The following is a 92,286-nucleotide window of genomic DNA, read 5'->3' on the forward strand; positions in this document are numbered from 1 at the left end:
TTTTCACCAATTAAATAATTATTCTGTTATTTTTTGTCTACCTTTAATGGTGTTTGATTTCTTATCTCGTACGTAACCTGAGGTTTAGTGCATCGTTGCCAAACTATTTTTAGGCAAAAAACACTGCATTGAATAGTTATGCCATTAATCTTGATAATTTTGACTATTCACCGTATTTCTGATAATTTAAGCGCTAATTTTTGGTATGACCAATTTACCTTTTGCGAATTTGACACACTATTTGCTTGATTAGGAACGGAAAACAGAAGGTTACTTCAAAAGCCTATGTCATTTAAGATAAAAGCCGCTAAGCTGTCGGATGTGATTTTAGAACAACTTGAGAATATGATTCTTGAGGGTTCGTTGGCGCCCGGCGAAAAACTACCGCCGGAGCGCGAGCTGGCGAAACAATTTGAAGTGTCACGTCCTTCATTACGTGAAGCGATTCAAAAATTGGAAGCCAGAGGGCTGGTAACACGTCGCCAAGGTGGCGGTACTTATGTTAAAAACCAGCTTGAAGGTGGTATGACAGATCCACTGTTTGATTTGATTTCCAAACACCCTGAATCACAATTTGACCTACTTGAATTCCGTCACGCCTTAGAAGGCATTGCAGCCTATTATGCAGCACTTCGTGGTACCGATACGGATTTCGAATATATTTCTAAATGTTTTGATGCCATTGCAACTGCAAATGATATTGAAACCCAAGCCCAAATGATCAATGCCTTTCATTTTGCCGTAGCAGAAGCATCGCATAACGTAGTGTTGCTGCACTTAATTCGCGGTATGAAATCATTACTTGAGCAAAATATTCAGCAAAATTTAATGGTGTTAGTGCAAAAATCAGATGTTAAAACGCAACTGGCTGAACACAGAAAATTCCTGTTTGATGCAGTAATTACAGGACAACCAGATAAAGCACGTGACGCAAGTAATGCGCACTTAGCCTTTATTGAAGAAGCTTTATTGCAAGCGGGTAAAGAGCACTCTCGTATTGAGCGTAGTTTACGCCGTTCGCAAAAAAATTAAACGATTTGAAACATAACTCGATTTATCTGTTAGGGATAAATTTGAATTTAAACATAAGGAACACTCCATATGTCTGAAGTCAATAAAATTGACGTTGACGCGTTAGAAACCCAAGAGTGGTTGCAAGCGCTTGAGTCAGTAGTAAAAGAAGAAGGCGTTGAACGCGCACAGTTTTTACTTGAACAAGTACTAGAGCAAGCACGTCTTGACGGCGTAGATATGCCAACTGGTATCACAACTAACTATGTGAATACTATCCCAGCAGATCAAGAGCCTGCGTATCCAGGTGACACAACAATTGAACGTCGTATTCGTTCAATCGTGCGTTGGAATGCAATCATGATCGTTTTACGTGCATCTAAAAAAGATTTAGAGCTAGGCGGCCACATGGCGTCTTACCAGTCTTCGGCTGCATTCTACGAAATGTGTTTTAACCACTTCTTCCGTGCACCAAACGAGAAAGACGGTGGTGATTTAGTTTATTACCAAGGTCACATTTCACCGGGTATCTACGCACGTGCTTTCTTAGAAGGCCGTTTAACTGAAGAACAACTAGATAACTTCCGTCAAGAAGTAGACGGCAACGTATCTCTTCATACCCGCACCCTAAATTAATGCCTGAATTCTGGCAGTTCCCAACCGTGTCTATGGGTCTAGGTCCAATTGCATCTATTTACCAAGCGCGTTTCCTTAAATACCTAGAAGGTCGTGGTCTGAAAGAGACGAACGAGCAGCGCGTATATGCGTTCTTAGGTGACGGTGAGATGGATGAGCCAGAATCACGTGGTGCAATTTCTTTCGCTGCCCGTGAGAAGCTAGATAACCTATGTTACCTAATCAACTGTAACTTACAGCGCCTAGATGGCCCAGTAATGGGTAACGGTAAGATCATTCAAGAACTTGAAGGTCTATTTAAAGGTGCTGGCTGGAACGTAATTAAAGTAGTTTGGGGTTCTGGTTGGGATCTACTACTTGCAAAAGATACGTCTGGTAAGCTTTTACAGCTTATGAACGAAACAATCGACGGTGATTACCAGACTTATAAGTCAAAAGATGGTGCTTACGTGCGTGAACACTTCTTTGGTCGTTACCCAGAAACTGCAGCACTTGTTGCAGATATGACTGATGACGAGATCTTCGCGCTTAAGCGTGGTGGTCACGATACGTCTAAGCTTTTCGCAGCTTACAAAGCAGCGCAAGAGACAAAAGGCCGTCCAACTGTAATCCTAGCTAAAACTGTTAAAGGTTACGGCATGGGTGAAGCTGCTGAAGGTAAAAACATTGCGCACCAAGTTAAGAAAATGGACATGACGCACGTTGAACACCTTCGTTCACGTCTTGGTCTTGAAGACTTGGTATCTGATGAGCAAATCAAAGACTTACCATACTTGAAGCTCGAAGAAGGCTCTGCAGAGTACGAATACTTGCATGCGCGCCGTAAAGCACTACACGGTTACACGCCACAGCGTTTGCCTAACTTCACGCAAGCACTAGAAATTCCAACGCTAGAGCAGTTTAAGCCACTTCTAGAAGAGCAAAAGCGTGATATCTCTACGACTATGGGTTATGTACGTGCGCTAAATATTTTATTAAAAGATAAAGGCGTAGGTAAAAACATCGTACCTATCATTGCGGATGAAGCACGTACCTTTGGTATGGAAGGTTTATTCCGTCAAATCGGTATTTATAACCCGCATGGCCAGAACTACACGCCTCAAGACCGTGATATCGTTTCTTACTACAAAGAAGCAACATCAGGTCAGGTACTTCAAGAAGGTATTAACGAGTTAGGTGCAATGTCTTCATGGGTTGCTGCTGCAACGTCATACTCGACAAATGACCTACCTATGATCCCATTCTACATCTACTACTCTATGTTCGGCTTCCAACGTGTTGGCGACATGGCGTGGATGGCGGGTGACCAACAAGCACGTGGTTTCTTACTAGGTGCAACGGCTGGTCGTACAACGCTTAATGGTGAAGGTCTGCAGCACGAAGACGGTCACTCGCACATTCAAGCGGGTACTATTCCTAACTGTATTTCTTACGACCCAACGTTCGTATTTGAAGTAGCGGTAATCCTGCAAGACGGTATCCGTCGCATGTACGGTCCTGATCAAGAAAACGTGTTCTACTACCTAACGCTAATGAACGAGAACTACGCACAACCGGCAATGCCAGAAGGTGCGGAAGAAGGTATTCGTAAGGGTATCTACAAGCTTGAAGAAAACGCAGGCGACAAAGCACACGTTCAGCTAATGGGTTCAGGTACTATCTTAAACGAAGTACGTAAAGCAGGTCAGATCTTAAGCGAAGAGTACGGTATTGGTTCTGACGTATTCTCAGTAACGTCATTCAATGAGCTTGCGCGTGACGGTCAAGACGTTGAGCGTTTCAATATGCTTAACCCAACAAGCGATGCAAAAGTGCCTTACATCACATCTGTATTAGGTGAGTCTCCGGCAATTGCGGCAACTGACTACATGAAGAACTATGCAGAGCAAGTACGTGCTTACATGCCAAGCGCATCTTACAAAGTACTTGGTACTGATGGTTATGGTCGTTCAGACAGCCGTGAAAACTTACGTCGTCACTTCGAAGTAAATGCAGGTTACGTAGTTGTAGCTGCGCTTACAGAGCTTGTTAAGCAAGGTAAAGTTGACGCATCAGTTGTGGCAGACGCTATCAAGAAATTTGATATCGACACAACGAAAACTAACCCACTATACGCATAAGAGGCAGATAGAATGGCAATCGAAATTCATGTTCCAGACATTGGTGCAGATGAGGTTGAAGTAACTGAGATCCTAGTTAACGTAGGTGATACAGTTGAAGTTGATCAATCTCTTATTTCAGTTGAAGGTGATAAAGCTTCAATGGAAGTGCCAGCTGCACAAGCGGGTACAGTGAAAGAAATTAAAGTAGCTGAAGGCGACACTGTTGCAACTGGTTCTTTAATTATGATTTTTGATGCTGCGGGTGATGCACTTGCAGCAGCCGAGCCTGAAGCACCAGCAGCCCCAGCGGCTGCACCTGCTCCAGCAGCGGCATCTGAATTAGTTGAGGTTCACGTACCAGACATCGGTGGTGACGAGGTTGAAGTAACTGAGATCATGGTTGCTGTAGGCGACGTGGTTGAAGCTGACCAATCAATCTTAAACGTAGAAGGCGACAAGGCTTCTATGGAAGTACCTGCACCATTTGGCGGTACAGTTAAAGAAATCAAAGTTGAAGTTGGCGGCAAAGTATCAACGGGCTCGCTAGTATTCGTATTTGAAACTGGTGCATCTGCGCCGGCAGCTGTTGAAGCGGCTCCTGCGGCAGCGCCTGCTCCAGCAGCTGCGGCTGAACTTAAAGAAGTTTTTGTGCCAGACATCGGCGGTGACGAAGTTGAAGTAACTGAAGTCATGGTTGCGGTAGGCGATGTAGTTGAAGCTGACCAATCAATCTTAAACGTAGAAGGTGATAAGGCTTCTATGGAAGTACCAGCACCATTTGCAGGTACTGTTAAAGAAGTGAAGGTTGAAGTTGGCGGTAAAGTGTCGACTGGTTCTCTTGTTTTTGTTTTCGAAACGCAAGGCTCTACACCTGCTCCTGCAGCGGCGCCAGCACCGACACAAGCGGCTCCGGCAGCATCTGCGGCAAAACCAGCGCCAGTAGCGGCACCTACAGCTTCAGCACAAAAAGATGAGTTTGTAGCGAACGACCAATACGCTCATGCATCACCTGTAGTTCGTCGCCTAGCGCGTGAGTTTGGTGTAAACCTAGCGCGCGTTAAAGGCACGGGTCGCAAGAACCGTGTACTTAAAGAAGACGTACAAAACTACGTGAAAGAGTTAGTGAAGCAAGTTGAATCAGGTCAGCTATCTAAAGGTGGCAACACTGGCGGTGGTGAGCTAAACCTAATTCCTTGGCCAAAAGTAGACTTCAGCAAGTTTGGTGAAGTTGAAGAGAAGAAACTGTCTCGTATTCAAAAGCTTTCTGGTGCAAACCTACACCGTAACTGGGTACAGATCCCGCATGTTACACAGTTTGACGAAGCAGACATCACGACGCTAGAAGCATTCCGTAAAGAGCAGAATGTACTGGCTGAGAAGAAGAAAATGGGCGTGAAGATCACTCCATTAGTATTCGTAATGAAAGCCGCTGCTAAAGCACTAGAAGAGTTCCCAACGTTTAATTCATCACTGTCTGAAGATGGCGAAAGCTTAATCCTTAAGAAGTATGTAAATATTGGTATTGCAGTAGATACGCCAAATGGTCTAGTTGTTCCTGTTGTACGTGACGTGAACAAAAAAGGCATCATTGAGCTATCTCGCGAGTTGATGGAAATCTCTGGCAAAGCACGTGAAGGCAAATTAACTGCATCAGATATGCAGGGCGGTTGTTTCACTATTTCTAGCCTAGGTGGCATCGGTGGTACTGCGTTTACACCTATCGTAAACGCGCCAGAAGTTGCTATCTTAGGTGTGTCTAAGTCAGACATGAAGCCGAAGTGGAATGGTAAAGAGTTTGAGCCGCGCCTAATGGTGCCGCTAAGCTGTTCATACGACCACCGTGTAATTGACGGTGCGTTAGCAGCACGCTTTACTGCAACACTTGCAGCTTACCTGAGCGACATTCGCCAGTTAGTAATGTAAGAAAAGAGCTTAACGCATAACTTCGGTTATGCGTTTTGTTTATAGCAAATAGTATTAATTGAACGAAATCTCTTGAAAATTGCACGACATATGTAAACGGCAATGCTAGAATTTCGCGCAATATTAATTTATCTGCCCAAAGTCTTGTTAATAGAGATAAATAGGCAGGAGTTTGGGTGATACAATTCTCGTATTATCCCGTTCGAATAACAGTTAAGGTAATAACATGAGCAACGAAATCAAAACTCAAGTTGTTGTACTAGGCGGTGGTCCTGGTGGTTACTCTGCAGCATTCCGTGCTGCTGATTTAGGTTTAGATGTAACATTAATCGAATCACGCAATACTTTAGGTGGTGTGTGCTTAAACGTAGGTTGTATTCCTTCAAAAGCACTTTTACACGTAGCTAAAGTAATTGATGACGCAGCTGAAATGGCGTCTCACGGTGTTACTTTCGGTGCTCCTCAAATCGACCTAGACAAAATCCGTTCATGGAAAGAGTCTGTAATCGGTCAACTTACTGGCGGCCTAGACGGCATGGCGAAAATGCGTAAAGTTAACGTAGTTAACGGTTACGGCAAATTCACAGGTTCTAACACCATTGCTGTTGAAGGCGAAAACGGTACAACTACTGTTACTTTCGATAATGCAATTATCGCTGCGGGTTCTCAACCTGTAAACCTACCTTTCATCCCTGAAGATGATCGTGTAATTGACTCAACAGGCGCGCTTGAACTTAAAGACGTTCCTGAAAAGCTACTTGTATTAGGTGGTGGTATCATCGGTTTAGAGATGGGTACTGTTTACCGTGCACTAGGTTCACAAATCGACGTAGTTGAATTTGCTGATCAACTAGTACCAGCAGCTGATAAAGACGTTATCAAGATTTACCAAAAGTACGTTAAGAACAAGTTCAACGTAATGCTTTCTACGAAAGTGGTTGCTGTTGAAGCGAAAGAAGACGGTCTATACGTTTCATTTGAAGGTAAAAACGCACCAGCTGAAGCTGTTCGTTACGACAAAGTACTTGTTGCTGTTGGCCGTACTCCGAATGGTAAACTACTTGACGCTGAAAAAGCAGGCGTTGCAGTTGATGAGCGTGGCTTTATCAACACTGACAAGCAAATGAAGACAAACGTAAACCACATCTTCGCGATTGGTGATATCGTTGGTCAACCAATGCTTGCACACAAAGCGGTTCACGAAGCACACGTTGCTGCTGAAGTTATCTCTGGTAAGAAGCATTACTTCGATCCTAAATGTATTCCTTCAATCGCATACACAGATCCAGAAATCGCATGGGTAGGTGTAACTGAGAAAGAAGCAAAAGAGCAAGGCCTTAAAATTGAAACTGCGGTATTCCCGTGGGCAGCATCTGGCCGTGCAATCGCTTCAGCACGTACTGAAGGTTCAACAAAGCTTATCTTCGATAAAGACTCAGGTCGCGTTATCGGTGGTGCTATGGTTGGTATCAACGCAGGTGAAATGCTTGGCGAAATCGGCCTAGCAGTTGAAATGGGCGCAGATGGTGAAGACCTAGCGTTAACAATTCACGCTCACCCAACACTGAACGAATCAATCGGTCTAGCTGCTGAAATTTTTGAAGGTTCAATTACTGACCTTCCAAATAAAAAAGCAGTTAAAAAGAAGTAATCTAGTGCTTCTTTAGAAAAACCCAGCCACTGTGCTGGGTTTTTATTATCTGGATTATGTACATCGGCTTAGTATTAGCTCAAAGCACCAAAAAAAGTTAGAATACGCCGCTTGTTTGGGAGAGGTCGATTGAAAAATTCAGTATTAGCACTTAGGCAACAACAGATCGCTGCAGCAAAGCGTGAATATAAAGCGCGCGGTTCAAAATTATCGCGCTGTGAGCATTGTTTGTTATCTGAAAACTTATGTATTTGCGATGGTATCGAAGAGGCAGATTGTGATGCTGCAGTTTGTTTGCTGATGTATCACAATGAAAGCTTTAAGCCGTCAAATACAGGACGTTTAATTGCTGATATTGTGCCTGACAATTATGCCTTTCGTTGGGACAGAACAGAGCCAGATAAAGCGCTTTTAGATTTATTACAAAGTGATAAATACCAACCCTTTATCGTGTTTCCTGAAGATAATATGCCAGTAGAACGGGTTGTTAAACAGGTCAGTCGTATTGCAGGTAAAAAACCGTTATTTGTCTTTTTAGATGGTACGTGGCGTGAAGCGAAGAAAATGATTCGCAAAAGCCCTTATTTAGACGGTTTTCCGATTTTATCTATTAGCCCTGAAAAGCTCTCCGAGTATCATTTACGTGTTGCCGCATTTGAACATCAATTGGGTACCGCTGAGGTTGCAATTATGGTGTTAGAGCTTGCAGGAGAGCTTGATGCGTCTCAAAAGTTAGAGCGTCATTTTATTGATTTTAGAAATGCTTACCTAAAGGGTAAACGCAGTAAATTAGTGCCGTAATAACGGGATTAAAACTTGAAGTATGGCGTTGCTGTTTTTAGAAATGAGCAATTTCCAATAGCTAAAGGGTGAACGCAGTAAATTGGTGCCATAATAACGGGATTAAAACTTGAAGTATGGCATTGTTGATTTTAGAAATGAGCAATTTCTAGAAGGGTAAGTGCTGTGAACTAGTGGCTTAAAGCGCATATTCAAAACGTGATATGTGAATTTTAGGCAAATAAAAAGCGCAGCTTGAAGCTGCGCCTTAACGGAATCTTATTAGCGTCCTGCTATGCACATATCGTTGTTTGATTAGTGCAATCCTTGATATCCCTATTTTGACATGACTCGTCAATGAGCTAAATCCGTGCTCAATCCATCTATCCTATTTACAATCCTGTAAGAAAATCCGTTTAAGCTCCACATCCTGTAAACCATCAATTCCCTTGGCATCCTAGCCCAAAATCCATCTAGTAAATCCTACCAGCTCCTGCCGCTTACTAATCCTAAGTAAGGTCAATTCAGTCCATTTCCTTTTGACAGTGTTAATTCTAGAGCAGTGGTTGTTGAATAAAACTATATAAAATGGCTTGGTAAATTTGTTTTATTGCTGAAATATAGAGTTTGACGTGGTTATATATTTATAAAACAAAGTGTTAACTATTTTAGGTGCGTGTGTGCACCTAGTTTTTTGAGATAAGTAGGAGTGTTCTGTGAGATATATCCTACAGTTAAATTCGCTAATGTCTTTTGCTCTTCTAACTGAAAATTGTTTTCATTTAATTAAATTGAGTGCATTTAACGCTGTACATTCAATATCAGATAGATACAATTCAAGTGATAATACTTCTTATTAATGGTTCTAGAATATGAAAAAAGCAATCGCATTACTCGCACTGCTAGCAGCTGGTGAAGTTGCAGCAAAAGATGTTGTTAATATTTACTCTTATCGTCAGGGCTTTTTAATTGAACCTATTCTGCAAGAGTTCACAAAAGAGACAGGTATTGAAACAAAAGTTGTTTTTGCCAAAAAAGGCTTAATTGAAAAACTTAAAAAAGAAGGTAAATACACGAAAGCCGATATGGTGCTTACGTCTAACTTTAGTGCGCTGTTACAGCTTGAAGATGAAGGCTTAGTGCAACCGATTAAAAGTAACGTTATTGAAAAAAATGTACCAAAGCAATTTCGTGATGACGAAGGAAATTGGGTTGCACTGACTAAACGTGTACGTAATGTTTATTCGTCAAAAGAGCGTGTTGGTAAGTTAGACACCTTAACCTATGAAGATCTCGCTAAACCTGAATACAAAGGCAAAATTTGTATGCGCTCAGGCAAGCACCCTTATAACTTGGGCTTAGTTGCTTCTATGATTGCGCATCATGGCGAAGCAGAAGCGCGAGCGTGGCTAAAGGGCTTAAAAGCAAACCTAGCACGTAAGCCACAAGGTAACGACCGTGCACAAGTAAAAGCAGTAAAAGAAGGCTTGTGTGATGTAGCGCTCGGTAATAGTTATTACTTTGGTAAAATGCTGAACGATCCAAAGCAAGTGCCTTGGGCTGAGTCTGTGTACATTAACTTCCCAAATCAGCAAGATCGTGGCTCACATATCAATGTATCTGGTGCGGTTTTAACCAAGCATGGTAAAAATACGACTAACGCATTAAAATTAATCGAATTTATGACTGACAACAAAGCTCAGAATATGTATGCTTCAGTGAATATGGAATATCCGGTAAAGACGGATGTTGAAGTGTCTGAGTTAGTGGCGTCTTGGGGCAAATTTAAGGAAGATGCACTGCCATTAACAAAGGTAAGTGAATACCGTCCATTGGCATTGAAGCTAATCGACGAGGTAAAATTTGATCTTTAATGCGCCTTAATTTTTCACTGTCTAAATGGCAGTTTATTGCTTTCGCGACAGGCTTTTGCCTGTCGCTTCCGTTATTGTTCCTGATTTTTGAATCCTTCCAGCCTGATAAGGAAGTCTTTGAACACTTAAAACAAACAGTATTGTGGGATTACACCTTTAATACCATAGTGTTGATTTTTGGCGTCTGCTTGCTCAGTTGTGTGATTGCGTTGCCACTAGCATGGCTTTGTGCATACAGTGACTTTCCCGGTAAAAAACATTTTGAGTGGGCATTGATGTTACCACTTGCAATGCCAACTTATATTATCGCCTACATATACACCGACTTATTTGATTATGCGGGCCCCATTCAGTCATGGTTGCGCGCGGTTTTTGGCTGGCAATCACCGAGTGATTATTGGTTTTTTGATATTCGCACGCTAGGCGGTGCAATCGTAATGATTGCATTAGTGCTATATCCATATTTATTTTTGATTTTTAAAACCGCACTTAAAGAGCAATCTTATAAATTAGTTCAGGCCAGCCAAGTAATGGGTTACTCGCCTGTTAAAAGCTTTTTTAAAGTATCGATTCCGTTAGGGCGTGGCGCAATTGCTGCGGCATTAGCACTTATCAGCATGGAATCAATGGCAGATTTTGCAACTGTAAATTATTTTGCAGTAAGTACCCTGACAACCGCAGTATACGATACCTGGCTTGGTTACTATTCACTCACGGCGGCAGCGAAAATCTCCGGCATTATGTTGCTGTTTTTGTTTGTCGTGATAGGCGTAGAAAAATTTAGTCGACGCAACCAAGCGGTATTTGAGCGTGGTGCAAGCGAGAATAACGGACCGCTTTATTACCTATCGGGAAAATCAGCGTGGTTAGCAACAGCCTATTGTGCATTAATACTTTTTGCAGGGTTTGTGCTGCCAATTCTTATTTTGATGAGCTACGCAGTGAGCTATTTTAGTGAAGCGTTCAATAGCGATGCGTTTTTATATGCTTGGCAGAGCTTGAAAATAGCGCTAATCGTTAGTTTCGTTTGCGTTGCTTTAAGTGTGCTGGTGAATTTCTATCAACGTTCAAGCGTAGCGCGCTGGGCAGGTGTGCCAGGCAAAGTTGCCAGTACTGGTTATGCATTACCTGGTACCGTATTAGCAATAGCAGTGCTACTGCCGCTTACCGCACTTGATCAACAGCTCAATATTTTTGCCGAATCAACACAGTGGTTTGCCGAACCAGGATTGTTGTTTAGTGGTTCTATTTTTGCCTTAATGTTTGCTTACGTAGTGCGCTTTTATGCGATTTCACAAGGTGCCATTGAATCTAGCTATGCGCGTATTTCACCATCGCTCGATATGGCAAGTCATTCAATGGGAGTAAGTGCAGGCAATACCTTGCGCCGAGTCCATATGCCACTGCTTAAGCGCGGTATGCTTACTGCTGGTTTAATTGTATTTATTGAATGTATGAAAGAGTTACCTGCGGCACTGCTATTACGCCCTTTTGACTTTGAAACGCTGGCAACCTATGTTTTCCAATACGTCAGTGATGAGCAACTTGAGCTTGCCTCAGTGTCGGCGTTATTTATCGTACTTGTCGGTTTAATCCCTTTATATTTAGTTAATAACACTATGGAAGCTAAAGCATCTCATGAGTAATTTGTCGATTAACAATTTAGAATATAGCTACAATGGCAAACCGATCTTAAAAGATTTGTCATTGCAGGTAAAAGACAATGAAATTGTGTGTTTACTCGGTGCAAGTGGCTGTGGCAAAACCACCACGTTAAAAGCAATTGCTGGCTTGTTGAAACCTAGCAAAGGCGATATTTCGATTGCGCAAGTTGCGGTTAACGGTGATTCGCTTTATGTGCCGCCACAAGAGCGCAATATCGGTATGATGTTTCAAGACTATGCGTTGTTTCCTCATTTAACCGTTGAGCAAAACATTGCGTTTGGCTTACACAAAGAATCCTCGAGTGTACGCAACGAGCGTGTTAAAGAAATGCTGTCACTGATTAAGCTAGAGGCATTTGCCGAGCGATATCCTCACCAATTATCAGGTGGTCAGCAACAGCGCGTGGCCATTGCTCGCGCACTGGCATATAAACCGAGTTTATTATTGCTTGATGAACCATTTTCCAATATCGATCACCAAGTACGTTTTCAATTAATTGATGATATTCGCCGTATTATTAAAGATCAGAAAGTATCCGCTATTTTTGTAACCCACTCCAAAGAGGAAGCTTTTGCCTTTGCTGATAAATTGGCGATTATGGAAGAGGGCAAAATTGCACAATTAGGCACGGCAGAAGCACTTTATCGCAAACCTGCGACAAAAGGCGTTGCGGCATTTTTAAGTGCTGGTATTTTTATCGATGCAGAAGCGACATCGAGCACTGAATTTAAAACTGAGTTTGGTACCATTACTTCACTTGAGCCTGTTACCAATGACCAAGATGAAGTGTCAGGAAAAGGCTGTATATACTTAAAGCCTCAATACTTAACTTTAAGCGAAAACGAACAGGGAGTAGGCGAGTTTATCGCGAGCCGTTTTGTTGGTAACCGTTATTTATGTCGTGTAAAACTAGGGCAACAAGAACTTGAAATTCCATGCACACAACATCAGCGCTATGCTTATGGTCAGCGATTAGCTATTGATGTTCGTCCGCATTTGGTTAATTATTTCGCTTATACTAATAACAATTAAGTAGGAAATCCGCTATGCCACAAGCGCAATCAGGAGTTTGTGCTGAAGCCAATTTACATGGTGTGCATTTATTTTTAAATGTATTAGATGGCCAAGAACTCAGCTTGTCGAAAAAATTGGCAAGTATTATTGATATGCAAGAGCGGTTTGATCACGAATTTTCAGAAGCGCTTGTGTCTTGTGTTGTGGCGATAGGTTCGCAATTCTGGCCACATATTTACCCCAGTAAAATGCCAAAAACCTTGGCAGGCTTTCCGCAATTTGAACATATTGAGCATGCTACGCCGTCACGTCCAATAGATTTAATGATTCAAATTAGGGCAGATCGCCTTGATGTTGTTCATTTGTTTGTGATGGAAGTGATTGAATTACTGAGTGGTGATATTGAGCTGATTGACCAAGTTAAGTGTTTTCATTATTTAGATGGTCGTGACCTAAATGGCTTTATTTATGGTGTTGCCAATCCCCATGGTCGCAAAAAGCAGCTTGTTGCTTTAGTGGGAGAGGAAGACGTTGCATTTTCTGCGGGCAGCTATATTCATGTGCAGCGTTATCGTTATGATTTAAAGGCGTGGCAAGAAATCTCAAAAGCTGAACAAGAAATTGTAATGGGTCGAATGGCTAATTCTAACCAAGCGGTTAGCTGCGCTCCGGAAAACAGTCATAGTGCGCGTACAGAGCTTTACGATGACCATGGCAATGCATTATTTTTAAATCAAGGCATGCCATTTGCTGATATTAACCAGCAGGGCTTTTTATTTATTAGCTGTGCAAATAACGGCTATGCCTTTCAAACGCTTCTCAAACACCGTTTAGGCTACATTGATGATAATGGCCCTGATATGTGGCTGGAGTTTGCGAAAAGTGATTTTGGTGCGGCATTTTTTGCACCATCAGTGAATATGTTAAGGGAATTAGCAAGGTAGCAGAGAGTTCATCAATGAGGATGGACTCTCAAAAATAGAGTTACACGTTTTCAAATAAGTTTTTTACGCGTTCAAGCGTGACATCAATTTCTGAAATCTTTGCTGGCGCAATAAAAATCGTATCATCACCGGCAATAGTGCCTAACACACCGTCTGCTTTGCCAAGTGAATCAAGCAAACGTGCAATTAGTTGTGCTGCACCTGGGCTGGTACGAATGATGATCATCATTTCGTTATGCATAATATCAATTACCAGTTGGCGCAGCGGACTTTTCGCTGTCGGTACACCCATTTCTGCAGGTAAACAATACACCATCTCTTGTTTTGCATTACGTGTACGTACAGCACCAAATTTACTTAACATGCGAGACACTTTGCTCTGACTAATATTGTCAAAACCCATGTCTTTTAAGGCATCAACAATCTCGCCTTGTGAACCAAAGTTTTCTTCTTTTAAGAGGGCTTTGAACGCTTTAACCAGCGCTTCTTGTTTATCTTGTATTTGCATGTGAACGGGCTGTTTAACCAATTGATGGACGTTACCTTAAATTTTACACAAGTTAGGCTTAATTGCATTAATAAAATCGTCATCTTAATTCAATTAGAGTTGAATTAATCTCAATGAAAACGCGATTTTTTTAATTGATAGCGTTGTCAACTAATCTAGTCGGATAAAGTTTACAACTATGGTCGAGATTTATATAAAAAATACCTGTTTTATTTGTTTTTATGCGCACTTTTCATTATCTTTATGGCACTTTTTTAAATACCTACCTCTAATCACGGAGAATTCACATGAAAGTTGCAGTTTTAGGCGCAGCTGGTGGTATCGGCCAGGCCCTTTCTTTATTACTTAAAACACAATTACCAGCTGGTTCTGAGCTATCGTTATACGATGTAGCGCCAGTTGTTCCAGGTGTTGCTGTTGACCTATCACATATCCCAACTGCAGTTAAAGTTGAAGGTTTTGGTAAAGACGATTTAGATGCAGCACTTGCTGGCGCAGATATCGTAATTATTCCAGCAGGTATGCCGCGTAAGCCGGGTATGGACCGTGCAGACTTATTCAATGTTAATGCAAGCATTGTTAAAACACTTGCTGAAGGCATTGTTAAAAACTGTCCTAAGGCGCTTGTAGGTGTTATCACTAACCCTGTAAACGGCACTGTACCAATCGTTGCTGAAGTATTCAAAAAGGCAGGTACTTACGAAGCTAACCGTGTATTCGGTGTTACAACGCTAGACGTTATCCGTTCAGAAGCGTTCATCGCTGAACTTAAAGGCGTAGACGTTGCTTCTGTTAAAGTACCAGTAATCGGTGGTCACTCAGGTACAACTATTCTTCCACTTCTTTCACAAGTTGAAGGTGTTGAGTTCACAGCAGAAGAAGTTGAAGCACTTACTCCACGTATTCAAAATGCAGGTACTGAAGTTGTTAACGCAAAAGCGGGTGGCGGTTCAGCGACACTTTCAATGGGCGCAGCAGCTGCACGTTTCACTCAGTCTTTAGTTAAAGGCTTACAAGGTGAAGAAGGTGTTATCGATTACGCATACGTTGCTGTAGAAGGCGGTGACGCAGCTTACTTCGCACACCCAGTACGTTTAGGTAAAAACGGTGTGGAAGAAATCCTTTCTTACGGTGAGCTTAGCGCATTCGAAGAGAAAGCGAAAAACGATATGCTTGAAACGCTTAACAAAGATATCAACGAAGGTATCGACTTTATCAACGGTTAATTCCCCGATAAGTTGTTACAGTAAAAAAGGCCGCAACTGCGGCCTTTTTTGTTGATAGCTAAAAATAAAAAAAGGCGCTGATCGCGCCTTTTCATGGTAAGAAAGATTAACCTTGTTTGCTTGCAACCCAATCGTTTACAAAGCCTTCAAGAGTATTAAGTGGCACAGGACCGCTCTTAAGTACCACATCGTGGAATTCACGGATATCGAACTTTTCGCCAAGTTGCTTCTTCGCGTTTTCACGCAGTTCAACAATCTTAATCATACCAATTTTGTAAGCCGTAGCTTGTGAAGGCATTACAATGTGACGCTCTACCATTTTCACACCGTCTGACGTTGCATTTGGCGTGTTATTTACATAGTAGTCAATACCTTGTTGACGGGTCCACTTCATTGCGTGAATACCTGTATCCACAACTAAACGACATGCACGCCATAATTCCATTGCAAGACGACCAAAATCTGAATAAGGGTCTTCGTATAAGCCCATTTCTTTAGGCACCATTTCAGAGTATAAACCCCAGCCTTCAACGTATGCGGTGTAACCGCCAAATTTACGGAATTTAGGAACGCCTTCAAGCTCTTGCGCGATAGCAATTTGCATGTGGTGGCCTGGAATACCTTCATGGTAAGCAAGCGCTTCCATTTGGTAAGTTGGCATCGCTTCCATATCGTACAGGTTGGCATAGTAAATACCAGGGCGTGAGCCATCTGGCGCTGGTTGCTGGTAGAACGCTTTACCTGCTGCTTTTTCACGGAATGCTTCAACACGTTTTACAATCATGTCGGCTTTTGGCTTAACGATAAATAACTCATCAAGGCGCGCCTTCATGTTATCGATCATTGCCGTCGCATCAGCAAGGTACTTTGCTTTACCTTCTTCCGTGTTTGGCAAGTAGAACTGCTTGTCGGTTTTCATGAATTCCATGAATGCTTTTAAGTCGCCTTTAAAACCAACTTTATCTTTGATTTCACGCATTTCATCATGAATACGTGCAACTTCAGCTAAACCAATCGCGTGAATTTCTTTTGCCGTAAGATCGGTTGTTGTCGTGCGTGCTAATGCATTGTTGTAGTAAGCTTCACCTTGCGGGAACTTCCAAGCACCATCGCGGTTATCAGCGCGAGATTCTAGGCCAATTAAGTAGCTGATAAGCGATTCATACGCAGGGCCAACCGCTGTTTTAAGCGCATTTGTTGCATCAGTGATAAGAGCGTCTTTTTCAGCTTGTGCGATTTCTAACTTTGCCACTTTGCGTTTAAAGTCAGCAAGCAGGGTTGAATCTTCACCAGTTGTGAAAGGAGCACCTTTTAAGATGTTTTTGCTTGAATCAATTACATGTGGGAACACGAATTTAGGCGCGATAATGCCTTTTTCAGCACGAGTTTCTAAATCTTTTTCAAGTTGTTCAAATACGGTTGGTACACCATTTAAACGAGAAATATACGCTTTTGCATCACTTAAATCGGCAATTTGATGTTGGTTAATCAAAAATGCAGGGATCATTGAGTGTGTGCCATACATTTGATTTACTGGATACGTGTGGTAGCGCCATTTAAAGTCATCAATGCTTTGTACTAAACGCTGTTCCATTAAGTCATAGCTAACTTTTGTCGTGCTATCTAGCTTGCTGCGGTCAAAAGCGCGCAGCGTTTCAAGATCTTTTTTCGCAAGCGCTAAATCTTCTAACGCACGTGCTTCAGAACCGTCGTCCCATTTGTCATAGTCTTTTTTGATGCCCATGTAGGTTTGGTAAACAGGGCTGCGCATTACGCCGCGCATAAAAACTTCTTCAAAGAACGCGTTTGCACGTTCGCTTTCTGATTGTTGTTTAACGACTTCAGCAGTTGTATCTTGTGTTGTTGCTGGTGTTTGACAACCAACTAAAAAAACAGAGCTGATTGCTGCTGCAATTAATGAGCGCTTAAGCATTTTGTTTTACCTTTATAGTTATGACTTTATAACGAAGTATTTACTCAACGTTACTGTTTTACAGGGGGCGCTACAAACGACGTTACACAAATAATTGTAACAAGTCATTTAAAAAGCGGTGTCCTTTTGCGGTAACTTGCCAGATATTGTCGTTTTTTTGCATTAATCCTGCAGTAACCGCGTGATTTAAATTAGTTTCAACGTATTCAAGTGGCAGCCCAGTAAATTCAACAAACTCGTTGATGTTGAATGATTCATGTAGGCGTAAGCGGTTCATGAAATATTCAAAAGGCAGTTCATCATTTGCTACATGCCAGCTATCAAATAGGTATGGTCTGGTTAAGTCCATGTAGCCTTTAGGGTGTTTTACCTTAACAGTGCGTACCAGTTTTTGTGTTGTTAAATCGGTGATTTTGCCATGGGCGCCGCAGCCAATACCCAAGTAGTCACCAAAGCGCCAGTAATTTAAATTATGCTGGCATTGATAACCCGGTTTGGCGTAGCCTGATATTTCATATTGCTCGTAACCTGCATCTGTTAACAGCTGGTGGCCTTGTTCTTGAATCTGCCACAAGGTTTCGTCTTCAGGCAGGACAGGCGGCTTTGACGCAAATTGGGTATTAGGCTCAATGGTGAGTTGATACCACGAAATATGGGGCGGATTGAGCGCGATAACTTGTTTAAGATCACTCAGTGCATCATCAATGGATTGATCTGGCAATCCATGCATTAAGTCCATGTTAAAGCTGTTTAAACCTATGGTCTTTGCCAATTTTGCTGCATTAATTGCTTCATCGGCATTATGAATACGGCCAAGGCTTTTTAGTTTGTCTTGTTGCAGCGATTGAACACCAATGGAAATACGATTGACGCCAGCGGCGCGGTAGCCAATAAAGCGCTCAGTTTCAACCGTGCCCGGGTTAGCTTCAAGGGTAATTTCTATATCCTTTGCGAACGGTATAAGGCGCTCAACACCTTGCAATAAGGTAGCTATAGCTTTTTCACTAAACAGGCTCGGTGTACCGCCACCGATAAATATACTAGTGAGTTTACGGCCTTGAACATAGGCAAGGTCGGTTTTTAAATCATCTAGCAAGTGCTGTACGTAAGCTGATTCAGGAATATCTGACTTTACGCCATGACTATTAAAGTCACAGTAAGGGCACTTTTGCACACACCAAGGTATGTGTATATAAAGACTTAATGGTGGCAGTTTCATTAATTAGCCTTGAGCAAGTCGAGCAGTTGATTAAGCGCCTTTCCGCGGTGGCTTAGGCTATTTTTAGTAGCCTTATCTAGCATTGCAGCGCTGCAATTTTTCTCGTGACTAAAGAATACTGGGTCGTAACCAAAGCCTTGTTCACCTTGACGCTCAGGTAAAATTTCACCTTGCCATACGCCTTGGCAAATTAATGGAGTAGGGTCGTCCGCGTGGCGCATTAATACTAATACACACCAGAAACGGGCTGTACGATTTGGATTATCGCCCAGCTCACTTAATAGCTTATCAATGTTATCTGAGTCATTCGCATTAACCCCTGCAAATCGTGCTGAGTAAATGCCCGGAGCACCGCCCAGGGCTTCAACTTCAAGACCGGAATCGTCCGCGATTGCCGGTAAGCCGGTAATCTTTGCCGCATGCCTTGCTTTGATTATGGCATTTTCAATAAATGTGGTGCCGGTTTCAGCAACTTCTGGCACATCAAACTCTGATTGTGCGACTACTTCAATATTCAAACTAGCGAGTTTATCTGCAAGCTCAGCAACTTTACCTTGGTTACCCGTTGCCAAAACGATTTTTTCAAATGACATAAAACGAAATTCTTAAAGGAATGATGTTAGTTATTATATCAAGAGCGCACGGGTATTGCTTTGTGGATTTTATGAAATGTTATATTGTTACTTTTCAATAGGTTAGGGTCTGAGTGATTATTCTAAATGCCATAAATATGAAATCTTAGTTTAACAATAGATAAGTAGGCTATCGCAAATTTTAAATCATACGGGTACAAAATAATGAAAAAAACATGTGTCGCCCTAGCAGTTGCTAGCTTACTTATGACGGGTTGTGGTTCTGACGATAAAGAAATCGTAGAAGTAATTAAAGAAGTTGAAGTGATTAAAGAGGTGGAAGTACCTCCAGTAGCGGTTACTGAAGTTAAAAACGTGATTTTAATGATTGGTGACGGTATGGGCCCTCAGCAAGTTGGCTTACTTGAAGAGTATGCACGCCGCGCACCTAATTCAACGTACAGTGCTAAAAATGGTGTGACTGCGTTATCTAACATTGCCAATCAAGGTGTAATGGGCTTATCTCTTAATGCACCGCATGGTGACAATGGTAAGTTGGTTGTTGACTCAGCGTGTTCTGCAACACAATTAGCAACAGGCTTGGCGGCAGGTTCTGAAATGATTGGCCTTGATGACCAAGGTAATATCGTTGAAACCATTTTAGAAAAAGCGAAAAAAGCAGGTAAAGCAACAGGCTTAGTATCAGATACTCGCATTACCCATGCAACACCAGCGGCATTTGCCGCGCACCAACCACATCGTTCACTTGAACCTGCGATTGCTGAAGAGCTAATCGAAAGTGGTAATGTTGATGTATTACTTTCAGGTGGTGCTCGCGTATTCTTACCGTCTGATATTAAAACAGATGCAGCCGATCGTGACGTTATGAGTGCACTTGGCGCACCTGAGTCGGTGTATAAAAAATCAAAGCGTAGCGACAACCGTAACTTAGTCGTTGAAGCGAAAGAGCAGTTTGGTTATGAACTAGCGTTTGATAAAGCGCAGCTAGCTGCAACAGAAACAACTAAACTACTTGGTTTGTTCGCAAACTCGGGTATGGCTGACGGTATTGCCTACTCAGCATGTAAAGAAGCAAATAACTGTTCTCAGCCATCGCTTAAAGAAATGACTAAAAAGGCACTTGATGTGCTTTCTAAAGATGAAGATGGCTTCTTCCTAATGATTGAAGGTGGTCAAATTGACTGGGCAGGACACGCGAACGATGCGGGTTGGATGCTACATGAACTATTAAAGTTTGATGAAGCGGTAGAAGCGGTTTACGAATGGGTAAAAGATCGTAACGATACGCTAGTTGTTGTAACAGCTGACCATGAAACTGGTAGCTTTGGTTTTAGTTACTCACGTTACAATATGCCTGAAGCAACAACACTTCCAGGCGATGGCATGCAAGGTCGCGACTACAAGCCTAACTTCAACTTTGGTGATTTAAGCCACTTAGAAATGTTGTATAAGCAGTCGGGTACTTTCTATAACATGCTTGATATGGCAAACGCAGATTGGAACTTTGACGCTGCAACAGCAAACGATTGGATGACTGCAATCAATAACTACAGCGCGTATAAAGTGACACTAGAGGAAGCTGAGAAAGTAGGTGAGCGTGAAAACAACCCTTACTATGACCCAGAACACTCGTATCAAAGTGCTGATGTAACGCCAAAGTTTGACGACTTTAACGAGTTTTATGTATACGCAGACGAAGACCACACTGCAAAAATTGGTCGTGCACTTGCTCGTCACCAAAATGTTGTTTGGGGTACAGGTACACATACAGCAGCACCTGTTCCAGTTTATGCGTTTGGTCCAGAAGGTGTAACTAAGCAGTTCTCAACCATGCAACACCATGTTGATATTGGTCAGAAAATGATGGCAGCGCTTGGCTTGTAAGCACTTTTATCGAGTAACACTAGCCAATATTAAAAAAGCGCCGTAAGGCGCTTTTTTAATGTGTAGACTAATTTGTTTAAGAAAAAATATTAATCAACATAAAATTTTTGTTGAAAGCTGAGTACTTCGCTTTTATTTTGCCCTTTAATATCAAGCTTAAAGCGATACAGCTCTTCATTGCTGTAGCCTAGTTCTGCAATATAGTAAATTGCATCACCATCAATGATTTCTTTAAATGCGAGCGTTTCATTGTGGCCAAGTAAGTTTTTGGCAGTGCCTGAAATAGCTACTTTTTGTGCTTTTTTCGTTGCTTTATCCAATACCGAAATATTGATAACCGCATTGTAATTACTTCGCTCAATACCATAGTGTTGCGCTATTTTTGGTTGCAATACAGTTGATGGAAAAGCAATGTAATGCACTTGCCAATTACCAAGCTCTTTATATTGCCCACCTTGCTCGGTATTCGCTAAAACGCTTGTAGCCAAAAATGCACAAAATGCTAAACAAAGTGAAATTAGGGTTTTCATAATCCGCCCCTTAAATTAAGTATTAATATTAGTATAGATGACAAAAAAGCCGCATTCTGCGGCTTTTTTATTCTACCTGAATTTATTCGTTTTTATCTAAATAAATCAAGGAATAAGATTTGCAGAAACTGTAAGCCAATAATCAGCACTAAGATTGATAAATCTAACCCGCCAATTGGTGGGATGATTTTTCTAATCGGGCGTAACATTGGCTCAGTGAGTTGATGGAAAATCGCTTCGATTGGGTTATGTCCTTGGCTTACCCAGCTTAAAATTGCTCGGATAATTAGTACCCAAAAGGCCAAGTTTAAACCTTCTTTGATCACAGTAATTAAACTGCCAACCAATACGGTAACAGGTTCAATTCCACCAAAGAAAAGCAGTGAAATGGTCACTATTTTGAGCGCGGCGACAATCAGCGCAAGCACTAATGAGGCAAGATCAAAACCGCCAAGTCCAGGAATTACCTTGCGAATTGGGTTAAGTAAAGGGCTGGTGGCTTTTACTACAAACTGGCTGAGCGGATTATAGAAATCAGCACGCGCGGATTGTAGCCAAAAGCGCAGTAATACAACCATCAAGTACAAGTCAAAAACGACTTCAACTAAAAATCGAAACGCGTCATTCATTAAAATTCTTGCTCCATTTGTTGTGCGCGTGCGATACACGCATCCATCGCATCGGCGACGGTTTGCGTTAAGTTTTGCTGCTCTAAATGCGCAATTGCCGCGGCAGTTGTACCGCCTTTTGAAGTAACATTAGCACGTAACTGACTGATTGATAAGTCAGGCGATTTTGCCACCATATCGCTGGCACCTACAGCCACTTGCTGTACCAGTTCTCTTGCTTGTTCAGCGTTAAAACCAAGCTCTTTTGCTTTTTGTTCAATCGCTTCTAAGAACAAAAATACATACGCAGGAGATGAACCCGTTACCGCAATAATATCGTTAATTTGGTCTTCTTCTGAAAGCCAAGTAACAATACCTGTTGCACTAAATACCTCGGTAGCAAATTGTTTTTCTTGCTCACTGGTATTATTGCTGAACAAGCCGCTTACGCCTTTGCTTTGTAAGCTAGGGGTATTTGGCATGCAGCGGATCATCTTAACCGGGTGGTCCAGCATTTCTTGTAAACGCGCCACTTTAATGCCTGCCGCAACGGAAATAAACACTTTGTCTTGGTAGGCGATACCTGAATCTTTAATGGTTTGGCATAGGTCTGCCATCATTTGCGGTTTAACCGAGAGTACAACGTAATCGGCCTGATCGATTGCTTTTATGTTGTCGTTAGTTACTTGAATACCAAAGTCATTGCCAACTTTGGCAAGTTTTTCTGCATTGCGGTTGGTTGCGATAATATTGTTTGGGGCAAAGCCGCCATTGATTAATCCGCCAATAATGGCGTAACTCATATTACCGGTACCAATAAATGCAATGGTGTTTTGTGACATAGGAACTCTCTTTTTGGTTAATCGTTAGTTTCTTGGGCCAAAGATATCGGTGCCAATACGCACCATAGTGCTGCCTTGACTTATTGCTGCTTCAACATCGTTACTCATGCCCATTGAAAGCGTATCTATACTATCATATTGGGATTTCAATTGATTAAAACAAGTTTGCAGTTTGGCAAAGCTGTGTTGTTGCTCGTTTAGTGAATCGCTTTTTTTAGGGATGGCCATAACACCACGCAATACCAAGTTGTCAGATGTTGCAATGTACTGAGCTAAGGCATCCACTTCTGACAGCGAACAGCCAGATTTGCTCTGCTCATCATCAATATTAACTTGTATAAGCACATTTAATTTAGCGCGTTCAGAGGGGCGTTGATCATTTAGGCGTCTGGCTATTTTAATGCGGTCGACACTTTGCACCCAGTCAAAATGAGCTGCTACTTGTGCGCTTTTATTCGATTGAATAGGGCCGATAAAGTGCCATTCAATGTCGCTTAAATCGGATAATTCAGCGATTTTATCGACCGCTTCTTGCACGTAAGATTCGCCAAATTGACGTTGGCCAGCTTGGTAGGCCTCTCGTATTAAAGTGCTAGGCTTTGTCTTGCTGACCGCCAATAAAGCCACTTTTTGCCCTAAAATGTGAGAATTTTTTATCGCTTTTGCGATTCTGTCATAGGCTATTTTAAGTCGTTCTGCTATTGTAATCATATAATTATTCAAATAAGTAACTTAGTGGAGCAATCCAATGGACATTACTGAATTACTGGCATTCAGTGTGCAACATAATGCATCAGATTTACACTTATCATCAGGTGTTTCACCTATGATCCGCGTTGATGGCGACGTTCGAAGAATCAATATCCCCGCACTTGGACCAAAAGACGTAAACGGCTTAGTGTATGATATTATGAATGATAAGCAGCGAAAAGAATACGAAGAAAACTTAGAATGTGACTTTTCTTTCGAAGTGCCAAACCTAGCGCGTTTCCGTGTTAATGCCTTTAATTCTAACCGTGGTCCGGCCGCGGTATTTCGTACCATCCCAAGCACCGTTTTAACCCTTGATGACTTAGGTTGTCCTGAAATATTCAAAGATATTTCCAATAACCCGCGTGGCTTAGTGTTGGTAACGGGACCGACAGGTTCCGGTAAATCAACAACGCTTGCAGCGATGATTGATTATATTAATTCGCATAAGCATCACCATGTTCTGACTATTGAAGATCCTATCGAATTCGTACACGACAATAAGCAAAGCTTAATTAACCAACGTGAAGTACACCGTGATACACACAGCTTTAATAACGCGCTTCGCTCGGCGCTTCGTGAAGATCCAGATGTTATTCTGGTCGGTGAATTACGTGATTTAGAGACCATTCGCCTTGCAATGACCGCGGCAGAAACCGGTCACTTAGTATTTGGCACCTTGCACACCACCTCAGCACCAAAAACCATTGACCGTATTATCGACGTATTCCCAGGTGAAGAAAAAGACATGGTACGTTCAATGCTATCTGAATCATTACGTGCTGTAATTTCACAAACACTCGTGAAAAAAGTAGGTGGCGGACGAATCGCAGCACACGAAATCATGATAGGTACACCAGCAATTCGTAACCTTATTCGTGAAGATAAAATTGCGCAAATGTATTCATCGCTACAAACCGGTGCATCACACGGCATGCAGACGATGGATCAGTGTTTAGGTAACTTGCTAAATCGCGGCTTAATTACACAGCAAGATGCATATGCAAAAGCCCACGATAAGAGCAACTTTGGCGCAGCAGGCGCACGATCTTACTAGGGGTAAATTATGCACGGCTTAGATCATTTTTTAAAACAAATGGTAGAGAGTGAAGCATCGGATTTATTCGTGTCTACATTCTTGCCTGTAAGTGTAAAAGTTAATGGCGAACTTCGACCGATTGGTCATTCAGATTTAACTGAAGAAGAAGCGTTAGAGCTCGTTGAATCGGCAATGACCGACAAGCAGAAAACCGAATTTCATGAAACCAAAGAATGCAACTTTGCGATCGCACGTGATTCGGGTCGTTTCCGTGTTTCGGCTTTTTGGCAGCGCGACAAAGCGGGCATGGTTGTTCGTCGTATCGTAACCACCATTCCGGAAGTACACGACCTTGGCTTACCACCGGTTTTAACCGACGTGATAATGTCAAAACGTGGCTTAGTCCTGTTTGTGGGTGGTACGGGTACCGGTAAATCAACTTCACTTGCGGCACTGTTAGGGTATCGTAACCGCAACCAGCGTGGTCATATCTTAACTATTGAGGACCCGATTGAATTTGTTCACGAACACCAAAAGAGTATTGTAACGCAACGTGAAGTGGGACTGGATACTGAAAGTTTCGAATCGGCACTGAAGAGCTCTCTACGTCAGGCCCCTGATGTGATTTTGATTGGTGAGATCCGCTCGCAAGAAACCATGGAATATGCGCTTTCATTTGCTGAAACAGGTCACTTGTGTGTGGCTACACTGCACGCAAACAACGCGAACCAAGCAATCGACCGTATTATGCACTTGGTGCCAAAAGAAAAGCACGATAAGTTAAAGTACGATTTAGCACTTAACTTACGTGCTATCGTTGCACAGCAACTTGTGCCGACCAGTGATGGTCATGGTCGTGCAGCAGCAATTGAAATATTGCTTAACTCGCCAATGGTGGCAGAATTAATTAAACGCGGTGAAGTAGGGGCAATTAAAGAAACCATGTCTAAATCGCGCGAAATGGGTATGCAAACCTTTGACCAAGCGCTCTTTGACCTTTACCAGCAGCATCGCATTAATTATGCCGATGCACTACACCATGCTGACTCACCGAACGATCTGCGCTTAATGATTAAATTACGCAATAATGAGCAACAAGGTGCAGGCTTTTTACAAGGTGTTACGGTTGATGGCCTTGATGGAGATAAAAACCAGTAGTAAGTGATACGCTTATGTTGAAGTTAAGTCGTTTTAAAATTTGTTTTTGTGTATTAGCGAGTATGTTATTTGGTTTTGCGGCGAACGCTGCGAATTCAAGTAACACCGTTGATATGTATATTCGCGATGATGTGTATGTTGATTTTCAGGCTTTTCTTGCTGGACGTGATGTACATCAGATTACCTCGTTTAGCGGTTATCGCATGCGTCGCGACGTAGTAGATATGGTGCTTGCATTGCAAGCATTAAAACTCGGTGGTTTTGATAAAACATTCAACTACCAAGTGGGTAAAGTAACGCTGCGCAACACCAATATTTTAGAGCGTGGTAAGCAATTACTTAGCTTCGACACTTACTGGTACGCAGATGCAGAAAAAATAGCAGAGCACGCTTATATTTCTGCAGCTGTGTTTAACAAAGGTGAGTACCTAGCAGGCGTATTCGCTCATCCTGAAAACCGAAAAGTCTTCGCAATTGACAGCCTAGATGATTTTTCTCAATTCACATCGATTTCCACTCCCCGTTGGCACGCCGATTGGCAAACTCTCAAAAGCCTAAAGTTAAAAAAGCTGTACAAAGATGATGAATGGTTACAGCAAATTCGTGCAGTTGATAAAAAGTGGGCGGACTTTGCTTTGTTGCCGTTTATGCCTGCTGTTAACAACCACTACAAGTTGCATTCGTTAGAGTTACTAGCTGTGCCGGGCATTGCACTTACATTTGATGATAGTCGTCATTATGTGGTGAGCAAAACCCACCCTGACGGTAAGGCGGCGTTTGACGCGTTACAAAAAGGGTTAGCAATACTCGCAGCGCAAAAACGCATTAAATCGGCATATATTGAAGCGGGTTTTATTCCTGAAAAAGGCAGTGTGAAAGTGCTAAATAGTGAATTGATAAATAAAGACTAAGCGAGGCGCTTAGTCTCCATACAAGCTTTCAAAATAGCTTTCTAAGATAATTTGTGCCGACATGCTATCTACTTTATCTTTCGCTAAATTTCGGTAGCCACCGTGATCAAACAAGCGTGCTTTTGCATCCGTTGTGGTAAGGCGCTCATCTTGCACTTCAACTTGATAACCGAACATGCCATGCAATCGTTTTGCAAATTTTTTGGCTTTAAACGTCACTTCTTGGTTGGTGCCATCCATATTGAGTGGTAAGCCGACTATTAGTAAATCAGGTTGCCATTCATCGAGAATTTTTTTTACGTTGTCCCAGTTTGGAATACCGTCTTTTGCAGCGACAGCGCTCAGTGCGGTTGCCGTACCTGATATTTCCTGACCTACGGCAATGCCAATGCTTTTGGTACCAAAATCAAAACCAATTAGTGTACGTTGCCCGATAGGGTTTTTACTCATTTACGCATTTCCTGAATAGAGAGAAAGTTTATCGATATCAATACCTAAACTCTCTATTGCTTTTTGCCAACGCAAGTGCGCTGGCGTATTAAAAATAATCTCAGGGTCGGCAGGTACGGTAAGCCAAGTGTTTTCAATCAGCTCTTTTTCAAGTTGACCGGGATCCCAGCCTGCATAGCCTAAGGTAATCAGAAATTGATCTGGTGCTTCATGGCTTGTCAGCTCGTGAAGCACATCTTTTGAGGTGGTGATCATAATATCAGAGCTGATATTCGAGCTTGAACTATAACCAGGCTTAGTACTGTGCAATACAAACCCGCGGTCAGTGTGAACTGGACCACCTGACATTACCGCAACACTGCTGTTACTAGCCATTTTGTTATTCTCGATATCGATTTGGTCGAGTAATTCGCCTACTGTAAGGTTAGTAGGTTGATTAATAACAAGCCCCATTGCGCCTGATTCATTGTGCTCACAAATGTAAGTTACGCTGTGTTTAAAGCGCGGGTCGGGCATGTTTGGCATTGCAACTAAAAAGGTATTTTGTAATGACTGGGTTTGATTACTCATTGATTGCACCTTTTGTATTATCTTCAGCTTTAAGTATGCGCCACTTTTTGCTCAATTGCGTCGAATAACTTACCGGTAATAGAAATATCAAATGCCGCTTCAATTTCTTTTACGCACGTTGGCGCTGTGACATTAATTTCGGTGAGCTTGTCGCCAATAATATCAAGACCGACAAAAATTAAGCCTTTTGCAATTAATGTTGGCGCCACTGCTTCGGCAATTTTGCGTTCTACATCGGTAATAGGGCGCGCTTCGCCTCGACCGCCGGCGGCTAAATTACCGCGGGTTTCGCCACCTTGTGGAATACGCGCTAAGCAATAGGGAATAACTTCACCGTTAACCACTAATACGCGCTTATCGCCATCTTTGATCGCTGGAATGTAATTTTGTGCCATTGCATATTGGCTGCCATGTGCTGTTAGTGTTTCGCAAATAACGCCAATATTTGGGTCATCTTGTTTAACGCGGAAAATTGACGCGCCGCCCATTCCATCAAGGGGTTTTAGAATAATGTCTTTGTGTTCTTCTAAAAACGCGCGGATATGTGACTGCTCACGGGTGACGAGAGTGTCTGGTGTATGTTCACTAAACCACGCGGTAAATAGTTTTTCGTTAGCGTCACGTAAACTTTGCGGTTTGTTAATTACGAGTGTACCCGCTTGCTCGGCACGCTCTAACAGATAAGTTGCGTAAATATATTCAGTATCGAATGGTGGATCTTTACGCATTAAAATCACGTCTAAATCAGCTAGAGCAATGGTTTGCTTGTCTTCAAGTTCATACCATTTTTCTGTGTTATCGAACACGGTAGCAACTGATGACGTTGCGAAACTTTGCCCACCACGTAAAAACAAGTCATTCATTTCCATGTAATGAATTTCATAGCCGCGTTTTTGCGCTTCGAGCATCATGGCGAAGCCGGTGTCTTTTTTGATATTAAATCCAGCAATAGGATCAGAAATGATGCCAAGCTTAATCGTCATGTTAGTTTCCTTTATTTTCAACTCTCTATGTTATGGGGATGCTTGCAGCTTAAATCAAGCTAAATCACCGTAGACAAGCTGCAGCGCAGAGAGAACAGTAAGTGCTGCAGTCTCAGTACGCAGTACACGTGGTCCCAACTTAATATCAACAAAGTCTGCGGCTTTTGTTGCAGCAATTTCTGCATCGGTAAATCCGCCTTCTGGGCCAACCACAAAGCGCATCGCTGTTGCATTAAAACTCGCAAGTTTATCGATGGTTTTAATGCTGTGCTCAGCTCGCGGGTGCAGGGTTAGCTTAGTTTCGTTGCTTGGCTGGGTTAGCCATTGCTCTAATTTTATTGGCGGGTGAACAACGGGTACAAAGTTACGACCTGATTGCTCTGCTGCCGCAATTGCGATTTTTTGCCATTGCTGGTGTTTCTTTTCAAGGCGTTCACCTTGTAATTTAACACCGCAGCGCTCGCTAAATAATGGGGTGATTTCAGTAATGCCAAGCTCCACTGATTTTTGAATGGTGAATTCCATTTTTTCACCGCGCGAAATACCTTGCCCTAAGTGGATTTTTAGCGGTGACTCACTGGTGACATCGTGAAATTCATCAACGCTAACGTATACATTTTTTTTATTGGCTTGTGAAATGGTGCATAAGTATTCGCCACCTTCACCGTTAAATAAGCTAACCTGTTGACCTGGTTGCATTCTTAGAACGCGGCCTATGTGTCCTGCGGCATCATCGCCGAGTTGTAATTCTGTACCGACTTCAATTGTGCCAGCTTGGTAGATATGGGGAATGCGCATAATGACTCTCAGCGATTAATATGCTTATATGGTATGAAAAGCGCAATAACAAAGGCAAGTAATAAAGGCAGTTATGACAACAATTCTTGAGGTTAAGCAGCTTAGTAAGCATTTCTCAGACTTTTGTGCAGTCGATAAAATTGATTTCAAAGTGACTAAAGGTTCGTGTTTTGGTTTGTTAGGACCAAATGGTGCGGGAAAAACCACTACCATTGAAATGCTTGAAGGGATTTTAACGCCAACTTCCGGTGAAATTTTATTTAATGGTCAGGGCATTACACGAGAAGATTTTCAAAAGCTAGGTATTCAATTTCAGCATACCGCGTTGCAAGATTATTTAACGGTACGAGAAACGCTAAATTTGTTCTCGTCGTTTTATAAAAAGACGGTGCCAATCGATGACCTTATTACGCAATGTCAGTTAACTGACTTTATTAATGTTGACCACCGAAAATTGTCGGGCGGGCAAAAGCAGCGTTTGCTATTGGCGCTGGCATTAATTAATGACCCAGAGCTAATTTTTTTGGATGAGCCAACCACCGGACTCGACCCCCATAGCAGGCGCTTATTTTGGGATTTAGTAAATGATATTAAAGCGGCGGGCAAAACCATTTTATTGACGACTCACTACATGGACGAAGCCGAGTACTTATGCGACCAAATTGCAATTATGGATAAGGGGCAGATTATCGCGATGAATAGCCCTGAAAACCTATTGAGGGAACATTTTAAAGGTTCATTAATATCGTTACCAAAACAGAATGTAGCGTCACAAATTTCGTTTGCGAATGCCCATTACAGCCAAGACAGTGTGCTTATTCATAGTGATAATACAGAGGCCACATTAGCTCAGTTGTTAACGGAGCAAATTTCATTGCAGGGACTGCAAGTTAAGTCGGCTAATTTAGATGATTTATTCCTAAAGTTAACAGGTCACGCATTACACACTAACGAGGAAAAAACAGATGTTTAAACGATTTTTTGCTGTTTTGGTGGCGCGTAATTTAGAGTTCTTCCGCGACCGTTCGGCGCTCGGTTGGAATTTAGCATTTCCTATTTTGTTAGTGGTTGGTTTCGCCTTTATCTTTAAAAATGATAACCCGACACTGTTTAAAATTGGCTACGTAGGTGATTTACAGCAACACAGTATTAGCCAGTATAAGCATTTAGAGTTTATTGAGTATCAAGATAAAAGTGTGGCAATCGAAAAACTGCGCCAACATAAACTGGATTTACTGGTGAGCTTTGATGCAAAAAAGTATTGGGTAAATTCAAGTTCTGCCAACGGTTATATCGCAGAAAAACTGCTACTTGCTGAAACAACACAAGCCACTGCGTCGTTTGTAAAAGAGGCAATAGAAGGCCAAGAAATCCGCTACCTTGATTGGGTTGTGCCCGGCATTTTAGCGATGAACATGATGTTTTCTTGTTTGTATGGCGTGGGTTATGTGATTGTACGTTATCGTAAAAACGCGGTGCTAAAGCGCTTAAGTGCCACGCCATTAAAGCCGGTAGAATTCCTGGCAGCGCAAATCGTTTCGCGTTTATTGATTGTTGTGGCATTAACGTCCGCCATATTCGTAGCCTGTCATCTTATTTTTGATTTTTATTTAATCGGCAGTATGTTGTGGTTATTAGTGCTGTGCGTACTCGGTGCGTTTTCACTAATTTCGCTATCGCTACTGATCGCCTGTCGCTCGGAGTCTGAAGAATTTACCGGTGGCATTCTTAATTTAGTGTCATGGCCGATGATGATGTTGTCGGGAGTGTGGTTTTCACTTGAAGGCAGCCCGGCATTTGTACAGGCAATTTCTCAGGTATTTCCGCTTACGCAAATGTTGATTGGTGCGCGTGCCGTGATGTTAGAGGGGGCAGGTTTTGTTGAAATTGCACCACAGCTGTTTATTCTCATCGGGCAAAGTGTGGTGTTTCTATTGCTTGGCGCTCTATTCTTTAGCTGGAAAGGGCAAACGCGATAAACCACGCTTGCTCAAATTCCAATTAAAGCAGATGTTACAGCGAGAACAAACGCAGTAGTAAAATTCCTATCGCAATATGAACAGCAAGCTCAATACTGGCGATGCCGATGTTGTCTTGTTGTTCCACTTCAATGTTGTTTTGTACTTTTGGTAGCGCTAGTTTTAATACCAATAGTGCGGTAATTTGGTGCAGTGCAACAAACACAACTACGTTTAATAAAATCATAATGATATTGTCGATAAAGTTACCAGCAATAAACTGAATACTGGCAAGTGCGGCAAAAATTGCTAGCGATAACGCAATCATGCGTGATGCAAAGCGCAAGCCTATTGACGTATTGTCGTAGGCAAAATAAGTTTGCATTGAAGCGCCTTGGTTAGTCGCGGCAAAGCGTTTCTCTTGCCAGCGAGTATGCAGCAAAATAATAAATTGAATGGCAATAAACGCGATAATATCAATCAGTAAAGTATTAAAGTTTGTCGCTTTAGACCATTTGTAAAGACCAAGCACAATGATTGAATTTGCCAGCAATACGCCGGTATCGATGAGTGCTGCGCATACATTGCGCTTTTCTATTGCCCTTGCTTCATTAAAATCTCTTAGAATGAGGCGGTTATGGATCCACTTACCAAACCAAATAAACACTAATGCGAGCGAGAGTGCGATTGCCATGTGCGGTAAACTTTCTTGCCATTGCGACAAGTCAAATTCCCTTGCAATAAAACTAACAACTAAAATAATGCTGAAAATAGAAGACGCATAACTAATGCCCATAGCAAAGTTATCTTTTTTCGCTAATTCATCCATTAAATCATGTTCGCTGCTGTCGGCTTGTAATTGCTTTTTAACCACCATTAAGACAACCAAAACCAATAGTCCGGTGATGGCGAATGCGACTAAAAGATCGTTAGATAGACTGATATAAGACATAAAAATAGCTTTCTTTTTTGCTAAGATACTGGATAGCTTTAGAATTTAGTTTAAGAGTGTAAGTAAGTTATGGGGTTAGCACAAGGTTTACAACAACTGGGGCAGCAGCGATTTATCGAGATTTTTGCTGATAAGCAAGCTGAACCAAATGTAGTGGCACTATTAGCGTTGAGCGACTTTGCTTTTCGTATATTGGCGCAGCATCCACACTTTATCGACTATTTACACAATGACCAATGGCTTGCATCACGCGATACCAGCGCTGTTTTTGATACGCAATCACTTGCTCAGATTGCAGAAAGTGATGCATTTCAAACGCTCAGAGAGTATCGCAACTTGCATTGGTTAAAGCTCGCATACCTTGATCTTGTGCTTAAAAATGATATTCGCGACAGCATTAGTTACACCTCTCAATTAAGTGAACAGTTAATTGATTCAGCGTATCGCTGGGCTTATGCGCAGGTTGCTAGCGTTTGGGGAAAGCCTACTGATGAAAAAGGGGATGCCATGCCGATGCTGATTTTAGGCATGGGCAAGCTGGGCGGTTATGAGCTTAATTACTCGTCAGATATCGACCTGATTTTTACCTATCCATACCAAGTTGAAACCCAAGGTGGACGTAAATCGTGTGAAGCACAAGTTTTCTTCACTAAAGTAGCGCAAAAAACCATTGCCGCATTGAATCAGGTCACGCCTGAAGGACAAGTTTTCCGCGTTGATATGCGTCTTCGACCATTTGGTGACAGTGGCCCTTTAGTTATGAGCTTTAATGCAATGGAAGAGTATTACCAAGAGCAAGGTCGTGATTGGGAACGCTATGCCATGTTAAAGGCGCGGTTACTTGGTACTGAATCAAGCTACTGGCAAGAGTTTTATGATTTACTAAGGCCTTTTGTTTATCGTAAATACATAGATTTTTCGGTGATTGAATCGCTTCGAAAAATGAAAGCACTTATCGCACAAGATGTGCGTCGTAAAGGGCTTACTGAAAACATTAAACTTGGTGCTGGTGGTATTCGTGAAGCTGAGTTTGTGGTGCAAGCACTGCAAATGATCCGAGGAGGGCGCGAGCCAAGTTTACAGGTGCAATCATTTTGTAAAGCGTTGGAAGCATTAGCAACGCTTAACGAAGTACCACAAGACGTTGCCAATACATTAACTGACGGGTATTTGTTTTTGCGCCGTATTGAGCAATATTTACAGCAGTTTGATGACAAACAAACACAAACATTGCCACAAGATGACGTTGGTCAAATGCGGTTAAGTGCGTTGTTAGAAACGTCGAATTATGGTGATGCAACGGCATTGATTAACCAACAAATGCGACTTATTCACGATGAGTTTAATGCCATGATAGGCGCGGAAGATGACGATGAACAAGATGTCGATTCGCGTTATGAACTGCTGTGGGAAAAGCCAAGTATTGAGGTGATTAGTTCGCATCAGTTGTTTGGGCAAAATACCGAGTTTTTTAATATCGTTTATGATTTTAAAGTGTCGGGGACCAAGCGCAAACTGGGCGGGCGCGGGCGCGATGTGCTTGATAAATTGATGCCGCTATTACTACAGCAAGCAGATAAATGCGGTTGTGAACCGAGTATTCTTAAGCGCGTACTCGCAGTGGTAGAGAAAGTGATTTCACGTACAGCCTATTTGGAGTTATTGCTAGAAAATCCAGGGGCACTCAATCAGCTATTTAAACTCTGTGCGCATAGCAAATGGATAGGCGACCATTTAGCTTGTTATCCTATTTTGCTGGATGAATTAATTGACCCAGCCCAGCTTTATAAAACCTTGCCATTAAGTGGCTATGAGCAGGAAATCCGTCAGTACTTTTTACGTATCGATGAAAATGACTTAGAGCTCAAATGGAAGCATTGCGTCAGTTTAAACAAACACATCAATTACGTATTGCCGCGGCAGATGCCACCGGTGTGCTCGATGTTATGAAAGTAAGCGATCACCTTACGGCATTATCAGAAGCGATAGTAGCTCAGTGTGTTAATCTGGCTTGGCAGCAAATGGTAACGCGTTTTGGCTATCCACCTGAGGCTAGCGATGATGAAAAAGGCTTTGCAGTTATCGCGTATGGCAAAGCGGGTGGGGTAGAGCTAGGCTACGACTCTGATCTTGATTTGGTATTTGTGCATAACTGTGATGGTGTTGGGCAAACTAATGGCGATAAACAAATCGATGCGCGCCAGTTTTATTTGAAGTTAGCACAGCGTTTATTGCATTTATTTAATACTCGTACCGCTTCTGGCATTCTTTATGAGCTTGATACACGCTTACGCCCGGAAGGGGCATCTGGCTTATTGGCTATTAATATTGAAACCTTCCGTGAATATCAGTTAAAACAAGCGTGGACATGGGAGCATCAGGCGTTAGTGAGAGCGCGCATGACCTATGGTCAAACGTCGTTACTCGCGCGTTTTAATGAAATTAGAAATGAAGTGCTGTCGCGTCAGCGTGATGAACAAAAATTACGTGAGGACGTCGTAAACATGCGACAAAAAATGCGCGACCATTTAATTAAAGGCAGTGGTGCTGAGTTTGATATTAAACAAGGCGTAGGGGGCATGGCGGATATTGAGTTTTTGGCGCAATATTTTGTCTTAAAAAATGCCTATGCTCAGCCAAAAATAACTCAGTATTCCGATAATATACGTATATTTGCCAGTGCAGCAGAGTATGGCTTTATTGAGCCTAATGAAATGCAGCAGCTAACATCAGCATATTGCGATTATCGTGAACTATATCACCAAGTAAGTTTACGCCAAGAAGCGAAGCTAGTGAGCCTTGAAAGCGTGCAAAACGATGTGAACGCCGTTACGACAATTTGGCAAAAGTATTTAGCTTAGAGTGTCGCTTTTACGCAGTTATCACGCACATAGCGGGTTGGATTTTCAGTGATAACTGCGGTGCTGTGTTTATAACAGAAAAAGCCGTATACCGTGTTTTCGAAGTCACTGTCGATGGCTTTAGAAACTTGGTACAGGGTTGTTATAAAGGTTTCGTCTACGCGAAAGTTATCTTTAATGACGTAATCTTTGTCGAGATACCACAAAAACTCAATGCCTTCTTGCTTGGCAAAATCCGACATCACTTCTTTTAATGTATCGCCTTTCGCGAAGCGGCGCGCTTTAATTTCACCACGCCAATGCGCTGGAATTTTGTTTGAGGTACGACGCTGTCTTAGTTGCTCTGCCAAAGTGGTGTCGGGTTCGCCTAACTGAATGACGTATTTCTCGCGTTCAGTCATCGAGCTTAAGGTACTGCGAAAGCTATTATAGAAGTTAGATAAGCCTTCTGCTGCTGCATTTGATTTGTTAGCTTCTAATACAGGCCCTTTGCCAAGTAGAAGATACAGTGCGGCCGCAATTAAGATAAAACCTAACGATAAATGTTTAATCCAAAACCACACAACGACACTCACAATGATTAAATATAAAGCAAGTCAATAATAGCTGTAACCTAATACTAATTTGCATAATACTTAATTCGTATTTTTAGGTAATAAGCTAACAGTGATAACACTTTATCTGTTTTTTGACAGCGTTAAATGAAAAGCCGCTTTACAATTTGAAGTGTAAAGCGGCTATGTATTATTTTTTATAGTGCGACGTAGCGTTTGGATCTTTTTGTGTTTTAAAGCGACGATGAAGCCACAAATATTGCTCAGGCGCTTTGGCAATAGCCTCTTCCATAGCCTGGTTGACACGTGTCACATCATCAACATCGTTCCCGGTTGGGAAGTTTTCAAACACTGGGCTTACGTCAAGATAGTACTTATTATTCTTACGGTAGGTAGATAGTGCGACGGTTTCACTTTTCTTGCTGCTGGCAAAAATAAGCGTGCCAGTTGTAGTACACGTTTCTTTAACCGCGAAAAACGGTACAAATTCAGAGCGTTTGCGGCCATAGTCTTGATCAGGCAAGTAATAGCATAACTTTTGTTGGCTTAATGCTTTTAATAAGCTCTTTACATCGCGCTTTGTAACCAGTGCTTCACTAAAGCGTAGGCGACCATTGACAATAATGTATTCCATTAATGGGTTATTGTGAGGGCGATAAAACCCAACACCGTTGTTTTGTATTCCCATCATGCGGCCCGCAACTTCTAAGTGCATCATATGAGGAACCAGCAACAATACGCCTTTGCCATTATTAATCGCTTTTTCAATATGGTGATAACCAGTAATGCCACCAAAGTGCTTTTTTGCACGCCACTGAGGCCACCACCACGCCATACCCGATTCAAAAATCGCAATGCCGGTATTTTCTAAGTTCTCTTTTACTAATTTTGCCTGCGCTGCTTTGTCTAGTTCGGGAAAGGCTAACGCAATATTGACTTCGGCGATTTTACGGCGTTTTTTTACAAACCGATAAACTAGGCGACCTAATAACTTACCTAGCCAAATTTGCAGTCGATACGGTAACCAAGACAGAAGATACAAAATCAGCACACTTAACCAAGTAAGCCAGTATTTTGGAGCAAGAAAAGAATATGAAAATGGCGCTTTAGTGATCACAATATTCGAAGGAAAAAGTAAAAATTAGCGCGAGTATAACAAAAAGAGAGGAAAACGTGGGAATTGATTTATTCCCACGTGGAATTACATCACCGAGATTAGTTTAAACCGCGGTTAATTGCTTCGATATCACTGCGCGACAGTGTACCTTCAGCAAGTTTTAAGCCTAGTGTAGAAACTACGTAACGGTAACGTACCGCAGATAAATTACGGCTTGCGTCATATAAGTTACGTGTACTTAGCAATACATCAACGATGGTACGTGTACCTACTTCAAAACCCGCTTCAGTTGCTTGTAATGCACTTTCTGCTGAAACAACCGCTTGCTCAAGGGCGCGGTAAGTTGCGATATCTGACACTACTTGGTTGTAAGAAGTACGTACTTGCTTATTTACATTGCGGTATGCGCTTTCGAACTCTTGGCTTGCAGCAACAAAGTACTCAGATGCTTGGTTTACAGCAGCTTGCGTACCGCCACCTTGATAAATCGGCACAGTGAAGTCTAAACCAACACTTGTTTGGTCAGCGCGTGGACCTGTTTCGCCTAATTTATCACCATAAGATGCTGATAACGTAAGCTTAGGATAATGACCTGCTTTTGCTTGTTCAATTTGCTCTTTCGCAATATCTACAGAAACGCGTGATACCTGCAGTGAAATATTGTTTTCTTTTGCAGATTCAACAAACTCAGTGCTCTTACGCGCTGGTTTTACCGTTGAGAATTTGTCTGTATTAAGTGCGTTAAGCTTTTCGTGATATTTACCTGTGATTTCACCTAGTTCTTCACGTGCTGTTTCAACATCGTTAAGTGCCACAATTTCACGGGCTACTGCGTTATCGTACTGTGCTTGCGCTTCGTGTACGTCAGTAATTGCTGTTAAGCCTACTGCGTGACGCTGTTTCGTTTGCTCTAACTGACGCTCAATCGCACGCTTTTCTGCGCGCACAAACTCTAAATCATCTTGGCGTGCGAGTACGTTAAAGTAAGCATTTGATACGCGTACAATCAGGTTTTGCTGTGCTAATCGGTAGCTAGCATCAGCTTGTAGCGCTTGCTTTTCTGCAATGTTTAGTGACTTCCATGAGCCTAAGTTGAATAGGTCTTGGTTAAGTGAAATACCGCGACTGAACGTGTCAGAATCGCCTGCATCGCCATCAACTTTGCTATAACCCATTGATGCGCCAATTTGTGGTAATAAACGCGACATTGCAATGTCTGTGTTGTAGTTTTGCGCATCACGTGTTGCTTTTGCTTTTAGTACAACAGGATCGTTTGCAAGTGCAATTTCGTATACTTGCATAAGGTCTTCTGCATTAGCGTGTGTAACTGAAAAGCCACAGCTTAATGCAACAAGCGCAGATAGTAATTTCTTTTTCATAGTGGTTGTCATCCCCAGACAATTTTTGAAAGCATCTTAGCGTGTTTTTTTATTGATTAGAAAAACAATACAGTAAAACAAAGTATTCAAGTGTAACAGAATATGAAAAATTCGTTTTATTCACTTTATCAGCTAAAATACCGAAAATTCGATAGATTATCGAATAGATTTTAAACTAATTAATCACCTTTTATATGGCCAAAATTACAAAATTCAAGCAATCAGACGTAGAAATCGTCGCGAAAAAGCGCACTTTTAACGGTTTTTTTAAAATTGATGAATATCACTTTCGTCACGCATTATTTGCTGGCGGGCAATCCGATGTGATTGTGCGAGAAATATTTGAACGCGGCGATGCAGTGGCAGTCTTACCTTATGATCCAAAATTGGATGCGGTGCTGCTTATCGAACAAATACGCATTGGTGCATTTAACGATGATAAATCGCCATGGTTGCTTGAAGTGATTGCGGGTATGGCTGATGGCAGTAAAGATTACGAAGCCGTGGTAAAAAAAGAAGCGAAAGAAGAGTCTGGCATAGCACTTAATAATATTGAGTTTATGCTGTCGTATCTTTCAAGCCCCGGCGGAACATCAGAGCGTTTATACTTATATTATGGTGAAGCGGATTTATCGCAAGCTGGTGGCATTTATGGCGTACCTGAAGAAGGTGAAGATATTAGGGTACATGTAATCCCAGTAGAACAGGCGTTTCAACTACTTGATGAAGGTGAAATGGATAACGCAGCAACCGTAATTTGCTTGCAGTGGCTTAAATTAAATATTGATGCAATAAGAGAGAAGTACCGTACGTGTTAGCACAGGCTTATCGACAAAATTTACCTAAGTACATTCGTTTATGTGAGCAAAACTATGCACGCATAAACCGCCTGATGCCAAAAGAAAATGATAGAGGGGCGGTGAATAAGGTATTGGTTGGTGGTTTTGAATTTACGCTTACCGTATTAGAAGCATCTCCTTACACTAATTTAGTCTCGCTTAAACAAACAGACCACCAAGTGATAGGGTTTACGCGACCTGATTTAAACGTGCGCGTCTATCACGATGCCAAAGTTGCAGAAGTAGTATGTAAATATTATCCCAAACGGGTTAAACCGGCATATGGTTACCCAAACCCTGATATGCATCAAAAAGATGAAAAATATCAATTGAATGCATTTTTAAAAGATTGGTTAGAATACTGTATTAACCAAGGGCGTAGTACTTTCCACTGGGATACCGATCATGACATGGTTTAGCCAACGCGAACACTTTGATAAAGCGCAATTAACACTGGTTCATATCACCGATAGTCATGTTTTTGCGGAACCAAATGGTGAATATTTTTGTGTAAATACCGCAAATAATTTAGCAAAAACATTGGCGTGTATTAAATCAATTGAATGCGATGCGATTATTTTTGGCGGAGATTTAACACAAGACCACAGTGAAGCGTCATATCACTTGTTCGCTCAATTGGTACAACAAGCAGGCCTTAGTGATAAGTTGTTTTGGCTACCGGGCAATCACGACGAAATAGATATTTATCGCGAGATTTTTAGTCAGTATGGCATTCGCGACAGCAAAGTGTTGGAAAATGATCACTGGCAAGTGCTATTGGCTAATTCTAAAGGGCCAACGCCTGCTGGGTGTGTAAGTGAGACGCACCTCAACGAGATAAAACATGAGTTAACGGGCAATACCAAGCATACTATGCTGTTTACTCATCATCACCCAATCCCCATTCAGGGTTATCTTGATAAACATATGTTGGAAAATGGTGAAGCACTGCTTTCACAATTAACCCAATTTAAACAGGTGAAAGGGTTAATCCATGGTCATGTTCACAACGAATACAGCTGGTTGTTTAACGAGTTTGCAGTATTTGCTACGCCCGCCACCTCGATACAATTTGAAAAAAATACCAGCGATTGGCAACAAGTCGACTTAGGTCCTGCCTTTCGTATGATACGATTACAGCAAAATGGCAGTTTAAACACTCAGGTAGTATGGCTAAACAACGCGTAATATACATTCATGGTTTTAATAGCTCACCAGAATCATTTAAAGCACAACAATTTGGTCAGTATTTAGCGAAACATCATGATGTTGAGTATTTAGTACCAAAATTAAACCATGAACCGCGTGAAATTTTGCTGACGCTCGAAGCGTTAATGACACCTAATACAAAATTGATTGGCAGTTCATTGGGCGGATACTTTGCGACTATTTTATCCGAACGCTATCAACTGCCAGCGGTGGTTGTTAATCCGGCCGTTGCACCATTTGATCTAATGCATGATTACCTAGGTACGCAGTACAACCCGTATCAAGATTACTACTACGATGTGACTGAACGTCATGTTGACCAGTTAAAGCAGTTTTACATTGCCAACTTGTCACAGCCTGAGTTGATTTTACTTTTACAACAGATGGGTGATGAAGTATTAGATTTTTCACAGGCGGTCGATTATTATAAAAACTGCCGTCAGCACGTTGAATTTGCTGGCGATCACAGCTTTATAGGGTTCGAACGTTATTTTCCTGTTATTGTAGATTTCCTGAAAATATCGTAAAACAATAGTGATAAGGGAATAACCTATAAAAACGCGCTAAAACCTAGTAAAAAAATACCCAGAAAAGGGCAGCTAGGTATCAAAGATAATTAATATAAAAAGAACCGCATTTCATGACGACACAAGATTATAATGCAGAAGCCATTGAGGTTTTAAATGGACTCGAACCGGTAAAGCGCCGTCCCGGCATGTATACCGATACCACACGTCCAAACCACCTTGGCCAAGAAGTTATCGATAACAGTGTGGATGAAGCCTTAGCTGGGCATGCATCGAAAATTGATGTGATCCTGCACGAAGACAACTCGCTGGAAGTAGTCGATGATGGCCGTGGTATGCCAATCGATATTCACCCCGAAGAAGGTATTCCGGGCGTTGAGCTTATTCTTACCAAACTACACGCCGGTGGTAAGTTTTCAAACAAAAACTATCAATTCTCAGGTGGTTTACACGGGGTAGGTATTTCCGTCGTAAATGCCTTATCAACGCGTGTATTAGTTACCGTACGACGCGATGCAAAAGTATATGAAATTGCGTTTGAGAACGGCGATAAGGTACAAGATTTAACCGAGGTCGGTACCGTGGGCAAGCGCAATACCGGTACGTCAGTACACTTTTGGCCTGATCCAAGCTACTTCGACTCGGCAAATTTCTCGCTATCAAAGCTCAAGCATTTATTAAAAGCCAAAGCGGTTCTGTGTCCTGGCTTAAAAATTCGTTTTATCAATAAGCAAACTAAAGAAACCATTGAATGGTTTTTTGAAGATGGCTTAAAAGATTACCTTGCTGATGCGTTAAAAGAATACGAAGTTTTACCGAAACAACCATTTACCGGTGAATTTGCCGGTTCCACCGAAGGTGTAGATTGGGCGGTATTGTGGTTACCTGAAGGCGGCGAAGGGGTTTATGAAAGTTATGTAAACCTTATTCCAACAGCGCAAGGTGGTACCCATGTAAATGGTCTGCGCCAAGGTTTGCTAGAAGCAATGCGCGAATTTTGTGAATTCCGCAATTTATTACCGCGTGGGGTAAAACTAACACCTGACGATATTTGGGACCGCTGTAGCTATGTGCTTTCGGTCAAAATGCAGGACCCACAATTTGCAGGTCAAACTAAAGAAAAGTTATCGTCACGTGCAACCTCAGCATTTGTTTCGGGTGTGGTAAAAGATTCGTTTAGTTTATGGCTTAATGAACACACAGATATTGCCGAGTTGCTTGCCGAAATTTGTATTAGCAACGCGCAAAAGCGTATGCGTGCGGCGAAAAAAGTGGTTCGTAAAAAAATCACCTCAGGCCCAGCGTTACCGGGTAAATTAACCGACTGTAGCACGCAAGAAAGCGAGCGCAGTGAACTCTTTTTAGTAGAGGGTGACTCGGCGGGTGGTTCAGCTAAACAAGCACGTGATCGTGAGTTCCAAGCGGTAATGCCACTGCGCGGTAAAATTCTTAATACGTGGGAAGTTGAATCAGGGCAAATTCTTGCGTCGCAAGAAGTACATGATATCTCTGTAGCGATTGGTATGGATCCAGATTCAAAAGATTTAACTAATCTACGCTATCACAAAATTTGTATTTTAGCGGATGCGGATTCCGATGGATTACACATCGCAACCTTGTTGTGTGCACTGTTTGTAAAACACTTTCCAGTGTTGGTAGAGCAAGGGCACGTATATGTAGCAATGCCACCGCTTTACCGAATCGATGTGGGTAAAGAAGTATTTTATGCTCTTGATGAAGATGAAAAGACCGGCATTTTAGACCGTATTGAAGCAGAGAAAAAGCGTGGCAAAGTGAATGTGCAACGCTTTAAAGGCTTGGGTGAAATGAACCCAATGCAGCTGCGCGAGACGACAATGGATCCAAATACTCGCCGCTTAGTGCAACTGAGCTTAGAGGGCGACGAAGAAACGTTGGAAGTAATGGATATGTTACTTGCCAAGAAGCGCTCAAGCGATCGTCGTGAGTGGTTAGAAACCAGTGGCGACCAAGCGGATTCATGGAACTCATAACTAGCATTAAAAAATTTAGGTAAACGAGCATGTCAGATCTCGATACCCTCGCGATGCAAGGGATAGAAAAACAAACAATGGCGCAGTTTACGCAAAGCGCCTATTTAAATTACTCAATGTACGTAATTAAAGACCGTGCCTTGCCACACATTGGCGACGGTTTGAAACCCGTACAACGTCGTATTGTTTACGCGATGAGTGAACTAGGCCTATCGGCAGCGGCAAAATACAAAAAATCAGCCCGTACCGTGGGTGATGTACTCGGTAAATATCACCCTCACGGTGATAGCGCGTGTTATGAAGCCATGGTACTGATGGCGCAGCCGTTTTCTTACCGTTATCCGCTGGTGGATGGTCAAGGTAACTGGGGGGCGGCAGATGATCCTAAGTCTTTCGCGGCAATGCGTTACACCGAAGCACGTTTATCTAAGTTCTCTGAGGTTTTATTAAAAGAACTAGGCCAAGGCACAGTCGATTGGATCCCAAACTTCGACGGCACCATGAAGGAGCCGGAAGTACTGCCAGCACGTTTACCGCATATTTTATTGAATGGTATTACTGGTATTGCTGTAGGTATGGCAACCGATATTCCGCCGCACAACGTACGTGAAGTGGCAGATGCGTGTTGTACATTACTGGATAAACCAAAAACCGAACTTGAAGAGCTGCTTGATTTAGTACAAGCACCGGATTACCCAACGGATGCGGAAATCATTACGCCTAAGGCTGAAATTCGCAAAATCTACTCAAGTGGTAAAGGCTCAATCAAAATGCGCGCTGTGTATACTGAAGAGCAAGGCGATATTGTCATTACGGCGTTACCTCATCAGTGCTCTGGTGCGAAAGTGTTAGAGCAAATTGCTACGCAAATGCGCGCTAAAAAATTACCTATGGTTGCTGATTTACGTGATGAATCTGATCATGAAAATCCAACGCGTATTGTAATTGTGCCGCGTTCAAATCGCGTAAAAGCTGAGCCACTTATGGCACACTTATTTGCGACCACAGACCTTGAGAAAAACTACCGTGTTAACTTAAACATGCTGGGCCTAAACGGCCGTCCTCAAGTAAAAGACTTAAAAACAATTCTGTCTGAGTGGTTAGTGTTTAGGCGCGAAACGGTTCGTCGCCGTTTACAATACCGCTTAGACAAAGTATTGGCACGTTTACATATTTTAGAAGGCTTATTGATTGCCTTTTTAAATATCGACGAAGTAATTGAAATTATCCGCAGCGAAGATGAGCCAAAGCCAGTTTTAATGGCGCGTTTTGGTATCACTGAAACGCAAGCGGAAGCTATTTTAGAACTTAAACTTCGCCATCTTGCTAAATTAGAAGAAATGAAAATTCGCGGTGAGCAAGACGAGCTTGCCAAAGAGCGCGATAAGCTTGAGCAGATTCTTGGTTCAGAGCGTCGTATGTCGACGCTACTGAAAAAAGAAATTCAAGAAGCCGCTGAGCTTTATGGTGACGACCGTCGTTCGCCTGTAGTTGAGCGCGGTGAAGCTAAAGCCTTAAGTGAAAAAGACTTAATGCCATCAGAAAGCGTTACTGTTGTGCTTTCTGAAAAAGGCTGGGCACGTTTTGCTAAAGGCCATGATATTGACGCGGAAGGCCTGAGTTATAAATCAGGTGACAGCTTTAAGTCTCTTGCTAAAGGGCGCAGCAATCAGCCGAGTGTATTCTTAGATAGCTCTGGCCGAGCATTTGCAACCGATACCCATAGTTTACCTTCTGCGCGTAGCCAAGGTGAACCAATGACAGGGCGCTTTAATGTGGCACCTGGAGCGAACCTTGAACACGTGGTTATGGGTGAAGAAAAAGCCAACTTCCTGATGGCATCAGATGCAGGTTATGGCTTTATTACCGAGTTTAACGACTTGGTGAGTAAAAATAAGAACGGTAAAGCACTGGTAACGATTCCAGAAGCTGCATTATTAATGACACCACAGCCAATTCACGACATTACGACAGATCGCTGTTTAGCAATCTCCAACGAGGGTCGCATGCTGATCTTCCCAATTCGTGATTTGCCAAAACTAGGTAAAGGTAAAGGAAATAAGATCATTTCCATTCCGAGTGCCCGTGTCAAATCGCGAGAAGAGTTTGTTAAAGTGCTGGGCATCGTGCCAGATGGCGCATCTGTTACGTTACATGCAGGTAAGCGTAAACTAACGTTAAAACCAAGTGATTTAGAACATTACTACGGCGAGCGTGGCAGACGAGGTAATAAGTTACCGCGTGGTTTACAGCGTGTAGACTTAATGGAAGTCGAGTTTACTGCCGCACAAGAATTGATCGACGATGCTATTGATGCGGAAAATAGCGAAGATTAGTGCTTCTTTGCGTCGAAAAGCGTTAAAATAACGAAAACCAGTCTCAATATCGGGCTGGTTTTTTTATAAACCGTGTTTTTTAGCTTACACATGTTAGCTAAAATTCGTATAATGGCGCGCTTAGTTATTGGAGACGTTATTTTGATATTTGCTGTTCGCTTAGTACTACTTGCGATTTTTATCTTTTTTAGTGCGATCTTTGGCTTGCTATTATGTTTAGTGATGCCGTTTAACCGCAACCATGTTCATCGTTTTGCTTCTTGGTATGGCAGCATGCAGGTGTTACTGGGCGCAAAAGTTGAAGTGAAGGGATTAGACAAACTGGATAAAAATAAATCCTACGTCTATGTATCTAACCATCAAAATAACTATGATTTGTTTACGGTTACCAATGCGGTACCAGAAAATACCGTAAGTATTGGTAAAAAAAGCATTCGCTTTATTCCATTTTTTGGCCAGCTGTACTGGTTGTCAGGCAATATTTTAATTGACCGCAATAATAAATCGAAAGCAAAAGGCACAATTGATAAGGCCGCATCAAAAATTAAAAACGATAAGATTTCTGTGTGGTTATTCCCTGAAGGTACGCGCAGTTATGGCCGCGGTTTATTACCATTTAAAACAGGCGCGTTTCACACGGCTATGCAAGCCGGTGTGGAGGTTGTGCCGGTTTGTATGAGTACAACAACAGGGCGTATTAAATTAAATCGTTGGGCTAACCCAACCATTTATGTTGAATTACTTGATCCGATTTCGTTGGAAAAGGATGTATCGGCAAGAGAGCACGCAAAGCGAATTCATGCTATGATGCAGAGTAAAATTGAACAGCTAGATGCTAAAGTAGAGAGCGATTGTGGAAAACTGGCGCGAAATAAGTGAAGACATTGTTGAGTCGTTATTAGAAGACGGCTCAAACCCAGACAAACTGTACGAAGTAGAACACCACTTTGTATGTGAAGATTTTGATAAGTTAGAAGAAGCGGCACTTGCTGCATTCAAACTTGGTTTTGACGTGGAAGATCCAGCTGAACTTGAATTAGAAGATGGCAGCAAAATTTGGGGCTTTGACGTTGTAGTTGAATGTGAACTTGACGCAGAACTTATTCTTGAAGATGTAGATAAACTTATCGACCTTGCTGCAAAAGCTGGTGTGGAATACGATGGCTGGGGCACTTACTTTCAAGAGTAAGCTTCTGTGTTGTATTGACAAATCGAGTACAAAAAAATAGCGCCAAATGGCGCTATTTTTTATTGCGGCTTATCTTGTGAGAGTTTGAACGGGGAGAACAATAAGACAGGCACTAAAATCAATGTGTGAATTGATAACCAAGCAAGGGTTCCTTCATATACGCCTAACGCTGTAACTGCTGTAAAAAGGGCAAGTGCAGACGATACGACCGCCAGCAACCAATAAAGACCAATCGGGCTATTGCTATCAAAGCGAATACTTTCAGCGCATTGGTTACTTTTGAAATAGCACGACATTGCAATAATTACCGTAATAAATGAAAAAGCAATCAAAATAACTTCCATGGTTTTTCCCTGCTAGGTTTACATGTTGGTTAGATTATACTGCGCAGAATTGCAAGTCAATAAAAATGATAATGATTATCAATTAATTTAATCGTAAATGTATAAGTACCAATAATCATAAAGTCTTTTGTCTTTTAAGGCGTACCGCTTAATGAGTGTAATTGCAACGCTGTCAAACTCTCAACACGCCACGTTTTTAATGAAAATAATGATTCAATATTTGCAGGGTTAACGCGTGTATAAGGGGGCGCTTTTTAACAGGTAACAATGGTGGTAGAGGTTGTACAGACTGTCAAAGGTGTTAAATCTATACAGTCGCAATCAATCCAAAAGTTGTCTTGGCTACATTTGATGACAAAAAGGTTAACAAAGGAGGAAGTGGCAATGCTAAAAATGACTTGCGCGAATGAGCTTCAAGCTCACAATAAATAGAAAACGCGCTTTAGCGCGTGTTGGTCACCTCAAAACGAGGTTGCGATTTTAAACACATTACCTGCAGCTAACTTTTGCTGCGATATTGAAACCGTCTAATCGTTTAATACCGATAAATGCTCAAGCTCACGATAAAGCTCTTCTTCATCTCCCATGTTGAGTTCGATAAGGCGTTTTAAATGCGTCACACTGTCAATTTCAATTTGCTCACAGCGTAGCCCCAATTGGTCACTTTCAACATGTGCCAGCGACACCAACATCTCAATCGCAATATCACTGTTAGAAAGTTGAAATACTAGTTTGGCGTGATGCGAAAGATCACACGCAGTAGGCCAGTTATCAGGCTTATTTAAAAGTGCACCTTTAAGCGATAAATCAAGGATTTCAGCGTTATACTCTACGCCCATAAAAGTTAATTTTGCAGGCGTGTGGTAAATAATACGAGTGAAATGTCGTCTTTCTTGCATTAGGAGCGCTCCTTATCGTCATCTTTAAAGCATAGCCGATTAACAAAAAATATTAAATATTTTCATGCTGATATGTTTAAATAGCGGGCGCCACTTATGGAATTTATTTTTAAAGGGAAAAACAATGCCAGAACACGCTGAAAAACAAAAGATTGATCACGGTGAATTGAAAAAAACCGGATTTTGGTTAAATCAGGCGTTTATGATTGTATCGACAATTGTTGGTGTATATTTAGCTGCACAAAGCGGTCTTGAACAAGCGCTAAAATTCGATACGTTAAGCAAAATGGAAGATAACTATTATCTGCGCATGTCGTTATACGATGAATTAGATGACGCGGTTAAAGAAATTGAAACGTACGCAAAAGTCCTCGCCAAAAGCCCGCCAAAAGTAGTGATTACAGAGCAGCGCCCAATGCTCGACAAATACGTTTGGCAAACCATGAAGTACAATCCCACTACTTTGGAAACGCCGAGTGAAATTCTTTCTGAAGTGCGCCGCTTTTATGGTAAAGCCGACCGCACCATCGATCAGGTAGGTCGCTGGGCCATTGGTTCACGCCATGCATCAAAATTATTGTTAGAACAAACGGAATATTTTAAAAATGGCCCGCTGTTAAAACTTAAAGACAGTGCTGACGAGCTAAAACGCTTGTTAGCGAAAGAAGATATTCAAATTGGCGTATTAAAAGGAGAGTAATGAGCTATGACCAAACGTTGTCCAAAGTGCGTTAATGTAGCACTTGAAGTTACCCATTATTGCGGTGAAGAAATTGATGTTTGCCGTCAGTGCGGCGGTTTGTGGTTTGAGAAAAACCAAGTTAATCGCATGATTGAAGAGATTAATGACGGTCCGATTGGCGAATGTTATAGCCATCACTTTGGTGAGCCTCAAGGTAGCACAGAATTAAACTGCCCTGATTGCGGCAGCCATTTAGAAGCGGTGCACTTATTAAAAGATTATCAAACTGAACTGGATATTTGTCGTAAGTGTGATGGTAGCTGGATTGATAAAGATGAACTTACGTCAGTTGAAAACAGTCCTGAGTTACGTGGTGCACTTGATGAACTAAATAAAAAAGTATCTTGGAAAACCTACTTATTCCAATTTTTAACGCAAATGCCAGTGGAATATAACTTAAAAACCAAGTCGAAACCTTGGGTGAACTGGTCTTTAATTGCGATTAACATTCTGATTTTCTGTGCGTATTTCTTTAATATCGAGAGCTTTGGTTTTGTATTAGAAAACTTTGCACTAAGACCTGCAGATGTTAACAACGGCCAAGAGATTTGGACTTTATTAACGTGCGTCTTTTTACATGGCTCTGTAATGCATTTAGTGGGTAACATGTATTTCTTATACATTATTGGCGATAACTTAGAAGATGCGCTCGGCCATAAAAAATACCTTATGTATTATTTAATATGCGGCATAGGTGCATCGCTGTTTAGCTTAGTTATGTCACAAGACCCGAATATTCCATCAGTTGGCGCCAGTGGTGCAATTGCAGGATTATTTGGCATGTACTTAATGTGGTTTAGACACGCTAGCTTAACCTTTATGTTTGTTATTTATCAAAAGAAACTGAGCGCGGTTTGGTTCTTTGCAATTTGGATAGCAATTAATATTTTCGGTTTAATCGTATTACAAGATGGTGTTGATTATGGCGCGCACATCGGTGGTTTTGTTGTTGGTTTAGTGATTGGTTACTTCTTAAAAGAGAAAGTGCTTGCTGAAAACCCATTAATCAAACTGCTCAATCAGCCAGAAGCTGTGCTAAAACGTTAATAACGTTTATGCATTAAAAAGCCCGCAATGTGCGGGCTTTTTTGTATTGTGTGAAAATCAATTAACCGATTTTCTTGTACTTAATACGCTTAGGTTGCGCCGCTTCTGCACCAAGCGTTTTCTTAAGCCATGCTTCGTATTCTGTGTAGTTACCTTCGAAGAAGTTAACTTGACCTTCATCACGGTAATCAAGAATATGCGTAGCAATACGGTCAAGGAACCAACGATCGTGCGAGATACACATTACACAGCCTGGGAATTCTAAAATCGCATTCTCAAGGGCACGTAGTGTTTCAACGTCGAGGTCATTGGTAGGCTCATCGAGTAAGATCATGTTGCCGCCAGCTTTTAACAGCTTAGCTAGGTGAAGACGGTTACGCTCACCACCTGATAAATCTTTCACGTATTTTTGCTGGTCGTTACCTTTGAAGTTAAAGCGCGATACATAAGCACGGCTAGCAATTTCAAAGTTACCAATTTTCAATACATCTTGGCCTTCAGATAATTCTTGGAATACGGTGTTTGAACCATCTAAATCGTCACGGAACTGGTCAACTGTTGCAAGTTCAACAGTTTCACCTAGTTCAAATGAACCTGCATCTGGTGTTTCTTGACCGCCTAACATACGGAATAAGGTTGATTTACCAGCACCGTTAGCACCGATAATACCGACGATTGCACCTTTTGGTACTGAGAAGCTTAAATCATCAATTAGTACACGGTCGCCGTAGCCTTTTTTGATGTTGTTTACTTCTAGTACTTTATCACCTAGGCGAGGACCTGGTGGAATAAATAGCTCGTTGGTTTCGTTACGCTTTTGGTAATCAGAATGTTGTAGTTCTGAGAATTGTGCCATACGTGCTTTCGATTTAGCCTGACGGCCTTTCGGGTTTGAACGCACCCACTCAAGTTCTTGCGCAATTGATTTCTGACGTGCTTTTTCCGCTTTTTCTTCTTGCTTCAAACGCGCATCTTTTTGCTCAAGCCATGATGAGTAGTTACCTTCCCAAGGAATACCTTCACCACGGTCAAGCTCTAAAATCCAACCTGCAACGTTATCTAGGAAATAACGGTCGTGGGTAATCGCCACAACAGTACCTTCGTAATCGTGTAAGAAACGCTCTAACCAAGCTACTGATTCAGCATCTAAGTGGTTAGTTGGTTCGTCGAGTAATAGCATGTCTGGCTTTTCAAGTAATAAACGACAAATCGCTACACGGCGACGCTCACCACCTGAAAGTACTTTAATTGGCGTGTCCCACTCTGGTAAACGAAGTGCATCGGCAGCACGCTCTAGTGCATTATCTAGGTTGTGACCATCGTGCGCCTGAATAATTGCTTCAAGTTCACCTTGCTCTTTTGCCAATGCGTCAAAGTCCGCGCCGTCCATTGCGTATTCAGCGTAAACTTCATCTAAACGTGCAAGTGCATTCGTCACTTCAGAAAGCGCTTCTTCAACTGTTTCACGAACAGTTTTGTTTTCGTCTAGTACAGGTTCCTGTGGTAAGTAACCAATTTTTGTATCAGGGAACGCGCGCGCTTCACCTTCAAACTCGGTATCAACACCCGCCATAATACGAAGCAAGGTAGATTTACCTGCACCGTTTAAACCAAGCACACCAATTTTTGCGCCAGGGAAAAATGAAAGCGAGATATCTTTTAAAATAGTACGCTTTGGCGGCACTACTTTACTTACACGATGCATCGTGTAGATAAACTTATCCGGTAAAGGCATGAATAATCCTATAGTGATTTTAATAATGTAATTGCTGCATATTGTAGTGTGATAAATGGGGGCATTCAATGTCGTAGTAGATTTAAAATGTCATTCTGTTAAGTTAAGGTAAAGTCACATAAAAATAATAGTAATTGCTTACCTATGCCGGCGCTTAATAAAACCTCTCTTTATCTTTTATTTTGTTCAATATTGATGAGTTTTGAACTGACTGCATCGAATCAGCCAAAAATAGGTTTAGTGCTCGGTGGTGGCGGCGCCAAAGGCGGCGCGCACATCGGTGTGTTAAAGGTACTTGAAGCGAATAATGTAAAAATCGATTATATCGCCGGTACTAGCATTGGTGCTTATGTTGCAGGTATGTATGCCTTGGGTTATTCAGCAAGTGAAATTGAAAAATTTATGCTTAATGAAGATTGGAACCAAGGCTATTCAGATGATATCCCAAGAGAAGTATTACGCTATCGCGATAAAGAGCTACGCGATAAATATAATCTACAGCTGAATTTTGGTATTCGTGACGGTGCATTGCGCTCATCTAAAGGTTTGCTTGTCGGGCAAAGTATGAGCCGATTATTGCGAAACTCCACACGTTCAGTGCATTTGTTTGATGATTTTGACCAGTTAGCAATCCCGTATCGCGCAATTGCGACCGATTTATCGACCAGTGAAGCCGTGGTAATTTCATCTGGTAGTATTGCTGAAGCAATGCAAGCTTCGGCCTCGGTACCCGGGGCTGTGCAGCCGACCGAAATTGATGGTCGCTTGCTGGTTGATGGTGGCATCGCCAATAATTTGCCGGTTGACGTAGTAAAAGAGATGGGTGCAGACATCGTTATAGCCGTCGATATAGGTGCATCACTTGCTCAGTCAAATGAGTTCACATCAACCATGGAAGTACTTGGCCAACTTTCTACTATTTTGACCAATGCCTCAACACAATGGCAAAAACGTTTGCTAAGTGAAAAAGATATTTATATACGACCCGACATTGATGACTTAAGCACCACTGATTGGGCTGATTTAGAAGAGTCGTTAGTGCGCGGCCTTGCCGCTGCAAAAATCGCGGAACCAAAACTGCAAGCCTTAGCTATTTCACCGAGTGCATTTGAGGCGTATCAAGTTGCTAAACGCGAGCGCAGCCAAGTGTGGTTTCAGCCAATTTATAACCCAGTACTTGCGATCTCGTTGGATAATTTGTCAGACGTTAATAATAAATTGATACTCAAACACTTTTCGATTAACCCAGGAGACACTCCGTCAGAGCATGATGTGCAGCAGGCGGTAAATCGCGTTTATGCGCTCAATGAATTTGAGCGTGTTGAAACCGAATTTAAAGATACCGAGCAAGGGCGGGTGTTAGTATTAAAAACACTGGGTAAATCGTGGGGGCCAAATTACTTAGATTTTGGCGCTAATTATCAAAGTGACGTGACAGTAAACTCGGTGCTCTCAATTGATATGGCGTTTACGCGCGGCAATATTAATCGCTATGGAGGGCTTTGGCGCAATGAGATCTCGCTTGGTTTTGAAGAGTATATCGCGACCGAATTTTATCAACCACTAAACGCTGAAGATGACTATTATGCGAGTGCTCGCCTCGCGTTTATTAAAGACAGATACAAGCTACAAACGGTAACGCAAGCGTACTTTGATTTAGAAAAGAATCACCTACGTGGTAATTTGGCGTTCGGTTACAACATTAATAATTTTTGGCGATTTGAGTTTGGCACAATACGTGATGTAGGCGAACTTGAACAAAAATCATTGATAAATGATAAATTCCCCTTTGATCAAACGGGTTTTTACAGCAGTTTGATGTATGACACCTTAGATAGCATTAGTTTTCCAACCCAAGGCAATCGACTACGTGTTTATTATGGGCGTTTTAAAGAAGCGTATGACGATCGCCTTGATCCAATCGACAGTCGCTATGCCAGTAAATACAAAATTGATTGGCGCGGCGCTTTTTCTATTCGCCACCACGGCTTAGTTGGCACAGCATCGTATACCAGTTATGAATCAGACGGTACATTTACCGTTAATACTGAGCGCTTGGGCGGTTTTTTAAACTTATCGGGCTACGGTAAAAACGTGTTAAACGGTCCTAAAAAAGCGTTTGGCGCAGTGATTTATCAATACGATTTAGGTCGCGATATGCTTAATATGACCAGCATGCCACTTTACCTTGGTGTGAGTGCTGAAGTAGGTAATGTGTGGGATATTCAACAAAGTGTCGATTTATCTGAGCTTATTTTTGCTAGCAGTTTGTTTGTTGGCACCGATACACGCTTTGGCCCAGCTGCATTTGGTTTTGGCGCAACCGACGATGGCGAATCCAGCTTTTTTGTATCATTAGGCAAACACTGGTAGTTGTATAATTAAATTTAATGAATGATTTGTGTTGTATTTTAAATATTTATATTCCGATTTAAAAATATCATTTAAAATACACTGTGAAAAATTTTCAATCCCTGTTTAAATAACTTCACATATACAAAGTAGGCAAGGGCGCTTTTTAAGCGTACAATACGCCCTTTATCCCACAACCATCTTCTATTTAGGAGTAACCATGTTAGAACGTAGCATGAATATCTCGGATTTTGATCCAGAACTATTTGGCGCAATGGAAAAAGAAAAGCAGCGTCAAGAAGAGCACATCGAACTTATCGCGTCTGAAAACTACTGTAGCCCGCGTGTACTTGAAGCACAAGGTTCTCAGTTAACTAACAAATACGCGGAAGGTTACCCTTACAAGCGTTACTACGGTGGTTGTGAGCACGTTGATGTTGTTGAGCAATTAGCAATTGATCGCGCTAACGAATTATTCGGTACAGATTACGCAAACGTGCAACCGCACGCAGGTTCACAAGCAAACGCGGCAGTATTCCAAGCGTTACTTCAGCCGGGCGACACAGTTTTAGGTATGAGCCTTGCACACGGCGGTCACCTAACTCACGGTTCACACGTAAACTTCTCAGGTAAAACGTACAACGCAGTTCAGTACGGCCTAAACGAAGAAACTGGCGAAATCGACTACGCACAAGTTGAAGCGCTAGCACTAGAGCACAAGCCTAAAATGATCATCGGTGGTTTCTCAGCATACTCAGGTATTGTTGATTGGGCTAAATTCCGTGAAATCGCTGACAAAGTAGGTGCTTACCTGCTAGTTGATATGGCACACGTTGCTGGTCTTGTTGCTGCAGGCGTTTACCCAAGCCCAGTGCCATTTGCACACGTGGTTACGACAACAACACACAAAACACTAGCGGGTCCTCGTGGTGGCTTAATCGTGTCTAACTGTGGTGACGAAGAGATTTACAAAAAGTTAAACTCTGCGGTATTCCCAGGTGGTCAAGGTGGTCCTTTATGTCACGTAATCGCTGCTAAAGCGGTTGCATTTAAAGAAGCACTAGAGCCAGAGTTCAAAGCATACCAAACACAAGTTGTTAAGAATGCGCAAGCTATGGTTGAAGTATTTAAAGCACGTGGTTACGACGTTGTTTCTGGTAAAACAGACAACCACCTATTCTTACTTGATCTAATCAACAAAGATATCACAGGTAAAGATGCGGACGCAGCACTTGGTAATGCTTACATTACAGTTAACAAAAACTCAGTACCAAACGACCCACGTTCTCCGTTTGTAACGTCTGGTCTACGTATTGGTTCTCCTGCAATCACCCGTCGTGGTTTTAAAGAAGCAGAAGCAAAAGAGTTAAACTGGCTGGATCTGTGATGTGCTAGACAACATCGAAGATACAAAAGTACAAGATGAAGTACGTGAGAAAGTAAAAGCAATTTGTGCAAAACACCCTGTTTACGCATAATGTTTTCTCATTGTTAACATGATATGATAAGGCCGCTTTTTTGCGGCCTTTTTTCTTTCGAGAGTTGTTTATGCATTGTCCTTTTTGTACAGCCAATGACACCAAAGTTATCGATTCACGCTTAGTAGGTGGTGGTCATCAGGTTCGCCGTCGTCGCGAATGTAATGAATGTCACGAACGTTTTACTACCTTTGAAGGCGCAGAACTGGTTATGCCACGTGTAATCAAGCAAGACGGCAGCCGAGAACCGTTTAATGAAGACAAACTTCGCAATGGTTTGCATCGTGCGCTAGAAAAACGCCCTGTCAGTACAGAACAAGTAGAAGAAGTAGTACACCAAATTAAATCGCAATTGCGTGCCACAGGTGAGCGCGAAGTTGACAGTAAAACGGTCGGCGAATTTATTATGGAAGCGCTGAAAAAACTCGATAAAGTTGCTTACGTACGTTTTGCTTCTGTTTACCGCTCATTTGAAGACATTAAAGAATTTGGCGAAGAAATCGCACGCTTAGGTGAGTAATCAGATGCACAATAATCGCTTTTCTGAATGTGATCACAAATATATGGCGCGCGCTATCGCGCTTGCAAAGCGTGGTCGATTTACCACCACACCTAACCCCAACGTAGGTTGTGTTTTAGTTAAAGATAATCAAATCATCGGTGAAGGCTTTCATATTCAAGCAGGTGGCCCTCATGCCGAAGTGCATGCACTGAAAATGGCTGGCGATAACGCTAAAGGGGCAACCGCGTACGTCACGCTAGAACCGTGTTCGCATTACGGCCGCACGCCGCCATGTGCTGAAGGCCTAATTAAAGCAGGCGTTAGCCGCGTTGTCGCTGCTATGGTTGATCCAAACCCAGAAGTCGCAGGACGCGGTTTAAAAATGCTCGAAGATGCCGGAATCGAAACCGATTTTGGCTTACTAAACGATGAAGCCGAAGCACTCAATTTGGGCTTTTTAAAACGCATGCGCACCAACTTGCCTTTTGTTCGCTGTAAATTAGCGGCAAGCCTTGATGGCAAAACGGCACTTGAAAATGGTGAAAGTAAATGGATTACCTCCAGTGAATCGCGCCGCGCTGTGCAAGATTTACGGGCAGAAAGTTGTGCGGTACTGTCAGGGGCTGATACCGTTATTATCGATAATGCGAAACTAAATGTCCGCCCTGATGAATTGACAGATACTGATGCAAAACTCAGTACTCGCCAGCCAATACGCGTGATTATTGATTCGCAAAACCGACTAACGCCGGATCTCGCGTTATTTCAGCAACCATCTAAAATAATTATTGCACGAACAACACTTGATAAATCGCATACTTGGCCGCATTTTGTTGAACAAGTAGTGGTTGAGCAAAACAATAGCAAAGTAGATTTACGCGCTTTATTGTCATTATTAGCTGAGCGCGGCGTTAACTTAGTATTGTTAGAAGCGGGCGCAACCTTGGCAGGTAAAATGTTTGAACAACAGCTGGTCGATGAACTTGTTCTGTTTATGGCGCCTAAATTGATGGGGCACATTAGTAAGAGCTTGATTAACTTGCCAACATTTACAACCATGTCGCAAGTCCCTGAACTTGAAATAAACACACTCAAGCAAGTTGGACAGGATATCTGTCTACATGCATTAGTAAAAAGAAATTAATATGTTTACAGGCATTATAGAAGCAACCGGAAACGTTGCGGCAATTGAAATGATTGCTGGCGACATGCGCGTTACCATTAACTCAGGCAAACTTGATTTGGCTGATGTTAAATTAGGCGACAGCATCGCAACCAATGGCGTATGTCTAACGGTTATTGCTTTAACAGGCCACGGCTATGTAGCCGATGTATCAAAAGAAACCCTATCGTTAACCAACTTTGAAAACTACCAAGTTGGGCAAACCGTTAACCTTGAAAAAGCGTTAATGCCACAATCGCGTTTAGGCGGTCATTTGGTTTCTGGGCATATAGACGGCATTGCTACCGTAACCCGTATTGAAACCAATGCCCGTGCAACCGATTATTGGCTGTGTGCACCAGCGCAATTACTCAAGTATATCCCGTATAAAGGTTCGGTTTGCATTGATGGCATTAGCCTTACGGTAAACGAAATAAACGACAACGAATTTAAGCTAACTATTGTGCCGCACACCGCAGGTGAAACCACGATTAGTGGCTTTAAAGTAGGTAGCAAAGTGAATTTAGAAGTGGATCAGCTCGCACGCTATTTAGAGCGTTTAATGATGCCACAGCAAGATGCAAAACCAACCAGTTCTCTCACTCATGAGCTTCTAGCGCAAGCTGGCTTTATGAATCGATAACCAGTCGCAAGCAAAGGTAACAAAATGGGCTTACACACTGCAGCAGAAATTATTGAAGATATCCGTCTAGGCAAAATGGTCATTCTGATGGATGACGAAGACCGTGAAAATGAAGGCGACTTAATTATGGCATCTGAGCACATCAGTGCCGATGCAATTAACTTTATGGCGACACATGGCCGTGGTTTGATTTGTTTAACGCTAACACAAGAGCGTTGCCAGCAACTTAACTTACCACTAATGGTAAGCAATAACGGCGCACAGTTTTCTACCAATTTTACCATGTCGATTGAAGCGGCAAAGGGTGTAACAACGGGTATTTCAGCAGCAGACCGTGCACGCACAGTACAAGCTGCAGTGGCAAAGGGGGCGGTACCTGAAGATATCGTACAGCCAGGTCACATTTTTCCAATTATGGCGCAACCGGGTGGTGTATTGACTCGTGCAGGACACACAGAAGCCGGTTGTGATTTAGCGCGCTTAGCAGGCTGCGAGCCATCTTCAGTGATCGTTGAAATACTCAATCCAGATGGCACCATGGCGCGCCGCCCAGACTTAGAAATTTTTGCTAAAGAGCACGGTTTAAAAATGGGTACAATTGCGGATTTAATTGAATACCGCAACTTAAATGAAGCGACTATTGAACGTGTAGCAGAATGTAAATTGCCAACTGAACACGGTGAGTTTGACCTTGTGACGTATAAAGACACAATTGACGGTCAACTTCATTACGCAATGAAAAAAGGTGATGTAAAAGAAGATGATGCAACCTTAGTACGTGTTCACTTACAAAGTACGTTTAACGATATTTTATTGTCAGATCGCGCATCCGATCGCAGCTGGACACTGTCAGGTGCGATGAAATACATCGCTGAAAATAACGGTGTATTAGTTATTTTAGCGAAACACGAAAACCCAGAAGAACTTGAACATCTGTTTAAAGCGTTTGAAGCACAAGACAAAGGCGAAAGCCCGAGCGTGCGCAAGTTCCAAGGTACATCGCGCACCGTAGGTGTAGGTTCACAAATTTTGGCTGATTTAGGCATTCATAAAATGCGTTTAATGAGCATGCCGAAGAAGTACCATGCGATTTCAGGTTTTGGCTTAGAAGTAGTTGAATACGTTGAGCCGCAATAGGCTCAACCACAAGCCTAAAAATAAGCCTAAAAAAATTTAATTTAGTATGATAAAATCCGCGCCTTTGCGATTGCGCGATAAATGAATTAGCCAAAGAGAAGGGCATAAAATGAAAGTGATTGAAGGTAAATTAAACGCTCAAGGGAAAAAGTTTGCTATCGTTATTTCTCGCTTTAACGATTTCATTGGTAAAAGCTTACTTGATGGTGCAGTTGATACCTTAAAGCGTATTGGTGATGTAAATGACGACGATATTACCGTTGTTTATGTGCCGGGTGCTGTAGAGCTTCCTCTAGCAGCTAAGCGCATCGCAGCAAAGAAAGAATTTGATGCAATCATTTCACTTGGTGTGATTATTCGTGGTGGTACGCCGCACTTTGACTTAGTTGCTAATGAGTCAAACAAAGGCCTAGCAAGTGTATCGCTAGACTACGATATTCCTGTAGCGTTTGGTGTTTTAACAACTGAAAACATCGAGCAAGCAATTGAGCGTGCGGGCACCAAAATGGGCAACAAAGGTGGCGAAGCTGCTTTAGGTGCGCTAGAAATGGTTAACCTGTTAGAACAAATTTAAGGGTACTTAATGAAACCAGCAGCTAGACGTAAAGCCCGTAAACTGGCGTTACAAGCAATTTATTCATGGCAAGTAAGCGGTAATCCGGTTGCAGATATCGAACAACAAATGCTTGTTGAAAACGATGTAAGCAAAATTGATGTGGATTATTTTAAAGACTTAGCACGTGGTGTTGCAGTCAATCATAAGGCACTAGATGAAGCTGTTACGCCGCATTTAGATCGTCCTTTTGAAGAAATCGATTTAATCGAGAAAGCGATTTTGCGTCTGTCTTGTTATGAACTTAAGTTCCGCGAAGACGTACCTTATAAAGTTGCTATCAATGAAGGTATTGAGCTGGCAAAACTATTTGCTGCTGAAGATAGCCATAAGTTTGTGAATGGGGTGCTAGACAAGACCCAAAATCAGCTTAGAAAAAAATAATTGGAGAGCCGGCTTTAGGCCGGCTTTTTTGTGCATGCAAGAATTTGAATTAATCTCTCACTTTTTCAAAGGCCGCGGTGTCGCACGTAAAGATGTCTCATTGAGCATTGGTGATGATGCAGCACTGATAAACGTTCCTGAAAACTGTCAATTAGCCGTGACTACAGACACCCTTGTTGAAGGTGTTCACTTTTTTAAAGATATTGACCCAAAAGCACTCGGTTACAGAGCGCTTGCCGTAAACTTAAGTGATTTAGCAGCAATGGGCGCAGAGCCTGCGTGGATTTCTGTGGCGCTTACGCTGCCAAACGCCGAGACAAAATGGCTTGAGCAGTTTACCCAAGGAATGCATGAAATTGCTGAGTACTATAATGTGCAAATTGTCGGTGGTGACACGACACAAGGTCCACTAACCATTAGTATTTGTGCCAAAGGTTTTGTGCCAAATGGCAGCGCGTTAACACGCAGTGGTGCAAAAAATGGTGATTGGGTGTTTGTTACGGGGTCTTTAGGTGATGCTGGGCTCGCAATTGATAGCAAGTATGGCAAAGTATCGCTTACTGAGCAGCAGTTTGCCAATGCCAATAAAGCGTTTGATTACCCCACGCCACAAGTGGCTGCAGGGCAGATGTTACGTGGCAAAGCAACCAGTTGTATTGATATTTCGGATGGTTTGATTGCCGATCTCGGCCATATTTGTCAGATGTCGGGCGTTGGCGCAAAATTGTTTGCTGAAAATATCCCACTGGCGGCAACAATAAAAGACGTATTGCCATTAGAGTCAGCGCTTAATTATGCCTTAACCTATGGTGATGAATATCAGCTACTATTCACGTTACCGGAAGAACGTCGTACCACAGTTGAAATGACGCTCAAACAGTACGGCGTTGCTCTGTCGTGTATCGGTCAAATCAATAATAATGTTGGTAAGGTTGAATTGACGCTTGAAGGTAAACCGTTAACATTAACGCAATGTGGCTTTGAGCACTTTAATGCAGAATAATCGGAGTGTGCGTGGCACAATTTAACTTAAAAAAATTTACACATTTCTGTGCGCTGGGTTTTGGCTTAGGGCTGGCGCCTAAAGCACCTGGCACCTTTGGTACCTTAGCGGCAATTCCGTTTATTTTCCTTACCATGATGGCGCCGCTGTGGCTACAGTTGGTTGTTGCGATTGCAATTTGCGCTATTGGTATTTGGTTTTGTGACGTTGCAAGTCGCGATGCTGGCGTACATGATCACCCTGCCATTGTTTGGGATGAAGTGGCGGGTTTTTATATCACCATGATTGGCGCAGCGATTTCGTGGCAAACCTTACTGGTTGGCTTTATCTTATTCCGCTTTTTCGATATTGTTAAACCTTGGCCGATCACACTGCTCGATAAACACGTAAAAGGTGGCTTTGGCATTATGGTTGACGATATTCTGGCAGGGATATTTTCACTTATATGTTTACAGCTAGTTGTTTATTACGGGCTAATTTAATAATGAGATAAACCGTGCTGTTTCGCTTAATATTGTTATTTACAGTTGTACTGCTTAGTACACTCAAACCGACATACGCTTCGCTTGATGACTATGTGGTAAAACAGTGGCATATTCAGCACGGGCTTGCATCACAATCACTTAAAAACATTGTACAAGACCAACAAGGTTATTTGTGGATTGGCTCCCAGTTTGGCTTGAGCCGATTCGACGGTAATCGCTTTACTAACTTTAATGTTAATAACAGTGATTTTTTGCCAAGCAATGCAATTAACAGTTTGCTTATCGATAACGACGGCTTTTTATGGATTGGCACCGATAACGGGCTAGTAAAGTTTAGCCCAAGTGAGTTGACATCAGAGCGCTTTAGTTTAAACGGCCCAGTACGTGATATCGCACAAGATAACAACGGCCGTATCTGGATTGCATCGAACAGTCTTTACCTTTACTCCAACCAAAAACTCAACACCATTTCTCAGCTGCTTGGCGTAAGTGACACTAATAATAACTTTAGCAATAAACGAAATGCCTTAGTGAAACTGATTGGTGAAGTGCGCAAAATGGCACTGTCGCCTGACGGTATTTGGCTTATTAACGACCGTTTTTTACTACATTTACAAAGTTTAGCGAATGAAACTACCGGTAAAATTCGCTTTGAAATTACCGAACGTATTTCATTGCCGCAGCGTTTAGCACAATCGGTATTATACGACTTAGCGTGGCTGGAAGGGGACTTGTTTATTGCCTCTGAAGTTGGCGCTTACTTTCTTGATATTGACCAAGAATTAAGACCTTTTTCATTACCCTATGCCAATAACGCCACAGTATATAAATTTATGTACGATTCGGATGGTTCATTGTGGGTTTCGACTAAAGGGCGATTATTGTATCGCGATAGTAGTGGTATTTGGCAGTGGATTGAACAATCAGACCTTGAACAAACGGTTTGGTTTTCCGATATTTTCAGAGGGCAAGACGACATTATTTGGCTTGCAAGTTTAACCGAAGGATTGTGGCAAGCGCGCCCTAGCCAAGTAAAACGTCATCGCGATAGTAAAGGCTTAAATCAATCGGTTACTACGCTAAAGTTTGGAGAGGACCAGCGTTTATGGCTAGCCACCAAAAATGGTATTGGTTATTTAGATGAAAGCGGTTTATTTAACGTAGAAATCGCGGCGGCAAAACTCGGTGGTTTGACTGTTCATGATTTACATTTTCAGGGCTCGCGTTTATTTATCGCAACCAACCGTGGGGCCTTTGTTTACGACGGCAAAGAATTACTTAAACTTGATGCCGCAACCTTACGTGCAACAGCCGTGTTTGCTATTGAGAGTGCAGAGCAAGGCGGCGTTTGGCTAGCCACAGATCGTGGTTTATATCGTTTGGCGTTTAACGGTTTACGCTCGTTTGTTTATAATTCGTTTCTTGATAGTAAATACATTACTTTTATCGATGAGCAAAATGGCAAAGGTTACTTAGGCACCTCGCGCGGCGCTTATTTTTTCAGTGAGCGTGGTATCGAGCGTTTAGCCATGGGCAGCGCATTAGCTGAATCAAATATCAGTTTTATTCTTCCCGTTGAAAATAGGCTGTTTGTTGCAACGCAAAATAATGGCTTATTTTATCGCAGTGAAAAAGGCGTTTGGCGTCAGTTAGATGTATCTAATGGCTTACCTTACGGACCTATTTTAAGTTTGCATTTTGATCAAGCGCTGAATTATTTATGGGTGAGCACGAGCAAAGGTGTCTATCGCTTGCCGCTTAAACAGTTTGAAGAAGGCATTCACTCGCTTGAAGTTGAACAAGTCATCTCGCCTTACAACAAACAGCTTGATGGCAAAACCAGTCAGTGTTGTTCGGGTAATGCGCTTGGTGCAATTGCCCGTGTTGGTTCGAGCTTATGGTATCCAAGTAAATCTGGTTTGGTTGAAATTCCAACCAATATTCGGTTATTTAGTGAAAGTGATATTCGCCCGATTATTGAAACGGTCACGGCCGATAACGGTGGCGAGAAAAATACCTATTCAGTACCTGAGGTGGATACCCTTACTCTGCAAACCGAGGAACGAAATTTAACACTGGGTTATACCGCAATTAATTTCCAAACTGCGTCTGAAATTGATTTTCGCTACCGTCTTGTAGGTCTTGATGGGGTTTGGCGTGAAGCAAACAATAGCCGAGAAGCAAACTATGCTAACTTACCGGCTGGGAAATTTGTTTTTGAACTACAAGCAAAACGACGCGGGCAAGAGTGGAGTAGTGCCGATACAATTTCACAAACCTTGATTATTCCAAAAGCCTTTGATGAAACTGTGGTATTTCGTTTAATCGTTGTGATGTCGTTTATTCTTGCCCTGTATATTGTGTTTCTGTTCTATCGCAATCAAGAGCGTCGTAAGCAAGAAGAACTAGAACGCTTAGTTGAAACGCGCACTCAAGCGCTTATTTCTGCGAATGAGCAACTTAATAAAGCCAATGACAGGCTCAAACTGGTAAGTCACTCAGATGAGCTTACAGGCCTTCGCAGCCGTCGCTTCTTATTTGATCAACTTCCGAAAGACATCGAGCATTTCCAAAGTAACCGCGAAAGCCTTGAGATTCAGGGTAAATGTATGGCACTGCTGATTTTGAACTTGGATAAGTTTAGTCGCGTAAACGATGTGTTTGGTTCGTTTGCTGGCGATAACTGTTTACAGCAAATTGCGTCCTTGCTGACAGAGCAGGTACAAGGTGCCGACTATGTGGTACGTTGGAGTGGCGACGAGTTTTTGATTTTACTAAGGGATATGCAAAAGAGCGCTGTACATCAGTTTGCGCGCAGTATTAGTCATCAGCTTGCTGGGCAAAACTTTGTTATGCCTGATGGCCGTAAAACAAAACTAACAGGCTCGGTTGGTTGGGCATTTTATCCGCTACCGTTGCTAGGCGGGCAAATTATTAGCTGGGAAACATCCATTAAAATTGCCGATATTGCACTGCAAAAAGCAAAGGCGAAAAAACCGGGCAGTGTCGCTTACTTTAGCTTTTCAGATAATATCGATGCGTTTGAATTTGAAGATAGTGAACGTGTTGCTCAGCAGTTAGAATCGTTATTAGATTCCGAGCAAGCTAAGCTGCATATTTCTGAGATATAAAATAGGTAAGTGTGAGGATTGAGAATTCAGATTTCAGAAAGTTGCTGAAACCTGAATTCTTAAGGGATGCGCTATTTGGCTAAGTACGCTTCGATACTCTTTTGAATACCGTCAGCGTCAAGGCCAAGCTCTTGATGGATCTCTTGCTGCGTACCGTGTTTAATAAACACATCAGGTAAGCCTAAGTTAAGTACCGGAATGTTTAACTTTTCTGCCATAACAAACTCGTTCACAGCAGAGCCTGCACCACCCATAAGCGCGTTATCTTCAAGGGTAACTAAGGTGCTGTGAGAAGCTGCAAGCTGTTTAATTGCCGTTTCGTCAAGTGGCTTAACAAAACGCATATCAAGTAGCGTCGCGTTAAGCCCTTCAGCCACTTGCTTTGCTTCATCAAGGAGGGTACCAAAGCTTAAAATTGCTGTGTCCTTACCTTCACGAATAACCTTAGCTTTACCAATTTCAAGTGCGCTCATCGCATCATTTGGCATAATGTCACCTGCACTGCCACGAGGGTAACGTACCGCACTTGGTCCTTGATGAAGATGGCCGGTGTAAAGCATTTGACGGCATTCGTCTAAATCACTTGGTGCCATGATCACCATATTTGGAATACAGCGCATATAGCTTAAATCGTATGCACCTTGGTGAGTTTCACCGTCTGCACCCACCACGCCAGCGCGATCGATGGCAAACATTACTGGTAAATTTTGCAAAGCTACATCGTGGATAAGTTGATCGTAACCACGTTGTAAAAAGCTTGAGTAAATCGCCACAACTGGGGTAAGTCCTTCACAGGCTAAGCCCGCACCTAAGGTTACCGCGTGTTGTTCGGCAATTGCCGCATCATAATATTGGCTTGGGAACTCTTTTGAAAAGCGCACCATGCCTGAACCTTCACGCATCGCAGGCGTAATTGCCATAAGCTTCGGGTCTTTTGCGGCCATATCGCATAACCAATCGCCGAATACTTTTGAGAAAGTAGGTGCGCTTGGTTTTGACTTTGGTAAGCTGGTTTCGCTTGGGTCAAACTTCGGTACGCCGTGGTAGCCAATAGGATCTGCTTCTGCTGGTTTATAGCCTTTACCTTTTTGCGTGCGAACGTGAAGTAATTGCGGGCCCTTTAAGTTACGCATATTACGTAAGGTGTCGGTTAGCATGCCAACATCATGGCCATCAATTGGCCCTATGTAGTTAAAGCCTAACTCTTCAAAAAACGTACCTGGTATCACCATACCTTTTAGGTGTTCTTCCATTCGACTTGCCAGCTCTTTTACCGGTGGCATGCCTGATAGTAGTTTTTTACCGCCTTCACGAATGTTGGTATAAAAGCTACCTGACAGAATACGCGCGAAGTGGTTGTTGAGCGCACCTACGTTTTCTGAAATCGACATTTCGTTGTCGTTTAGAATAACCAGCATATCGGGATTTAAGTCACCGGCGTGGTTCATTGCCTCAAATGCCATACCCGCAGTAATCGCACCATCACCAATAACGGCAACGACTTTACGGTCTTGGCCTTCTTTTTCAGACGCCAGCGCCATACCAAGTGCCGCCGAGATTGAGGTACTTGAATGGCCTACGCTAAAGGTATCGTATTCACTTTCTTCACGGAAAGGGAATGGGTGCAAACCATCTTTTTGGCGAATGGTATGCATTTGCTCACGGCGACCAGTTAAGATTTTATGTGGATATGCCTGATGGCCAACATCCCATATCAAACGGTCAAATGGTGTGTTATATACGTAATGCAACGCCACAGTTAGCTCAACGGTGCCAAGACCTGAGGCGAGGTGCCCACTACTTTGTGATACCGAGTTAAGTAAGTACTCTCTCAGTTCATCGCTTAGCTCAGCCAAGTTTTGCTGCGGTATTTCGCGCAGTTGCTCTGGCGTATTCGCTAAGCTTAATAATGGATACTTGCTACTATCAAATGTCATGATGTTTTAAATTCTATCCTAAAAATGAGTCGCCAATTTATTGTTATCGCTTATTTGGCGTACTAGGGATCAGTGATCTCTAGCAATTATATATTCTGCAATCGCTTTGAGTCGACCTGTATCGGCATCTATTTCAGACAAAGCGTTAATTGCTTGGTTCACAAGATTTCGCGCTTTATCTTTCGCGCCTTCAATGCCCAGTAAAGCAGGGTAGGTTGCTTTGTTGGCTTCGATGTCTGACCCTTGTGGTTTACCTAAAGTGTGCGTATCACCTTCAACATCAAGAATGTCGTCTTGAACTTGGAATGCAAGGCCAATTGCTTCAGCATAGCGTGCTAGTGCCGCAATTTCTAATTCGTTGGCATTACCGGCAAGAGCGCCCATCTTAATTGCCGATTTAAGCAGTGCACCGGTTTTTAATTTATGTACTTGCTCAAGTTGAGTTAGGGTAATTACCGAATCGGTTGCCGCAATATCAAGTGCTTGTCCGCCGCACATACCTAATAATCCAGACGCATTTGCTAACGTGTTTACGATTTTTAGCTGGTTGTTAACAGTAGTGCCATTGAATTGTGATTCAGTAATGGTTTCAAATGCTAAACACTGTAATGCATCGCCCACTAAAATAGCAGTCGCTTCATCGTAGGCAATATGGCATGTTGGTCTGCCGCGGCGCAGTTCATCATCATCCATCGCTGGCAGGTCATCGTGCACTAACGAATAGCTATGAATACACTCAATTGCGCATGCAATTCGGTCTAGGTCGGCGTTGTCGGCGTTAAATAATTCACCTGTTAGGTAAACCAAAATCGGTCGTAAACGTTTTCCACCATTTAATAAACTGTAGCGACATGCGGCTACGAGTTTTTCATCCGTGTGATGTGACGCTGGGGTCAGCGCACTCAAATTTTCTTCAATGCGCGGCAAATACGCAGAGATTATAGAGTCGACAGAATTCAATTGAACGCCTATTGGTTAAAATCCACAAGTTGGGCATTGTCATTTTGCCCATCAAGATTTGCACTTTTTGTTGTGCTTGCTCAAGCTTTTGTGATGAAGCTGAGGCGAGGGCAATACCACGCTCAAATTGCTTTAACGCTGTTTCGAGAGGCAAATCACCGTGTTCCATTTCAGTTACAATTGTTGAAAGTTCTGAAATGGCTTCTTCGAAGCTTAAATTTTCAGGCTTTTTGCTCGCCATAAGTTACCTGCCACGCAAAGTAAAAAAGAATTGGCTAATTTTATGGTTATTGCCGCGCTAATTCAATTTAACTTGCTAAATATCCTAACGAATGTGCTTTAACGCTTTGTTTTACTCCTATTTGAGCTAAATTAATTTGTTAAAGGTTGGGTTAGAGCGCATAAATTTGTCATAAATGCAGCTAAACTTTATTACTATCAGTATCTAGCAGTATTAAGGTGATTCTGTCTGGGGCTGATATCATGTCAGTGTTTTTATTGAAAGCTAAGTTGATGTATGCAAAATAAATTACTAATACTTTGCTAGCGCTTGCCGATAAATAAAAGTAAATTATTATAATAGTTACGGTATCTTGTCTTCACGCAAGCATATTGAGCCTCAAATTTAAAACCCAAACTTGGTTTATAAGTATTACAACTGGGAGTCAAAGTGGATTTAGCAACGGTTATAGGCATTGTCGGTGCAATCGGTTTCATTGTGATGGCAATGGTCATGGGTGGTGATATTGGCATGTTTGTCGATGTGCCCTCAGTACTCATTGTATTTTGTGGTTCATTATTTGTTGTACTCTCTAACTACACTATGGGGCAATTTTTTGGCATAGGTAAAGTCGCTGGTAAGGCCTTTATGTTTAAAATTGAAGCGCCAGAAGAACTTATCGAAAAATCAGTAGAGCTGGCAGACGCTGCCCGTAAAGGCGGCTTTTTAGCACTAGAAGAAGCTGATATTCCTAACCCTTTTATGCGTAAAGGCATTGATATGTTAGTGGATGGTCATGACGCTGATGTAGTGCGTGCCACATTGCAAAAAGATATTAGTTTAACCACAACTCGTCATGAGGCTGGTGCTGGATTATTTAAAGCATTGGGTGATGTTGCGCCTGCGATGGGCATGATTGGTACCTTGATTGGTCTGGTAGCCATGTTATCGAACATGGATGACCCAAAAGCTATCGGTCCAGCAATGGCGGTTGCCTTACTTACAACACTTTATGGTGCATTCCTTGCGAACGTAATCGCCATTCCAATTCAAGCTAAATTAGAAAACCGCAAAGACGAAGAGCAACTCAATCAGCGCTTAATTTTAGACGCTATTTTAGGTATTCAAGATGGCCAAAATCCAAAAGTGATCGAAGGTATTTTGAAAAACTATTTAGCAGAGTCTAAACGCCAAGTGGATACTGAGGGGTAGACGATGTCGGACGAAGCAGAAGAGTGTAAATGCCCGCCCCCCGGATTACCGGCGTGGATGGGCACCTTTGCTGATTTAATGTCGCTATTAATGTGCTTCTTTGTATTGTTATTAGCTTTCTCAGAAATGGATGTACTGAAGTTTAAGCAGATTGCAGGCTCGATGAAGTTTGCATTTGGTGTACAAAATAAGATTGAAGTTAAAGACATTCCCAAAGGTACTAGCGTTATTGCGATGGAGTTTCGTCCAGGTAAGCCCGACCCAACGCCGATAGAAACAATTCAGCAGCAAACCGTTGAGATGACTCAGCAAATGCTTGAATTTCAAGCCGGTGAAGAAGACAGTGCAGGCGGCAGACAAGAGCAACGCGGTAATCGCCGAGGTGGCGAATCGGCAAGTACCTCTAAACAAACCGCCAGCGAAGCGCAGCAAGAAAAAACCAACGAGCTACTTAAAAAAATCGCGCAGCAGCTGGAACAACAAATTATTGATGGCGCAATTGAATTAGAATCGCTCGGTCAGCAAATTGTGATCCGTATTCGGGAAAATGGCTCATTTCCGTCGGGTAGTGCATTTTTACAGCCACAGTTTAAGCCGATTATTCAAGAAATAGCGGCATTACTAAATGATGTGCCCGGCGAAATTACGGTATCGGGTCATACCGATGATTTTCAAGTAAGCAACGAGCTTTACACTAATAATTGGGATCTTTCTGCTAAGCGAGCCGTTGCGGTAGCTACGGAAATGCAAAAAGTACCGTCGTTTGACAAAGGTCGCATGGTGGTAATTGGTCGAGCAGATACTAGGCCGTTAGAGCCGAATGTTGATGAAGAGTCGCGTCGCCGTAACCGCCGGGTTGAAATATCGATTATGCAAGGTAAAGCAAAAGAATCGACACCAATTGATTTACAGTCAAATTAGACCACAAAGACCAACGTTTTCAATAAAAAACCCCGCAGCTGCGGGGTTTTTTTATGGTTATTTTTTATTAGAAGCGATACGTGATTGAGCCACCAAATGTGCGTGGGTCAACAACCGCGGCATAACCGTCAGGGAAACGACGACCTGCTGGTTCGTAAACCGTAACCGCTTCTTCGTCAGCTAAGTTATTGATAAACGCATTGATGATCCAGTTTTCAAGCTCGTAGTTAAGCGAGACACGCGCTACCGTGTAATCGCCTGCGATGCGCTCTTCTGTATTTGATATTTCACCGTAATAATCATCAACAAATGACACGGATGCTTTGGCCGATAAGGCATCGGTAAACCAATAACTTGCGCCTAAGTTGGCTGTAATGCCCGGTGCCGAACTGAGTTCGTTGCCATTAATGCTTTCGTATTGTGGGCTATCATCTTTTATTTCTGAGTTCATTATGCCAAGACCTGCGTTTAAGCGAAGATCTTGCGTTACCATCGCGCTGATTTCGGCTTCTAAACCGTATGTAACGACCGAGTCGATATTTGCAATACGGCGCTTTAAATTAGTTGCTTGATAATCTGAATAGTCATTGTAGAAAAGGTTAGCGCTTACGTTAATATTGCCATTATTTAGGCTAGAGCGAATTCCTGTTTCAAAGGTATTAACCGATTCAGAATCATAATAATAGTATTCACCCGCAAACCAATCGAGTGCGCCGCCTGCTGAGTTATAGCCTTTACGCGCGCTCACTGTTGCTGTTGTCGTATCTGAAATGGCATATTGCAGTACCAGTTTTGGCAGAGTAATGGTGTTGTCTTGGTCAAGTACCGATAGCTCATTCTCAAAATAATCGCGATACTGTGATTCTTTTTCCACACGACCGCCTGCAATCAGGGTAAAGTCATCAGCAAAAACATAACTTACTTCACCATAAATGGCTTTTGAGTCACTTTCATCATGGCCATGATAAATTGAGCCGCCAACACTCTCATAATCTTGTTCACGCTCAAAATAGGCTAAACCAACAAAACCATAAAGCGCATCATTGTTTAAACCAAAGCGCATCTTGCCATCGATAGTAAGGTTTTGTTCTTCGGTTGTTAGTGTTTGCTGGCGCGTAATGTCTGGGTCATAACTATCAAAGCCCCATTGATAATCCATGCCCGCAATTAATAGATCAAATGCAATATTGTTTGATGCTTTATAGTCAAACTTAGCGCTTACCGTTGTGCTGTCTGTATCCATGTAACGTTGACCTGTAGGAATATAATCCCAAGGATTAGCAGCTTTAAAATATTTACGGCCGGTATCGCCTTTTTCACGGTTATCTGAAATGGTTAACAATGCCGAAAAATCTTCTAATGCTGATGGTTCCCACAGTAATTTTGCTTTTAGTCGTGTTGTTTTTAATTCATCTAAGTCAAATGTTGGATTGTGGCTTTCATAAATTACACTGTTATCGTACGATTCACCGCTCAGTAACTGGCCTGTAAAACGAAACGCAAGTTGGTCGTCGATTAATGGACCAGAAGCCATAACTGACGTATCGATATATTGATCTTGGTTGCGATAGCCAACACGTGCTGCGCCTTCCCAATCGTAGCTAGGATCTTTGGTTTTAATGTAAATTAAGCCGCCTAAGCTGTTACGGCCATTACTGGTAGATTGCGGACCACGAAATACTTCAATTTGTTCAACGTCCCAAATACCACTATCACCCGTTAAATCAGCCATAAAGGGTTCGGCAACGCCGTCAATTAATGTTGAAACGCGCGCACGAGCCCCGCCGGTTACGCCATTAAAGCCACTTGCTGAGCCGTTACCAGATACACCTCGAATGTCAGGCACTGCACCAGTTAATGTAACCACATTTGGAATTTCAGATACCGCCTGACTGACCGTAATGTTTTGTATTGAACGCAGCGTTTCTTCGGTGATAACAGACACACTCGATGCAGTGTCTTTTAAGGTGCGGTCGGCTTTTTCACCAATCACAATAATTTTTTCGATTGATTCTAATTCTTGCTCATCTTCTGCAATGGTGAAACCGGAATACAAACTTGCTGAAATAACTAACGTAAGGGTACTAAGTTTAAAACTAGCAATTGACTTTGCTGTAGGCATTTGTGGGATTTCCTTTGTAAGATATTAATAGTATTATGAATGCGGATTGAATTCTAAATGCAAATAATTATCATATCAATTTAAATTTATTTAATTTTTAAACTAGTTTAACGGGGCGTTTAATGAGTTATTTTATTGTATTGCCTGCAACAATCATGTTGTTTGCAGTTGGCTTGTTGTATTTATCAAATAAACATCAGTTGCTACGTGTTAAACCGCTTACAAAAAAATTGCGCCCAATCGCCTATCTTATGTTGCTACTTGCTTTTGTGCTAATGGCAGCTAAATACGCTGTTAGTGCCTCGATATTTATCGGTCTGATGGTGACTATGCTGTGTGTGATTGTTTTGCCATTGATGGCGCTATTTTTAAAGGGGAATAAAACGTGAGTGAACAACTAAGTCGGCAGCAAAATAAGATTCAGCCTGACTGGTGGTCAAAAACACTGGCGGGCGTGGTATTGGGGCTTTTCTTAAGTTATGGGCTGGTAGCACTTTTTGCATGGTTTGGCCCTGATAATCTGACAACAAGCTTATCAAACGAGCGCGCATTGTGGCGTGTGCAATTTAATATGTGGTTAATTACGCCAATTTGGTTGTGTGTTATTGCCTTTGTGTACTTATTTAAAAGTGGCAAAGTCGCTTGGCTTAAACTAGGCCTAGCGAATGTGTTTGTTTATAGCGTTTGGGTATTACTAAGGAGTACGCTATGAAAGTAAGAAGTGATATTTTAAGGGTTTATCAAAACGTTCATACATGGACGGGCATTATTGCAGGGCTGTTTTTATTTATTGGCTTTTTTGCTGGCAGCATTACCATGTTTCGAATGGCCATTGATGATTGGGCCACGCCACCAAGTGTAAAGCTTGAACAAGTTGAGTTTTCAAAAATTGAATCGGCACTGCCAAAGCTTTTAGCGCAGCACGAGCAAGCACAAAAAGAACTCACCATACGTTTTGATGAGGCCTATTCGCCATTTCAATGGTATAGCCAAGGTCAAGGCCGCGGTTTACGGCTTGATGACAAAGTGGTTAATGCCAGTGTTGACCAAAATGGCGAGATAATCACACAAGATGCCAATGTAAATGAGCTTTCGGCACTGGTTGATATGCTGCATAGAACAGGCGGTATTTTAGGCGATGTAGCGGGGCACCATATCCTCGGTGAGTTTATAATGGGATTCGCTGCGTTTTTATATTTTGTTGCCTTAGTGTCTGGGGTGATTTTTTTACTGCCTACATTAACTAAAAGCTTTTTCGCACTGCGCACAAAAAAAGGGGCGAGCCGCTTTTGGCTTGACACCCATAATTTAGTAGGCATCGCGAGTTTACCTTTTCATATCATTATTGCATTCACTGTGGTGGTGTTTGCGTTTCACGATTTTTTGTATGCAGGGCTTTCAAAAGTATATGGCGATAAGCCAATGTTTCCATCTGATCCGCCAAGCAAGGTTGAATATTCCTTGGCTGAATTACCGACTTTATCAGATTACATAAATAAGGCTAAGGAATATGCCCCCGGTTATTCTGTGAGTGAAATTCGTTTGTCGAGTTTAAGCGGTACACGCGCCAATGCGGCTATTTCTTTGGTTAATGAAAACCAAGTTATGCGAGGACCAAATAACGATTTTATTTTTATGCACCCGTATACACTTGAAATACAAACCAGCAGTGTCGCAAACGGCGACCAAGGTGTGTGGGGCAGCGCCGTAAGTACGTTCTTTGCTCTGCACTTTGGCAGCTATGGTGGCAATTTTGGACGCTGGCTTTACTTTATTATGGGCTTAGCGGGTGCGTTGTTGTTTTACACAGGCAACTTGTTATGGCTTGAAAAACGTCGCCAAAAGCAAGGTGTGCAAACAAAGTCGGTTCGCTTTATGGCAAACCTAACTATTGGTGTTTGTTTGGGGTCATTACTTGGTGTAATAAGCTGTTTTGCGGCCACCAAATGGTTAAGCATTGGCAGTATTAACATTAATGCGGCGTATATATGGATTTACTACAGCTGCTTTATTGGTGCGCTGTGTTTAAGTTTTTACAAAGGCGCAACGAGCGCCGCAATGGTATTAATTAAATTGAGCATTGTTGCGTGCCTATGGGTGCCGCTAACGTCGATTATTGCATTAGTGATCCCCACAATTGGTTTATGGCCAGCAACTGGATTGTCGCAAATAACGCTCGAAGTATGTGCATTAATAACGGCATTTGTTTACTTTAAAGCATATCAACGCCTCGAAAAACGCGCTTACTTTGGTGGCAAAGAGAGTATTTGGTCACTCGATAAATCAAAGCTACTACACGTTGAAGGTGCTGCAAGTATCGCAAAGTAAACAGTTATTTGCATGGAGACTGAATAAATAGGTGTTTGTTTTATAGGCAAACACTCCTTTGTCATAACATGAAATAATTTTTCATGAAAAAGTACTTGTGTTTTTTAGTAATTTCAGTAATTTGAAAGATGCCTTTTGGCAAAACAACTACAAGGAGATAATTATGAAAACAGTAGATAAATTTTCTTATATGCCAGGTACCGGTGGCACTGGTGGTGGCACTGATGATGAAAATAAAAAATAGCATTCGTTAATGCCTATTAAAGAGCTGCTTATTGTATTAGGCAGCTATCATACTTCCCTAGTTATTATTGCATTTATTCTTCTTGTGGCTTTAAAGCAAAAACAAGGAGCTATTTTTGCTGGCACCACAGCACTCTTTTTTCTATTCGCTAATTTTTACTTTCCGTATTTAATTGAATGGGATTCTGAAAACCTTTATCGCTATTTTATTTGGTTGCTTCATGATTTAGCATGGATGGGCTGCATTGCTTATTTAGGTTTAAAAGATAAAGTCTCCTGGCGTCAATCAGTACTTGGTCAACTTTTTTGTATTCCAATTATCTGCTTAAATGCATTTCGTGCAATGGATATGGGCTTTAACAGCTTTAACTTCTCTCTGGCACCCTATCAATTTATATACCCTGTGTTTGAAACAGCCATTGTTGCACTTTGCTGGATGCCAATTTTTGTTTATTTAAAAAACAAATTCTTTGTAAAATCGCAACCTGCATAATTCTTTATTAGCATTTACTTCATAATACGATATAGTTAACTGTAATTATATACAGTTATTTATTTTGATTTGAAACTCTATATCGCAGAAAAGCCATCTTTAGGGCGAGCTATCGCCGATGCCTTGCCAAAACCGCATAAAAAAATGGATGGCCATATTATTGTGGGCAATGGCGATGTAGTTTCTTGGTGTATAGGCCATTTGCTCGAACTTGCCGAGCCTGATGAATACCATGAGCGCTATAAAAAATGGAACTTGGGCGACTTACCTATAGCGCCCGACACATGGCAATTAAAAGCGAAAGCTAAAACCCGCAAACAACTCACCTTGCTAAAAAAACTCATAAAACAAGCCAGCCAGCTTGTGCATGCGGGCGACCCTGACCGAGAAGGGCAATTGCTGGTGGATGAAGTCATTAGTGAAGCGAAAGTATCAAAAACAAAACTTGATAGTACCGAACGCTTACTGATTAGCGACCTAAACTTAAATGCCGTTAAAAAGGCGCTTGCTAATTTAAAATCAAATCGCGATTTTATACCGCTGTCTGTCTCTGCGTTAGCGCGCTCGCGTGCTGATTGGTTAATTGGCATGAATTTAACCCGTGCTTATACCATTAAAGGTAAACAAGGCGGCTATACCGGAGTACTCTCGGTTGGCCGGGTGCAAACGCCTATTTTAGGGTTAGTTGTACGTCGCGATTTAGAAATCGAAAACTTTATCAGTCGCCCATTTTTTGAAGTACTCGCTGAGAATATCACAGAACAAGGCGAGCAATTTCAAGCTAAATGGCTACCGAGCGAGGCGTGCTTGCCATATCAGGATGAAGATGGTCGTGTGTTGCATAAGGGCCTTTGTGAAAACGTGATTAGTCGCATTACGGGGCTGCAAGGGCAGGTGTTATCTGTTGAAGAAAAAACCAAAAAGCAAGCGCCGCCGTTACCTTATAACTTATCGGCACTACAGATTGATGCGGCAAAGCTATTTAAAATGCCAGCTAAAAAAGTGTTGGATATTTGCCAAAGTTTGTATGAGAAACACAAGCTGATTACGTACCCACGTTCCGATAATCGCTATTTACCAAATGAACACTTTTTTGAAGCAGCACAAGTGCTTAGTGCTATAGAAAATAACAAAGGGCAAGCGAGTGAGTTAATTGCTAACGCCGATACGTCACGCAAGCATAAATGCTGGAATGATAAAAAAGTGGAGGCGCACCACGCTATTATTCCTACTAGTAAAAAGCTTAAAAGCGCGAGTTTAGGCTTTGAAGAAGAAAAAATTTACGGCCTTATTTGCCGCCAATATTTAGCACTGTTTTACCCAGATTATATTTATCACGACACAACCGTGTTGGTAGAAATTGCCGGCGGTAAGTTTAAAGCGACAGCAAAGCGCGAAAGCCAACTAGGCTTTAAAGTGCTGATGGGTAAAAGCGAATTAAAAGACGAAGCAACGCTACCCGCGCTTTCAAAAGGACAATTATTTACCTGCCAACAAGGGCGCTTAGTTGAAAAACAAACTGAGCCGCCACAGCATTTTAATGATGCCAGTTTATTAAGTGCCATGACCGGAATTGCGCGCTACGTGGATGATGCTGAAATTAAAAAAATTCTGCGCGACACCGACGGCTTAGGCACCGAGGCCACCCGTGCGGGCATTATTGAATTACTATTTAAACGCGGTTTTTTACAGCGCCAAGGTAAACACATATTAGCCACCGAAACCGGCAAAGCCTTAATCAATGTATTACCTGAAAAACTAACAAAGCCCGATATGACCGCGCTTTGGGAGTCGCAGCTGACTCATATTGCTGAAAAGCACGGTAGTTACAGCAGCTTTATGACGCCATTACTCAATGAGCTACAAGGTCATATTGCGTTGGCTAGCAAAACACCCGTCACTGGTTTTAGTAATTTACCCCCGCCCAAACAAAAGCCGTTTAAGCGCCGCTATAAACGCAAAGCAAAAACAACCTGTTAAGTAAAAAACCACATCCCAATTTTGGGATGTGGTTTTTTAAATGTCATCCCAAAATTGGGATGTGATAGAAGTCTAAAAATTTCGATTTGATAGTAACATGCTGTTATTATTAGTTTTTATTGTTTGGCACGCTCTTTGATATAAGTCTATTACCAATGCAAACATGATTAGGCATTTAAAATGGACATTATCAAAACTAAAAAAACACCGTTTTACAAAAAGAAAGCTGCAGTATTTTCTGTGGCAGCAGCGCTTTTCGCAGGTGCCGTCTATGGTGTTGCGCAAGTGGATTTTGCAAGCGCAACGGTTAAGCGTTCTAACTTACTAACAGCAGAAGTTAAAGCGGGCGAATTTACAATTAAAGTATCGGGCCATGGTGTATTAGCACCGCGCGATGTGCGCTGGGTAGCCAGTAATGTTGAAGGTAAAGTCGAAAAAATTCTTATGAAGCCAGGGGCTGCAGTTAATCAAGGTGACTTAATTGTTGAGCTTGCTAACCCTGAACTAAAGCAAAAAGTGGAAGAACTACAGTGGGAACGCACAGCGCTTGAAGCTGAGCTAGCTGCACTAAAAGTAAGCCAACAAACCAAATTACTGGATATGCAAGCAAGCTTGCTACAAACCAAAATGGCCTACGATAAAGCCAATATACGTTTGCAAGCAGAAGAGCAGTTAATTCAAAAAGGCAACGCAACAGTTTCTCGTCTTGATTACGAAAGCTCAAAATTGACTGTGTCACAACTAAAAGAAACACTTGCGATTGATAAGCGCCGTGAAATGCAACTTGGCGAAAACTTAAAAGCAAACCTTACCGCGCAGCAAGCGCGTTTGGAAAAACTCAACAAAACCATTGAGCGTGCCGAATTTCAACTTGCATCACTAAAAGTAGTGGCGCCGGTTTCAGGTATTTTACAAGCAATGCCGCTTGAATTAGGTCAGCGAGTATCACTTGGTAGTAATGTTGCAAAATTTGCTAAGCAAGATGATTTAATTGCTGAATTAAAAATCCCAGAGCTTAAAGCGTCCGATATCGCGCTTGGCCAAAGTGTAGCCATTGATACCCGCTTTAACACCATTATGGGCACAGTGAAACGCATCGACCCTGCAGTTGTAGAAGGTACAGTACAAGTGGATGTTGAGCTTGAAACACCATTACCACAAGAAGCGCGTCCCGATCTTTCTGTTGATGGCGACATCATAGTTGCTAAAAAAAGTAACACCTTATTTGTACGTCGCCCAGCATTTTCGCAAGCTGAGCGCACCCTAAGTGCTTTTAAACTGGTTGAAAACGGCCGTTACGCTGAAAAAGTAGCGGTGACCTACGGTAAAGCATCAAGTACTGAAATTGAAATTGTAACTGGATTAGCTGTGGGTGATCAGGTGGTCATCTCTGAGCAAAGCGAATTTTCACGTCATGCACGTGTTGCGCTTAACTAATCCAAAGCCACATTAATAACGAATTTTGAAGGAATAATCATATGAATACATTAATTAAACTAACAAACCTTAAAAAAGTATTTGCTACTGACGAAGTTGAAACTCATGCACTAAGCGAGATTAATTTAGATATAAAACAAGGCGAGTACGTATCAATTTCAGGTCCTTCAGGTTGTGGTAAATCAACCTTGCTATCTATTTTAGGCTTACTCGATACCTGCTCGGGAGGCAGCTTTGAATTAAATGGTCATCAGGTCGCTGGACTTGATCACAAACAGCGCGCGTATATTCGTAATAAAGAAATCGGTTTTGTATTTCAATCGTTTAACCTGATTAGTGATTTAACGGTAGAAGAAAACGTTACTTTGCCACTGACTTACCGTAAAGACTTAACTAAAGCCGAGCGTAAGCAAATGGCAATGGCAGCGCTAGAAAGAGTTGATATGAGCCACAGAGCAAAGCATTACCCAGCGCAACTTTCAGGTGGTCAGCAGCAACGTGTTGCTGTAGCGCGTGCCATTGTTGGCAACCCTTCAATTATTCTAGCGGATGAACCAACCGGTAACCTTGATTCTAAAAATGCTGAGTTAGTGATGGCGTTATTGGACAAGTTACATGCAGAGGGCACCACTATTTGTATGGTTACTCACGACCCCCGTGGTGCAAAACGTGCTGAGCGCATTGTTGAAGTATTTGATGGCCGTATTGTTGGCGATACGCAAGCGCAAGTTGCAGTAGCATAAGGAGAAATGCCATGTTAGACGATATTTTATATGCTGTGCGTGGAATGCTTAAAAACCCACGTTTTGCAGCGTTAACGACCTTTGTTATGACCATTGGTTTAAGCTTATGTATTTATATGTTCAGCTTTATTTTCAATACCCTAAGCGGCACTATTCCACTTGAAGATGGCGAGCGTTTACGCAAAGTTACGACTGTAGTAAACGGTGTAGCGTACGATGGTACGTCGGTACGTTACCAAGAGTACCTTGATATTGTTAATCAACAAACCAGCTTTGAGTTTTTAGATGCTTACGATACGTACACAGTAACCGTTTCAACAAGCGACCGCGCTATTCGCTATTCATCACACTTTGTCAGTGAAGAGTTCTTTAAAGTGTCGGAAGCAAAACCAGCGCTTGGTCGTTTATTAACAAAAGCAGATTCTACCAGCAATGAGCGTGTAGTAGTGTTAGGTGATTTTGTATGGCGTGAAATGTTTGCGTCTGACCCAACAATTGTCGGTCAAAAAATACGTATCGATGGCAAAAACCATACAGTAGTAGGGGTTACAGCGCCTGGTTATCGCTTTCCAGATTTTGCACAAATGTATATGCCGTTTAAAGTTGAAAGCCAAGGTATTGCGCGAGAAGATTCTAATTACGTAGCGGTTTACGGTGTACTAAAAGAAGGTGTGTCAGAGCAGCAGGCAAATCGCGAAATGGAGACCATTTTTGCGGAATTTGCACGCCAGTATCCAGAGCTAAACTCAACAAAAATTGGTTTTGTTTGGACTTTCCAACTGGAAAAAATTGGTAAAGGCGGTGATGCGCTGGTACTTGCTATGGCGTTAGCGGTGTTGTTTATTTTAATCTTAGCGTGTGTAAACGTAGGTAACTTGTTGTTATCTCGCGCGATTGAACGCAATAAAGAAAGTGCCATTCGTACAGCGTTGGGTGCGCCACGTTCGGTACTTATTCGCCAATTAATGTGTGAGAGCTTAATTATTAGTGTGCTGTCTGGCTGCTTAGCAGTTTTAATTGCAGGCTACGGGTTAGATTTAACGTTTGACTACTTTTTAAATTCGCTGCCAATTGAGCCTCCGTTTTGGTGGCAAGCAGGGCTTACGCAAGCAAGCTTAATTATTACTGTGGTAACGGTATTAAGCACCATACTAATTACAGGTGGCTTACCTGCATGGCGCGCAACTAAAACCGATATCAACGCAGTGCTGCGTGATGGCACACGTGGCGCGCAAAGCAAAACGGCAGGTCTACTTAGCAAGGTAATTGTTGGTTTAGAAGTAACTTTATCGTGCGCGCTAATTATGCTTTCAGCAGCGATGCTTAACTTAGTAAGCAAGATGAATGATGCTGATTATGGTGTTGCAATTGATAACCGCGTTGCGGCACGTATTGCACTGCCAAGTGAACGCTACGGAAAAGAAAACATTGAAAGAGCAAAACAGTATTATCGTTCACTTGAAGAAAAGCTAACTGCAAACCCAGCAATTGAAAGTGTTACGTTTAGTCAGTCGTTACCGCACACATGGGGCATTTTCCAAAATATCTCGGTTGAGGGTGTCGATTACGGCAAAAACCCAAGTTACCCAGGTTCTAATGTGAACATTGTTACGAATAACTACTTTTCAGCAATGGAGATGACATTGTTGGAAGGGCGCTTATTCAATAACACTGATTCAGCAGGAACCAGTCTAAATGCAGTTGTTACTAAAAACTTTGCTGAAAAACAGTTAGCGGGTGAAAACCCAATTGGCAAGCGTATTAAATTAATGGAAATGGATAATGCCGTAGTGACTATTGTTGGCGTTACTAACAATGTCATATTCGGCCAACCATTTGATCATAATAGTGATAAAGCATCGATGTTTTTGGCTTACGAGCAATTCCCTCGCTTACATATGAAAGCGGTAATTAAAAATGCGCCTACAGCAACTGCAATGCATAATCCTGTAAGCTTATTAACTAAAGCTGCGGTTGAGTTAGATGCCGATGTTGCACCTTACAGCATCACTGACATTCAAGCGGGTATCGACAGTCGTTTATCGGGTATGAACTTTATTGCAAATATTTTTATCTTATTCGCTATCTCGTCAATGGTAATTGCATTTAGTGGTATTTACGGTGTTATGGCTAACTCGATTGTGCAAAAAACACAAGAAATCGGTGTTCGCCGAGCGCTTGGCGCAGATAACAGCAATGTGTATAACCATTACCTAATGCAAGCGACAAAACAGCTAGTGGCAGGGTTAATTTTAGGTATTCCTGCGGGTGTGCTGTTAGTAAAAATGCTAGAGCAAGGCAGTATGGCCGAGGGCTCACTGCTTGTTTATATTGGTGTACCAGTATTAATCAGCTTAGTAATTATCCTTGCGGTTGTGCTACCAGTTCGTAACGCACTTAATATGGAACCATCAAGTGCACTTAGGCACGAATAGATAAAACTTAAAAAGCCAGTGCTTGCACTGGCTTTTTTCAATCCTAATTATTTATAAGGATTGGTATTATTTATTGATTTAACGAAAGTTAACTTTTACCCTAAAACCACTATCGGGCATTGTGTCTAGTACTCTTATAAGTAAATAAGAATTAACGCAGTAAAGGATAAATTTTGTCTCATATTTTAATTGCTGATGACGATCCCAGTATTGTTGCCGCACTTCGCTTATTTTTAAAAAGCGAAGGGTTTAAAGTCACTACAGCAAGTTCACCAGCAGAAGCTGTTTTTTTTGTAAAACAAAACGACATTGATCTCGCTTTAATCGATTTAAATTATCACGCTGATACTACCTCTGGTCAGGAAGGCATTAATCTTACCGAACAGCTCGCAGCTCTTGATGAAAGCTTGGCAATTGTTTGTATGACTGGATGGGCAAGTGTTGAAATTGCCGTTGAGGTAATGAAAGCCGGAGCGGGTGATTTTGTCGAAAAGCCGTGGGAAAACGAACGCTTATTAACAGTCATCACCAATCAGCTTAAATTGCGCGAGCAAAAACTTCAAAACCAAGTGCTTAACCAAGAAAACCAAAACTTAAAAAACGAACTAGCACAAAGTGAAGGTGAGTTGATTGTTGAATCTGCACCGATGAAAGCCCTGCTTGCACAACTAGCGCAAATTGCCAAAGCTGATATCAATGTGCTGATCACCGGACCAAATGGCACCGGTAAAAGTTTACTTGCGCAGCATATTCATACGTTGAGCAGCCGTAATAACGAACGCTTTGTTTCGGTAAATATGGGCGCAATCAGCGAAAGCTTATTTGAGTCTGAACTATTTGGCCATGTAAAAGGCGCTTTTACCGATGCCAAGGAGAATCGTATTGGCCGCGTTGAACTTGCCGAAAAGGGCACCTTGTTTATGGACGAAATTGGTAATATTCCACTGCCACAGCAAGCAAAGTTACTGCGCTTATTAGAAGAACACCAATTTGAAAAAGTTGGTTCAAGTAAAACTCAAACTGCTAATATTCGCTTAATTTCGGCAACCAATGCCAATTTAGATGCAATGGTAGAAGATGCAACGTTTCGCCAAGATTTACTTTATCGGTTAAACACCTTTGTGGTGCGTTTACCAAGTTTAGCTGAGCGCAAAGACGACATCTTGCCAATGGCAAATAATTTTATTGCTAAAGCGGCCAAACGTTTTAATAAACCAGCGCCAAGTTTATCGCCTGCGGCGTGTGATGCACTAATGGCATACGATTGGCCGGGCAATGTAAGGGAGCTATCTCACACCTTAGAACGCGCGACTTTACTTGCAGTAAGCGAAATCAGTCCTGAGCATCTAATGCTAACACCAAGTGCAGCTCAAACCCCAGAGATTCTTGAGCAAACAACCACTAAGTACCAAGGTACCATGGATGAAATTGAAAAAGCGGTGATTGAACAGCGTTTAATGGAATACCAAGGTAATGCATTGGATACGGCAAAATCACTTGGCTTAAGTCGCAGTGCGTTTTATCGTCGACTCGATAAATTTGGTATTTAATCGTGAAAAACTTTTTCAATCAGTTACAACGTTCGGTGTTGTGGGCAGCGCTTCCGGGCAATTTTATTGCACTGGTGATGATATGGCAGGCAGACCTCAGCATCTATTTGCAAGCGCTGGTAAGTGTGTTACTGATTTTAGTGGTGTTGGTAAATCTTTATTACTTGTTTGATAAATTAAACGAACAGTTCTTGTCGTTAGCAAATTTAGTTGAAGCATTAAATGTGGGGGATTACACCTTGCGTGCTAAGGGCGCTGCTGAGTCATCGGCGCTCGGCGATTTAGTTCAGCAGATTAACCGACTTGCGGATAACTTATCTACCACTCGCTTTGAATACAAAGAAAGCCAGTTGTTATTAGCGAAACTAATTAAACAAATTGGCGTGATTATTTTTGCCTGTGATGAAAATCAAAAAATTACCTTGGCAAACCCTGCGGCAGAGCGCTTTTTTGAAAAATCTGAATCTAAGTTGATTAACCATACACTTGCGGATTTAAACTTGGTTGACCTTATTGATGCGCCAAATAATCAATTAGTGATGGTTGCGAATAAACAAGCATCATCTCGCTTGCATTTATATCGTGATAATTTTAGAGAAGCCGGTAAGCAGCATAACTTATTTATTTTATCGGATTTAGAAACAGTACTGAGCCATCAAGAGCAAAAAGCATGGAAAGATTTAGTGCGTGTGTTGAGTCATGAAATTAATAATTCGCTGTCGCCCATTATTAGCTTAACCGACACGATAAACAAAATATCATCGAGCTTGCCGATTGACGGCGAAGACAAAGAAGATATTCAAGGTGGTTTAACCATTATTGGCGAACGTGCAACACGCTTAAAATCGTTTATTCAAGGTTATCGTCAACTGGCTACTTTGCCTGAGCCTCAGAAAAAACAGCATGATTTAGTGAAAATAATCTCAAGTAGTACAGAGTTACTTGGTTACCCTTGTACTTTACATTTAGCTGACAACTGTATTGTTGAAGTGGATGCCGCTCAATTAGAACAGTGTTTAATTAATTTATTAAAAAATGCCCATGAAGCGGCGCCACAGCAAACAATAGATGTTTCACTTAAGCAAGATAAGCAACAAGTAGTGATTGAAATCAGAGATTTAGGCGCAGGCATTAGTAACCCTGATAACCTTTTTGTACCTTTGTACACCACCAAAAAGCAAGGCACAGGTACTGGCCTTGCGCTGTGTCGCCAAATTGTATCAGCGCATAACGGAGTGATTTCACTTAGCAACCACCCTGAACGTGGTTGCGTTGCAAAAGTGGTGTTGCCTGTTAATTAAAGCGAGCGATTGAATACGGGGTTAAGTCAATTAAGGGTTTAACTCCTTGCACATCACAAGCGATAAGCTCGGCACAAATTGCCGCCAGGGTTAGACCGAGGTGCTGGTGGCCAAAGTTAAAAAATACATTGTTGTGTTTAGGTGCGCGTCCGATCACAGGCAGTGAGTCGGGTAGCGTAGGGCGAAAGCCCATCCACTTTTTATCTTGCTCAGGGTAGTCATCCACTATATTTGGCCAAATAGATTCGCCAAGCTGCTTTAACATATCCGCACGGCGATAAGTTGGTGCTTTTGAAAGGCCTGCAAATTCCACTGTACCTGCCAGGCGAAGCCCTTCTTGCATTGGGGTTAAAATAAACTTTTTCTCAAATGAAACAACCGGCATAGTTGGCATGTTCTCACTACTTACCATGTAATGATAACCGCGCTCTGTATCAAGTGGCACTTTATAACCAAGTTGTTTACACAGCGTTTTGCTGTGAGCACCGGTACACATTACGAGTGCATCAAACACGAGGTCATCGTGGTTGGTATTTATTGTTACAGCTGAATCGGTAGTAAATAGCGATGTGACTTCAACTTGTTTAAAGCTAACGCCTAACGATTTTGCATGCTCAAATAGCGCGAGGTTTAATTGATATGGGCTACAGGTGTGCCCTACATCAGTAAAATATAAAGCATGCGTTATATTTTGATGTAAGCCCGGTTGTAATTCATCAAGCTCATTGCGTTCAAGTAGCGTGACATTAACACCTTCATTTTTATAGTGCTCTAGAGTTGCTAGTGCATTTTTTCGCGAGTCTGACTCAAAGGTGAGTAAGCTGCCATTTAAATGGAATAACCCCTCGCTATTACTTGCTTGGGTAAGCCGCTGCCATGCGTTTATTGCTGCGCAGTTTAGTTTTTTTAACGCTTCTTTGTTTTGCTTGAAAGTGCGCGGACGCATATTTGCTAAAAACCGTATAAACCACGGTAATGCCTTAAATAAATAACTCGGGCTAATACGCAGCGCGCCTTTTGGATCGAGCAGCATTTTTGGCAGTTGCGGCAATAAAGAGGCTTGTGCCAATGGGAATACTTGCTCTGTCGCAAAGTGCCCCGCATTACCTTTTGAACAGCCTTCGCTAATACCTTGTTTATCGAGTAATGTGACTTGGTAACCACATTGTTGCAGCTGAATTGCAGTTGCAATTCCAATTACGCCTGCGCCAATTACAGCGACATTTTGATTAACCGATCGAGAGGTGTTTTCCATTAGATTAAAATATTGCTTTACATTGTATACAATATACATTAACTTAATCGGTATACAATGTACAGTATCACTTTTCGAAGTAAAAACAAATGAAACTAAATTGGCAATATGTGCAGCCGTTTTTCACAACACAATGCAAAAACGCAACGACACACCCAGATATGGTTTTAGCGTACGACGTATAACAATTAGGCTTTCCCCTTAGCCAAGGTGTGCATCAAGGTGCACGCCTATTTCGCATTATAAGAAGTAACAATAGATAGGAGAGCAGCAAGTGAAGAAAGGGACCTATTTTTGTATTGATGCCCATACCTGTGGCAATCCAGTGCGACTGGTAACCTCGGGACACCCTGTGCTTGATGGCAATACCATGGGTGAAAAACGTATGCACTTTATGCGCGAATTTGACTGGATCCGCCAGTCTTTGATGTTTGAGCCTCGTGGTCACGACATGATGTCGGGCGCGTTTTTATATCCCCCATGTTCAGATAATGCCGATGCGTCCATTTTGTTTATTGAAACTTCTGGCTGCTTACCTATGTGCGGACATGGCACTATCGGTACCATTACAGCGGGCTTAGAAGCGGGTCTTATTCAACCCAAAGAGCAGGGTAAATTAATTATTGATGTGCCTGCAGGGCAGATCAATGTTGAATATCAGATGACTAACAACAAAGTTGATTGGGTCAAAATTTATAATGTTGCGGCTTATTTAGCACATCGTGATATTGAAATTGACGTGCCAGAGCTTGGCAAAATCAAACTCGATATCGCTTATGGCGGTAACTTTTATGCCATTGTTGAGCCGCAAGAAAATTTCCCTGGTATTGATAAATGGTCACCTGGGGATATTTTAAAATTCAGTCCATTGGTACGTGAAATTGCGGGTCGTGCAGTGGAATGTATTCACCCAGAAGATAGTAAAGTAACAGGGCTATCGCATGTGTTATGGACCGGCGCACCAAAAACTGAAGGGTCTACCGTCGCCAACGCGGTGTTTTATGGTGATAAGGCGATTGATCGCAGCCCGTGTGGTACAGGTACATCGGCACGTATGGCGCAACTGCATGCGAAAGGCTTATTAAAGCCAGGCGAAAAGTTCGTACATGAAAGCATTATTGGCAGTCAGTTTGTTGGCACTATTGAGTCAGTAACCGAAGTTGGCGGTATTACTGCCATAAAACCATCGATTCAAGGATGGGCAAAAATTACCGGATACAATCAAATACTAGTGGATGATGATGATCCCTATGTTAATGGTTTTCAACTTGTATAAAGGGGAAAGTAAATGTTTACAGGATTAAGTTTTATTAATAACGAATGGACTTCACAAGGTGAAGGTTCATTTAACGCAATTAACGCATTTGACCATACACCGCTTGAGCCTGCATTTAAAAACTGTAGCCTTGATCAGCTAGCACAAGCATGTGATGTGGCAGACGCTGCATTTAAGGTTTATCGTAAAACCACTAAAGCCCAGCGCGCTGCGTTTTTAAATGCGATTGCAGATGAACTAGCAAGCAAAGAAGATGAACTTGTTGCACGTACTCCTCTTGAAACCGGTTTACCTGAAATGCGTATTAAAGGTGAGCTAGGTCGTACTGTTGGTCAGTTACGTTTGTTTGCAGCAAATTTAGAAAAAGACGTTGAGTTTATCGCTGAAGATGCAGCACTACCTGAGCGTCAGCCTCTGCCGCGTCCAACATTAAAAATGGCAAAAATTGCGATTGGTCCGGTAGCGGTATTTGGTGCAAGTAACTTTCCACTTGCGTTCAGCGCGGCAGGTGGTGATACAGCCTCGGCATTAGCGGCAGGGTGTCCTGTCGTTTATAAATCTCACTCAGCACACCCGGGTACCAGCGAAATTGTGGTTAGCGCGATTGAAGCGGCAATTACTAAATGCGATATGCCAAAAGGTGTTTATCAGTTATTACACTCAAAAAGTTATGATGTAAGCCACGAACTGGTTAAAAATCCAAAAATCCAAGCGGTTGGTTTTACTGGCTCGTTTGGTGTAGGTATGGCACTGCAAGGCAGCATTAAACAACGCAAGCAGCAAATTCCATTTTATGGTGAGCTTGGCTCAACAAATCCGCAAGTATTGCTTCCAGGTTTTGTTAAAGGTCAAGAAGATAAACTAGCAGCAACATTTATCGCGTCGCTAAATATGGGCGCAGGTCAATTCTGTACTAACCCTGGTTTGTGGTTAATTGCTGAAGAAGAAGCTGAAAGCTTTAAGCAAGCTGTAGCAAAAGAAGTGGAAGTGTCTGCACCGCAAGCCATGTTAACGCCTGCTATTTTAAAAGCGTATCAATCAGGATGTGAAAACTTCGCAAGCAATGCAACGCTTGTAGCAAGTGGTCAATCTGAAGAGCTTCGTTGTAGCACGCAAGTATTTGCCACTACAGCAACTGAGTTCAGAAACAACAAAGCCTTGCATGAAGAAGTATTTGGCCCAGCAGCGTTAATGGTAACGTATTCATCGAATGATGAATTAGTAGCATTGATTGAAGAACTTGAAGGTCAATTAACAGCAACAATTCATGGTAGCGAAGCATTAGTACAGCAACATGCTGATATTACCGAGTCGCTAAGTTATGTTGTTGGCCGTTTAATATACAACCAAATGCCAACGGGAGTGGAAGTGTGTGATGCGATGATGCACGGCGGTCCATTCCCAAGTTCAACCGATGTGAGAAGTACATCTGTCGGCAGCCAAGCAATAGAACGATTCTTGCGTCCTCTATGTATACAAAATGCATTTTAGGGTCTGTTGATCTTTCAAGTTCGTTTTTGCAGTAGCTTGATTGGGTTTTATGCAAGGAAGAGGCTGCGTGGCATAGTTATTCTATGCGAGTCAGCCGATAACAAAGCAGAAAAGCCAATCAAGCACTGCCGGAAGGTTTTTTTGAGCGCGCTTTTATCATTGTTGCCTACATGGATGTAGGTAAGGGGCGAGAGCAGGACGCGGAAGCTTTGCCCGATATTTGCTTAGGCGACTAGGCTACACATCGAGCGCCGCGATAAAAACACGCTCAGAAAAACAAAAATAGAACAGCAAAGATTAAAGGACCCTAGAGTTCGCATGAAATAATTGTGTGTTCCCGTTCTAAGGTAAAAGGCCAGCTTTGCTGGCCTTTTTTTATAATTTGTATAAACTATTGCCAAGTTTATACAAAATACAAAGAGATAAAATGGGGCTAGCATATAAAACACGTACTGAATTTGTAGTGGATGCAATTCGTGAAAAAATCTTAAAAGGCGAAGTAAAATCCGGTCAACCGTTACGCCAAGCAGCGCTTGCGGAAGAGTTGGATGTAAGCCGTATTCCTGTACGTGAAGCCCTATTACAACTTGAAGCAGAAGGCTTAGTAAAGTTCCAAGCGCACAAAGGCGCGGTAGTAACTGAACTTGATGCCGCACATGTTGATGAGCTTTTTGAATTAAGAGCAATGTTAGAAGCTGATCTCCTTGCTCGCTCTATTCCAAATATGAATGCAACTGACTTTGATCATGCTGAAGAATTATTATCTAAGTTAGATGAAGCGCTTACCCATGAAGACAGTGCTAACTTATGGGCAGATTTGAATACCAGTTTTCATACCTATTTGTATCAAGCAGCTGAGCGCCCACAGACGCTAGAGGTAGTAAATATTTTAAATAAAAACTCTGACCGCTATATTCGTATGCACTTATTACTTGCTGGTGGTATCAAAAAAGCAGGTGGTGAGCATAAGCAGTTAATCGATTATTGCCGTGCCGGTGACACGAGCAATGCCTGTCAGCTACTTAAGCAGCACATTCTTGGTGCAAAAGAAGAAATTAAAGCACTGTTAATTGAAGAGTAAGTGCTAAATGAATATAAAAAACCAGCCTGATGTGGCTGGTTTTTTTGTTTTAATTGCTTAGCTAAAAAAGCCCAGAGAAATTACTTTTTAATTAACGGTAATTGTTTTTCACTCCAAGCGAGGTAGTCACCTTCTAAATGCTTTAATTTAAAGCCTTTCTTTGATAACGCTTCTTCAAATATGCCCGCGCGACGACCTGAGCGACAATACACAACGAGCGTCTGATCTTTTAGCTCTTCTAATACTGACATGTTTTCTTCAATTTGATTATGCGGAATATTAAGTGCGCCTTTTACATGGCCATCGTTAAATTCTTCTTTTGAGCGCACATCTATTATGGTGTAAGTATTAGCCGACATTTGGTTTTCAAGAAGTTGCTGCTGCGTAATAACTGGCGTATTAGCAAAACAAGTAACACTAAATAGTAGTGATGCAACAAATGCGATGTATTTCATAGTAGGTTCCTTTAGTTTTTATTAAATAGATCAACAGCGGCTTGGCTCATAGCCGTTACGCCTGTTTTGATTGTTAGTGGGTAATCTGGCGCAAATTTACTTGAATGAAGCGAGGGTAGCTTAGTGCCATTTTTAATTGCGCTTTCATATTCTGTTGGGTTTACACCACCAAGCCAAAAAATGGTAATAGGTACATTTTCATCGGTGCGACCAAACAGGCCAAAATCTTCACCGGCCATTACTGGTTTCGCTTTTAATGTATTGTCTTCACCAATTGCTTTTTTAATACTGGCGGTAACACGTGTCGCAAGCTCTGGGTTATTATAAGTGGAAGGAATACTTTCCGACTCGTGTACTATTACTTCAGGGTGTTCGTTTTCTGAAAGACCAGCGCTTAGTGCAATCCCTTTAGTAATACGTTTAATCGCCGCAATTTGTTGATTGCGCACGTCGGGGTTATACGAACGTAAAGTAAGCTGTAGTTTCACTTGGTTCGAAATAATATTGTGTTTTGAACCACCATGAATAGAACCGACTGTTATCACGTTTGGCTCGAGTGGCGATACTTCGCGACTTGCGATGGTTTGCAATGCCAGTACAGTTCGTGAGGCAAGTACCACGGGGTCGATAGTCGTGTGTGGGTATGCGCCATGACCACCGCGACCTTTTATAATCACATCAACCGAATCCACATTTGCCAATGCATACCCTGGAGCAATTGCGATTTTACCTGCAGGTGCTGATGCACTTACGTGTAGGCCAACAACATAGTCAGGTTTGGCAAATTTAGAATAAAGGCCTTCTTTTAACATAGCCTTTGCGCCGCCACCAACTTCTTCAGCTGGTTGCGCAACCATCATCAAGGTGCCTTGCCAATCACTTTTGTGTTCAATTAGCTGTTGAGCTGTACCAATAAAACTGGTCATATGAATATCATGACCACAACCATGCATCACACCTACTTTATTACCGCTTTTATCTATCACGGTTACTTTTGAAGCGTAATCTTTATTAGTTTCTTCAATAATAGGTAAGCCATCAGTATCTGCTCGCAGCATAACAGTTGGTCCGTTACCATTTTTATAAATACCAACGACGCCAAAGCCACCAACATTTTCAGTAACACTAAAGCCCAATTGCGTTAACTCTTTGGCAAGTCGCTGAGACGTCGCTTTTTCTTGGTATGACAGTTCAGGGTTTTGATGGAGGTGTTTATACAATTCGTTTAGAGCGTTTTGCTGGTTTGTGTTTGGGGTAAATTGACTGGCAGCAAATGCGCTATTACTTATAAGCAGTGCTGATAGGAATGCATATTTCATTTGTTATTCTCTTTCTAAGCATTGTTTTTTAGTTATATTGCCTCCATATTGAAACTAATTGAAGTTAATAATTAATTTTATATGTCGAATATTATTGAATTAACAGCTGAAAGCTTTCAGCAAGTTATCTCAGAAACAGCACCTGAAACACTTATTGCTCTTTATTTTCATACTCAGCAAGCGCCTGAATGCGCTACTATGACGCCATTGCTTGAAGCAAAAGCAGCGCAATACGCTGAGCACTTACTGTTAGCCAAGTTAAATTGCGATGTTGAACAAGCGTTGGCATCTCAACTTGCACAACAAATTGGTCTTCAGGGCATCCCAGCCATTTTACTTTTAAAAGGCGGCGCACCTGTAGACATGTTGCCAGGTCCGCAAACGCAAGAGATGTTAGATGCTGCATTTGAAAAGCATTTACCTAATGCTGAAGATTTACTTGTTACTCAAGCACAACAATTACTGAGCCAAGGTAATTACTCTGACGCCTATACAAAAGCAAAACAAGCTTATGACATAAATGCGCAAAACAGTAAGGTTAAGCTTATTCTTGCAGATATCTGCTTAAACATACAAAAAGTAGATGATGCTGAGGCGTTGTTGTCGACTATTCCAATGGTTGATCAAGATGCCTACTTTAATAACTTAAAGGCTAAAGTTGAGTTAGCGCAAGAAGCTAAGGATTCGCCAGAGATAAAACAGTTAGAAGCTGAAATTGAAAAAGACGAAACTAACTTTGACGCAAAAGTAAAACTAGCAGTGCAATACGATCAGGTTGGTCGCAAAGAAGAAGCGCTAGAAACCTTGTTTAGTGTACTGCAAAAGGATTTAGCATTTGGTGATGCACGTAAGATGTTTTTAGATGTGATTGCGACATTGCCAGATGGTGATGAGTTAGCAGCGAAATATCGTCGCAAGCTATACAGTATTCTATACTAATACACACCATATAAAGGAGAAGGAGCCAAAAGGCTCCTTTTTTATTTCATATTGTTTTAAAAAATCTGACATATAAATTTGCAATCCTGAAAGATTGATCGATACTTAAATTCCTCTTTTTGAGTTCAAATGCTCAAAATCGTACGTTTAACGTTCGGTTTTGTAGCCTTAATGTTAAATTTAGAATTAAATCGCTATTTTTTACAAAAATCTCAAAAAAGGGGTTGCGCTCAAATCAAATCTCTCTATAATGCGCCTCCACCAACACGGGGAACGACGCAGCATAGCAGCGAATCACGAGTTGGATGAGTCAAGTAAAACTGAGTTTTGAACGTTTTCAAAATAAAAAGAAAATAATCAAAATTAAGTGTTGACAAAAAAATAGGAAAGCGTAAC

Annotated in this window: 78 protein-coding genes and 3 pseudogenes; 55 read left to right on the forward strand and 26 right to left on the reverse strand. The window is 42.0% G+C overall.

All coding sequences use genetic code 11. The features are described from left to right. Positions 1 to 285 precede the first annotated feature (285 nt). The 9 genes and pseudogenes from pdhR to C2M30_RS02545 all read left to right on the forward strand — a co-directional run bounded on the left by pdhR (position 286) and on the right by C2M30_RS02545 (position 13,600). Positions 286 to 1,032 carry a pyruvate dehydrogenase complex transcriptional repressor PdhR gene (gene pdhR / locus C2M30_RS02505; protein ID WP_010561738.1) on the forward strand — a complete coding sequence of 249 codons (747 nt, stop codon included), beginning with the start codon at positions 286 to 288 and terminating at the stop codon, positions 1,030 to 1,032. A gap of 69 nt (positions 1,033 to 1,101) precedes the next feature. Continuing rightward, positions 1,102 to 3,767 (forward strand): annotated as a pseudogene (gene aceE, locus C2M30_RS02510) (pyruvate dehydrogenase (acetyl-transferring), homodimeric type). A gap of 12 nt (positions 3,768 to 3,779) precedes the next feature. Next, the gene (gene aceF / locus C2M30_RS02515) at positions 3,780 to 5,672 is read left to right on the forward strand and encodes a pyruvate dehydrogenase complex dihydrolipoyllysine-residue acetyltransferase (RefSeq protein WP_105170557.1); all 1,893 of its coding nucleotides are present in this window, start codon (positions 3,780 to 3,782) and stop codon (positions 5,670 to 5,672) included. 226 nt (positions 5,673 to 5,898) lie between these two features. Further along, the gene (lpdA, locus tag C2M30_RS02520; RefSeq protein WP_010561735.1) at positions 5,899 to 7,323 is read left to right on the forward strand and encodes a dihydrolipoyl dehydrogenase; all 1,425 of its coding nucleotides are present in this window, start codon (positions 5,899 to 5,901) and stop codon (positions 7,321 to 7,323) included. A 129-nt stretch (positions 7,324 to 7,452) separates the two neighbouring features. Continuing rightward, a complete protein-coding gene (locus tag C2M30_RS02525) occupies positions 7,453 to 8,124 on the forward strand; it encodes a tRNA-uridine aminocarboxypropyltransferase (protein WP_105170558.1) in 672 nt (223 codons plus the stop codon). A gap of 851 nt (positions 8,125 to 8,975) precedes the next feature. Continuing rightward, positions 8,976 to 9,977, forward strand: a complete 1,002-nt coding sequence (locus C2M30_RS02530; protein ID WP_100913887.1) for a Fe(3+) ABC transporter substrate-binding protein — start codon at positions 8,976 to 8,978, stop codon at positions 9,975 to 9,977. Beyond that, positions 9,977 to 11,623, forward strand: coding sequence for an ABC transporter permease (locus tag C2M30_RS02535; protein ID WP_105170559.1), 1,647 nt, complete (start codon positions 9,977 to 9,979; stop codon positions 11,621 to 11,623). Before C2M30_RS02530 ends, C2M30_RS02535 begins: the two co-directional genes overlap by 1 nt. Beyond that, positions 11,616 to 12,674 carry an ABC transporter ATP-binding protein gene (locus C2M30_RS02540; protein WP_105170560.1) on the forward strand — a complete coding sequence of 353 codons (1,059 nt, stop codon included), beginning with the start codon at positions 11,616 to 11,618 and terminating at the stop codon, positions 12,672 to 12,674. The genes C2M30_RS02535 and C2M30_RS02540 overlap by 8 nt, the downstream gene beginning before the upstream one ends. Before the next feature lie 14 nt (positions 12,675 to 12,688). Next, entirely contained in the window at positions 12,689 to 13,600 is a 912-nt protein-coding gene (locus tag C2M30_RS02545; protein WP_105170561.1) for a Dyp-type peroxidase, read from the forward strand. Positions 13,601 to 13,640: 40 nt separating this feature from the next. Here the strand turns inward: C2M30_RS02545 and argR are convergent, their stop codons facing one another. Continuing rightward, positions 13,641 to 14,108 (reverse strand): transcriptional regulator ArgR, encoded by a 468-nt coding sequence (gene argR, locus C2M30_RS02550; RefSeq protein ID WP_010561729.1) that lies wholly within the window; start codon positions 14,106 to 14,108, stop codon positions 13,641 to 13,643. Between the two features lie 287 nt (positions 14,109 to 14,395). Between argR and mdh the strand changes: the two genes are divergently transcribed. Next, positions 14,396 to 15,334, forward strand: a complete 939-nt coding sequence (gene mdh / locus C2M30_RS02555) for a malate dehydrogenase (RefSeq protein WP_038642534.1) — start codon at positions 14,396 to 14,398, stop codon at positions 15,332 to 15,334. 106 nt (positions 15,335 to 15,440) lie between these two features. On the opposite strand, the gene C2M30_RS02560 is transcribed toward mdh, so the two are convergent. The 3 genes from C2M30_RS02560 to rdgB all read right to left on the reverse strand — a co-directional run bounded on the left by C2M30_RS02560 (position 15,441) and on the right by rdgB (position 19,079). After that, the gene (locus tag C2M30_RS02560; protein WP_105170562.1) at positions 15,441 to 17,267 is read right to left on the reverse strand and encodes a DUF885 domain-containing protein; all 1,827 of its coding nucleotides are present in this window, start codon (positions 17,265 to 17,267) and stop codon (positions 15,441 to 15,443) included. Between the two features lie 82 nt (positions 17,268 to 17,349). Then, entirely contained in the window at positions 17,350 to 18,486 is a 1,137-nt protein-coding gene (hemW, locus tag C2M30_RS02565) for a radical SAM family heme chaperone HemW (protein WP_105170563.1), read from the reverse strand. After that, complete coding sequence (gene rdgB / locus C2M30_RS02570) at positions 18,486 to 19,079, reverse strand: RdgB/HAM1 family non-canonical purine NTP pyrophosphatase (protein WP_105170564.1); 594 nt, start codon at positions 19,077 to 19,079, stop codon at positions 18,486 to 18,488. Before rdgB ends, hemW begins: the two co-directional genes overlap by 1 nt. Before the next feature lie 204 nt (positions 19,080 to 19,283). Between rdgB and C2M30_RS02575 the strand changes: the two genes are divergently transcribed. After that, positions 19,284 to 20,963, forward strand: a complete 1,680-nt coding sequence (locus C2M30_RS02575; protein ID WP_105170565.1) for an alkaline phosphatase — start codon at positions 19,284 to 19,286, stop codon at positions 20,961 to 20,963. An 89-nt stretch (positions 20,964 to 21,052) separates the two neighbouring features. On the opposite strand, the gene C2M30_RS02580 is transcribed toward C2M30_RS02575, so the two are convergent. From C2M30_RS02580 to C2M30_RS02595, 4 genes are all read right to left on the reverse strand, one after another. Beyond that, positions 21,053 to 21,493: a DUF4426 domain-containing protein gene (locus tag C2M30_RS02580; protein ID WP_105170566.1), complete on the reverse strand. Its 441-nt coding sequence runs from the start codon at positions 21,491 to 21,493 to the stop codon at positions 21,053 to 21,055. Positions 21,494 to 21,585: 92 nt separating this feature from the next. Then, entirely contained in the window at positions 21,586 to 22,122 is a 537-nt protein-coding gene (locus C2M30_RS02585; RefSeq protein ID WP_010561722.1) for a YggT family protein, read from the reverse strand. Continuing rightward, a complete protein-coding gene (gene proC / locus C2M30_RS02590; protein WP_100913880.1) occupies positions 22,122 to 22,943 on the reverse strand; it encodes a pyrroline-5-carboxylate reductase in 822 nt (273 codons plus the stop codon). Before proC ends, C2M30_RS02585 begins: the two co-directional genes overlap by 1 nt. Positions 22,944 to 22,967: 24 nt before the next feature. Next, positions 22,968 to 23,654, reverse strand: a complete 687-nt coding sequence (locus C2M30_RS02595) for a YggS family pyridoxal phosphate-dependent enzyme (protein WP_105170567.1) — start codon at positions 23,652 to 23,654, stop codon at positions 22,968 to 22,970. A gap of 37 nt (positions 23,655 to 23,691) precedes the next feature. Here C2M30_RS02595 and C2M30_RS02600 point away from each other — a divergent pair, with 37 nt between their 5' ends. Genes C2M30_RS02600 through C2M30_RS02610 form a run of 3 tightly spaced genes read left to right on the forward strand, consistent with a single transcriptional unit; the run spans position 23,692 to position 26,801 of the window. Continuing rightward, complete coding sequence (locus C2M30_RS02600) at positions 23,692 to 24,750, forward strand: type IV pilus twitching motility protein PilT (protein ID WP_010561719.1); 1,059 nt, start codon at positions 23,692 to 23,694, stop codon at positions 24,748 to 24,750. Between the two features lie 9 nt (positions 24,751 to 24,759). Further along, positions 24,760 to 25,890 carry a PilT/PilU family type 4a pilus ATPase gene (locus C2M30_RS02605; RefSeq protein WP_054979995.1) on the forward strand — a complete coding sequence of 377 codons (1,131 nt, stop codon included), beginning with the start codon at positions 24,760 to 24,762 and terminating at the stop codon, positions 25,888 to 25,890. A gap of 14 nt (positions 25,891 to 25,904) precedes the next feature. Further along, positions 25,905 to 26,801 carry a hypothetical protein gene (locus C2M30_RS02610; RefSeq protein ID WP_105170569.1) on the forward strand — a complete coding sequence of 299 codons (897 nt, stop codon included), beginning with the start codon at positions 25,905 to 25,907 and terminating at the stop codon, positions 26,799 to 26,801. A gap of 9 nt (positions 26,802 to 26,810) precedes the next feature. On the opposite strand, the gene ruvX is transcribed toward C2M30_RS02610, so the two are convergent. From ruvX to rsmE, 4 genes are read right to left on the reverse strand one after another with little or no spacing between them, the layout of a single operon-like run. Continuing rightward, positions 26,811 to 27,251, reverse strand: coding sequence for a Holliday junction resolvase RuvX (gene ruvX, locus C2M30_RS02615; RefSeq protein ID WP_010561716.1), 441 nt, complete (start codon positions 27,249 to 27,251; stop codon positions 26,811 to 26,813). Further along, positions 27,252 to 27,821, reverse strand: a complete 570-nt coding sequence (locus C2M30_RS02620) for a YqgE/AlgH family protein (RefSeq protein WP_010561715.1) — start codon at positions 27,819 to 27,821, stop codon at positions 27,252 to 27,254. A 29-nt stretch (positions 27,822 to 27,850) separates the two neighbouring features. Continuing rightward, complete coding sequence (gene gshB / locus C2M30_RS02625) at positions 27,851 to 28,804, reverse strand: glutathione synthase (RefSeq protein WP_105170570.1); 954 nt, start codon at positions 28,802 to 28,804, stop codon at positions 27,851 to 27,853. Between the two features lie 54 nt (positions 28,805 to 28,858). Further along, the gene (gene rsmE, locus C2M30_RS02630; protein ID WP_105170571.1) at positions 28,859 to 29,602 is read right to left on the reverse strand and encodes a 16S rRNA (uracil(1498)-N(3))-methyltransferase; all 744 of its coding nucleotides are present in this window, start codon (positions 29,600 to 29,602) and stop codon (positions 28,859 to 28,861) included. A 73-nt stretch (positions 29,603 to 29,675) separates the two neighbouring features. Between rsmE and C2M30_RS02635 the strand changes: the two genes are divergently transcribed. Both C2M30_RS02635 and C2M30_RS02640 read left to right on the forward strand, forming a co-directional pair. After that, complete coding sequence (locus C2M30_RS02635; protein ID WP_105170572.1) at positions 29,676 to 30,575, forward strand: ABC transporter ATP-binding protein; 900 nt, start codon at positions 29,676 to 29,678, stop codon at positions 30,573 to 30,575. Next, on the forward strand, positions 30,568 to 31,581 hold the full coding sequence (locus C2M30_RS02640; protein WP_105170573.1) for an ABC transporter permease: 1,014 nt from the start codon (positions 30,568 to 30,570) through the stop codon (positions 31,579 to 31,581). Before C2M30_RS02635 ends, C2M30_RS02640 begins: the two co-directional genes overlap by 8 nt. Positions 31,582 to 31,615: 34 nt before the next feature. Here the strand turns inward: C2M30_RS02640 and C2M30_RS02645 are convergent, their stop codons facing one another. Beyond that, the gene (locus C2M30_RS02645) at positions 31,616 to 32,512 is read right to left on the reverse strand and encodes a DUF350 domain-containing protein (protein WP_158683303.1); all 897 of its coding nucleotides are present in this window, start codon (positions 32,510 to 32,512) and stop codon (positions 31,616 to 31,618) included. Between the two features lie 69 nt (positions 32,513 to 32,581). Between C2M30_RS02645 and glnE the strand changes: the two are divergent. Further along, positions 32,582 to 35,373 (forward strand): annotated as a pseudogene (glnE, locus tag C2M30_RS02650) (bifunctional [glutamate--ammonia ligase]-adenylyl-L-tyrosine phosphorylase/[glutamate--ammonia-ligase] adenylyltransferase). Here the strand turns inward: glnE and C2M30_RS02655 are convergent. The 3 genes from C2M30_RS02655 to tolC form a co-directional block, all read right to left on the reverse strand. Beyond that, positions 35,370 to 35,936, reverse strand: coding sequence for a TcpQ domain-containing protein (locus tag C2M30_RS02655; RefSeq protein ID WP_105170611.1), 567 nt, complete (start codon positions 35,934 to 35,936; stop codon positions 35,370 to 35,372). The pseudogene glnE and the gene C2M30_RS02655 sit on opposite strands and share 4 nt — an antisense overlap. Positions 35,937 to 36,117: 181 nt before the next feature. Further along, positions 36,118 to 37,044 (reverse strand): LpxL/LpxP family Kdo(2)-lipid IV(A) lauroyl/palmitoleoyl acyltransferase, encoded by a 927-nt coding sequence (gene lpxL, locus C2M30_RS02660; RefSeq protein ID WP_105170575.1) that lies wholly within the window; start codon positions 37,042 to 37,044, stop codon positions 36,118 to 36,120. A 98-nt stretch (positions 37,045 to 37,142) separates the two neighbouring features. Further along, the gene (gene tolC, locus C2M30_RS02665; protein ID WP_105170576.1) at positions 37,143 to 38,423 is read right to left on the reverse strand and encodes an outer membrane channel protein TolC; all 1,281 of its coding nucleotides are present in this window, start codon (positions 38,421 to 38,423) and stop codon (positions 37,143 to 37,145) included. Between the two features lie 194 nt (positions 38,424 to 38,617). Here tolC and nudF point away from each other — a divergent pair, with 194 nt between their 5' ends. The 8 genes from nudF (at position 38,618) to rraB (ending at position 46,535) form a co-directional block, all read left to right on the forward strand. Beyond that, entirely contained in the window at positions 38,618 to 39,241 is a 624-nt protein-coding gene (gene nudF, locus C2M30_RS02670; protein ID WP_105170577.1) for an ADP-ribose diphosphatase, read from the forward strand. After that, on the forward strand, positions 39,235 to 39,681 hold the full coding sequence (locus tag C2M30_RS02675) for a DUF1249 domain-containing protein (RefSeq protein ID WP_010561704.1): 447 nt from the start codon (positions 39,235 to 39,237) through the stop codon (positions 39,679 to 39,681). The genes nudF and C2M30_RS02675 overlap by 7 nt, the downstream gene beginning before the upstream one ends. After that, positions 39,668 to 40,450, forward strand: coding sequence for a metallophosphoesterase (locus C2M30_RS02680; protein ID WP_105170578.1), 783 nt, complete (start codon positions 39,668 to 39,670; stop codon positions 40,448 to 40,450). The genes C2M30_RS02675 and C2M30_RS02680 overlap by 14 nt, the downstream gene beginning before the upstream one ends. Beyond that, positions 40,432 to 40,998 (forward strand): YqiA/YcfP family alpha/beta fold hydrolase, encoded by a 567-nt coding sequence (locus C2M30_RS02685; RefSeq protein ID WP_105170579.1) that lies wholly within the window; start codon positions 40,432 to 40,434, stop codon positions 40,996 to 40,998. Before C2M30_RS02680 ends, C2M30_RS02685 begins: the two co-directional genes overlap by 19 nt. 113 nt (positions 40,999 to 41,111) lie before the next feature. Then, a complete protein-coding gene (gene parE, locus C2M30_RS02690) occupies positions 41,112 to 43,010 on the forward strand; it encodes a DNA topoisomerase IV subunit B (RefSeq protein ID WP_010561701.1) in 1,899 nt (632 codons plus the stop codon). A gap of 29 nt (positions 43,011 to 43,039) precedes the next feature. Beyond that, a complete protein-coding gene (gene parC / locus C2M30_RS02695) occupies positions 43,040 to 45,346 on the forward strand; it encodes a DNA topoisomerase IV subunit A (protein ID WP_105170580.1) in 2,307 nt (768 codons plus the stop codon). Between the two features lie 141 nt (positions 45,347 to 45,487). Beyond that, positions 45,488 to 46,225, forward strand: coding sequence for a 1-acylglycerol-3-phosphate O-acyltransferase (locus tag C2M30_RS02700; RefSeq protein WP_100914545.1), 738 nt, complete (start codon positions 45,488 to 45,490; stop codon positions 46,223 to 46,225). Then, the gene (gene rraB, locus C2M30_RS02705; RefSeq protein ID WP_010561698.1) at positions 46,200 to 46,535 is read left to right on the forward strand and encodes a ribonuclease E inhibitor RraB; all 336 of its coding nucleotides are present in this window, start codon (positions 46,200 to 46,202) and stop codon (positions 46,533 to 46,535) included. Before C2M30_RS02700 ends, rraB begins: the two co-directional genes overlap by 26 nt. Before the next feature lie 59 nt (positions 46,536 to 46,594). Here rraB and C2M30_RS02710 read toward each other — a convergent pair whose 3' ends face one another. Then, entirely contained in the window at positions 46,595 to 46,879 is a 285-nt protein-coding gene (locus tag C2M30_RS02710; protein WP_010561697.1) for a hypothetical protein, read from the reverse strand. A gap of 527 nt (positions 46,880 to 47,406) precedes the next feature. Then, a complete protein-coding gene (locus C2M30_RS02715) occupies positions 47,407 to 47,778 on the reverse strand; it encodes a PilZ domain-containing protein (RefSeq protein ID WP_100913861.1) in 372 nt (123 codons plus the stop codon). 124 nt (positions 47,779 to 47,902) lie between these two features. On the opposite strand from C2M30_RS02715, the gene C2M30_RS02720 reads away from it, so the two are divergent. After that, on the forward strand, positions 47,903 to 48,478 hold the full coding sequence (locus C2M30_RS02720) for a hypothetical protein (protein WP_010561695.1): 576 nt from the start codon (positions 47,903 to 47,905) through the stop codon (positions 48,476 to 48,478). A gap of 6 nt (positions 48,479 to 48,484) precedes the next feature. Further along, positions 48,485 to 49,567, forward strand: coding sequence for a rhomboid family intramembrane serine protease (locus tag C2M30_RS02725; protein WP_010561694.1), 1,083 nt, complete (start codon positions 48,485 to 48,487; stop codon positions 49,565 to 49,567). Positions 49,568 to 49,628: 61 nt separating this feature from the next. On the opposite strand, the gene ettA is transcribed toward C2M30_RS02725, so the two are convergent. Then, complete coding sequence (gene ettA / locus C2M30_RS02730; protein WP_040641993.1) at positions 49,629 to 51,302, reverse strand: energy-dependent translational throttle protein EttA; 1,674 nt, start codon at positions 51,300 to 51,302, stop codon at positions 49,629 to 49,631. Positions 51,303 to 51,497: 195 nt separating this feature from the next. Between ettA and C2M30_RS02735 the strand changes: the two genes are divergently transcribed. From C2M30_RS02735 to C2M30_RS02785, 11 genes and pseudogenes are all read left to right on the forward strand, one after another. Then, entirely contained in the window at positions 51,498 to 53,675 is a 2,178-nt protein-coding gene (locus C2M30_RS02735) for a patatin-like phospholipase family protein (RefSeq protein WP_234004669.1), read from the forward strand. A gap of 199 nt (positions 53,676 to 53,874) precedes the next feature. After that, positions 53,875 to 55,132, forward strand: a pseudogene (gene glyA / locus C2M30_RS02740) (serine hydroxymethyltransferase). Between the two features lie 70 nt (positions 55,133 to 55,202). Next, positions 55,203 to 55,652, forward strand: coding sequence for a transcriptional regulator NrdR (nrdR, locus tag C2M30_RS02745; protein ID WP_010561691.1), 450 nt, complete (start codon positions 55,203 to 55,205; stop codon positions 55,650 to 55,652). Between the two features lie 4 nt (positions 55,653 to 55,656). Next, positions 55,657 to 56,778 carry a bifunctional diaminohydroxyphosphoribosylaminopyrimidine deaminase/5-amino-6-(5-phosphoribosylamino)uracil reductase RibD gene (ribD, locus tag C2M30_RS02750; RefSeq protein WP_105170582.1) on the forward strand — a complete coding sequence of 374 codons (1,122 nt, stop codon included), beginning with the start codon at positions 55,657 to 55,659 and terminating at the stop codon, positions 56,776 to 56,778. A 1-nt stretch (position 56,779) separates the two neighbouring features. Continuing rightward, positions 56,780 to 57,439, forward strand: coding sequence for a riboflavin synthase (locus C2M30_RS02755; protein ID WP_105170583.1), 660 nt, complete (start codon positions 56,780 to 56,782; stop codon positions 57,437 to 57,439). A 24-nt stretch (positions 57,440 to 57,463) separates the two neighbouring features. Further along, the gene (gene ribBA / locus C2M30_RS02760; RefSeq protein ID WP_010561688.1) at positions 57,464 to 58,576 is read left to right on the forward strand and encodes a bifunctional 3,4-dihydroxy-2-butanone-4-phosphate synthase/GTP cyclohydrolase II; all 1,113 of its coding nucleotides are present in this window, start codon (positions 57,464 to 57,466) and stop codon (positions 58,574 to 58,576) included. A gap of 109 nt (positions 58,577 to 58,685) precedes the next feature. Then, positions 58,686 to 59,150: a 6,7-dimethyl-8-ribityllumazine synthase gene (gene ribH / locus C2M30_RS02765; protein WP_010561687.1), complete on the forward strand. Its 465-nt coding sequence runs from the start codon at positions 58,686 to 58,688 to the stop codon at positions 59,148 to 59,150. Positions 59,151 to 59,159: 9 nt separating this feature from the next. Beyond that, complete coding sequence (nusB, locus tag C2M30_RS02770; RefSeq protein ID WP_010561686.1) at positions 59,160 to 59,573, forward strand: transcription antitermination factor NusB; 414 nt, start codon at positions 59,160 to 59,162, stop codon at positions 59,571 to 59,573. A gap of 34 nt (positions 59,574 to 59,607) precedes the next feature. Further along, the gene (gene thiL, locus C2M30_RS02775; RefSeq protein ID WP_054980019.1) at positions 59,608 to 60,576 is read left to right on the forward strand and encodes a thiamine-phosphate kinase; all 969 of its coding nucleotides are present in this window, start codon (positions 59,608 to 59,610) and stop codon (positions 60,574 to 60,576) included. 11 nt (positions 60,577 to 60,587) lie between these two features. Further along, on the forward strand, positions 60,588 to 61,058 hold the full coding sequence (locus C2M30_RS02780; RefSeq protein WP_010561684.1) for a phosphatidylglycerophosphatase A family protein: 471 nt from the start codon (positions 60,588 to 60,590) through the stop codon (positions 61,056 to 61,058). A 14-nt stretch (positions 61,059 to 61,072) separates the two neighbouring features. Then, on the forward strand, positions 61,073 to 64,192 hold the full coding sequence (locus tag C2M30_RS02785) for a ligand-binding sensor domain-containing diguanylate cyclase (protein ID WP_234004670.1): 3,120 nt from the start codon (positions 61,073 to 61,075) through the stop codon (positions 64,190 to 64,192). A gap of 71 nt (positions 64,193 to 64,263) precedes the next feature. Here C2M30_RS02785 and dxs read toward each other — a convergent pair whose 3' ends face one another. From dxs to xseB, 3 genes are all read right to left on the reverse strand, one after another. Beyond that, positions 64,264 to 66,129, reverse strand: a complete 1,866-nt coding sequence (gene dxs, locus C2M30_RS02790; protein ID WP_105170584.1) for a 1-deoxy-D-xylulose-5-phosphate synthase — start codon at positions 66,127 to 66,129, stop codon at positions 64,264 to 64,266. Positions 66,130 to 66,198: 69 nt separating this feature from the next. After that, the gene (gene ispA, locus C2M30_RS02795; RefSeq protein WP_394228700.1) at positions 66,199 to 67,056 is read right to left on the reverse strand and encodes a (2E,6E)-farnesyl diphosphate synthase; all 858 of its coding nucleotides are present in this window, start codon (positions 67,054 to 67,056) and stop codon (positions 66,199 to 66,201) included. Continuing rightward, positions 67,043 to 67,330, reverse strand: a complete 288-nt coding sequence (xseB, locus tag C2M30_RS02800; protein WP_105170585.1) for an exodeoxyribonuclease VII small subunit — start codon at positions 67,328 to 67,330, stop codon at positions 67,043 to 67,045. Before xseB ends, ispA begins: the two co-directional genes overlap by 14 nt. A 429-nt stretch (positions 67,331 to 67,759) precedes the next feature. Between xseB and pomA the strand changes: the two genes are divergently transcribed. Both pomA and C2M30_RS02810 read left to right on the forward strand, forming a co-directional pair. Then, entirely contained in the window at positions 67,760 to 68,521 is a 762-nt protein-coding gene (pomA, locus tag C2M30_RS02805; protein ID WP_010561679.1) for a flagellar motor protein PomA, read from the forward strand. Positions 68,522 to 68,524: 3 nt separating this feature from the next. Further along, positions 68,525 to 69,442: a flagellar motor protein MotB gene (locus C2M30_RS02810; RefSeq protein WP_010561678.1), complete on the forward strand. Its 918-nt coding sequence runs from the start codon at positions 68,525 to 68,527 to the stop codon at positions 69,440 to 69,442. Positions 69,443 to 69,509: 67 nt separating this feature from the next. Here the strand turns inward: C2M30_RS02810 and C2M30_RS02815 are convergent, their stop codons facing one another. Next, positions 69,510 to 71,564: a TonB-dependent receptor gene (locus tag C2M30_RS02815; RefSeq protein ID WP_105170586.1), complete on the reverse strand. Its 2,055-nt coding sequence runs from the start codon at positions 71,562 to 71,564 to the stop codon at positions 69,510 to 69,512. 122 nt (positions 71,565 to 71,686) lie between these two features. On the opposite strand from C2M30_RS02815, the gene C2M30_RS02820 reads away from it, so the two are divergent. From C2M30_RS02820 to C2M30_RS02865, 11 genes are all read left to right on the forward strand, one after another. Beyond that, entirely contained in the window at positions 71,687 to 71,953 is a 267-nt protein-coding gene (locus tag C2M30_RS02820) for a hypothetical protein (protein WP_105170587.1), read from the forward strand. Continuing rightward, entirely contained in the window at positions 71,950 to 72,276 is a 327-nt protein-coding gene (locus C2M30_RS02825; RefSeq protein WP_105170588.1) for a hypothetical protein, read from the forward strand. The genes C2M30_RS02820 and C2M30_RS02825 overlap by 4 nt, the downstream gene beginning before the upstream one ends. Beyond that, on the forward strand, positions 72,273 to 73,892 hold the full coding sequence (locus C2M30_RS02830) for a PepSY-associated TM helix domain-containing protein (RefSeq protein WP_105170589.1): 1,620 nt from the start codon (positions 72,273 to 72,275) through the stop codon (positions 73,890 to 73,892). The genes C2M30_RS02825 and C2M30_RS02830 overlap by 4 nt, the downstream gene beginning before the upstream one ends. Positions 73,893 to 73,989: 97 nt before the next feature. Next, entirely contained in the window at positions 73,990 to 74,136 is a 147-nt protein-coding gene (locus C2M30_RS21450) for a hypothetical protein (protein WP_158683305.1), read from the forward strand. A gap of 9 nt (positions 74,137 to 74,145) precedes the next feature. Further along, positions 74,146 to 74,628: a hypothetical protein gene (locus tag C2M30_RS02835; protein WP_105170590.1), complete on the forward strand. Its 483-nt coding sequence runs from the start codon at positions 74,146 to 74,148 to the stop codon at positions 74,626 to 74,628. A 69-nt stretch (positions 74,629 to 74,697) separates the two neighbouring features. After that, entirely contained in the window at positions 74,698 to 76,608 is a 1,911-nt protein-coding gene (locus tag C2M30_RS02840; protein ID WP_105170591.1) for a DNA topoisomerase III, read from the forward strand. Positions 76,609 to 76,788: 180 nt separating this feature from the next. Then, a complete protein-coding gene (locus C2M30_RS02845; RefSeq protein WP_105170592.1) occupies positions 76,789 to 78,045 on the forward strand; it encodes an efflux RND transporter periplasmic adaptor subunit in 1,257 nt (418 codons plus the stop codon). Between the two features lie 41 nt (positions 78,046 to 78,086). After that, positions 78,087 to 78,788: an ABC transporter ATP-binding protein gene (locus C2M30_RS02850; RefSeq protein ID WP_010561670.1), complete on the forward strand. Its 702-nt coding sequence runs from the start codon at positions 78,087 to 78,089 to the stop codon at positions 78,786 to 78,788. Positions 78,789 to 78,799: 11 nt separating this feature from the next. Then, complete coding sequence (locus C2M30_RS02855; protein WP_105170593.1) at positions 78,800 to 81,223, forward strand: ABC transporter permease; 2,424 nt, start codon at positions 78,800 to 78,802, stop codon at positions 81,221 to 81,223. A gap of 173 nt (positions 81,224 to 81,396) precedes the next feature. Then, entirely contained in the window at positions 81,397 to 82,773 is a 1,377-nt protein-coding gene (locus tag C2M30_RS02860) for a sigma-54-dependent transcriptional regulator (protein WP_105170594.1), read from the forward strand. A gap of 2 nt (positions 82,774 to 82,775) precedes the next feature. Continuing rightward, complete coding sequence (locus C2M30_RS02865; RefSeq protein ID WP_105170595.1) at positions 82,776 to 84,074, forward strand: sensor histidine kinase; 1,299 nt, start codon at positions 82,776 to 82,778, stop codon at positions 84,072 to 84,074. Here C2M30_RS02865 and C2M30_RS02870 read toward each other — a convergent pair. After that, positions 84,067 to 85,329 carry an NAD(P)/FAD-dependent oxidoreductase gene (locus tag C2M30_RS02870; protein ID WP_105170596.1) on the reverse strand — a complete coding sequence of 421 codons (1,263 nt, stop codon included), beginning with the start codon at positions 85,327 to 85,329 and terminating at the stop codon, positions 84,067 to 84,069. The two genes, C2M30_RS02865 and C2M30_RS02870, sit on opposite strands and share 8 nt — an antisense overlap. A gap of 274 nt (positions 85,330 to 85,603) precedes the next feature. Between C2M30_RS02870 and C2M30_RS02875 the strand changes: the two genes are divergently transcribed. The 3 genes from C2M30_RS02875 (at position 85,604) to C2M30_RS02885 (ending at position 89,177) form a co-directional block, all read left to right on the forward strand. Then, the gene (locus C2M30_RS02875) at positions 85,604 to 86,605 is read left to right on the forward strand and encodes a 4-hydroxyproline epimerase (RefSeq protein ID WP_105170597.1); all 1,002 of its coding nucleotides are present in this window, start codon (positions 85,604 to 85,606) and stop codon (positions 86,603 to 86,605) included. 12 nt (positions 86,606 to 86,617) lie between these two features. Further along, the gene (locus C2M30_RS02880) at positions 86,618 to 88,096 is read left to right on the forward strand and encodes an aldehyde dehydrogenase (NADP(+)) (RefSeq protein WP_105170598.1); all 1,479 of its coding nucleotides are present in this window, start codon (positions 86,618 to 86,620) and stop codon (positions 88,094 to 88,096) included. A 427-nt stretch (positions 88,097 to 88,523) separates the two neighbouring features. After that, complete coding sequence (locus C2M30_RS02885; protein WP_040642007.1) at positions 88,524 to 89,177, forward strand: GntR family transcriptional regulator; 654 nt, start codon at positions 88,524 to 88,526, stop codon at positions 89,175 to 89,177. A gap of 80 nt (positions 89,178 to 89,257) precedes the next feature. On the opposite strand, the gene C2M30_RS02890 is transcribed toward C2M30_RS02885, so the two are convergent. Together C2M30_RS02890 and C2M30_RS02895 are read right to left on the reverse strand one after the other, a co-directional pair. Then, a complete protein-coding gene (locus C2M30_RS02890; protein ID WP_105170599.1) occupies positions 89,258 to 89,632 on the reverse strand; it encodes a rhodanese-like domain-containing protein in 375 nt (124 codons plus the stop codon). Between the two features lie 11 nt (positions 89,633 to 89,643). After that, a complete protein-coding gene (locus C2M30_RS02895; RefSeq protein ID WP_105170600.1) occupies positions 89,644 to 90,951 on the reverse strand; it encodes an amidohydrolase in 1,308 nt (435 codons plus the stop codon). 81 nt (positions 90,952 to 91,032) lie between these two features. Between C2M30_RS02895 and C2M30_RS02900 the strand changes: the two genes are divergently transcribed. Continuing rightward, entirely contained in the window at positions 91,033 to 91,890 is an 858-nt protein-coding gene (locus C2M30_RS02900; protein WP_105170601.1) for a tetratricopeptide repeat protein, read from the forward strand. Positions 91,891 to 92,286: the final 396 nt, after the last annotated feature.

It is taken from the genome of Pseudoalteromonas sp. T1lg24 (genome assembly GCF_002964745.1).
GTDB lineage: Bacteria > Pseudomonadota > Gammaproteobacteria > Enterobacterales > Alteromonadaceae > Pseudoalteromonas > Pseudoalteromonas spongiae.

Bases quoted from the DNA above. Each gene is read 5' to 3' on its own strand.
- pdhR (WP_010561738.1), top strand. From the start codon at position 286: ATGTCATTTAAGATAAAAGCCGCTAAGCTGTCGGATGTGATTTTAGAA.
- aceF (WP_105170557.1), top strand. From the start codon at position 3,780: ATGGCAATCGAAATTCATGTTCCAGACATTGGTGCAGATGAGGTTGAA.
- lpdA (WP_010561735.1), top strand. From the start codon at position 5,899: ATGAGCAACGAAATCAAAACTCAAGTTGTTGTACTAGGCGGTGGTCCT.
- C2M30_RS02530 (WP_100913887.1), top strand. From the start codon at position 8,976: ATGAAAAAAGCAATCGCATTACTCGCACTGCTAGCAGCTGGTGAAGTT.
- C2M30_RS02535 (WP_105170559.1), top strand. From the start codon at position 9,977: ATGCGCCTTAATTTTTCACTGTCTAAATGGCAGTTTATTGCTTTCGCG.
- C2M30_RS02540 (WP_105170560.1), top strand. From the start codon at position 11,616: ATGAGTAATTTGTCGATTAACAATTTAGAATATAGCTACAATGGCAAA.
- C2M30_RS02545 (WP_105170561.1), top strand. From the start codon at position 12,689: ATGCCACAAGCGCAATCAGGAGTTTGTGCTGAAGCCAATTTACATGGT.
- argR (WP_010561729.1), bottom strand. From the start codon at position 14,108: ATGCAAATACAAGATAAACAAGAAGCGCTGGTTAAAGCGTTCAAAGCC.
- mdh (WP_038642534.1), top strand. From the start codon at position 14,396: ATGAAAGTTGCAGTTTTAGGCGCAGCTGGTGGTATCGGCCAGGCCCTT.
- C2M30_RS02560 (WP_105170562.1), bottom strand. From the start codon at position 17,267: ATGCTTAAGCGCTCATTAATTGCAGCAGCAATCAGCTCTGTTTTTTTA.
- hemW (WP_105170563.1), bottom strand. From the start codon at position 18,486: ATGAAACTGCCACCATTAAGTCTTTATATACACATACCTTGGTGTGTG.
- rdgB (WP_105170564.1), bottom strand. From the start codon at position 19,079: ATGTCATTTGAAAAAATCGTTTTGGCAACGGGTAACCAAGGTAAAGTT.
- C2M30_RS02575 (WP_105170565.1), top strand. From the start codon at position 19,284: ATGAAAAAAACATGTGTCGCCCTAGCAGTTGCTAGCTTACTTATGACG.
- C2M30_RS02580 (WP_105170566.1), bottom strand. From the start codon at position 21,493: ATGAAAACCCTAATTTCACTTTGTTTAGCATTTTGTGCATTTTTGGCT.
- C2M30_RS02585 (WP_010561722.1), bottom strand. From the start codon at position 22,122: ATGAATGACGCGTTTCGATTTTTAGTTGAAGTCGTTTTTGACTTGTAC.
- proC (WP_100913880.1), bottom strand. From the start codon at position 22,943: ATGTCACAAAACACCATTGCATTTATTGGTACCGGTAATATGAGTTAC.
- C2M30_RS02595 (WP_105170567.1), bottom strand. From the start codon at position 23,654: ATGATTACAATAGCAGAACGACTTAAAATAGCCTATGACAGAATCGCA.
- C2M30_RS02600 (WP_010561719.1), top strand. From the start codon at position 23,692: ATGGACATTACTGAATTACTGGCATTCAGTGTGCAACATAATGCATCA.
- C2M30_RS02605 (WP_054979995.1), top strand. From the start codon at position 24,760: ATGCACGGCTTAGATCATTTTTTAAAACAAATGGTAGAGAGTGAAGCA.
- C2M30_RS02610 (WP_105170569.1), top strand. From the start codon at position 25,905: ATGTTGAAGTTAAGTCGTTTTAAAATTTGTTTTTGTGTATTAGCGAGT.
- ruvX (WP_010561716.1), bottom strand. From the start codon at position 27,251: ATGAGTAAAAACCCTATCGGGCAACGTACACTAATTGGTTTTGATTTT.
- C2M30_RS02620 (WP_010561715.1), bottom strand. From the start codon at position 27,821: ATGAGTAATCAAACCCAGTCATTACAAAATACCTTTTTAGTTGCAATG.
- gshB (WP_105170570.1), bottom strand. From the start codon at position 28,804: ATGACGATTAAGCTTGGCATCATTTCTGATCCTATTGCTGGATTTAAT.
- rsmE (WP_105170571.1), bottom strand. From the start codon at position 29,602: ATGCGCATTCCCCATATCTACCAAGCTGGCACAATTGAAGTCGGTACA.
- C2M30_RS02635 (WP_105170572.1), top strand. From the start codon at position 29,676: ATGACAACAATTCTTGAGGTTAAGCAGCTTAGTAAGCATTTCTCAGAC.
- C2M30_RS02640 (WP_105170573.1), top strand. From the start codon at position 30,568: ATGTTTAAACGATTTTTTGCTGTTTTGGTGGCGCGTAATTTAGAGTTC.
- C2M30_RS02645 (WP_158683303.1), bottom strand. From the start codon at position 32,512: ATGTCTTATATCAGTCTATCTAACGATCTTTTAGTCGCATTCGCCATC.
- tolC (WP_105170576.1), bottom strand. From the start codon at position 38,423: ATGAAAAAGAAATTACTATCTGCGCTTGTTGCATTAAGCTGTGGCTTT.
- nudF (WP_105170577.1), top strand. From the start codon at position 38,618: ATGGCCAAAATTACAAAATTCAAGCAATCAGACGTAGAAATCGTCGCG.
- C2M30_RS02680 (WP_105170578.1), top strand. From the start codon at position 39,668: ATGACATGGTTTAGCCAACGCGAACACTTTGATAAAGCGCAATTAACA.
- C2M30_RS02685 (WP_105170579.1), top strand. From the start codon at position 40,432: ATGGCTAAACAACGCGTAATATACATTCATGGTTTTAATAGCTCACCA.
- parE (WP_010561701.1), top strand. From the start codon at position 41,112: ATGACGACACAAGATTATAATGCAGAAGCCATTGAGGTTTTAAATGGA.
- parC (WP_105170580.1), top strand. From the start codon at position 43,040: ATGTCAGATCTCGATACCCTCGCGATGCAAGGGATAGAAAAACAAACA.
- C2M30_RS02710 (WP_010561697.1), bottom strand. From the start codon at position 46,879: ATGGAAGTTATTTTGATTGCTTTTTCATTTATTACGGTAATTATTGCA.
- C2M30_RS02715 (WP_100913861.1), bottom strand. From the start codon at position 47,778: ATGCAAGAAAGACGACATTTCACTCGTATTATTTACCACACGCCTGCA.
- C2M30_RS02720 (WP_010561695.1), top strand. From the start codon at position 47,903: ATGCCAGAACACGCTGAAAAACAAAAGATTGATCACGGTGAATTGAAA.
- C2M30_RS02725 (WP_010561694.1), top strand. From the start codon at position 48,485: ATGACCAAACGTTGTCCAAAGTGCGTTAATGTAGCACTTGAAGTTACC.
- ettA (WP_040641993.1), bottom strand. From the start codon at position 51,302: ATGCCTTTACCGGATAAGTTTATCTACACGATGCATCGTGTAAGTAAA.
- C2M30_RS02735 (WP_234004669.1), top strand. From the start codon at position 51,498: ATGAGTTTTGAACTGACTGCATCGAATCAGCCAAAAATAGGTTTAGTG.
- nrdR (WP_010561691.1), top strand. From the start codon at position 55,203: ATGCATTGTCCTTTTTGTACAGCCAATGACACCAAAGTTATCGATTCA.
- ribD (WP_105170582.1), top strand. From the start codon at position 55,657: ATGCACAATAATCGCTTTTCTGAATGTGATCACAAATATATGGCGCGC.
- C2M30_RS02755 (WP_105170583.1), top strand. From the start codon at position 56,780: ATGTTTACAGGCATTATAGAAGCAACCGGAAACGTTGCGGCAATTGAA.
- ribBA (WP_010561688.1), top strand. From the start codon at position 57,464: ATGGGCTTACACACTGCAGCAGAAATTATTGAAGATATCCGTCTAGGC.
- ribH (WP_010561687.1), top strand. From the start codon at position 58,686: ATGAAAGTGATTGAAGGTAAATTAAACGCTCAAGGGAAAAAGTTTGCT.
- nusB (WP_010561686.1), top strand. From the start codon at position 59,160: ATGAAACCAGCAGCTAGACGTAAAGCCCGTAAACTGGCGTTACAAGCA.
- thiL (WP_054980019.1), top strand. From the start codon at position 59,608: ATGCAAGAATTTGAATTAATCTCTCACTTTTTCAAAGGCCGCGGTGTC.
- dxs (WP_105170584.1), bottom strand. From the start codon at position 66,129: ATGACATTTGATAGTAGCAAGTATCCATTATTAAGCTTAGCGAATACG.
- xseB (WP_105170585.1), bottom strand. From the start codon at position 67,330: ATGGCGAGCAAAAAGCCTGAAAATTTAAGCTTCGAAGAAGCCATTTCA.
- C2M30_RS02810 (WP_010561678.1), top strand. From the start codon at position 68,525: ATGTCGGACGAAGCAGAAGAGTGTAAATGCCCGCCCCCCGGATTACCG.
- C2M30_RS02815 (WP_105170586.1), bottom strand. From the start codon at position 71,564: ATGCCTACAGCAAAGTCAATTGCTAGTTTTAAACTTAGTACCCTTACG.
- C2M30_RS02820 (WP_105170587.1), top strand. From the start codon at position 71,687: ATGAGTTATTTTATTGTATTGCCTGCAACAATCATGTTGTTTGCAGTT.
- C2M30_RS02830 (WP_105170589.1), top strand. From the start codon at position 72,273: ATGAAAGTAAGAAGTGATATTTTAAGGGTTTATCAAAACGTTCATACA.
- C2M30_RS02835 (WP_105170590.1), top strand. From the start codon at position 74,146: ATGCCTATTAAAGAGCTGCTTATTGTATTAGGCAGCTATCATACTTCC.
- C2M30_RS02845 (WP_105170592.1), top strand. From the start codon at position 76,789: ATGGACATTATCAAAACTAAAAAAACACCGTTTTACAAAAAGAAAGCT.
- C2M30_RS02850 (WP_010561670.1), top strand. From the start codon at position 78,087: ATGAATACATTAATTAAACTAACAAACCTTAAAAAAGTATTTGCTACT.
- C2M30_RS02855 (WP_105170593.1), top strand. From the start codon at position 78,800: ATGTTAGACGATATTTTATATGCTGTGCGTGGAATGCTTAAAAACCCA.
- C2M30_RS02870 (WP_105170596.1), bottom strand. From the start codon at position 85,329: ATGGAAAACACCTCTCGATCGGTTAATCAAAATGTCGCTGTAATTGGC.
- C2M30_RS02880 (WP_105170598.1), top strand. From the start codon at position 86,618: ATGTTTACAGGATTAAGTTTTATTAATAACGAATGGACTTCACAAGGT.
- C2M30_RS02885 (WP_040642007.1), top strand. From the start codon at position 88,524: ATGGGGCTAGCATATAAAACACGTACTGAATTTGTAGTGGATGCAATT.
- C2M30_RS02890 (WP_105170599.1), bottom strand. From the start codon at position 89,632: ATGAAATACATCGCATTTGTTGCATCACTACTATTTAGTGTTACTTGT.
- C2M30_RS02895 (WP_105170600.1), bottom strand. From the start codon at position 90,951: ATGAAATATGCATTCCTATCAGCACTGCTTATAAGTAATAGCGCATTT.
- C2M30_RS02900 (WP_105170601.1), top strand. From the start codon at position 91,033: ATGTCGAATATTATTGAATTAACAGCTGAAAGCTTTCAGCAAGTTATC.